This is a genomic window from Stenotrophomonas maltophilia R551-3 (genome assembly GCF_000020665.1).
Classification (GTDB): domain Bacteria; phylum Pseudomonadota; class Gammaproteobacteria; order Xanthomonadales; family Xanthomonadaceae; genus Stenotrophomonas; species Stenotrophomonas maltophilia_L.
Genome location: NC_011071.1, coordinates 1,151,529 through 1,265,239 on the forward strand (window position 1 = coordinate 1,151,529; position 113,711 = coordinate 1,265,239).

Genomic DNA, 113,711 nt, shown 5'->3' on the forward strand with positions numbered 1-113,711 from the left:
CGGCGATCATGGTGCTGGCCGCGCTGCTGCAGGGCGTGGACCAGGTGGTGTTCTCCAACGAACGTTCGGCCAGCTACGGCAGCCAGATTCCGGGCACCGGCGAAGTGAACCACCAGTGGTCCAAAGGCTGGGCGTTCGAGCAGGCGTTCGGCAGCCATGTGCAGAGGCAGGTGGCCGCCGATCTGCAGTACTACTCGCTGCTGCGGCCGATGTCCGAGCTGGCGGTTGCGCGCCAGTTCGCCAAGACCGATTTCTACGACGCGCACTTCTCCAGCTGCAATCGCAACTTCCACATCCTCGGCGAGCGCCCGGTGAACCGCTGGTGCGGCGTCTGCCCGAAGTGCCATTTCGTGTTCCTGGCGCTGGCCCCGTTCATGCCCAAGACGCGCCTGGTGCGCATCTTCGGCCGCAACCTGCTGGATGACATCGAGCAGGCCGGCGGCTTCGATGCGCTGCTGGAGTTCCAGGACCACAAGCCGTTCGAGTGCGTGGGCGAAGGCCGCGAATCGCGTGCAGCGATGGCAACCCTGGCACAGCGCGCCGAGTGGAAGGAAGACGTGCTGGTGAAGCGCTTCTGCAATGAGATCCAGCCGCAGCTGGATGCCACCGAACTGGAACTGGCACCGCTGCTGCAGCTGCAGGGCGAGCACCGTATTCCGGCTGCGCTGTGGGAACGGGTACGTGAAGATTTCGAAGTTTGAAGGAAAGCGTGTTGCGCTGTGGGGCTGGGGCCGTGAGGGCCGTGCCGCGTTTGCGGTGCTGCATTCGCGCCTGCCCACGCTTGGCCTGAGCCTGTTCTGTCCAGCTGCCGAAGTCGAGGCAGCGCGTGCGGAAACACACGGTGCGCTGGACGTCCGTGGTGAGCCGTCGGCCGAGACGCTGGCTGCCTTCGATGTGGTGATCAAGTCGCCGGGCATCAGCCCTTACCAGCCAATCGCGCTGGCCGCCGCCGCGCAGGGCACCACCTTCATCGGTGGCACTGCGCTGTGGTTTGCCGAACATGCGAGTGCCGATGGCATCGTGCACGACACCGTGTGCGTGACCGGCACCAAGGGCAAGAGCACCACCACCGCGCTGGTCGCACACCTGCTGCGTGCGGCCGGCCACCGTACGGGCCTGGTCGGCAACATCGGCCTGCCGCTGCTGGAAGTGCTGGACCCGCAGCCCGCGCCCGAGTACTGGGCGGTGGAACTGTCCAGCTACCAGACCGGCGAAGTGGCGCGCAGTGGCGCCCGCCCGCAGGTGGCGGTGGTGCTGAACCTGTTCCCGGAACACCTGGACTGGCATGGCAGCGAACAGCGTTACATCGAGGACAAGCTGCAGCTGGTGACTGAAGCCGCACCGCGCATCGCCGTGCTCAACGCCGCCGATCCGCATCTGGCCGCGCTGTCGCTGCCTGATAGCAAGGTGATCTGGTTCAACCAGCCGCAGGGCTGGCATATGCGCGGTGACATCGTGCATCGCGGTGAGCAGGCCGTGTTCGACACCCGCAACACACCGCTGCCGGGCCGCCACAACCGCGGCAACCTGTGCGCGGTACTGGCCGCGCTGGAAGCACTGGGCCTGGATGCGGTGGCGCTGGCACCGGCGGTGCAGGATTTCCGCCCGCTGCCGAACCGCCTGCAGCGCATCGGCGCGGCCGAAGGCCTGACCTACGTCAACGATTCGATCAGCACCACGCCGCATGCCAGCCTGGCCGCGCTGGAGTGTTTCGCCGGGCAGCGCATCGCGCTGCTGGTGGGCGGGCACGACCGTGGCTTGGACTGGACCGATTTCATGCAGCACATGGCGCACGACGTGCCGCCGGTGGAGATCGTGACCATGGGCAGCAATGGCCCGCGCATCCACGCGATGCTGCAGCCGCTGGCCGATGCCGGTCGCTTCGGCCTGCACGCTGCGGGCGATCTGCCGGAGGCGATGGCCTTGGCGCGTGCGGCGCTGGGTTCTGAGGGCGGGGTGATATTGCTGTCGCCTGGCGCACCGAGTTTCGGTGCGTACCGTGACTACGTGGCGCGTGGCCGCCACTTCGCCGAGCTGGCCGGCTTCGATCCGGACAGCATCAGCGCGATTCCGGGTCTGGGCATCGCCTGATCTGCCGGATCGGGGTCGGATTCCTTTCCGCAGGAAAGGGCTCTGACCCCAGTGGGATCCTGTGCATCCCATCCACGCATGGCGTGAATCTACTGTCGAGCCGAGCCCACGCTCGGCTGGGTTTCAATCCTCGTCCTGGTCGATGAACGCGTAATCGCGATCGATCAGCTGCTGCAGATACGCATCGAAGCTGGGTGCGATCACTGCATAGCTGTCCGGATCGTGCAGGTAGCGCACCACCTGGCCGACTGTGCCGCCCGGCGCCGGATCGAAATCCAGGTACAGCATCGAGGTGCCGCCGTTGTTCATGCAGTGCGAGAAGCACAGGCGGCGGTTCATCGGAAGATCGGCGTCGATGCCTTCACCCAGAATCTCCGGCTCGTCATCCAGCCACTCTTCGTAGATGGAACGGATGCTGTCGTCCCACTGCCGCTGGTCCTCGAAGACCTGCGCCACCGAACGCAGGTAGTACGGATAGCCACCGCCCTCCACGTCCGAGCCGAGCATCAGCACGCAGACCTCCCCACCGGGGTACTCGCGGAAGTGCGTGCCATTCACGCGCGACAGCAACGCGACCAGACTGTCCGGCACCTGCGGCCACTGCGCACGCAGGCGCTGCAGGTCTTCGGCGCTGGCGCCCTGCACGTGGGCCCACTGCGGGGCATCGTCGGCAGGCAGGCGTGGAATCAGGCCAGACAGAAAGCGATCAACCAGGTTCATGCGAAAAAAGGGGACGGAGGGGATTAAGTCGTATCCAACCACACCTGCGTCACGTCGCCAATGCAGAATGCGACGCGGGAGGGGCGAATACGGCTTAATCCCCTCCGTCCCTTTTTTTCGGAGCAGGCGCATGAATCGTTGGCGATGCGGCGTGGCGATGGTACTGGGGCTGGCAGCGATGCCGGCGTGGGCGGCGATGAAGACGCAGCCGGTGGAGTGGAAGCACCAGGGCACGACCTTTAGCGGCGTGCTGGTCTATGACGATGGCGAGCACGACAAGCGCCCGGGTCTGGTGATGGTGCCGAACTGGAAGGGCGTGAATGAATCGGCCATCGAGAAGGCCAAGCAGCTGGCTGGCGATGACTACGTGGTGCTGGTGGCCGATGTGTACGGCAAGGGCGTGCGGCCCAAGACCGATGCCGAGGCTGGCCCGGTGGCGACCAAGCTGCGCAACGACCGGCCGCTGCTGCGTGCGCGTGCGCTGGAGGCGGTGAACGTGCTCAAGGCGCAGGCCGGCAAGGCGCCGGTTGATGCCAGCCGGATCGGTGCGGTCGGCTTCTGCTTCGGGGGGACCACGGTGCTGGAGCTGGCCCGTGCCGGTGCGCCACTGGCAGGCGTGGTCAGCCTGCATGGCGGGCTGGGTTCGCCGCTGCCGGCCCAGGCCGGTGGCACGCACCCGTCGGTGCTGGTGCTCAATGGCGCCGATGACAAGAGCGTGAGCGCCGAGGACATCGCCGGTTTCCAGAAGGAAATGAACGCGGCCAAGGTCGATTGGGAATTCACCAACTACAGCGGGGCAGTGCACTGCTTCGCCGAGCGTGATGCCAACAGTCCGCCGGGCTGCCAGTACAACGAACGGGCGGCCAAGCGCGCGTGGAAGGCGCTGGATGAGTTCTTCGAGGAGCGCTTCATGTAGAGCCGAGCCATGCTCGGCTGTGAAAGGTGTGCCGACCAACGGTCGGCACCTACCGATGTTTCAGTGCCGACCAACTGTCGGCACCTACCGGTCATTGTGGGTGCCGACCGTTGGTCGGCACGCCTTCACCCGTCAATGCGAACGCTGCACCGCGTAGCGGGCCAGGCCGCGCAGGGCGGCCACGGCATCATTGTCGCCCAGGCCGTCCAGCGCGCGCTCGGCGGCTTCGGCATATTCCTCGGCACGCGCACGGCTGTACTCCAGGCCGCCGGTGGCGCGGATTGCGGCCAGCACTTCCGGCATCGCCGAGGCATCACCGTCCTGCACGATGGTGCGCAGGCGCTCGCGGGTGGCGTCGTTGGAGTGGGCCATCGCGTGGATCAGCGGCAGCGTCGCCTTGCCCTCGGCGAGGTCGTCGCCCAGGTTCTTGCCCAGTTCCTCGGCGTTGGCCGAATAGTCCAGCACGTCGTCGGCGATCTGGAACGCGTAGCCCAGGTGCATGCCGTAGTCGAACAGGGCCTGCTGGGTGGCTTCGTCCACGCCGCTGGCCAGTGCGCCCAGGCGGGTGCCGGCAGCGAACAGCACCGCGGTCTTGCGCTCGATCACGCGCAGGTAGGCGGCTTCGTCGGTATCCGGGTTGTGCACGTGCAGCAGCTGCAGCACTTCACCCTCGGCGATGCGGTTGGTGGCATCGGCCAGGATCTGCATCACCGACATGCGCTCCAGCTCGACCATCAACTGGAAGCTGCGCGAGTACAGGAAGTCGCCGACCAGCACGCTGGGCGCGTTGCCCCACAGTGCGTTGGCGGTGCTGCGGCCACGGCGCAGGCTGGATTCGTCCACCACATCGTCGTGCAGCAGGGTGGAGGTGTGGATGAACTCGATGATCGCTGCCAGCTGGTGGTGCTCGGGGCCGACGTTGCCGACCGCGCGGCCGGCCAGCATCACCAGCATCGGGCGCAGGCGCTTGCCGCCGGCGGAGATGATGTGGTCGGCGATCTGGTTGATCAGCACGACGTCCGAGGACAGCCGGCGCCGGATCAGGGCGTCGACGGCGGCCATGTCGGCCGCGGCAAGCGACTGGATCTGGGGCAGGCCCAGGGCGGGACGGGTGTCTTCGGTGATGGTCATGCGATCAGGCTTTCAGGCTCACCACTGATTATAGGCGCTGCCCGTGAATTCGGGCGCAAACCGGGCGGGCCGACGTCCTCGGCCCGGCCACGGCTGCCGCCCGCGTGAATACGTATGCAGGTTGCGCCAAGCCCGGGGACCCACCGCTAAGCTTGCGGCATCAGGATTTCGGCCCGCTCCCGGCGGGTCCCGCACGCCCGGAGGGGGGCTGTCGATGTCGCACTATCCATGGTGGCGCGGAGCCGTCATCTACCAGATCTACCCGCGCAGTTTCCTCGACGCCAACGGCGACGGGGTAGGCGACCTGCCCGGCATCATCCAGCGCCTGGATCACATCGCCGCGCTGGGCGTGGACGCGATCTGGATCTCGCCGTTCTTCAAATCGCCGATGGCCGACTTCGGCTATGACATCGCCGATTACCGCGACGTCGACCCGCTGTTCGGCAGCCTGGACGACTTCGACCGCCTGCTGGCCAAGGCCCACGGGCTGGGCCTGAAGGTGATGATCGACCAGGTGCTGAGCCACACCTCGATCGAGCACGCCTGGTTCCGCGAGAGCCGCCAGGACCGCAGCAACCCGAAGGCGGACTGGTACGTCTGGGCCGACCCGCGCGAGGACGGCACCCCGCCCAACAACTGGCTGTCGCTGTTCGGCGGCGGCGCCTGGCAGTGGGAGCCGCGCCGCGAGCAGTACTACCTGCACAACTTCCTGGTGGACCAGCCGGACCTGAACTTCCATCACCCGGACGTGCAGCGGGCGACCCTGGACAACGTGCGCTTCTGGCTGGACCGCGGCGTGGACGGCTTCCGCCTGGATGCGATCAACTTCTGCTTCCACGACGCGCAGCTGCGCGACAACCCGGCCAAACCGGCCGACAAGCGGGTAGGGCGCGGCTTCAGCGCGGACAACCCGTACGCCTACCAGTACCACTACTACAACAACACCCAGCCGGAGAACCTGCCGTTGCTGGAGCGCCTGCGCGCGCTGCTGGATGAGTACCCGGGCGCGGTCAGCCTGGGCGAAATCTCCTCGGAGGACTCGCTGGCCACCACCGCCGAGTACACCCGGGATGGCCGCCTGCACATGGGCTACAGCTTCGAGCTGCTGGTGGACGATTACAGCGCGGCCTACATCCGCGACACGGTCTCGCGGCTGGAAGCGGCAATGACCGAAGGCTGGCCGTGCTGGGCGGTTTCGAATCACGATGTGGAGCGGGCGGTCAGCCGCTGGGGCGGCCACCCGACTGATCCCCGCCTGGCGCGGATGCTGGTGGCGATGCTGTGCTCGCTGCGCGGTTCGGTCTGCCTGTACCAGGGCGAGGAACTGGGCCTGGCTGAGGCCGAGGTACCGTTCGAGGCCCTGCAGGATCCCTATGGCATCACCTTCTGGCCCAACTTCAAGGGCCGCGACGGCTGCCGTACTCCGCTGCCGTGGACCGATGCGCCGCTGGCCGGGTTCACCTCGGGCCAGCCGTGGTTGCCGATCCCGGCCGAGCACCGGGCGGCGGCAGTGGCCGTGCAGGAGCGGGATCCGCACTCGGTGCTGGCCGCGTTCCGGGCGTTCCTGGGCTGGCGGCATACCCAGCCGGCGCTCCTGCATGGCAGCATCCGATTCATCGAAAGCGCCGAGCCAGTGCTGCTGTTCGAGCGTATGCTTGCAGATGAAACCCTCCTGCTGGCCTTCAACCTGTCGGCCGAGGCGGTGAGTCATCCGCTGCCGCCGGGCAACTGGCAGCAGGTGGCGGTGCCGGGCCCGGATGCGGGCACGGTGCAGGGCAATGAACTCCAGCTGCCGCCGCGTGCGGTGTATTGCGCACGTCGCAGCTGACCGTTTTCTCCGGTGGCGGTACTTGCGGGGACGGGGCCGAAGCGCCCCGTCCCTTTTTTGTGGGTGAGCTTCCGGCGAAAGGCATCTACGCACGGCGCGGATCTATTGTCGGCATGCGCGCAAAAGAAAACCCGCTGCCTGCGCAACGGGTTTCCGGTCCTGCTCCCTTTGTGTTGCCGGCCAGCGGCCGGCACTACCGGGTCCGGGTCGCCGGGCATGGCCCGGCGCTTCCTCAGAACTTGTAGTTCACGCCCAGCATGTAGGTGCGGCCCCACTCGATGTACTCCAGCGGGCGGTCCTTGCTGCCGGCGTAGGTACGGTACGGCTCGTTGGTCAGGTTGCTTCCCTGCAGCAGCAGGGTCAGGCCGCGCAGGGTGCTGCTGTCGCTGAAGGTGTAGCTGAGCTGTGCATCGGTCACGTTCTCGCCGACCACGTAGCGCAGGCTGCGGTTGCCGTTGAAGTTGCCGATCTCGCCGATGAAGTCCGAACGGCGGCGCTGGCTCACGCGTGCTTCAAAGCCACTGCGCTCGTAGTAGGCGGTGAAATTGTAGACGCGCTTGGACAGGCCCGGCAGGCTGATCGGATCGTTGCCCACGCTGGAAGCGCTTTCCGGGTCCAGGATGGTGATGTCGCTCTTGTTGAAGGTCGCGCTGGCCTGCACGCCGAAGCCACGCAGGCTGTCGGTCAGCATCTCCAGCGGGAACGATGCGGTCAGTTCCAGGCCCTTCAGCGTGCCACCCTTGCCGTTCTGTGGGGCGGAGAAGGTGCCGGTGGTCAGCACCGGCGTGGTCATGCCAGGCGGCGGTACATAGCTGCCCAGCAGTGCGGTGAAGTCGTAGTTGTCCACCGACTGCGTGTAGACGTAGCTCTTCAGGTCCTTGTAGAAGATCGCTGCGGCCACGTAGGCCTTCTCGCCGAAGTACTTCTCGTAGGACAGGTCCAGCGCGGTGGCACGCCACGGATCCAGCAACGGATTGCCGCCGCTGCCACCGGGGCGGCCGGTGCCGGTATCCACGCCGAATTCGAGGCCGGCGCGCATCTGGTCCACACGCGGGCGTGCGACCTGCTTGGCGGCAGCGAAGCGCAGCGTCTGCTGGTGCGGGAACATGAAGGCCAGGTTCAAGCTCGGCAGCCAATCGTTGTAGGTGCGGCCGTTCGAATACGGCTGCACGTTGTTGCCGGCTGCCTGCGAGCTGTCCCAGTAGCGCGAGTCCGAGCTCTGGTCGGTGTGCTGCATCTGCACGCCGATGTTGCCGCGCACGCCGACCACGCCGATGTCGGTGTTGATGTTCAGGCGCGCCCAGGCGGTGGTGATCTTCTCCTGCACCGTCCACGACTTGGGAATCAGGTAGTCCAGGTTGTCGACCGGGTTGAAGGTCATGTAACGGCCCACCGCGGCCGGCACGTTCCAGGCCGGGATGTAGCCGATGCCGGCGAAGCCGAGGTTCACCGGACGGTACTGCAGGTCCGAGGCGATGTTGGCATCGCCCTGCGCGCCGAGCAGGATGTTGCCTTCGGACTGGGTCTTCACCTTGCGGCGGTCGGCGTAGTTGACGCCGATGTCGAGGTCCGGTGCCCACGAGGCGATGGCGTCGGGCAGGGCGATGGTCGCGGCCAGCTTGCCACCCTTCAGGCGGTCTTCGACCTTCGGTACCTTGCCGTAGCCGGAGCCGTAGATGGTGTTGGTCAGGAACAGCGCATCCGGGTTGGAGTAGTTCAGGCCTGGGCTGATGTGCGAGAAACCATTCTGGCGGAACTGCACGCCGACCGTATCCAGCTGCGGCATCGGGGTCAGCTGCAGGTTGTTTTCCAGGTTCAGCTCGTCGCGGGTGGCCTTGGAGTAGTTCAGGTCGGCGACCAGCTTCACGCCGCTGAAGTTGAACTCATTGTTCCAGCCGAACGCGTCGATCTTGTCCTTGCGCTTGTTGTACATGCCGCGCACCAGCGGATACACGCCGCTGGCGGTGCCGCCGGTAAACGAGCCGTTGCCATTGACCTGCGGGTTGCTGACCAGCAGGCCCGGGGTGTAGTTGCCGTTGTAGTTGCTGAGATTCAGCTCGAACTGATTGGCGGTATCGATCTGCTCGGCTTCGGTGTGGAACGCATCGAAGGTGCTGGTCCAGCTGTTGTTCGGCCGGAACTGGATGGTGGCCATCACGCCGTCGCGCTTGTTGTTGCCGGTGCGGCGCAGTGCCTTGATGCCATCGGAGAAGTAGGTGCCCGCAGCGACGCCCGGGCGGTTGCCCTTGTCGGTGTGCTCGGTGGTCCACGGCTCATACAGGCCAACCTGGTTTTCCTGGATCGGCATGTCGCTGTGTGCGTAGCCGATGGCGATGCCCAGGGTCTTGTCCAGGAACTGATCGATGTAGCTGGCGCTGAAGCGGTTGCCGTACGGATCGACGTTGGCGGCGCGGCCCAATGAACTCTTCTGGTAGCGGCCGCTGACTGCGATCACGCGCTCGCCGAAGCTGAGCGGGCGTGCGGTCTGCATGTCGATGGTGCCCGACAGGCCCTGGCCGACCAGCGCCGCGTCCGGGGTCTTGTACACGGTCACGCCGTTGACCAGCTCGGACGGGTACTGGTCGAATTCGACGCCGCGGTTGTCGCCGGTGCTGACCACTTCACGGCCATTGAGCAGGGTGGTGGCGAAGTCGGGCGACAGGCCACGCACACTGATCACCTGCGCACGGCCGGCCACGCGCTGGGCAGCCAGGCCGGGCAGGCGCGAGATGGATTCGGCGATGCTGACGTCGGGCAGTTTGCCGATGTCTTCGGCGGAGATCGCTTCGACCACCGAGGTGGCGTCCTGCTTGATCGCGATTGCGTTCTCGATGCCGCGGCGGATGCCGGTGACCTGCACCGTATCCAGGTTGGTGGCGGCGGTGGCGGCCGGCGTGGTGGTGCTCTGCGTGGACTGTGCCGACGCCAGCGTCGGCGCCAGGACAACGGCCAGCGCGATGCTCAGCGCGCTGCGCTTGTGGTTCAACATTTTCCCCTCCCAGGCAATGTTGCAGATCGATTCGTGAACGTCCCGGAGTGACCGTGGACGTGCGACGCGGTGGCCGCTGTCGTCGCCGCTATGGTAGGCAGCGCGTTCTTCGCGGGAATCACCCTGCATACGTATTCAATGGCGTTTGCAGGGATGTAATCGCTTTCAGGTTCTGTTTGCGGTAGTGCCGGCCGCTGGCCGGCAATCGCGTTCACCGGGTTGCCGTCCAGCGGCCGGCACTACCGCGGCATTCAAAGCGGCGTGAAACGAATGGCCTGCCCACCCCCCGGTGCCAGCACCAGCGTCAGCACGTCGGCGCTGGTCACCTCTCGGGTTTCGCGCGCGAATGCGAAGGGATTGCTGCGGAAATCCGCGCCCTCGCCATCGCGGTAGATCTCGGCGCGGTAGCGCACGCCCGGTTCCAGGAAGCCCAGCGACACCGGCAGCACACGGCCGTGCTCGTCGGTGATGCTGCCGAGGAACCAGTCGCGGCTGTTGCGGTCGCGGCGCACGATCGTCACGTAGTCGCCCACTTCGCCATCGAGCACGCGGCTCTGCTCCCAGTCCACCGCGACGTCTTCGATGAAACGGAATGCCTCGCGATGCTGCAGGTAGTGCTCGGGCAGGTCGGCGGCCATCTGGATCGGGCTGTACAGCACCACGTACAGCGCCAGCTGGCGTGCCAGCGTGCTGGGAATGGCCTGGCCGTGGCGGCCCTTCAAGCTGAGGATGCCGGGGGTGTAATCCATCGGCCCGGCCAGCATGCGGGTGAACACCAGATTGACCTCATGTTCCGGCGGGTTCGGCGGCTGGCCCCAGGCGTTGTACTCCATGCCGCGTGCGCCTTCGCGCGAGATCCAGTTGGGATAGGTGCGGCGTAGGCCGGTGTCCTTGATCGGCTCATGCGGGTTGACTGACAGGTGCCGGCGCGCGGCTTCCTGCACTACCTTCAGATGGTGGTGGGCCATGAACTGCCCGTCATGCCACTCGCGCCACAGGGGGCCACCGGCGGGATCGCGGCGGTCGACCTGGCCGTCATCGCAGACGTAGCCGGTCTTGAACTGGTCCACGCCCAGCCGTGCGTACAGGTCCAGCGCAGCCCCCAGCTGCTCCTCGTAGTGCTCGATGGCGCAGCCGGTTTCGTGGTGGCCGATCAGGTGCACGCCCTTCTTCAGGCCGTAGGCGGACAGCGCCTCGATATCGAAATCGGGCGTGGCGCGGGTGAAGTCGAAGTCGTAGCCGTTGCCGACCCAGTTGCCGTCCCAGCCCGGGTTCCAGCCTTCCACAAGCACGCCACGGAAGCCGTGCGCGGCGGCGAAGTCGATCACCTTCTTCGTCTTCGCGGTGGTCGCCGCATGCGTCGGCCCGGTCGCCCAGCTCTCGTTGTCCAGGTGCATCGACCACCACACGCCCAGGTACTTGGCCGGCTTCACCCAGCTCACATCGCCCAGCGCGTTGGGTTCGTTGAGGTTGAGGATCAGGTCCGATTCGACCAGGCCCCCGGCACGGTCGGCGATCTGCAGCGTGCGCCACGGCGTGGCGAAGGGCAGGGTGCGGCGCACCTTCCAGCCTTCGGCCGAAGGCGACAGCTGCGCACGCAGGCGTTGGCCTTCGGTGCGGCGCAGCCACATGCCGGCGTAGTCCACCAGTGCGGCCTCATGGATCGCCACGTGCAGGCCGTCGCGGCTGCGCAGGGTCATCGGTGTATGCACCAGCGGCACCTCGTTCAGCAGCGTGCGCTGGTACAGGTACTCGTAGTGGATCGGTTCCCCGGCAGGGATCCACCACGCGGTGGAATCCTGTGCGATGGCGAACTCGGTCAGCTCGTCATCGATGATGGCTTCGCGCAGGTTCGGCTGCCCGGGGAATACGTAGCGGAAGCCGAGGCCATCGTCGTACACGCGGAACACCACGTCCAGCCGACGCTTGCTGCCGGTGGTCTCGGCCAGCTGCACGGTCAGCTCGTTGAAGTGGTTGCGGGTGACCCGGCGTTCGCCCCAGGGCTGCTCCCAGCTGTCATCGCTGCTGCGCCGTTGCTGGCCGAGCAGGGCGAAATCACGGTCCAGGCGGCCGTCGCGCAGGGCGAAGCCAAGCTTCGAATCCTCCACCACGACCTCGCCGAAGCGCTCGACGCGATAGCGCGCGGTGCCACCGTCCAGCACCAGACTGACCTTGAGCACCTTTCCCGGTGATTCGACACTGGCCACCTGCGGCGCGGCCTGCGCCAGCGTGGCCAGGCCCAGCAGGGCCAGGCCGAGCATCTGCGCGAACAGCGCGCGTACAACCGTGTGCGACATCGGCATTTCCCCTCCCAAGGCGCCGTTGGCAGACCCGGACCATAAGCCAGCGCGGCAGGCGCGCTACCGCGTGGCGCCATGAATACGTATGCAGCTGGACGCAGCCGACAGCCCCGCGTCTACCATGGGGCCAAGGCACCTTGAGGGAGGGGCCGCGCCCGCCCGCCGGCAACGACGGTGCGGACCTACAACGCGTGCAGAGAGGGAGGGAGGCCGACGGGCGCAAGCCGGTCCGCCGCTTCGATGCTGAAGATCATTTGCCTGACCGCTGCCCTGGGGGCAGCGCTGGGATCGACCGCGCAGGCGGCCGACCTGCAATTCGACGGCCGCCATGCGCGCGCCGAAGCCGCTGCCAACGGCAGCTTCGTGCTGCATGCGCCGAAGGGCGCAGTGCAGATCGCAGCCGCACCGATGCGCAGCCAGACCGGAAGCGTGATGTTCGATGCACTGTTCGCGCTGGCCCAGCAGGAGATGGACCAGGATCGCGTGGATGCGATCCGCGATCCTGCATTCGATGAGGGCCGGCCGGTGCCGTGCGAGTGCTTCCAGACCGGTGCGCGCTGGCCCTACGTGTGGACCCGCGATGTCAGCTTCGCCGCCGATCTGGCGCTGGCGCGGATGGACCCGCAGCGCACGCGGCAGTCGCTGCAGTTCAAGCTGTCCGCAGCGCGCGACGGGCATACGCCCGGCCTGTTCGTGGCGCAGGACACCGGTTCCGGTGGCAGTTGGCCGATCAGCAGCGATCGCGTGGTGTGGTTCCTGGCGGCACGTCACCTGCTGGAGGATCGCGCGTTTGCCGACCAGGTCTGGCAGGCGCTGCAGGGTACGCTGGCGCAGGACCGCGCGATGGTGTTCGACGCGCGAATGGGCCTTTATCGTGGCGAGACCTCCTTCCTGGATTGGCGTGAGCAGACCTATCCGGACTGGACCCGCGAGGACGTGCGCTTCATCGGCGATTCCTATGCGCTGTCCACCAACGTGCTGCACTACCAGGCGCTGCGCCTGGCCGAACGCCTGGCTGGCCAACATGGTGATGCCCGCGCGGCTGACTACAAGGCGTGGGCCGATGCGTTGGCGCAGCAGATCGATGCGCGCTTCTGGCGCGAGGACATGGGCCAGTACATGAGCTACATCGGCGAAGCCGCGCACCCGGTGCCCTACGCCAAGGTCGATCTGCTCGGCCTGTCGCTGGGCATCCTCGCCGAGGTGTTGCCGGCCGAGCGTGCGCGCCGTGCGCTGGCCGCCTACCCGATGGGGCCGGCCGGCAGTCCGGTGGTGTGGCCGCAGGAGTCGCAGCAGCCGATCTACCACAACCGCGCGATCTGGCCGTTCGTCAGCGCCTACTCGCTGCGTGCGGCGCGGCAGCTGGACGATGCGCCGCGCATCGCTGCCGAAATCCGCTCGCTGATGCAGGGCGCGGCGCTGGCCGCTTCCAACATGGAGAACTACGAGCTGGTCAGCCAGGCCGTGCATGTCGACGAAGGCGCACTCAGCGGCCCGGTGGTCAACTCCGAACGCCAGTTGTGGTCGGTGGCCGGCTATCTGTCGATGGTGCTCGAAGGTGTGTTCGGTGTGCAGGACGATGGCCGCGTGCAGCCCAAGCTGCCGGTCACACTGGTGCCGGAGCTGTTCGGTACGCAGCGTCGCATCAGCCTGGAGGCCGGTGGCAAGCGCTACGTGCTGGAGCGCCCGCAGCAGCTGGGTGATGGCCTGCTGGTGGCGGGCAGGACGCTGATCCAGGGCAACACGACCACGGTGCAGCTGATGGCTGCACAGTCCGCGACCGGCTTCGGTGGCACAACCGCCGACGCCAATGCGCGTGCGCCGGCCACGCCGACCGCACCGCAGGCCACACGCAATGGCGCTGGCTGGAGCGTGCCGGTCACGACTGGGCAGGTTCTGTGGAAGGACGGCAGGGCCGTCGCCGCCAGCAATGGCCAGGCGCACATCAGCGACGATGGCCTGCAGCACTGCTTCAGTCTGACCCGGCGCGAGGGTGCATTGGAATCGCTGCACAGCCCGATGCTCTGCGTCGGTCCGCAGCAGGTGCTGAAGGGCGAGGAACGCTGGCAGTTCACCGCGGCCCAGGCCGGGCAGGTGGGCCTGCGCCTGCAGTACAGCAATGCGAACGGGCCGATCAACACCGGCGTCACGGCTGCGGTCAAGCAGCTGGTTCTGCAGTGCCCGGGCCAGCCATTGCAGCGGCATACGGTCACCCTGCCGCACAGCGTGGCGGTGCAGGATTCGACCTCGGCAACATTCGCGGTGCCCAAGGGGCGGTGCACGGTCACGCTTGAAGAGGGCTTCAACATGAGCGCGCTGCAGCACTTCGCGCACTACACCGGCGGCAAGGGCGGGCGTGATGGTGTGCTCAACCAGGCCCAGGTGCAGGCACTGACGGTGGCGCCGGTGGCGATGGAAGAGGGCGCACGATGAGTCGTCCCGCCAAACCGCAGCTGTCGTTCTGGCAGATCTGGAACATGTGTTTCGGTTTCCTCGGCATCCAGTTCGGCTTCGCCCTGCAGAACGCCAATGCCAGCCGCATCTTCGAGACCCTGGGCGCGGACATGGACGCGGTGCCGGGGCTGTGGATCGCTGCGCCGTTGACCGGCCTGCTGGTGCAGCCGGTGATCGGCTACCTGTCCGACCGCACCTGGACGCGCTGGGGCCGCCGCCGTCCATTCTTCATGATCGGCGCGGTGCTGACCACACTGGCCCTGCTGGTGATGCCGAACTCGCCAACGCTGTGGATTGCCGCTGGCACGCTGTGGGTGCTGGACGCCTCGATCAATGTGTCGATGGAACCGTTCCGCGCCTTCGTCGGTGACCAGCTGGCACCGCGCCAGCGTCCGGTCGGCTACGCGATGCAGAGCTTCTTCATCGGTATCGGCGCCATCGTCGCCAGCTTCCTGCCGTTCATCCTCGCCCATTTTGGTGTGGCCAATACCGCAGCTGCCGGCGAAGTGCCCGATACCGTGCGCTATGCGTTCTACTTCGGTGCGGTGGTGCTGCTGGCGGCGATCACCTGGACGGTGGTCAGCACCCGCGAGTACTCACCGACGGAGCTGGCTGGCTTTGATGATGCCGAGCCGCCGGCGCACCACGCAGGGACTGCCATCAGTGGCCCGGCGCCGTGGACGCAGGTGGCGCTGTGGCTGGGGCTCGGCGTGGTGCTGGCGCTGCTGATCGCCTGGCGGCAGGGCGACAAGATGCTGTACGTGCTGGCGGGCTTGTGTGCGGGTTACGGCGTGCTGCTTGCGCTCGCCCGTGCGCTGCCGGGCACCCACATGCTGGCCGCCATTGTCGGCGATCTGCGCGCGATGCCGGTCACCATGCGTCGCCTGGCGTGGGTGCAGTTCTTCTCGTGGTTCGCGTTGTTCGCGATGTGGATCTACACCACCGCCGCGGTGGCCGGTATCCACTTCGGCTCGACCGATCCGCAGTCGGCGGCCTACAACGAGGGAGCCAACTGGGTGGGGGTGCTGTTCGGCGCCTACAACGGCTTCGCTGCGCTGGCCGCGGTACTGATCCCGCCGATGGTGCGTGCGATCGGCCTGCGTTGGAGCCACCTGGTCAACCTGTGGCTGGGCGGTGCCGGCCTGGTGTCGCTGATGTTCATCCGCGACCCACACTGGCTGCTGCTGTCGATGGTCGGCGTCGGCTTCGCCTGGGCATCCATTCTTTCGCTGCCATACGCACTGCTGTCCGACAGTGTGCCGGCATCGAAGATGGGCGTGTACATGGGCATCTTCAATTTCTTCATCGTGATCCCGCAGCTGGTCGCGGCCAGTGCGCTCGGCTTTGCCCTGCGCGCCTGGCTGGGCGGTCAGCCGATGCATGTGCTGGTGCTGGGCGGCTGCAGCCTGTTCGTCGCCGGCCTGTGCGTGCTGCGGGTTCCGTCCCGTCCGGAGGTGGTGTGATGCGTGGTGCGCTGTCTGTTGCTGTTTCCCTGGTACTGCTGGCCGGCCATGCGACGGCCGCGCCACGCCCGGACTACGTCGGCACCACTGAGCCGTTCGCCAGCGATGCGGTGTACTTCGTGGTCACCGACCGCTTCGTCAATGGCGACCCGTCCAACGACCACCGCGACCAGGGCGGCAAGCACCGCACCTTCGATATCCCGGTGCCGTGCCCGGACAAGGTGGACGGCAATATCGGCTACCTCGGTGGCGACTTCCGCGGCGTGCTCGACAATGCGCAGTACATCCGCAACCTCGGCTTCGGCGCGGTATGGATCACGCCGATCATCGACAACCCGGACGAGGCGTTCACCGGCAGCAAGGCGATCAGCTGTACCAGCACGCTGACCGATCGTGGCAAGACCGGTTATCACGGCTACTGGGGCGTCAATTTCTACAAACTCGATGAGCACCTGCCCAGCAGGGATCTGGACTTCGCCGGGCTGACCAAGGGCCTGCATGGCGCAGGCCTGAAAGTGGTGCTGGACATTGTCGGCAACCACGGCTCGCCGGCCTGGACCATGCCGACGCGGCAGCCGCAGTTCGGCCAGATCTTCGACAAGGACGGCACACTGATCGCCGATCACCAGAACCTGCCACCGCAGAAACTGGACCCGAAGCACAACCCGCTGCACGCGTTCTACAACAACATCGGTCCGGTCGACAGCAAGGACGGCTCGATCTTCGATGGCAACCTGGCTGAACTGTCCGACTTCAATCAGGACAATCCGGCGGTGATGGATTATCTGGTGGGTGCTTACCTGCAGTGGACTTCACAAGGGGTAGATGCGCTGCGCATCGATACCATCGGCTGGCTGCCGCATCCGTGGTGGCATGCCTTCGTCAAACGCATCCGCGCTGAACATCCGGGCATGTTCATGTTCGGCGAAGCGTTCGACTACAACGCGGCGAGCATCGCCGAACACACCTGGCCGTCCAATGCCAACGTGAGCGTGCTGGATTTCCCGTTGCGCGGCGCGTTGGAACAGACCTTCGGCATCGCCGGCAAGGGCTTTGAAACCCTGGCCGAGCCACTGCACCTGACCGGCGGCCCGTACGCCAATCCGTACGAGCTGATGAGCTTCTACGACAACCACGACATGCCGCGCCTGCAGGCCAGCGACAACGGCTTCATCGATGCGCACAACTGGTTGTTCACCGCACGCGGCATTCCGGTGGTCTACTACGGCTCGGAAACCGGCTTCATGCGTGGTCGAGCCGAGCACGCAGGAAACCGTGCCTACTTCGGCCAGCCGCGCGTGGATGCTGCCCCGCAGAGCCCGATCTTCACGCCGCTGCAGCGCATCGCCAGGCTGCGCGCAGCCACCCCGGCCCTGCAGCGCGGCCTGCAGGTGAACGAACGCCTGCAGGGCGACGAGGCGGTGTTCTTCCGCGTGCTGCAGCAGGGCGACGTGGCGCAGACCGCGCTGGTGCTGCTGAACAAGGGCGACCGGGCCAGAACCTTCACCGTAGCGCGTTACGTGCAGGCAGGCCGCTGGCGCGATGCACTGGACGGCGGTTCGTTGCAGGTGGATGCCTCCCTGAAGGCCGACGTGCCCGCGCACGGCGTGAAGGTGTACGTGCTGGACGCCGCCGTGCAGGAGCCGGCCCTGCAGGCTGAGCTGGACAAGGCGATGGCCGACCAGCGGGCGCGGGACCAGCGGCTGGGGCGGTAGTGCCGGCCGCTGGCCGGCAACCCATGAATCCATGGCACCTTCAGGTGCCGGCCAGCGGCCGGCACTACCTGGTTTGGCTGCATCCGGCACAATAGGCACCCCTCACGCCCCGCCGTACCGCCATGACCGACCTCGCCCCGCAGACCCCGATCGAAACCCTGCTGAAGGCGGCGATGGATGGGGCGGTGCCGATCCGCGCCTTCATGGAAGCCTTCGTCGCCTCCGAGGTGGTGCTCCTGACCGGCAGCCTGGTCACCCCCGACGGCAGCGGCTTCGACCCGCTGCTGTTCGACAAGCAGGGCACCCTGCATGTGGCCGTGTTCACCGACCCGTCGCGGGTGGGCACCTACAGCCAGCAGGCCGAACACCAGATCCGCTGGCTGATGCTGGACGTGCTGCGCCGCGTGCCGGGTGGCTATGGCGTGGTGATCAATCCGGGCACCCCGCTGGGCTTCGAGATCTCACCGAGCGGCGTGGGCGAGATCCTGAAGGACTTTGCGCAGGGCTGAACCGCCGCCGTGTAATTTGTAGAGTCGAGCCATGCTCGACTGCCGTTCGCACAATGCCAGATCAGTCGAGCATGGCTCGACTCTACAGAACGCTTCCCCATTGAGGCACCGCCATGGAGTTCAGGGAATTACCCGCCGACGCACCGGAACGGCAGCAACTGGCGCAGTGGTATTACGCGGAATGGGGCCGGGACGCTGGCCTGTCGCTTGAACAGGAACTGCAACGGCTCAACCGGCCGCAGGATGCCGAGGGTCTCCCGCATCTGATTGCCGCCTTCGATGGCGACCAGGTGGTCGGCGCGGTGCAGTTGAAGCGCAGGGAGATGCCGGCATTCCCGCAGTACGAGCATTGGCTGGGCAGCGTGTTCGTGGCCGATAGTCATCGCGGGCGTGGGCTGGCTGGCGCGCTGGTCGAACAGGCCGCGGCGCAGGCGGTGCGGATGGGCGTTTCCGAACTGCACCTGCAGACCGAATCCCTGGATGGCGGTCTGTATACGCGGCTGGGCTGGAAGCCGCTGCAGGAAGCCGACAACCATGGTTGTCGCGTGCTGGTGATGGTGCGTTCCCTATAAGAAAAGTGTCATGGCGTGCCCGAGTTTTGGAGACTCCGGGCAACGGATGCTCAATCGCCCGCCAGGCCACCGGCCGTGAGGGCAGCATTGCGTCGTACTTCGTCACGCTCGATGTATCTCAGGAGATCCTGTTGGAGAATGCGCCTGCTGATTTCTGCAAGACGGTTATTCTCTGCATCTGACTTCCCGGGTGAGCTGGCTGAAAGCAGGAGCATGTTGGCGATGTGGGACGAGATTCTGGACTGAAGTTCAGCCTGCGACCTTGCCTCGCCATCCTCGTCGAACAACAGATGGATGGACATGGCGAGGTCGTCGCTGTACTGGTGTCTGAGGCTGGGCAGTCCGTGGGTGATGTGCCATGCCCCCAGAAGCGAGAACACAATGGCGACCAGGGAATGCGTTCCCAGCTGCAACCATATCTTCATGACTAATCTCCTAGCGCGGGCGGATCCATTCGCAGCGGTCCAGCTTTCCATTTACCGACCCGCATCGGAAGTAGCCGCCACTGAAGTTGTAGCGCACCTCGCGAGGCCAATCGCCCCTATCGACATCAATATCAATCTTTCCCCCGTTCTTGATGGTGTCTGATTCAGGCAAGGCTTGGCCAAGAACATCCTTTGCCGTGCCTTTGATCAGTCGCGCCGCCCCTCTGGCCATTGGATTGATCTGCCAGCAGGCGGTGTCGCCGTTGTCCATCAGCAGGCAGCCGCCAACACCTCTGCCGAAGAAATGCTCAAGCGACCTGAAAAGGGAGCCAACGAGGTTTCCATTTATCTGTCCATGCTGCCAGGCTGGATTGTTCGTCGTATGCGCGATTCGGATCGCATCGTCGACTGCCGGAATGAACTGGTTTGCGACATACACACTTGAAAAGTATCCACTGTCGTTCCTGGGTTTGATGAACACCCATTCCTTCGACATTCGGACAATTGCTTCGAGCTGAAGCCGTTCGCTGTCCGCCAAGCCCTGTGAGCTGCTGTCGAAGTCACCTTGTCCATGCCGTGACAGCACCGGCTGGCTCGGTAGGCGCCAGCCTGGAACGTTGATGTCAGCCGCGACTCCCGGATCACCTTGGGGAGCGGCCTGGTGGAAGCGTCTGGGAACCTCGCCAGGAGGAATGTAGTTGACGGTGACGTAGAGTGCTTGGGCGGTGTTGGGGTTGACCACGAGATAGACCTCCCAGCCACGTCGGAACCCATGAGCCATCTCGCCAGCGGATTCGTATTGCCAGGATTGAGTGCAATTGCCACAGGTGACTACCTGGACCGCGTGCGCCTCGAACGGGGAAAGCGCGGTGCCTGCCAGAATCAAGGTGGCTGCAGAGACCATTTTCACAAAGTGACTCCTTGGACGAGTGGGTGTACCCGTGGGCACACCTTCCTGATCCACGGTGTTCCCACTCATTCACCTTGCGCTTCGTGGCGACCGCCGCGTATCGGTATCCGCCGTGCGGTGCGTCAGAGATCCGAGGATCCTGGTGTAAGGCATCCAATCTGGCGGCGATGGGGCCATCTGCTGCACCCAAGGTCAGTGAGCGTTATTCTGGAAGCGGACTCCATCTTCTGGTGGCTGATAACGTGACCATGGCTGCACCCCATCATTCCCGCGCCGCGCTGATCTTCCTGATCGCGGCCATCGCCGCCGCGCTGGTGTCCATGCCCTTGCTGCGCGCGGTGGGCATTGTGCAGTGGCCGGTGTTTGTCATCGCCTGGCTGATCAACCTGGGCGCGGCCTGGCATCTGGCGCAGTGGGCGCGCCAGCAGGGCCGGTCGGCCTGGGCCTTCGGGTTGTCGGCGGCACTCGGCACCGTCGCCTCGATCGTGGTCTATGTACTGCTGGCGTTGCTGGGGCCGAAGGCGGCGGCGCGCTGAAGGCGCTGTGCCGAGCATGGCTCGGCACTACATGCGGCATGCGGAGCGCCGACGCAACCGCCGGCGCTCCATCACTTCACATCGTCACCTTGCGCCGGTTGTCATCGCTCACCCGGTCGATCAGCTTGTTGTACGGGTCGAAGCCTGCTTCGTCCGGCTTTTCGTCCACCGTCACCGTGATCTTCGGCGCGGCGCTGGTGATGTGGTGGCGCTGCAGGTACAGCACCTTCTGGTCGCGTTCCTTACCCGAAGGCCCATTGGCGAACACGCCGATCTCAACCCAGTCATCCATCGTGCCGTCGCTCTCCTTGCCCTTGCCATCGGCGTACTGCTTGGCCGCGTGCAGGTCCAGGGTTACGTCGTAGCGACCGTCATCGCGCTTGCGGGCGCTGGCGGTCATCACGCGGTTGTCGTAGAAACTGATCTTCTCGAACAGGTCGGTGACCAGCTGCTGGCGATCAGCTGGCGTTTCGGCACGGATATAGTCCAGCAGTTCGCGTGAGGTGGTATACGGCGGCTGCTGGTAGCCCTTGTCCTGCAGGAAGCGCTTCAGGGCGCGGTTCAGGGCTTGCTCGCCGATCTCCTCGCGCAGCCGGTAGAACACCAGCGAACCCTTCTGGTAGTGGATGTACTGCTGGTTTTCCACGCGCTCCAGCGGCTGCTCCTCGATGGCCTCGCCACCGCGTCCGGACAGGTAGCCGTCCAGCTCGCGCTTGAGGAACTGGCGCATGTGCTGGCGGCCGTACTCCTGCTCCATCACCATCAGCGCAGAGTACTGCGACAGCGACTCGGACAGGACCGTGGCGCCCTGCACATTGGCACCGATCACCTGGTGCGCCCACCACTGGTGTGCGATCTCGTGCGCGGTCACGTAGAACACGTAGTCCACCTTGTCCGGATCACGCAGGTCGGCGATGAAACCGATGGCCTCGGAGTAGGGGATGGTATTGGCGAACGACTGTGCGAAGCGCGCATAGCCCGGGAACTCGATGATGCGCACCTGGCGATGCTGGTACGGCGTGAAGTTCGCTTCGTAGTAGGCCAGCGACTTCTGCACCGCTTCGATCATCCGGTCCACGTTGTAGCCGTGCGCCGGATCGAAGTAGACCTCGATCGGGAGGTCCTTGTACTTCGCCCTGCGCACCTCCCAGCGTGCCGACAGGTAGGCGTAGAAGTTCAGCATCGGGCGGTCCATCGCGTAGCTGAAGCAACGCCGGCCGTTCACCGTGGTCTCGTGCTGCAGGTAGCCCGGGGCCAGCGCCACCTGGTCCGGCGCGGTGCAGACCGTGGTGCGGAAGTCGAGCCAATCGGCATCGTTGGAGATGTAGGTGTTGGCACGCGCGGCTTCGTCTTCCAGCTTGGGCATGCGCCGCGGTTCGCCGAGGTCACGCTTGCGACGCTCGTTGCGGTCGCTGATCTCCGCACCTTCGTTGTAGCCGAAGGACGGCAGCACGCGGCTGTTGAAGAAGGTGCCGTTGTCGACGATGTTGCTTGGTGCCTGGCCGGCGGTGATGCCGTTGGGCCTCTGCACCACCCGGAAGTGGACGCTGCGGCTTTCACCCGGCTGCAGTGGCGTAGCCAGGCGGTAGATGCGGTAGCCAAGGTCGGCGTCGTGCATCGACAGGGTCTGTCCGCCCAGATCGGCGGCGACCAGCTGCTTGTCATCGCCCATCGACACATGCACCTCCTGGATCGGCACGGCATGCGTGTTGCGTACCGTCCAGTTCGCGTCGATCACCATCGACTGTGTTTCCGGGAACACGTCCACGCGGTTGTCCACCGCTACGATGCGTGGTTGCGGCAGGTTGCGGTACTTCGACAGTTCACGCTCGTAGCGGGCCTGCAGGTCCAGCTGCTGGTCGGGCGAGAGGAACTCGTTGCGGATGTTGGTGCTCCAGTACAGCCAGCCGCCCACACCGATGAAGGCCAGTGCCGCCAGCGCTGCAAAGGCGCCGGTCGGACCGCGCAGGCGACGACCGGCCAGGGCCAGGCGCTGGCGCAAGCCCTGGCTGACACCGCGTACCCAGAACGCCGAGGCCAGGCACATCAGGGTCAGCAGGAACAGCGCCCAGTAACCCTGGAAGGCCAGTTGCCCCGGCAGGAAGTGACCGTAGCCGTTCATGTCCGAATAGGGCGCGATGGGCCAGCTGCCGAAGTTGTACAGGTTCTGCGTGTAGTCCAGCAGGCCCAGAACACCCTGGCCGATCATCACCACGATCAGCAGCGCGTAGCCGACGAACTTGTTGTTGGTCAGCACCTGCAGCACCAGCGCCAGGCCGCCCATCAGGATGTAGACCACCGAATCCAGCGCCAGGCTGCGCAGGTACAGCAGCGGCTCCAGGTGGGTGTAGCCCTTGGTCAGCTGCACGCCCATCGCCGCCAGCGCGCCGGCCGCCTGGAAGCAGACGATCACCGCCAGCAGCGCGGTGAACTTGGCCAGCAGCGGCACCCAGTTCGGCACCGGCATGGCATCGGTCACCTCGTTGATGCGCGCGCTGCGTTCCTTCCAGACCAGTTCACCGGCGAAGAACAGCACGATGATCACCAGCAGCCAGCTGAAGGCACCCTGCAGGCCCATGATCATCTGCGAAGTGACCGGCCAGATCGAGGTGCCATACAGCGTCTGCCGGAACAGCGCGCTGGGCAGGAAGTTGGCCAGGCCCAGCACCAGCAGCACGATGAACGGCACGCTGCGCAGAACGCCGCGTGTATCGAAGCGGACCTGGCGCAGGAACTGCTGCCACGCCGTGGTGGTAGTGAACGCCGGCACCACGCGCGGCAGCGTTGCGCGGGTGGGGCGGACGGCGCCGGCATCGGCAACCGGTTGCGCCTGCCTGCGGCCCCAGCGCCGACGGCCACTGCCGCTGCGTTCGGTGCGGAACAACGCGAAGGTGGCGGCGAACAGCGCGGCGGCCACGCCCAGCCACAGGGTGCGGTTGGCCAGCAGGTAGCCGGCCAGCTCGGGAATTCCGCTGTTGCGCTCGGCGGTGGACCAGTAGCGGATGGTGCGGCCCAGTGCGCGCATGCCCAGCGGTTCGCTCAGCACCGCGATCCAGGTGTTGTCGATGTCGCGCAGCAGGGCCGCGCTGGCGCCGTACAGCACCAGGTAGGCCACCAGGCCGATGTAGACCCACAGGATCGAACGGGTCAGGGCTGCCAGCAGCGACAGCAGTGCGGTGGTGAACAACAGGTTCGGGATGACGATGACTGCGAACGTCCACGCATAGCCCTGCCAGCTGATCGGGCCCATGCGTTCGGGATCGACCCACGGCATGAACGGCGCCAGCCACAGGCCAAATGCAATCACGATGTAGACCAGCAAGCCGGCGGCCAGGGCGGCAGCGATGCGCCCTGCCAGGTAGTCGCGGCGCTTCACCGGGCTGGCGAAGATCAGCTCGGCGGTGCCCAGTTCGAAGTCACGCAGCAGCGCGTTGCTGACGAAAAGGGCGCTGACCAGCATGCCGAGCAGGGTGAAGATGCCCAGCATCTGCGCGATCACGGTGGGCGCGTTGCTGTGCACGTTGCCGCTGCCACCACCGATCTGTACCGCATCGCTGGAGGCGGCCGCGAAGGCAAGCAGGGCGAACAGCGCGGCCAGCAGCCACAGCAGTGGAGAACGCAGCTGCTCGCGCAGCTCGAAGCGGAAGAAGTTGAGAATCATGGCGTGCTCCGCTCAGGCTGCCGCGCGGGCACGGGCCTGCAGGCGCAGGCGCTGGAAGTAGACGTCCTCGAGGTCGGGAGCCACCGCCGCGAAGCCGTCGCCGGGATCGTTGGCACTGTGCACGTGGATCACCGGGCGGCCTCCGACCAGACGGGTCGACAGCACCACGTAGCGCGCCTCGTGGTCGGCCAGTTCCGAAGGGTCGACCTGCTTGCGCCAGACCTGCTGCTGCAGGGCATCGATGGCTTCGGCGGGGCGGCCGGTCAGCAGTACCTGGCCCTTGTTCATGATCGCCATGGTGGGGCACAGGTCGGTCACGTCTTCGACGATGTGGGTGGACAGGATCACCGCCACGTTCTCGCCGATGGCCGCCAGCAGGTTGAGGAAGCGGTTGCGTTCCTCGGGGTCGAGGCCGGCGGTGGGCTCGTCGACGATCACCAGCCGCGGGTCACCGAGCAGTGCCTGGGCAATGCCGAAGCGCTGGCGCATGCCGCCCGAGTACGTGCCGAGCTTGCGCTTGCGTGCGTCCCACAGGTTCACCTGCTGCAGCAGGCCATCGACCACCTCGCGGCGCTGCGCGCGCTGGGTCAGGCCCTTGAGCACCGCGAAATGCTCCAGCAGGTCCAGTGCGCTGACCTTCGGGTACACGCCGAAATCCTGCGGCAGGTAGCCCAGCCGGCGGCGCACCGCGTCCTTGTCGCGCAGCACGTCGATCGGTGCTTCGCCGGGAATGGTGAGGATCGCCGAACCGCTGTCGGCCTCCTGCAGGGTGGACAGCGTGCGCATCAGCGACGACTTGCCAGCGCCGTTCGGGCCGAGCAGGCCGAACATGCCGCGCGGGATGTCCAGGCTGACATTGTTGAGCGCGTGCACGCCGTTGGCGTACGTCTTGGACAGTGAATCGATCTTCAGCATGCGACGTACACCTTTCCGTGTGTGATCGCGCTGTTTATCACCCGCAACTGGGCTGGCGTCATGCGCCGTTGGTCATGGTGCCGTGCGGGTAGCAGGTGAGGGCGCCCCACCGTTGAAGGCGCGACAGGGGCGGCTTCCAGTGCGTGGGGCTTCGCCAAGGCGGCAGGGGGCCAGCTTGTGAAGTCTTCCTGAATGCGTTGGGAAAGGTCGGCCGGATCACACAGGACGTCGACAGGGGCACCGATAGTCTTTGCGCCTCTCAGGGCCATTGCCATGCAGGCGTACATGCGGACTGTTACCGGAGTAGAGGGACTGGACAGCATTCTTGGTGGCGGACTTCCGCAGGCGCGGCTGTATCTGCTGGAAGGACCACCGGGTTCCGGCAAGACCACGTTGTCGCTTCAGTTCCTGCTGGAAGGCCTGCGGCGGGGCGAACGCTGCCTGTACATCACCTTGTCCGAGACCGCCGAGGAACTGCGCGAAGTCGCCGCTGCCCATGGCTGGTCGCTGGATGGCCTACACCTGTTCGAACTGGGATCGGCTGAAGGCGCAATGGGCAACGGTCGCCTGCAGTCGGTGCTGCATTCGTGGGAAATGGAGCTGGACGAGACGGTCAATCTGATCATGTCCAAGGTGGACAGCATTGGGCCCACCCGCGTGGTGTTCGATTCGTTGTCCGAACTGCGCCTGCTGGCCCAGGACTCTCTGCGCTACCGGCGCCAGATCCTTGCGTTGAAGCAGTTCTTCGCACCCAAGAGCGCTACGGTGATCCTGGTCGATGACCTGACCTCTACCGGCGAAGAGCGCGATGGGCAGTTGCACAGCCTGTGCCACGGCGTGCTGTCGCTGGAACGCCTGACCCTGGATTTTGGTCCGGCCCGGCGCCGCATGCAGGTGCAGAAGCTGCGCGGTGTGGATTTCATTGCGGGCTACCACGATATGGTGATCCGTCGTGGTGGGCTCGAGATTTTTCCCCGCTTGATCGCCTCCGAGCACCACGACCGGTTCGTGGGTTCGCCGGTGAGCAGTGGCGTCGACGAGATCGATCGCCTGCTGGGCGGGGGTCCCCTGCGCGGGACCTCGACCCTGTTGACCGGTCCCGCTGGCAGCGGCAAGACCAACGTCGCCCTGCAATACGTGTGGGCGGCCTGCGAACGTGGCGAACGCTGCTGCATCTTCGAGTTCGACGAGCGCATCGGCACCTTGCTGGCGCGTGCATCTGCGCTGGACATCGACCTTGACAAGCATCTGCACTCGGGCCTGCTGGAGATCCTGCAGATGGATCCGGCCGAGGTGTCGCCGGGTGAGTTCTCCTGGAACCTGCGCAAGGTGGTAGAGCAGCGCAACTGCAGTGTGCTGGTGATCGACAGCCTGAACGGCTATGTCACGGCAATGCCACAGGAAAAGCAGCTGATGCTGCAGCTGCACGAGATGTTGTCCTACCTCAACCAGAAGGGTGTAGCGACGTTCCTGATCAATCCGCAGCATGGCCTGGTGGGCACCATGTCCACTGGCAGTCTCAATGTGTCCTATATCGCCGATGCGGTGGTGCTGTTCCGGTTCTTCGAGGCCAAGGGGCGCATCCGCAAAGCCATTTCGGTGATCAAGAACCGCGGCGGTGCGCACGAGGACACCATCCGTGAGTTGAAGATCGACGGGCGTGGCATCACCGTCAGTGCGCCGTTGGCAGACTTCCAGGGCATCCTGACCGGAACACCCGAATTCGTGGGTGACAGCGCGGCGCTGCTGGGCCAGTCCGATGTCCGATAGCGGTGAGAGCCGCAAGGTTGTCCGCATCGTGGCGCCGTTTGGACGCGATGCCGACAGCATTGCGGCGGTACTGGAGGGGGCAGGGCTGGCAACGCGCATCGCGGGGAACCTGGAGGAACTGGCCGAGCATCTGGATGATCGCACCGGCCTGGTGGTGGTGACCCAGGAAGCGTTGGTGCGCGGCACCGATGGCATGCTGCCTGCCTTGCAGCAGCAACCGGCCTGGTCGGATATCCCGTTCATCCTGCTGCGCTCGGCGCGGTCGTACCGCCGTTCCACCCGTGAGGAACTGTTGCCAGTTGCGATCAACGTGGTGGAGATGGACCGGCCGCTTGGCAGCATGTCCCTGATCAGTGCTGTCCAGGGCGCACTGCGGGCCCGTGACAAGCAGTTCCTCGTGCGCGATCAGATGGCGGCATTGGCGGACGGGCGGGCCGCACTGGCCCGCAGTGAAACCGAGTTGCGCCTGATCGCCGATGCGATGCCGGTGCTGATCGCCTTCGTTGATCGTTCGATGTGCTTCCGTTTCGCCAACCGGGCCTATGAGTCCTGGTTCGATCTCGCCACCGGTGAGGTGATCGGCAGGCACGTTCGCGAAGTGATCGGCGAATCCGTATGGCAGCAGCGCAGGGCGGCGATGGAGCGCGCGCTGGACGGCCAAGCGGCGCTCTTCGAGATCACCTGGCCGCATCCACTACGCGGCCGGCGCGACTGCGAAGTGCGTTACTCGCCGCGCACCGACACCGACGGCCGGGTCGACGGATTCCACGTCTTCGTTACCGATATCACCGCCGCCAAGCTGGCCCTGAGCAACAGCCAGCAGCACGCACATGCACTGGAGGCCATGGTGGCCGAGCGCACGCGTGAGCTGGAAGCGCAGATGGCTGCACGCGAGGCCAGCGAGGCCGCCCTGCGGCAGTCGCAGAAGATGGAAGCGATCGGCCAGTTGACCGGTGGCATCGCGCACGATTTCAACAACATGCTGACTGGCATCCTGTCCGCGCTGGACATCGTGCGCCTGCGCCTGGAGATGGGCCGGGTGGATGATCTGGAGCGTTTCCTGGATACGGCCACCACCTCGGCGCAGCGTGCCGCCGCATTGACCCAGCGCCTGCTCGCGTTCTCGCGCAGGCAGTCGCTGGACGCGCGGCCGGTGGAGATCAACACGTTGCTGGTATCGGTGCAGCACCTGTTGCACAGCACGATCGGGGAGACGGTGCGGCTGCGTACCGAGACCTGTCCGGTGCCGCTGCACGCCACGCTGGATGCCAACCAGTTCGAAAGTGCGGTGCTGAACCTGGCCATCAATGCTCGCGACGCGATGCCTGATGGCGGCGAGCTGATCCTGCGCACTGCGGAAGCAGATGTGCATGCAGGCCAGTATCCGGCAGTGCCGGCAGGGCACTATGCGGTGGTGGCAGTCGCCGACACGGGCGCCGGCATGGCGCCGGAAGTCGTCGAGCGCGCATTCGAGCCTTTCTTCACCACCAAGCCCATCGGCAAGGGAACCGGGCTGGGCATGTCGATGGTGTATGGCTTCATGCAGCAGTCCGGTGGTCACATCGCGATCGAATCGCGCCTGGGTGAGGGCACCACCATTTCCCTGTTCATTCCACTGGTGGAGGCCGCGGCCAGCGAAACGGCGGCCGCTCCGGCCAAAGCCATCCGGCTCGGCGCTGGCCAGTCGATCCTGGTGGTCGAGGATGATGAGCAGGTACGCATGCTGGTCACGGTGGTGCTCGAGGACCTGGGGTACCAGGCCCAGGTGGTGGGCGATGCGGACGCCGCGCTTCCGATCCTGACTTCGGACCAGTGCATCGATCTGTTGATTACCGACGTCGGCCTGCCTGGGCTCAATGGCCGCCAGCTCGCCGAGATAGCCCGTCACTCGCGGCCGACTTTGCCAGTACTGTTCATGACCGGCTACGCGGAGAAGGCGCAGGAGCGCTCGTCCTTCCTCGATGCGGGCATGGCGATGATCGCCAAGCCGTTCCTGCTTGACGAGTTCAGTGCAGCGGTTCGCACCGCGATGCCTGAAACGGCAGGTGGCAATCCGTAGAGTCGGGCCTGCTCGACTGTTTTTGTGCAGAGCCGATCCATACTCGGCTGATCTTTCCCGATTGGAGTTGCATCCGCTGGTCGAGCAAGCTCGACACTACCCGCGCTGCGACGATTCCCGCACCACCAGCTTTACCGGGATGCTCTGGCTGTCCACAGCCTGCCGGCCGATCAGTGCCAGCAGGCGCTCCACCAGCAGCTGCCCGGCCTGCTTGGTGTCCTGCTGTACGGTGGTCAGCGCCGGGGATACCGATGCTGCCAAGGGGATGTCATCGAAGCCGGTCACCGCCACGTCCTGCGGCACCCGCAGGCCGGCTTCGCGCAGGGCCCGCATCGCGCCGATGGCGATCAGGTCGCTGGCCGCGCAGATCGCATCGACCGGCGCGTTGCGAGCCAGCAGCGCCTGGCAGGCTTCCTGGCCGGAGGCTTCGGTGGTGATCGCATCGTGCTGCAGCGCCGCCTCGGCAGCCAGGCCGTGTTCCTGCAGAGCCGCGACATGGCCGCGGTAGCGTTCCTGGAATTCCGGGTAATGGCTGGAGGCATGGCCAAGGAAGGCGATGCGGCGGCAGCCCTGCTGCAGCAGGTGGGTGGTGATGTCGTGCCCGCCCTGGAAATTGTCGCTGCCGATCGATACACCGGGCTGGCCGGGCAGGGCGGCGCCCCAGCGCACGAAGTGCGTGCCCTGTTCGACCAGCCGCTGCAGGCGGTCGCGCGATTCGTGGTAGTCGCCGTAGCCGAGCAGGATGATGCCGTCGGCCTTGTTGCTGTCCTCGTAATCGGCCTGCCAGTCGGTGGACAGCTGCTGGAACGAGACCAGCAGGTCCTGCCCATGCAGGGCGCAGGCGCGGGTGATCGAGCCCAGCATCGAATGGAAGAACGGGTTGATCAGCGAGTCGTCGTTGGTCGGGTCTTCGAAGAACAGCAGGGCCAGGGTTCCGGCGTTGCGCAGGCGCAGGCTGGAGGCGTTCTTGTCGACCTTGTAGTTCAGCTCGCGGGCGATGCGCAGGATGCGCTCGCGGGTCTCGGCGTTGACCATCGGGCTGCCACGGAGCGCCCGCGACACGGTCGGCTGGGAGACCCCGGCCAGGTGGGCGATGTCCAGGGAGGTGGCTTTGCCTTTGATCGTCATGGGAACGCAGAAGGGGGCTGGGGGGAAGGTGCCCGGGAATGATGCCATGGGCAGACGCGAATGCCCCTCCGGGCGACCGTCGGGGCTAAGGTAAGTCATTGCCGGACAAGGAAATCAGCTCAATCCTCCAGCGCGGCCGGGGTCTTCTGACCGGGCGGATGGCGGCGGCAATGCTAAGATGCACCGTTCTCGCATTCCCCCAAATTTCAACAGGGGCGGCCCAGCCTACTGCACCCCGCCCGGGGCTGTGCTATCACTGGCGGTCTGCCCTTGGACAACGAACGAAGGTACCTATGGCGCGCGGCATCAACAAAGTCATCCTGGTCGGCAATCTCGGCAACGACCCGGACGTGAAGTACACCCAGGGTGGCATGGCGATCACCCGCATCAGCCTGGCCACCACCAGCGTCCGCAAGGACAAGGATGGCAACCAGCAGGAACGTACCGAATGGCACCGCGTGGTGTTCTTCGGCAAGCTCGGCGAAATCGCCGGCGAGTACCTGCGCAAGGGCAGCTCGGTGTATGTCGAAGGCAGCCTGCGCTACGACAAGTACACCGGCCAGGATGGCGTGGAGAAGTACTCCACCGACATCATCGCCGACGAGATGCAGATGCTGGGCGGCCGCGGTGAAGGCGGCGGTGGTGGTGGTGGTGGCAACTACGGCGGCGGCGAGCGCCCGCAGCGCCAGCAGGCGCCGCGCCAGGAGTACGGCGGTGGCGGTGGCCAGCGCGGCGGCCAGGGTGGTGGCTATGGCAACCAGGGCGGCAACCAGGGCGGTGGCTACGGCAACCAGGGTGGCAACCAGCGCCCGCAGCCGCAGCAGGCGCCGCCGATGGACGACTTCGCTGATGACGATATTCCGTTCTAAGAAACACTTGGTTGAGAGTGTTGATTAAAAAAGTATTACAAAGCCCCGCTTTTGCGGGGCTTTCTTGTCTACAACCCGATCGTATGTGGTTGAAAAGATATTGCTATACGAAGATGGCGAATACGAAGCGGGTCTAGGATCTGGAAGCGGAGGAAGCCCCGCTGAAAAATTGCTGGCTGAGCATTTTAAGGCTGATGCCCTTGGGCACTGTAATAGCAGGGGTGACCAGCGATACAGACTGGTTCTGGCCTGGCACCCTTCAGTGATTTCCGCTACAAAGGAAGCCCTCCCCATTCATCGAACTCGGCATGCCGGCTGCGGTTGAACTGATGAGTGGGCTGCAGTTCGCCACATGGAACGCCGCACGGCCTTGATTTCAAGGTCGCCAAGGACAGAGTCGCCTGAATGAAATCCGTCAATTTTGAATTTCTTCGCCCTGTAAACGAACTGCTGGCCAATCTGGCCGGTCTTGCAGAGGGGGTTCTGCATGTCGATCCCGGCAGCGCACTTACACGGTTGCGCAGTTTCGCTGAGGAGTTGACCAAGACCATCTACAGCGAGGAGCGTCTGCCACGCTTGCCGCAGTCCACTTTCTATGACTTGGTGAAGAGTCCGGTATTCACCGCGTGCACAAGCAGCTCGCTGGTCCATCAGATCAATTTCCTGCGTATCCAGGGCAATGAAACAGCCCATGGCGGCGAAGGAGATGTCCGCACGGCCAGATCGGCATTGAAGACGGCTCACGAGCTGGCCAAGTACATGGCCGTGAAGTACTACAGGCTGGCCCATTCGGACTTGCCGGCTTTTGTCGAGGTCAAGGATCCCACCACTGCGCTCAACGCGTTGCAGAAGTCAGTTGTCAGCTATGAGAAGGAGCTGGCCAAACAGCAGGAAGAGCTGCAGCGTGTTTTGGAACAGTTGGAGCAGAAGCGGGTACGTGATCTTGGAAAAGTCGAAACGCCTGCTCCAGCAGATCAGAGGCAGCGCCAGGAAAGGAGCGAGCAGGTTGCCGGCAGCCTGCAATGGAGTGAGGCTAAGACCCGCAAGCTCCTGATCGACGCCATGCTGCTTCAGGCCGGCTGGGATGTGGGCAGCCCCGCACAGGTCGGGTTGGAGGTGGAAGTCGATTTTCCAGGCAACGCCAGCGGCAAGGGCTATGCAGACTATGTGCTGTGGGGAGACAACGGCCAGCCTCTGGCGGTGGTCGAAGCCAAGAAATCAGGCAACGTCAGCCTTCAGGCGGGGCGCGAACAGGCCCGCATGTATGCCGATGGCTTTGAACTCATGGGCATGCAACGCCCGGTGATCTTCTACAGCAACGGCTATGAGACCTTCATCTGGGATGATAAGCAGTACAACGGCTATCGGCAGGTCTATGGCTTCTATGGCAAGGACAGCTTGGAATATCTGATCTACCAGCGTCAGTACCGCGTTGCCGAGCTGGAGAAACACAACCCCGAGTTGAGCATTGCCGACAGGCCGTATCAGATCGAGGCGATCAAGACCGTTGCCGCGCACTTCCAGAAGCAGCGGCGCAAGGCGCTGATCATTCAGGCCACTGGCACCGGCAAGACCCGCGTTGCAATTGCTTTGGCCGAACTTCTGCTGCGCACCGGCTGGGCCAAGCGAGTGCTGTTCCTCTGCGACCGCAAGGAGCTGCGCGTCCAGGCCGATGATGCCTTCAAGCAGAACCTGCCCAGCGAACCGCGCTGCGTAATCGGCGAAGCCAATAAGGTTGACCAGACCGCGCGCATCTACATCGCTACTTACCCGGGGATGATGAACCGTTTCGCGCAGTTGGATGTCGGCTTCTTCGACCTGATCATTGCTGACGAAAGCCATCGCAGCATCTATAACAAGTACCGCGACCTGTTCGATTACTTCGACGCTCTGCAGGTCGGGCTGACCGCCACGCCGGTAAGGTTCATCAGCCGCAATACCTTCGACATGTTCGACTGCGAAACCACCGACCCGACCTTCGAGTTCGGCCTGGATGCAGCCATCAACAACGATCCGCCGTATCTGGTGCCGTTCCGCGTACGCGACCTGACAACTGACTTCCTGCGCGATGGCATCCACTACAACGACCTGAATGACGAGCAGAAGCGTCAGCTGGAAGAGGATCTGGGTGAGGAAGAGGCCAAGCGCACGACCATCGCCGGCAAAGACATCGGTCGCAGGATCTTCAGCGAATCCACCGACCGCATCATCCTTGAAAACCTGATCGACAACGGCATCAAGGATGACACCGGCTCCCTGGTGGGCAAGACGATTATCTTTGCCCAGCGTCAGGATCACGCCGAGCATCTGGAGAAAATCTTCACCAAGCTTTACCCGCAGTACGGCACGCGTGTGTGCAAGGTCATCCACAACGACATTCCGCATGTGGAAACCCTGATCAAGGAGTTCAAGAAGCCGGACAACGAATTCCGCATCGCCATTTCGGTAGACATGCTCGATACAGGCATTGACGTGCCGGAGGTAGTGAACCTGGTCTTTGCCAAGCCGGTGAAATCCTGGGTAAAGTTCTGGCAGATGATTGGCCGTGGCACGCGTCTTCGCCCGCATCTGTTCGGTCCGGGCAAGCATAAGGCCGAATTTCTGATCTTTGATCACTACGGCAATTTCGAATTCTTCGAGCAGGAATACCAGGAGCCGGAAGACACCGGCGGGAACTCGCTGCTGCAGACTACGTTTGCAGCACGTGTCGAACTTGCCCAAGTGGCGCTGAAGAAGAGCCATGCCGAGGCCTTTGACCTGGCCGTGCGCCTGATGCGCGAAGACATCAATGACCTGCCGGACAGCAGTGTGGCCGTGCGGCGGCAGCTGCGGTTGGTGCACCAGTTGCAGCAGACCGACCAGCTACGGAATTTCGATAGCCGCACCCAGCACCTGGTCAGTGAGGCCATATCGCCACTGATGTCTGCCCGAGTGCTGCGCGACAAGCATGCCACCGCGCTGGACAAACTCATGGCAAACATCCAGCGTTGTCTGGTGGAGCAGGCTAGCTGTTTTGAAGATGGCAAGACCGAACTATTGGTTGCCTTGGACAAGCTGGCAGTGAACATTCAGGCGGTCCGGCAGAAGGATGCAGTGATTGCCGAGGTACGCAGTGCCGCATTCTGGCAGCAGGCCAGCATTGCGAGCCTAGAACATGTCCGCAAGGAATTGCGCGGCATCATGAAGTACCGGCGCGTGGATGTTGGGCCGGGCTATGACATGCCCACGACCCGCACCGGCGATGGCGGGGTGATCGAAGAGGAGCGCACGACATACATGGTAGGAGCCAGCGAGGCGCTGATCTACCGGCGTCGGCTCAAGCGCATTCTCGATGACATGCTGGCCGCGAATCCTACCCTGCAGAAGATCCACCAAGGCCAGTCCATTGCCGAGCATGAGCTAAAAACACTCACTTCTACCATCCTCACCAGCCATCCGGGCGTCAGCTTGGAGGTGCTCAACGAGTTCTACGGCCGTACCGCCAATGAATTGCACCTCACCGTGCGTGAGATAATCGGCCTGGATGCACACGGCATCGAAGAGCACTTCAAGGGCTTTCTGCACGCACATCCTGGGCTTACCGCACAACAGGTGCGCTTCATGAACCTGTTGAAGAACTACATTGCCACCCACGGCAGCATCGTCATTGAGACGCTCTACGAGCCGCCGTTTGACAGCATTTCCCACGAAGGCATCGATGGTGTCTTTACGGCAGCGGATGTGGATGCGCTCGTGGCTGTACTCAAACCCTTCATGCGCGGAGAAGCCGTGTCAGCCAGCCGCTAGGAGAGCACATGGAAGCCACTCAATGGACTACTGACGTCATCGTCATCACTGCCGTGCTTGCATTGATTTGTGCGTTGCTGGGCTATTTGGTGGCGACATTGCGTCAGGGCCGGCAGCTCGGTCTGCTGCAAGCCCAGCTCGAGCAGGCTCAGCAGGCGCTAGCAACGGCAGTGGCCAGCAGTGCCGCGCTGGGTGAGCAGCTCAAAGCCGCAGACGCTCGAGTCAATGAGTTGCAGGTTGCAGATTCCGCGTTGAAGGCGCAGATGCAGGCAGCCATCGACAATGTGAGTCGGTTGACGCAAGAGCAGCTGGACGGCAAAGACGTGCAGGCTGAATTGCGTCAGGATCTGGAGGATGCCCACGGGAAGTATCTTGAAGCAGTCAAAGGCTTAGAGACCGCCCAAGCCGAAGGTCGAGCGGCGCAGGAAAAAGTCAACGACTTGTTTGATCGTCTCGCTACCGCCCAAGCATCCAATAACTCCTTGCAACGTGAGCGCGACACGCTCAAGGACCAGCTCGCAAATCAGGATGCCCTTGCCAAGGTGGCAGCAATAGGCGAACGGGAAGCCCGCGAGCAACTTCAGGGCCTCAAGGCGCAGCAAGTGGTTGCTGCCGAGCGCTATGAAACGCTCCAGGCTCGCTTTGCTGCGCAGAGCAGCGAATACACCAAACTCAAGACGGAGCTGGACGAGCGTGAGGCCAGTCATGCACGCGAGTTGGCCAATTTCGAACAACAGAAAGCCAGCTTGAGCGAACAGTTCAAATTGCTCTCCAACGAAATACTGGAAGCTAAGGCCCAAGCCTTGCAGGAAAGTAGCAAGCTCAGTCTGAGTGCCGTGATGACGCCGTTCCAGCAGTCCATCGAAACCTTCAAGCTAGAGGTCCGGCAGATCCATCACCGGGAAACCACCCAGCAGGGTGAGCTGCGCAAAGAGCTGGAGCAGCTGAAGGCGCTTAACCAACAGATCACTGCCGAGGCCCATGAGCTATCCACTGCGCTGCGCGGTCAAAAGAAGCTGCAGGGCAACTGGGGCGAGCTGGTGCTTGAAAACGTACTCGACCGCTCTGGCCTGCAGCTGGACAAGGACTACCAGCGCGAGGTCAGCATTACTACCGAGGAGGGGCGCCGGCGCCCGGATGCCGTGGTTTACTTGCCCCAAGGCAGGCACCTGATCATCGACGCCAAGGTCTCGCTCAACGCCTATGCCCGCTACGTGAACGCGGAAGACGATCTGGAGCGCAAGCAGGCCCTGAAAGAGCATGTCCAGGCCGTCGCCAGCCGCATCAAGGAGCTGGCTGACCGTGACTATTACAAGCTGCCGGGGCTCAACTCGCCGGACATGGTGTTCATGTTCATCCCCATTGAGTCTGCGTTCGTTGAAGCGCTCAAGGCGGATGAAACCCTGTTTCAGCAGGCCATTGAGAACAATGTGTTGGTGGCTACGCCGACTACCCTGCTGACCAGCCTCAACATCGTTCGCCAGCTCTGGCGCTATGAGGATCAGAACAAGCACACCGCCGCGCTGGCCAACCGAGCAGAGGGCGTTTTCAGAAAGCTCAACTCCTTCCTGGCCAGTTTCGAGAGAATCAAGAAGGGGCTGGAAAGCGCCACCGAAGCCTATACCAAGGCGGAAGGCCAACTGGTCAGCGGCAAAGGCAACCTCGTCAAGCAGGTGGGCGAATTCAAGAACCTTGCACCCGCCATCAAGGCGCAGCTGCCTGCCTATTTCGCCGACAAAGCCGCGCTGGAAATCGATTTTATCCCATCTGAGCAAAGCATCGAAGCGCTTAACCGCGCCGCTGACGATGAAGGCTTGCTCGACGAAAATGACACTGAAACTGAGTAAGAGACCAACTGATGTTGACCGGCAAGATCCGCAACGATATCGATAAGCTCTGGGAGAAATTCTGGACCGGGGGTATCACCAACCCGCTGACTGTGATCGAGCAGATCAGCTACCTGATGTTTGCCCGCATGCTGGACATGCAGGAAGACGTGGTCGAACGCAAGGCCAAGCGCACCGGCAAGCCGGTCGAGCGCCTGTTCCCCGCCTCCCGCGAAGGCCAGTTGCTGCGCTGGAAGAACTTCCGCAACCTCAGTGGCAAAGAGCTGCACAAGCACCTGAAGAAGAACGTCTACCCGTTCTTTACCTCGCTGAGCACCGCCGGGGACAAGGGCGGGTCCGGGGCGGCGCTGGGGCATATTGGCGAGTACATGCAGGATGCCGACCTGGAGATCAAGAACGAGTCGGTGCTGGTGGCTGCCGTGGAAATGGTCAACGAACTGCCGCTGACACAGACCGACGTCAAGGGCGATATCTACGAATACCTGCTCAGCAAGCTGACGACGGCCGGCATCAATGGGCAGTTCCGTACCCCGCGCCACATCATCGATGCGATGGTGGAAGTGGTGGCGCCGCAGCCTTACGAGGTGGTCTGCGATCCGTCCTGCGGCACGGCCGGCTTCCTGGCCCGCACCATGGAATACCTCAACCGCACCCATTCCAGCGAAGCGGGCACCCTCACCGACGAGGACGGCAACAGCAGCTACACCGGTGACTTGCTGGACGCCTACCGCAAGCACATCAACAGCCAGATGTTCTGGGGTTTCGATTTCGATACCACCATGCTGCGCGTGTCCAGCATGAACATGCTGCTGCACGGGGTGAGCGGGGCGAACATCAACTATCAGGACACGTTGAACAAATCCATCAAGGAACACTTCCCTCGTCAGGAAGAGAACTTCTTTGACGTGGTTTTAGCCAACCCGCCGTTCAAGGGCAGCCTGGATGAGGCCAACGTCAACCCGGACGTACTGGCCTTGGTCGCGACCAAGAAGACCGAGCTGCTGTTTGTGGCCCACATCCTGCGCTCGCTCAAGCTGGGCGGCCGTGCGGCGGTGATCGTGCCCGATGGCGTGCTGTTCGGCTCCAGCAAGGCCCACCAGCAGCTGCGCCGGGAACTGTTGGAAAACAACCAGCTGGAAGGCGTTATCAGCCTGCCCAGCGGCGTGTTCAGGCCCTATGCCGGCGTGAGCACGGCCATCCTGTTGTTCACCAAGGGCGGTCAAACCGAGCGTGTGTGGTTCTACGACCTGCGGGCCGATGGCTATTCGCTGGATGACAAGCGCACGCCGCTGAAGGGCGAGGGCAGCAATGACCTACCCGATGCGATTGCCCAGTGGGCGGCCTACCGCAAGCTGGTCGAGCGCAATGCCCGTAAGCAGACCATCAACAAGCAGTTCGGTGACCGCAAGCAGAAGGCCTTTGTAGTGCCGGCCGAAGCCATCGCCGCCAACAAGTACGACCTGTCCATCAACCGCTACAAAGAAGTGGAGCACCAGCAGGTGCAGTACGAAGACCCGAGGCAGATCCTGCAGCGGCTGCGTGCGCTGGAGCAGGAGATCCTGGCGGATCTGGATGCGCTGGAGGGGATGCTGTGAGCTTTTTTCAAAACCACTCAGGGTGGCCTTTGGTCCCGCTCAAGAATATTGCGACTCTTAAGCGCGGATACGATCTGCCAGTTGGGATGAGAAATAAAGGTGAAGTTCCCATTTATGCGGCTAATGGACAGAATGGCTCTCACGATGAAGTGAAAATCAATGGCCCTGGCGTAATAACGGGAAGGTCAGGAACGATAGGGAGAGTTCACTATTGTGAAGGTGGCTTTTGGCCGCTGAATACCGCGTTGTATGTGATGGATTTTCATGGCAACCATCCGCGATGGGTCTATTACATGCTTTCTGCTTTCAAGCTGGAGCGGTTTTCTGAGGGTGCCGGCGTGCCAACTCTCAATAGAAACTTAGTCCATGATGAGCTGATCCCGCTGCCGCCCCTGCCCGAACAGAAACGCATTGCCGCCATCCTCGACAAGGCCGACGCCATTCGCCGCAAGCGCCAGCAAGCAATCCAGCTTGCTGATGACCTCCTGCGCGCGGTCTTTCTGGACATGTTCGGTGACCCGGTGACCAATCCGAAAGGTTGGCCCAGGAAAGCTCTCAGAACGCTCGGTAGTTCAATCACGGGGAAAACGCCGCCGAGCGAAAAGGCTGGCATGTGGGGCAAAGGAACTCCTTTTGTAACGCCAGGTGATTTAAATGGGTGCATCAGGTCATCGGCCCGAGAGGTGACTGAAGAGGGATTGGCGAATTCTAGGTTGTGTCGCGCAGGTGGTCTGTTGGTTTGCTGTATTGGTGCGACAATCGGAAAAGTTGGAATTTCTGAATCTCCTGTGACTTTCAATCAGCAGATAAACGCACAAGAGTGGAATTGTGAGGTCCATGATATTTATGGGTACTTTGTTTTTAAGATTTGCCCACAGTTGGTTAGAGATGGGGCGATTCAAACCACTCTTCCTATTCTGAAGAAATCACTTTTTGATGGGATCGAAATTCCTGTTCCTCCTCGGGCCATGCAGGCTAAATTTGCTGGTATTGTGGAGAGCACTTTAGCCTTGAATGAGAGGAATGAAGTTGCTCTTGAAATGCCTGTCTTCGAGTCGCTATCTCAGTTGGTGTTCGCGGGGGGGCTTTAAGTTGATTTCCAGGAAAGTCCCATGGTTGCTGTTAGGCGGATATTTTTAGATCGATTTTCGCGACAGTCAGCGCTTTCTCACGCCTTTGTGCTGCAATCTCCTCCGTGTCATTTTTCTGTCCCCCCGCCCGATTAGTTAGTTGTGCTTCCAGTCAACGGGGCGCGGACATGCCGGGTTACTTCAGTGTGCCGATGGGCGCGGCTAAGGCGGCGGCCCATCCAGTGGCGGACCGGACCTGCTGGCGCCGGCATGTTGCTGGCACGCCTTGCCTATTCACAAGCTTGATTTGGTAGCCCGCCAGCATCCTCCGCTGCTCAGTCCTCTACTCCAGACAATTTTGTATCCCTCTTCCCACCTCGGATCCCTTGATCGGCTCGCGAGGTTGTTGAGAAAAGGCCAGAGTTTCGCGTAGTTCTTTGCTAAATTAATAATTTAAAATTAGTTAATTGTAGAAGTAAAGTTAGTGGGCTTGGCTGATTTTTATTGTAAATAAATTCCTGATGCTGGTTCTTCGGTCATTAAGGGCGAAGAATGTGGGTGCAACCATTCTGATGCACGCCTGGCAACAGATGCAGCTGCAAACCAAAAAGGAGCACCTTGCGTGGGGCTCCCTTTTTACCTTCCTGCCGCGTTGCCCGGCGTCCACAGTGACATGGGATTGCATCGCCACCCTGGCTGATCCAAGCTGGCAATCCACCGGTGCCGGCCTCTGTGCTGGCCTGCGCGCGCATGGATGGGAAGACTCGATGATGAAGAATGATCTCTGGCTGCTGGTCGCAGCGCTGCTCTGCATCGCAGGGGCCGTGGCGGGTTCCAGTGGCCCCAGTGCTGCGGTGGGCTTCTGTTTCCTGGTCATTTTCTTCGTCAGGCGGCGTGCCCCCACCGGCCGTCCGCCAGGTGCCGGTAGCTGATCGGCAGCGCATCGGCGCCGCTCGACCAGGCTCGGCAGGACGTCAACCCGCGGCGTTCATCCACTACACCGCGTCATCGCCCCCGGGATTGCGCATCGGCGGGTTCTCGTCGGTCACCGCGCGCCATACGGCTTCGGCCACGGCCTGCGGCGTGGTCACCGGGCCGCTGCTGTCGCGAAAGCTGGCCAGCACGCCCTGCACCAGCGGCGCATAGGCAGGGTGCTCCATGCCGCCCAGATGCGGGAACGCGTTTTCGCCGAAGCGCGTGGTCGGCGCGCGGCCGGGCAGCACCAGGCGCACGCGCACGCCCAGCGGCGCGACTTCGATGGCCAATGATTCGGTGAAGGCGTTCACCGCCGCCTTGCTGGCGCTGTACACGCCCACCAGCGGCAGCGCCTTCACCGTCACCGTGGTGGTCATGTTGACGATCACGCCGTCGCCGCGCTCGCGCATCTGCGGCAGCACGGCTTGGGTCATGGCCAGCGTGCCCAGGGTGTTGGTGTCGAACAGGGCACGCGCTGTTTCCAGTGGCGTAAGTTCCACCGGCACCGGTGCGCCGAAACCGGCGTTGTTGACCAGCATGTCGATCGGGCCGGCCTCGGCGATGGCGTGCGCGATGCTGGCCGGATCGGTGATGTCCAGGGCGAGCACGCGCAGATGCGCGGACGCCGGCAGCAGGTCGGTGCGCGGGGTGCGCATGGTGGCGATGACCTTCCAGCCACGGTCGAGGAACAGGCGGGCGGTCTCCAGCCCGAAGCCGGAGGAACAGCCGGTGATCAGTACGGTTTGCATCGGGTCTACGTCAGCGGGAATGAGAGACCATGGTCAGCTTGGCTTGGTGGACGCGCTACAGTGAAACGTCTGTATTTTCTTGCTGAGCGTCCAATGTCGTCCGATCCGCTGTCCGAGGTCGTTTCCTTGCTGCAGCCCACGGCACGCCACTCCAAGCGGGTCGAGGCGGCGGGCGAGTGGTGCGTGCGCCGCGAAGGAGAGGGCGAGCCGTTCTATATGGCGGTGCTGCACGGCCAATGCCGCCTGTCGGTGGACGGTGGTGCGCCGCTCACCCTGCAGGCCGGCGATTTCGTGCTTGTGCCGGCCCTGCGCGAGCTGGTCAACACCAGCATGCAGGCGCCGCCGGACATCACCCCCAGCCTGCCGGTACGCCTCGCGGAGGGCCACTTCCGGGTCGGGCGCGCGGACGGACCGGCAGCGTTGTGCGCGCAGATCGGCCACTGCGGATTCGCCTCGCCCGATGCCGCCCTGCTGGTGTCGTTGCTGCCGCGGCTGTTGCACATACGCGGTGAGCCGCGCCTGGCCACGCTGGTCCAGATGGTGGGCGAGGAGGCGCGCGCGCAGCGGCCGGCCCGCGATGTGGTGCTGGAGCGCTTGCTGGAAGTACTGCTGATCGAGGCGCTGCGCAGCGGTATGGACAGCGTCGGCGGCAGCGGCCTGGTACGCGGGCTCGGCGATGAGCGGCTGGCCGCGGCACTGCGCGCGCTGCATGCGCGGCCCCAACATGCATGGACGGTAGAGGAACTGGCCGGGAAGGCGACGATGTCACGCTCGGGCTTCGCCGCGCGTTTCATGCAGGTGGTGGGTGTGGCACCCATGGAATGCCTGCTGCAGTGGCGCATGGCGCTGGCCAAGCGCCTGCTGAAGGATCGTGCACTGAGCCTGGAACAGGTGGCCGAACGGGTGGGCTATGCCAGCGCGGTCACCTTCGGCGTGGCATTCGCGCGGTTGGTGGGCATGCCGCCGGCAAGGTTCGCGCGCATGCGCGATTGATCACCTGCAGTCTCACTGTCGTTGTGCCGCGCAGCATCGATTTTCGTGCACCGCGACTTGCAAACAGACAATTTCCTCCCCTATGGTGCAATCGATTGCATTGCTGTGAATTGTTGCGTTTGATACCGGTTGGGAGGCCGGCAGGTGGATGTCCATCCATTCGATCAGACCGGCCCCGGCGAGGGGGCTCACGCGGCGTGATGCGTTGCGCATGGCGGTTGCTGGAGGCGTAGCCCTGGGTACTGCGGGAGCATTGCCCGCATTCGCCGGCACTGCACCGCTGAAGGGCCACCTGAAGCACGCCGTGGCCCGCTGGACCTTCCCGCAGCTGTCGGTCGCCCAGCTTTGCAGCACAGTGAAGGACATTGGCTTTGCCGCGATCGACCTGGTCGGTCCGGAAGACTGGCCCACGTTGAAAGCCAATGGCGTATACAGCTCGATGTGCAACGGCGCGGAGCTCGGCCTCACCAAGGGCTTTGCCGGCCGCCAGTTCCATGACCAGCTGGTGGAACGCTACACGCGGCACATTGATCTGGTCGCCGAGGCCGGTTATCGCAACCTGATCTGCTTCTCGGGCAACCGCAACGGGATGGACCCGAAGGAAGGCCTGGCCAATGCCGAGGCCGGCCTCAAGCGCATCCTCGGGCACGCCGAGAAGCGCGGTGTGGTGCTGGTGATGGAGCTGTTGAACTCCAAGGTCGATCATCGTGACTACCTGTGCGACCACTCCGCATGGGGCGTGGAGCTGTGCCAGCGGCTCGGCTCGGACAACTTCGGCCTGCTCTACGACATCTACCACATGCAGATCATGGAGGGCGACATCATCGCCACCATCGGCAAGCATCACGCCTGCTTCAAGCATTACCACACCGCAGGCGTGCCCGGCCGGAACGAGATCGGAGACCAGCAGGAGCTCCACTATCCGGCCATCTGCCGTGCGATCCGCGACACCGGTTTCAAGGGGTATCTGGCGCAGGAATTCATGCCTGCAGCGCCCGATCCCGTTGGCTCATTGCGCGAGGCAATCCGCCTCTGCGACGTCTGAATCGATATCCACCCAGGTGAGAAACCCATGGCAGATAATCACTACGACGCCATTGTTGTTGGCTCGGGAATCAGTGGCGGTTGGGCAGCGAAGGAGCTGACCGAAAAGGGCCTGAAGGTCCTGATGCTGGAACGCGGACGCAACATCGAGCACGTCAAGGACTACGTCAACGCGATGAAGGAGGCGTGGGACTTCCCGCACCGAAACCGGCCAACGCAGGCGATGAAGGCCGACTTCCCGGTGCTGATGCGCGACTATGGCCTGGCCGAGAACCTGGAAGGGATGTGGGCCAACGAACAGGACTCGCCCTACGTCGAGACCAAGCGCTTCGATTGGTTCCGCGGCTATCACGTCGGCGGCCGCTCATTGTTGTGGGGCCGGCAGAGCTATCGCTTCTCCGACCTGGACTTCGAGGCGAATCTCAAGGACGGCATCGCAGCCGATTGGCCCATCCGCTACGCTGATATCGCGCCGTGGTACGACCATGTGGAGAAATTCGCAGGTATCGCTGGTACGCGCGAAGGGCTGGACGTGTTGCCGGATGGTGAGTTCCTGCCGCCTATCCCATTGAACATCGTCGAGAAGGACGTGGCCGCACGGATCAAAAAGGCGTTCGGCGGCACCCGGCACATGATCCACTCGCGCACCGCCAACATCACAAAGCCCATGCCCGAACAGGGCCGCGTCAACTGCCAGTACCGCAACAAGTGCATCCTGGGTTGCCCCTTCGGCGCTTATTTTTCCACCCAGGCAGCGACACTGCCGGCGGCGATGAAGACAGGCAACCTGACCTTGCGGCCGTTCTCGATCGTCAAGGAAGTGCTCTACGACAAGGACCGCAAGCGTGCCCGCGGCGTGGAGGTGATCGACGCCGAGACCGGGCAGACCTACCAGTACACGGCCAAGGTCATCTTCCTCAACGCATCGTCGTTCAACTCGACGTGGCTGTTGATGAACTCGGCCACCGATGTCTGGGACGGCGGGCTGGGCTCCTCGTCGGGCGAGTTGGGGCACAACGTGATGGACCATCATTTCGGTGCGGGTGCCTCCGGCCGCGTCGAGGGCTACGAAGACAAGTATTACTTCGGGCGTCGCCCCTGCGGCTTCTACATTCCGCGGTTCCGCAACGTCGCGGCTGACAAACGCGGTTACCTGCGCGGGTTCGGCTACCAGGGCGGCGCAAGCCGCACCGGCTGGTCGCGCGAGATCGCCGAGCTCAACATCGGTGCCGACCTGAAGGAGGCGCTGACCGTGCCGGGCGACTGGCGTATCGGCATGACCGGCTTCGGTGAAATGCTGCCGCACCACGACAATGCGATCCGCCTGGACCACGACCGCAAGGACAAGTGGGGGTTGCCGGTGCTGGCGATGGACGTTGCCATGCGCGCCAACGAACTGGCGATGCGCAAGGACATGGCCGCCGATGCCGCAGAGATGCTGGAGGCGGCCGGCGTCAAGGACGTGAAGATGCACGACAACGACTATGCCCCGGGCAAGGGCATCCACGAGATGGGGACCGCGCGCATGGGACGTGATCGGAAAAGTTCGGTGCTGAACCAGCACAACCAGGTATGGGATGCGCCCAACGTGTATGTCACCGACGGTGCCTGCATGACCTCCAGCGCCTGCGTGAATCCTTCGCTGACCTACATGGCGCTGACGGCCCGGGCCGCCGACCATGCGGTGCGCGAACTGAAAGCGGGGAACCTCTGATGGATCGCCGCGAACTGCTGAAAATGATCGTCGCCGCCACGGGGGCGGCCATGGTCGGCCTGCCTGCGCTCGTGCAAGGGCAGGCGCCGGCGCTGGCCGCCGCTGCGAAGCTCCATTTCTCCGACGCCGATGTCGGCACGCTGGACGAGATCGCCGAGACCATCCTGCCGCGGACCCGGACACCAGGCGCAAAGGATGCCGGCGCCGGCCTGTTCATGGCGACGTTCGTCAGCGACTGCTACAGCGCCCGGCAGCAGGCGACGTTCCGCGCCGGGCTGACGGATATCGACAAACGCGCTGGTGGCCGGTTCGTATCGCTCACACCGGAAGCCCGCACCGAATTGCTGCGCACGCTTGATGCAGAAGCCAAGGCGCGTCATGCCGATGTGACCGAAACCGGGACGCCTGAAGAGGGCGAGGCAATGCCACACTACTTCACGATGCTCAAGCAGCTGGCCATCTTCGGCTTCTTCACCTCCAAGGTCGGCGCGACCGGGGTGCTGCAGTACGTTGCCGTGCCGGGGCGCTACGACGGCGACCTCGCCTATGTTCCCGGTACACCCGCCTGGGGGACCAGTTGATGGAGCGCAACAGGATGATCAAGCCTTTGTTGATCGCGGCCACGGTGCTGGCCGCCGCACCTGCGTTCGCGCAGGCCGCTGCCGACCCTGCACGCGATCCGAAGAAGACCGAGGTGTGGACGCCGGTGCCCGCGACCGTGGCCACGCCGCCAGGCAAGGCACCGTCCGATGCAATCGTGCTGTTCGATGGCAAGGATGTCTCCGCGTGGGAGTCGGAGCAGGGCGGACGCGTGCCCTGGAAGATTGCCGATGGCGCCATGACCGTCGTGCCGGGCAGCAAAGGCATCCGCACCAGGCAACGCTTCTGCGACGTCCAGCTGCATGTCGAGTGGCGCACACCCACCGACACCAAGGGCTTCGAGGGCCAGAACCGGGGCAACAGCGGCATCTTCCTGCAGGAACTGTATGAGCTGCAGGTGCTCGACAGTTACAACAACCCGACCTATGCCAATGGCCAGGCGGGTTCCATCTACAAACAGGCGATGCCGTTGGTGAACGCCGCGCGCGCACCGGGCGAGTGGCAGGCCTACGACATCCTCTGGAAGGCACCGCGCTTCTCGCAGGGCGGTGGGCTTGTGTCGCCCGCGCGCATCACGGTGCTGCACAACGGCGTGCTGGTGCAGGACGACACTGTGCTGGCCGGCAAGACCGAATACATCGGTGCGCCTTCCTACGCGCCCCATGGGTGTGCGCCGCTCTACCTGCAGGAGCACGACTCCAAGGTCAGCTACCGCAACATCTGGGTGCGCGAGCTGTAGTGGCACACGGCCGGCGTGGTCGCCGGCCGCTTACTTCGCCAGATAACTGGCGATGTCATCGATTTCCTGCTGCGACAGCTGGGAGAAGGGTGGCATCAAGCCTCCGCCCTTCCTGATCTTGTCCTTGATCTGCGCAGGTTGCAGTCGCTTGCTGAGATCGGTGAGCGCCGGAAACGCGCCCGGCATGCCCGCACGATCCGCACCATGGCAGGCCACGCAGTTCGCGGTGTAGAGCTTTGCACCGGCGGCCGGGTCGTCCTTGCACCATGCTGCTGTCGCAACGCTCATGCCGCCCAGGGCCACGGCCATTGCCAGGATCATTTTCATGTGGGGCTCCTTGATGCGTCAGCGCTGCGCACGGGCGGGCACGTTGGCGGGCAGGTGTTCACGCAGGTAATCCGCGCCGGTCTGGATGATCTTGGCCGGATCGCGTGGCTGGTCGTGCTCGATGATGTACCAGTGCACGCCGGCGGCTGCCGCAGCAGGCAGGATCGCGTTCCAGTCCAGCACGCCCTGGCCCACCGCAGCGAATCCACCTTCGTCTTCGGCCTGGCCCTTTGGCGCATTGTCCTTGGCATGCACGGCGAACATGTGGCCGCGGAATTTTTCCAGCATCAGCGCCGGATCCAGGCCCGCACGCGCGACCCAGGCCAGGTCCAGCTCGGTCTGCAGGTCGGGGCCGGCCGCGGCGAACAGCAGTTCCAGGCCCGTCCTGCCGTTGAAGTCGACCAGCTCGAAGTCGTGGTTGTGGTAGGCCAGGCGCATGCCCTTGGCCTGCACCTGCCTGGCGATGCTGCCCAGTTCCTGGCCCAGCGCGGTCCAGCCTGCGGCGTCGGTCGGGCGATCCTTCTTGTCCAGGTACGGCACCACCAGCGTCGTGTTGCCGATTGATCGGTTGAAGGCGACCACACCGTCCAGGTTGCTGCGCAACTCGGCCAATGGCACGTGCGATGAGATCGCCTTGATCGAATACCGGTCCAGCAGCTGCTTGAGTTCGGCCGCGCTGGTGTTCTGGGTGCCGACCGTTTCCACCGCGTGCACGCCCGCGTCGTGGACGATCTTCAACTGCTGGTCGAGTGAGCCGGCGTTGCGCAGGGTGTACATCTGCACCGCGATCGGTTTCTGCGTGCTGGCGGCTTCGCCTGCGAAGGCGGGCAGGGCAGTGAGCAGCAGGACGAGACTTGCAGTTCTACGGACAAGGGTTTTCATCTACAGATCCTCCCGGGTTTTCAACCGATGGCAGTCCAGGCGCGCGACCTGGCCGATGCAATGACACGATCGACGATCTGCGCCGAGCGCAGCCCATCTTCGAAGGTCGGCAGTCCCTGCGGGCGCTCGCCGTTGATGGCGCGATAGGTGTCGGCAACAAATGCTTCGAAACACTGCGCGTAGCCCTGCGCGTGACCGGCGGGCAACACCGACAGCCGGCGTTGCTCGGCACTGCCGGCCCCGGGGCCACGCACGAAGATTTCCTCGCGCTGGTCGGGCAGGCCGATCCACAGCCGCTCGGCGTCTTCCTGGTTGAAGGCAACGCTGGTGTTGGCGCCATCGATCTCGAACCAGAGGCGATTGCGGCGTCCCGCCGAGACCTGGCTGACCGTCAGCGACGCCAGGGTACCGGCGCCGGTTCTGAACATTGCCAGCGCCACGTCCTCGCTCGTCACCGCCTGCATCGCGCTGCCTGCCGTCGGCGTGCTGAAGCTTTGACCGGTGTCGGTGCCGCGTTCGGCGATCACGGTATCGAACGCCGCGCTGACTTCGGTGAAGCGCTCGCCGCTGACCCATTCCACCAGGTCGCACCAGTGCGAGCCGATGTCGGCGAACACGCGCGAAGCGCCTCCCAGCGCGGGGTCCACGCGCCAGTTGTTGCTGGCCGGATCCAGCAGCCAGTCCTGCAGATAGCTGCCGTGAATCAGGTGCAGCGGTCCCAGTTCGCCCTGCGCGATGCGTGCGCGCGCCTCGCGCACCACCGGGTGGTAGCGGTAGACGAAGGGCACCGTAGCAACCAGTCCGGTCGACGCGGCCAAACCTGCCAGCGCCTGCGCATCTTCCAACGTGGTGGCCAGCGGCTTCTCGCAGATCACGTGCTTGCCGGCATCCAGCGCAGCCTGCGCCATCGAGCGGTGCAGATGGTTGGGTGTGCAGACATGCACGACCTGTACCTGCGGATCGGCGATGAGCTCCTCGATGTCCCGGTAGGCGCGCGGGACATTCCACGACTGCGCTGCCTCACGCGCGCGCTGCGGTGACGAGGCCGCCACGCCGCGTACCTCGGCACCCGCCAGCAATGCCGCACGGCGATGCACGGTACCGATCATGCCGGCGCCGATGATGGCGATTCCAAGCTTTGGCATCGGCTGTGGTCCTCAGAGCGCGGAAGGCGCGGCCGCGGCCACCGGCCGCTCGCGGAACAGCAACAGGAAGGCGATCAGCACGAGCAGTGCGACGCCGGCCGGGAACAACCAGATCTTCTGCCAGTCCGGGCCCGCTGCCGTGGTGTAGTGCTCCACCACCGCGCCGGACAGGAAGGTGCCGATCAGCATGCCCACGCCGTAGGTGGCCAGGGTGATGAACCCCTGCGCGCTGCTGCGCGCGGCGGGGCCGGCATGCGCATCGGTGTAGATCTGCCCGGTGACGAAGAAGAAGTCGTAGCAGATGCCGTGCAGCACGATACCGATCACCAGCAGCGAGAAGCCGCCGCCCGCATCGCCGAAGGCGAACATGGCATAGCGCACCACCCAGGCCGCCATGCCCACCGCCAGCATCGTCTTGACGCCAAGGCGCACGAACAGGAACGGCATGGCCAGCATCAGCAGGACTTCGGAAACCTGGCCCAGCGATTGCAGGCCGGCCGCGCCGCGCACGCCGAGATCGTTGAGATATGGGTTGGTGAAGTTGTAGTAGAACGACAGCGGGATGCAGATGGCGATGGAGGCCAGGAAGAACACCAGGTAGGAGCGCGACTTCAGCAGCCGCAGCGAGTCCAGCCCCAGGATCTGCCCCAGCCCAGCGTCGCGCTGCTGTGCCAGTGGCGGCGTGTGCGGCAGGGTGAAGGCATACAGGCCCAGCGCCAGCGAGGCCACCGCCGCCATCTGGAAGGTCAGCTCCAGACGATGCGCCTGTTCCCAGCCCAGCCAGCCGATCAGCACGCCCGCTACGATCCAGCCGATGCTGCCCGCCACGCGCACCAGCGGGAACTGCTTCTCGGGCGATTGCATGTGCCGCATCGCCACACTGTTGGCCAACGCCAGCGTGGGCATGAACAGCAGCATGTAGCCCATCACGTAGGCCGAGAACATGCTGAAGCTGGTCGCCGTGGACGCCAGCCACATCAGCACCGCGCCGGCCAGGTGCAGCACCGCGAGGATGCGCTGCGCGGCGAAGTAGCGATCGGCGATCAGGCCGACCAGGAAGGGCGCGACGATGGCGCCGATGGACTGGCTGAGGAAGGCCGTTGCCACCTGGCTGGCGCTGGCCTGCAGCGGGCCCTGCACCAGGTAGGTTCCGAGGGTGACGAACCATGCCCCCCAGATGAAGAACTGCAGAAACATCATCGCGCCCAAGCGCGACATGGCGTGCGTCATGGCTTGCCCTCCCGGGGCGGTAATGGCTCAGATTCCCAGCATGCGGCGCAGTGATTGCGGGTCCGTGCCGCTGTCGGCGAAATCATCGAAGGCACGCTCGGTCACCCGGATGATGTGGTCGCGGATGAACGCGGCACCTTCGCGTGCGCCGTCCTCGGGGTGCTTCAGGCAGCACTCCCACTCCAGTACGGCCCAGCCCGGGAAGTCGTACTGCGCGAATTTCGAGAAGATCGCCTTGAAGTCGACCTGGCCGTCGCCGAGCGAACGGAACCGCCCCGGACGATCGATCCAGTCCTGGTAGCCGCCATAGACACCACTGCGCGCGCTTGCGTGATACTCCGCGTCCTTGACGTGGAAGATGCCGATGCGATCGTGATAGCGGTCAATGAAACCCAGGTAGTCCATCTGCTGCAGCAGCAGGTGGCTGGGGTCGTACAGGATCTTCGCGCGGGGGTGGTGATCCACCACATCGAGGAAGCGTTCGAAGGTCGCGCCGTCATGCAGGTCTTCGCCCGGATGGATCTCGAAGCACAGGTCCACGCCGCAGGCGTCGAAGGCGTCCAGGATCGGTCGCCAGCGGCGGCCGAGCTCGGCGAAGGCTTCTTCCACCAGCCCCGGTGGACGCTGCGGCCAGGGATAGAAGTAGGGCCAGGCCAGTGCGCCGGAAAACGTGGCGTGCGCGGTCAACCCCAGGCGCTGGCTGGCCTTGGCGGCCAGCAGCAGCTGCTGCACTGCCCAGGCCTGGCGGGCGGCCGGGTCGCCGCGCTTGTCTGCCGGCGCGAAACCGTCGAACAGGCTGTCGTAGGCGGGGTGGACAGCAACCAGCTGTCCTTGCAGGTGGGTGGACAGTTCGGTGATCTGCAGGCCATGTCCGCCCAGCATGCCGGCGAGGTCGTCGCAGTACGCCTGGCTGCGCGCGGCCTCGGCCAGATCGAACAGGTGGGGCGCGCTGGTCGGTACTTGTAGGCCAGAATAGCCCAGCGCCGAGGCCCATCCGGCCAGCGTGTCCAGTCGATCAAAGGGAGGTGTGTCGCCAATGAACTGCGCCAGGAACAGCGCTGGACCCTTGAGCGTCTTCAAGATGATTCGCCCTGATGCAATCGATTGCATTACCCTAGCATGGGCCTCCTGCAGACCCGTTGTGCACTGCACAGCGATTGGAACAACGTAACGCCATGGCAACCATCTACGACATCGCAAGGCACGTTGGCGTTTCCGCCGGTACCGTGTCGCGTGCGCTTTCGCGGCCGGACAAGGTGCTGCCGGCCACCCGCACGCGCATCGAACAGGCGGCCGCTGCCCTGGGCTATGTGCCCAACACGGTCGCCCGGACGCTGAAGACCCAGCGCAGCGGCAAGATCCTGGTCACCGTCCCGGACATCGCCAATCCATTCTTCGCGCAGATCCTGCAGGGCGCGGAGGACGCGGCGCAGGCGGTCGGCTACGCCGTGCTGCTGGGCGATACCCAGAATCTGCCCGAGCGCGAGGAGCGCTACGCGCAGATGCTCCGGCGCAACGAGGCCGACGGGCTGATCGTGCTGGGGCACCGCCTGCCGCCGACGGCGCGCGAGATCGTCCAGCAGCGGGGCACCGCTGCACCGGTGGTCAATGGCTGCGAATTCGATCCCGCGCTGGGCATCCCCAGCGTCCACATCGACAACGCGGCCGCCGCGCGCGCGGTGATGGACCATCTGTATGGGCTGGGACACGAGCGCATCGCCGTGGTCGGCGGGCCGCCCGACAATCCGCTGCACCAGCAACGGATGGAAGGGGTCCGGGCCGCCGCCAAGGCGCGCGGCCGCCTGCGCCAGCTGGGCATCGTGCCGGGCGACTTTTCCCTGCAGTCCGGCCATGCGGCCGCGCAGGCGCTGCTGGCCTCGGCCGCCGCGCCGACGGCGATCTTCTGCTTCAGCGACCAGATGGCGCTGGGTGCCCTGGCGACCTGCCGGGATCTGGGCATCCGCGTGCCGGAGGACCTGTCCATCGTCGGCTTTGACGATCTGGCATCGTCGCGTTACCTGACGCCGCCGTTGACCACCATCCGGCAGCCCATGCGCGAGATCGGTGAGCGCGCGGTCAACCTGCTGCTCGCCATCATCGAGCAGGTCGATGTGCCGCTGCAGCAGACGCTGGATTTCAGCCTGATGCTGCGCGGCTCGACGGCTGCGCCCAGCAGCGGCTGAGGGCCGTGCGGAGCAGTTGGCCTGCAGCCGCCGGCCGGCACGGTTGCAGCCAGCAACCCTTGATCCGGAATTGACGCGAAGCTGTCAGACTCGGCACAGGCAGCCCGCCAGGCTGCCAGGGGGGGAACGTGCGATCGCTCAAGGGGGTCGGCCATGCCGTTCTTGATTGACGCGACGGAAGTCGCAGTCGAGGGCATCGGCGCGGCGCGGCGCATCGGCTGGATGCGCTTCGTCGGCAATGGGCTGGGGGCGATCCCGATCGCTTCGATCATTCTCGAACGCCAGGATGGCGCCTGGGCGTGGGTACTGTTGCTGCTCAACGCGTTGGCGTGGCCGGCGCTTGCACTGCTGCTGACCCACCGATCCCGCCAGCCCGCGGTGGTGCAGTTCCGCTGCATGGTGGCCGACTCCTTCTTCGGCGGTGGCTGGATCGCCTTCATGGCGCTGAGCGCGGTCCCCAGTGCGTTGTTCGCCGCGCTGCTGGTCGCCGACAAGATCGCTGCCGGTGGCGTGCGGTTGGCGATGCGGGCGACGCTGGCACTGGTGCTGGGCTTTCTGCTCAGCTGGTGGGCGCTTGGATTTCCCTACCAGCCCATCTCCTCGCAGCGCACGATCGTGCTGAGCGTGCCGTTCCTGTTCGTGTATGGCATCGGGCTGAGCATCCTGAGCTGGCAACTGGCACGCCGGGTCAAATCACAGAACCGCCAGCTGCAGCGGCTGAGCCGGATGGATCCATTGGTGGAGCTGGCCAATCGTGGCTTCCTGATCCTCCGCGCGCAGCAGGTGCTGGACAAGGCGCAGGGACAGGGGGGCTTCGCCTGCCTGCTGATGCTCGACGTCGACGACTTCAAGCGCATCAACGATTCACATGGGCATCGGGCCGGGGACGAGGTGTTGCGGCAGATCGCCGCCACCTTGCGCGAGTTCGCACGCCCGGGCGACATACCGGCACGGTTGGGTGGCGACGAATTCGTGGTGCTGCTGCGTGACTGCACGACGCGTGATGCGATGCATGTGGCCGAGCGGATCCGGCTGCATCTGCTCGAAGCGGCAAGGCAGGTGGCACCGGGCGTGGAGTTCAGTGTCAGCATCGGTATCGCGGCGACGCCGGGCCAGGGCACCGTGGAAGACTGGCTGGCCACGGCCGACAAGGCCCTCTATCACGCCAAGCGCCAGGGCAAGAATACGGCCAGCTGGGCGGACTGATTTACGGCACCGCACGCCGTGCGCATGCGGTGGGTATCAGAGCGTCCGTTCCCAGACCTGGCCGAGCAGATCGTGGCCAAAGCTGTGGTGGGGCTCTTCCTGTACCAGCTGGAAGCCCGCGCGTTCGTACAGGCGCCGGGCATCGGCCAGTACGCTGTTGGTCCAGAGCGTCATCCGCGTATAGCCGGCGGACGCCGCAAACGCGATGCACTCTTCCACCAGCCGGGCGCCGATGCCCATGCCGCGCGCGGTGGCATCCACATAGAGCAGGCGCAGCTTGGCTGTGCTGTCGTTCTGCCTGACCACGAACACCGAGCCCACCATGTCGCCGTCCTTCTCGGCGATCCAGCAGCGTTCACGCGCCGGGTCCAGCTCGCGCAGGTACTTGGCAACGATCTCCGACACCAGCGCTTCGTACTCCGCATTCCAGCCGAATTCGCGGGCATACAGCGCGGACTGCCGCGAGACCACCAGCCCCATGTCGCCCGGCCGCGGATCCCGCAGCAGGTACGAGGGAGACCTGTCGCCCAGCACGCTTTCGATCTGGCCCATGGCCGAAAGCAGCGTCAGCTGTGCCGTCTCGGGCAGCGTCGCCAGCAGCTCGGTCATTTCCCGCCGCGAGGTTTCTTCCAGTGGCGCGAACACGCTGTGCCCAAGTGCCGTCAGGGTCAGAACGACCACGCGCGCATCCTCGGCCGAGCGGTCCTTGATGAGATAGCCCTGCCGTTCGAACCTGGCGGTGACCCGGCTCACATAGCCGGCATCCAGGCCCAGCTCACGGCACAGGTCCGAGGGCGACAACGGTGCGTGGTGGGCCAGTTCGTACAGGATGCGGACTTCGGTGAGCGACAGGCCACTGCGCAGCAGCGATTCCTGTAGTACCCCGATCTGCCGGGTATAGAAGCGGTTGAAGCGCCGCACTGCATCGGCGCGTTCGGAAAGCGTGCCCATTGCCTTGGCCGATCCATGTATTTGACTTGGTCAAATAATTACTTGCCTAAGTCAAATAATCAAGGGGTACGCAGCTCTGTACTGCGGGCATCGTCCGGCGCCGTCGGCGGGTGTGCGCTGCTGCATGCACAGCGCAGCAGCGCGGCGGCCAGTGCAGGATGCTGGCCGCGCATGGCCAGCTGCAGGGCGGTGATCGGCATGCCCAGTTCCAGCGCGACGAAGGCCAGGCCCGGCCGATGCAGGGTCTGCATCGAGGCCGGCACGATAGCGATGCCCAGGCCCGCTGCAGCCAGGTTGATGGCCGAGGCCACCTGTGGCGCTTCCTGCTGGATGGTGGGGGTGAAGCCCTGGCTGCGGCAGGCAGCGACGACATCGGCGCTCAGGCCATAGCCGGATTTCCGCGAGAACAGGATGAAGCGCTCATCGCGCAGCTCGGTCAGTGCGATGCCCGCCCGGCCGGCCAGCGGGTGTTCGGCCGGCAGTACCGCCACCAGTGGTTCGGCGCTGAGCTGCTGGATCACCAGCTCGCCAGGATGCGAATACGGTGGGCGCACGATCACCGCGTCCAGTTCGCCGTCGTCCAGGCGCCGGATCAGGGATTCACTGCCGTCTTCGACCAGTTGCAGCTGCACCGCCGGATGCGCCTGCCGGAACCTGCGCAGCAGTGCGGTCACCGCGTCGTTGTATGAGGCCGATTCGGTCAGCCCCAGCGTGAGCGTGCCGACCTCGCCGCGTGCAGCGCTCAGCGCCTGCTCCTTGGCGTGGTCGACGCGCGCGAGGATGTCCACGGCTGCTGCCCAGAACACGCGGCCCGCGTCACTGAGCACGATGCCGCGTCCCTGGCGATGGAACAGCGGCGTGCCGATCTCTTCCTCCAGCGCGCGGATCTGCTGCCCGAGCGGTGGCTGGGCGATATGCAGGGCCTCGGCGGCCTTGGTGAAGCTCTGCAGTTGGGCGGTCATGACGAAGTAGCGCAGGTGGCGCAGTTCCATTGGAACCTCAGGCGTTCTGGTGCTGTACGAACACGGTATTGGACGGTCGCCGGTGGCGGCAACATCATCGGTATCCCACGGCAGATGTCCAACTACAAGGGAGACCACATGAAGAAGACACGTCGGCTGCGCGATCTGCTTCGGCAGGGCAGCGTGATAGCACCGGGCGTATTCGATGGCTTGTCGGCACGCCTGGTGGAGCTGGCCGGCTTCGATGCGGTATATGCCAGCGGCGGGGCCATCGCACGTTCGGCCGGCGTACCGGACATCGGCCTGCTCGGTCTCAGCGAAGTGCTTGTGCAGGTTGAACGGATCGTCGATGCCTGCGATCTGCCGGTGATCGCCGACGCTGACACCGGCTTCGGCGGCACCGCGAATGTTGAACGCACGGTGCGCGCGTTGGAAAGGGCAGGGGTTGCCGCCCTGCATATCGAGGACCAGGCCTTCCCCAAGCGCTGTGGTCACCTGGATGACAAGACGCTGGTTGACGCGGGCGAGATGTGCACGAAGATCCGCGTCGCCTGCCAGTCGCGGATCGATCCGGAGCTGATGATCATCGCGCGTACCGACGCCATCGCCTGCGAGGGCCTGGATGCGGCGATCGAACGCGCGCGTGCGTATGTGGAGGCGGGCGCGGACATGATCTTCGTCGAGGCCCCGGAAACGCTGGAGCAGATCGAGGTGATTTCGCAGCGTGTTCCCGGGCCGAAGCTGATCAACATGTTCCACAGCGGCAAGACGCCGCTGGTGCCGGTGCAGCGGCTTGCCGAACTCGATTACCGGCTGGTGATCATTCCCTCGGACCTGCAACGGGCTGCGATCCGGGCCATGCAGCGCACCCTGCAGGAGATTGCAGCGACCGGTGACAGCGGGCGTGTCGCCAATGCGCTGGCCAGCTTCAGCGAGCGCGAGGAGATCGTGCGTACCGGTCGTTATCTGGCGCTGGATCGCGCCTGAGTCGAGGAAGCCTGCCGGGAGCGGGGCGGCGGCCTGTGCAATCGTGGCGTAACGGCCATTCATCCTGCACGCGGCATCGCCACGGCAATCCTCTACCATGGGCCACCCCGCCCGGACCTGCCCTGATGCAAGACGCCCTTGTTGCCCAGCCCAAGCCCCCCGTCCCGAGGATCGCGGCCTGGCTGATGATGCTGCTGGGCATGTGGCTGGCGTTGAAGCTGGGCCTGGTGGTGACCCTGCTGTCGGGTCTGCTGGTGTTCCAGCTGACCCACCTGCTGGCCTCCACCGTGGAGGGCAAGCTGCCGCCAGGTCGGGCGCGGGCCATCGCGGTGATCGTGCTGTCAGCGGTGATCATCAGCGCGCTGGTGCTGGCCGGAATCGGCGTGGCGTCATTTTTCCGCAACGAGACCGGTGGGCCGGACGCGCTGCTGGCACGGCTGATGGAGATCCTCAATTCGTCGCGGCACCAGGTGCCGGCGCTGCTGCAGCCGTACATCCCCGAGGACATGCCGGCACTGCGCACGGCGCTGAACGACTGGGCCGCCGAACATCAGCGCCAGCTGGGCGTGGCCGGTACCTCGGTGGTGCAGGTGGGTGTACGCGTACTGATCGGTATGGTGCTGGGCGCGATGATTGCGTTGTACGACGAACTGCCGCTGCCGAAGATGGGCCCGCTGGCGCAGGAGCTGATCGGCCGCACCAGCCGCCTGGCCACCGCGTTCCGCCAGGTGGTGTTCGCGCAGGTGAAGATCTCGCTGCTCAATACCGTGTTCACCGCCATCTTCCTGCTGGGCGTACTGCCGTTGTTCGGCGTGCACCTGCCACTGTCCAAGACCCTGGTGCTGATCACCTTCATCGCCGGCCTGCTGCCGGTGGTGGGCAACATCATCTCCAACACCATCATCACCATCGTCGCGCTGTCGGTTTCGTTCTACGTGGCCGTGGCCGCGCTGCTGTACCTGATCGTGATCCACAAGCTGGAGTACTTCCTCAATGCGCGCATCGTTGGCGGCGAAATCCAGGCCCGTGCCTGGGAGCTGCTGCTGGCGATGCTGGTGATGGAAGCGGCGTTCGGCCTGCCGGGCCTGGTCGCCGCGCCGGTGTTCTACGCCTATGTGAAGCGCGAACTGGTCGACCAGCGCTGGATCTAGTACGGCAGGGTGTGACGCATTCGGCCCGCCCAGGCGCTTGGTAAGACCTTGCCGGCGCGTTCGCGGTAGCTGCGGTATACCCGTGGTCACGGTTCGCGCGGCACTGGCTTGGCGCTGCCGGGACCGGCGGCTACAGTGATCCGCACTTCAGGGGAAATTTGCATGGCCGGCAAGGCATCGCCCATCGGGTTGCGGACCTGGGTCTGGATCCTGGCGGGGTTGTTCGTGGTCTGTACGCTGCCGTTGATGGCCATCGCGCTGGTCCAGGGCACGCTGCGCTACAGCGCCGCCGAAGACAACCTGGTCAGCCTGCGCCAGCTGCGGCAGACCTTCGACCTGGCCAACCTGGTCTCCGCCGAACGCGGCCCGGCCAACAGCCTGCTCGGCGCCGACCCGGCCGATGCCGCCGAACACGCGCGGCTGGCTGCGCAGCTGGCGATGGCGCGCAGGCGGGTGGATATCTCGATGCAGCAGCTGGACAGCGTGTTCAGGGCCGCTCCCGGTGTGGTGGACGAGCAGGGCCTGCTGGCCGATGCGCAGCGTCGGCTGAAATCGGCGCGTGCGGCGGTCGACCGCGTCACCGCGCAGCCGCAGGAGGCGCGCCGGGTGGAGGAAGTGGAGCGGGCGATCAACAGCATGTTCGCAGTCGTCGACCGGCTGCATCTGCTGACCTCGGCGCAGATCAATCTGCTGGTCAGCGTCGACCGTGAGGCAGCCATTCCGGCGATGCAGGGCCAGGTGCTGATCGATCTGCGCGAGCATGGCGGCCGCCTGGCGTCCAACGTGATGGCGCCGGTCGCGGTGCCGGGCGCCTGGCGCGACGAGCAGGTACGCGCTGCACTGCAGACCGAGGGCCGCCTGCTGGAACTGTGGCGGCTGGCCGGCAGCCACCAGTCGGTGTTCCGCAGTGACCCGGAGCTGTCCTGGCACTGGGACATGGCCCGTCGGCAGTTCTTTGGCGAGTCGCTGCCGATGATCGAGCAGCTGATCGAGGACGGTCGCCGCGGCGTGCCGCCACCATGGACCGCGGCCGAGTTCACCGCGCGCTACGTGCCGACGCTGCAGTCACTGGAAGCGCTGCGTGATGGCTACCTGAGCGTGTCCATCGCCCGTTTCGAGCGCACCCGCAACCGTGAGGCGACACGGCTGGCAGTGTTGGTGGCGACTGCGCTGGGCACGCTGGTGGTGCTTGGCGTGGCCCTGCGCATTGCCCATCTGCAGATCCTGCGGCCGTTGCTGCTGGCGCAGCGGCAGGTGATCCAGATCGCCTCCGATGCACCCGGCCCGGAGCAGCACGTCACCCATCCGCTGGCGGAAATGCAGCGCCTGTTCGATGCCATCGAAGTGCTGCGCGAGAAGTCGCGGGAACGCTTGGCGTTGACCAGCGAGCTGCGCCAGCTGGCCGGTACCGACGAACTGACCGGCCTGCTGAACCGACGCGCGCTGGAGGAAGTGGTGCAGCAGCGGCATGCCGAGGGCGAGGCCAGTGCGGTGGTGATCCTGCTGGACGTCGACCGCTTCAAGGCGATCAACGATGGCCATGGCCACGATGCCGGTGACCAGGTGCTGGAGCAGGTGGCACAGCTGCTGCAGCGCCACCTGCGCCGCAGTGACAGCATTGCCCGCTACGGTGGCGAGGAATTCCTGGTGCTGTTGGCCGACGGTGATCTCGCGGGTGGCCGCCGCCTGGCGGAGTCGCTGCGCCTGGCGCTGCAGCAGTTGGACATCGTAATCGCGGGTGGCATCGAACTGCGGGTGACCGCCAGTTTCGGCGTGGCCCAGGGAGGTACCGATGCACTGGGCTGGCGCACGCTGCTGCGTGCCGCCGATGCCGCCATGTACCAGGCCAAGGCGCAGGGCCGTGATCGCGTGCGGGTGGCCGGTGGCGGGCGCGTTCCGCGCTGAAACGCCACGTTCATCGCTGGCGCACGCAGTGCCGCCTAGACTGGCCCTCCGATCGCTTGGAAGGAGCCATCATGACCGCTCGCCCCGTTGTCGCCGCAGTGCTGCTGGCCGGGTTGTTGGCCGGCTGTACCTCCACCGCTTCGCAGACCGCTGCGGATGCGCCGCGCCATCCCTCCATCGCCGCCGACCTGAGCCCGGTGCCGGCCTTCACCGGCGGCGGCGCGGGTTGGAGCATCGAGATCGCCTCCACCGGCAAGGGCAACCACGATGCCAGCCTCAGCGTTGACGGCCGCATCCACAAGGGCACGCTGCGCTATCTGGGGCAGCCGGCGGATGCGCCCAGCTCGCTGATCGTGCTCAACGGTGAACTTGGCAGGCAGCCGGCTGTCGTCGAGATCAAGCGCGAGTCGTGCCGCACTGCCGAAGGCGTCGACACCCTGGCCAGCGTACAGGTGACGATGGAAGGGCAGCCACAGCGCCGCGGTTGTGGCCATCTGGCGGTGTATTGAGGTCGCGCGACGGCATGCTCGAGATTCCCACGCTTTACACCGAACGCTTGCGGCTGCGCCCGCAACGGCTCGATGACTTCGAGGTCTACGCCGCATTCCTGGCGTCGCCGCGTGCGTGCGGCATGGGCGGTCCGTTTGGTGAGGTCGCCGCGTGGGGGCAGTTCTGCCACGACCTGGCCAGCTGGCAGCTGTTCGGCCACGGTGCGCTGATGATCGAGCGCGGCGACAGTGGTGCCTGCATCGGCCAGGTCGGTATCAACCACGGTCCGTTGTTCCCGGAAAAGGAACTGGGCTGGCTGCTGTACGACGGCCATGAGGGGCAGGGGTTCGCCACCGAGGCGGCCGGCGCGCTGCGCGACTGGGCCTTCGTGGTGGCGCAGCTGCCGACCCTGGTCAGCTACATGGCGCCGGACAATATGGCATCACAGGCCGTTGCGCAGCGGCTGGGCGGCGTGCTCGATGCGCAGGCCGTGCGCAGCGATGCGGATGATCTGGTGTACCGCTACCCGCGTTGAGGCCTAGCCGCGGGTGGCGGGGGCCTGCACCGTGCGGCCGAGCGCCTTGGCGACGCCTTCGCGCTTCTCGATCAGGAACTCCATCAGTGCACGCACGCGAGGTGGCATCTGCTCGCGCGAAGGCACATACAGGTAGAAGCCGGGGAACGGCGTGGACCACTCCGGCATCAAGCGGACCAGGCGTCCATCGGCCAGCATCGGCTGCAAGGAGAGGTCGATGTGCTGCATCACGCCCAGTCCCTGCAGCGCCGCCCGGATCATCCCTTCGTCGTCGTTGCTGACATAGCGACCGCGTGGTTCCACCTCAAAGTCATGGCCGGGTTGGCCGGGCGTGCTGAACTCCCAGGCATAGATGTTGCCGCTGCCGGTCTGTCGGTAGCCCAGGCATTCGTGCGAGGCCAGTTCGGCCGGCGTTGTTGGCGTGCCATGCCGGGCCAGGTAGTGGGGCGAGGCGGCGACCACCATTTCCAGCATCGGCGTGACCGGAACCGCGATCATGCCCTCGGCCAGGCGTTCACCGAGGCGGATGCCGGCGTCGCAGCCGTCGGCGACGATGCTGGACAGGCCATCATCCATCACCAGTTCGATGCGCAGCTCGGGAAAGCGCGCGAAGAATTCCGGCAGGTGCGGTTCGATCAGGGTCTTGGCGGTCAGGCGCGCGGTGTTGATGCGCAGCAGGCCCGACGGTGCATCGTGGTTGGCGCGCAGGCCGCGTACCGCGGCTTCGATGGTGCCCAGCGACGGCCGTAGTGCGTCGAACAGGCGCTGCCCTTCCTCGGTCAGCGACATCTCACGGGTGGTCCGGTGCAGCAGACGCACGCCCAGCTGCTTCTCCAGCGTCTTCAGGTTCTGCGACAGCGCCGGACGCGAGATGCCCATCTCGTCGGCCGCCTTGGTGAAGCTGCGGTGGTGGGCAATGTGGGCGAAGCCGGCCAGATGCGGCAGCAGGGCGGGGCTGAACGGGGTAGATGGATTCATCGGCGGGCCGTCGCGGACTGGTAACTCCAGCTTACTACTGTGGTCAGCATTGTCGGCTTTTTCGAGTCCAATACCAGGCCTATCGTGTTGGCAACGGCGATACCCCGGTCGCCCCTTCGCCCCACAGAGGAAACGCCCATGGAAACCGTCAGCATCCAGAATCCGGACATGGCCTGGCAGATTGCCGCCGACCTGTATTTCCCGCCGGGTTTTGACCGCCAGCGCAGTTACCCGGCCATCATCAGCATGCACCCGATCGGCAGCTGCAAGGAGCAGACCTCGGGCAATGTCTATGGCGAGGCCCTGGCCCGCGAGGGCTTCGTGGTCATTGCCTTCGACGCCAGCTTCCAGGGCGCCAGTGGTGGCGAACCGCGCTGGATCGAAGACCCGACACAGCGGGTGGAGGATGTTCGCCACGTGGTCGACTACCTGGTCACCTTGCCGTATGTGGATGCCGGACGCATCGGCGTGCTTGGCATCTGTGGCGGAGGCGGTTACGCGATCAACGCCAGCATGACCGAACGCCGCATCAAGGCCATCACCAGCATCACCGGGGTCAACTTCGGCCGCCTCAGCCGTGAAGCCTTCGGTGGCTTCGATCCCATTGGCACGCTGGAGGCGATTGCCACCCAGCGCACTGCGGAAATGCGTGGCGGCGAGGCACGCGTGGACATGTTCCTGCCGATGTCGGTGGAGGAGGGGCGTGCGGCCGGCATCACCGATATCGATGTGCTGGAAGCCACCGAGTACTACCGCACTGCGCGTGGCCAGAAGCCCAACGGTGCCTCGCGTGCGCTGTTCTCGCACCGCGCTGCGGCGATCGGTTGGGATGCGTTCCACCTGGCCGAGGTACTGCTGACCCAGCCGCTGCTGGTGGTGATCGGCGACAAGCCGGGCGGCTTCGGTGCCTACCGTGATGGCCTGGAGATCCATGGCCGCGCAGCGTCCAGGCACAAGCAGGTTGCGATGATCGAAGGCTGGTCGCACTACGATCTGTACGACAAGCCGGAGCCGGTGGCGCAGGCGCTGGCGGCGGTGATCCCGTTCTTCAGGCAGCATCTGTGAGGTGATGCTGCCAAGAGGGTACCGGCTGCTGGTTGTCTGGCATTACCTGGGCGCGGGGTGTCCCGCCCAGTCACCGATGCCGTCCAGTTCCGGTGCAAGTGCGTGTTCGGCCGCACGCCGCAGCAGTGCCGGTGCGACGTAGTGGCGATGCGTGCTGTCTATCAGCGCCATGTAGATGCGACCGAACGCATTGCGGGTCTGCACGCGCGAACCGAGACTGATCTCGACGCCACCATCCGCACGCAGCTGCACCCGCACGCTGCTGCGGAAACGCAGATGGCGGTCGTCGGCACCGAGCAGGACTTCCGCGCAGTGGTCATCTGCATCGACCCGCGAATCCAGCACTGGATAATGGCCAGCAAACAACCGGCTGCGGTCATTGGACAGCAGCGACGATACCGGGCAGCCCAGCGGTGAGGTGCGCAGCCTCAGCGGCGCAACCAGGCGGTTGCGCAGCGCCATCAACCGGTCCACGCCGCTTGGGGGATTGCGCAGGAAGCCTTCCAGTACCTCGGCCAGCAGTGCCGACGCGGAACGCTGCCGCACCTGCGTCCTGTCCAGCAGCAGCGTAGTCAGGTCCTGGTAGTGGCTGAGCGGTAGCGCAGTGGCGAGCAGGCCGTCGCTGTGTGGTGCCTGTGACTGGATGGGGTAGGCCGGCGTAGCGCGTTCGACGAACCCACGCAGCGGTTGCAATGTGATCCGCCGCAGCGGGCCGAACCATGCGCGGGTGCGCGCGCATAGCTGGGCACGCAGGCTGGGGGGCGCAGCCTGCAGTGACAGCTGCATCAGCGGCGTGGCCGCCAGAGCGGCTGCCGTCGGCCAGCAGGCTTCCGGCAGTACGTCAGTGAGGCTGGGAATGTCGGCGGCATTGCGCTGTACCTGCGCACGGGTGTGCTCGCTCATCGCACCGGCCAGTTCATTGCTGTGGCACGACAGCGCGAACAGCGCCGGATGGTTGCGGTGGTTCGATGCGAACTGGTGCCAGGTGCCGCCACCGAAGCGCACGGTGAACAGGCAGTCCGGCGGGATGCGGACGCGCCGCAGCGTGCGCGCGAAGACGCCGGGATCGCTCGCCAGCTCCGCGTCGGAAACGCTGGCGAAGCGCAGCTCGGCGCCGGCGCTGCCGGCGACGGCCGTGAACATGCGTGGACCGGCATGGCGATGGAACGGATGGCCACCGGCACCAACAGAGAAACTGTACAGCGAGGACGGATCACCCTGCTGCAGATGCATGCCGCCCAGCCGTGCCGAGGGCTCATCCAGCGCATCGATGAAGGCCGGATGGTGGCGCTGGCGCTGGTTGGCGTCGATGATCAGTGCATCACCGGCACCGATGCCCAATTGCGCGATCAGCGTGACTTCGGTCGGGCTGGCTCCTTCCCGGGCGGGAAGCTGGACGGCTGGAAACGAACGGCGGTCGCGGGTCGGTCCAGGCATGGTCGCGCTCCTTGGCAGGGATGCTCAGCGGGCAGGGGACTTGCGGCGGGCGCGGGCTTCGCGCTTGAGCGGGCCACCGACCGGACAGACTTCAGCGGCCCAGGAGAACAGCGTATTGGCCAGGCGGTCCGGCACCTGCCGGAAGTACACGAACTGGCCACGCTTCTCGCGTTCGATCAGCCCGGCTTCCTCAAGGATGCGCAGATGGCTGGACAGCGCGGGCTTGCTGAAATCGAAGCGCTCGGCCAGTTCACCCGCGCTGAGCTCACCGGCGCTGAGGTAGGCCAGGATCTGCCGGCGCGCGGTGGAGGCAAGGGCTTCGAAGATGCGGTCCATGGCGAGCTAATTAACTAATTCGTTAATTGATAGTCCTCCCGCTGCAGCCGGCTGTCAAGCGTCGGCCAGTTGCACGGCCCGCATGCCCTTTGCCATCCTCCCCGCTGCTTTCCGTCTTTGGAGTTTCGATGCGCGCTGCGTTCTGGCTGGTCCTGGCCCTGCTGCCCACCCTGGCTGTGGCACAGCCCGCGCGAGCGGCCAAGGACAATGCCTCCGCGCAGGACCCCTTCAGCGAACTGTTCGATACCGCCTGCATGCAGCACATCGGTGCCCCGGCGCGGCTGCAGTCGTTGATGGAATCCAATGGACTGTCGCCGTTGCAGCCTGCCGAAGCGGCCACGCTGCTGCAGGGCCAGCCAGGCGTGGCCTGGATGGTGCCGCTGGCCAGTGGCCGCTATGCGGTGAGCTGGGCCGACGATGGCACCTGCACGGTGTATGCGGAGAAGGCCGATGTGGCGGTGGTGCAGAAGGGCTTCGCACGGTTGATGCTGGCCGCACCGAAGCCGTTGCAGGCACGTTCGCTGCCGGGGCGCGGGCCGCTTTCGGCCGATCAGGTCGCCATCCAGTACGGCTGGGCCGCGCCCGGCCAGAGCAGGCTGCAGGTCCGTTTCCGCCTGGTCACGCGGCAGGCACCGGAGGCCGGCGTGCAGGCGATGGCGTCGGCGACCCCGGGCGAGGCGATGCTGGAACAGGCTGCGCCCGGACGCTAGCGCCGGGCCTGGCGCGGCGGCCGATGCAGGGGCCACGCTCGCGATTCAGTTTTTCATCGGGGATGTGGTATATCGTTTATCGATAAATCCACCCCGGGGCGGCGAAGCCACCCCAACACCGGAGGCCGCTTGACCGCTCGTCCCGCCCGCGCCAGACCCGCGCGAGGCTTGTTCACCCTGGCCCAGGCCGCCGTACAGGCCGTCCGGGCGATGTGCTGGCTGGGCATCCTGGCCGCACTGCTGGCCGTGCCGCTGGTCGCCCACGACCGTCGCTGGCTGCTCGACAGCGTCCACGACGCCAATGCCGCCGCCGCGCATGGCAACGACCTGTTCCTGCATTTCTGCCTGGGCCTGGGCGCGATCGTCGCGCTGCTGGTGCTGTGCCTGGTGTTCCTGCGCCACCTGCTGCGGCTGCTGGCATCGGCGGCACGCGAGCGGCCGTTCACCCATGCCAATGCGCAGCGCCTGCAGCGCATGGCGTGGTTGATGCTGGCGATGGAACTGCTGTCGATCCTGATCGGCGCCTACGCCGCATGGATGGGCCCGGACTTCACCTGGATGGAAGTCGGTGGCGGCATGTCGATCACCGGCCTGGTCGCGGTGCTGATGCTGTTCGTGCTGGCACGCGTGTTTGCCGTGGGTGCGGCGATGCGCGATGACCTCGACGGTGTCATCTGATGGCGATTGTCATCACCCTGGACCGCATGCTGCAGCAGCGGGGAATGACCCTGTCCGAGCTGGCCGGGCGCATCGACATCACCCTGGCCAACCTGTCGATCCTGAAGACCGGCAAGGCGCGCGCCATCCGCTTTTCCACGCTGGATGCGATCTGCCGCGAGCTGCAGTGCACGCCTGGCGATCTGCTCGGGCATGACCCGGCGCAGGCGCAGGAGGCTGACTGAGTGTTTCCCCTTTTCCCTTACCTACTGACGAAACGGACCTGAAATGGAATGGTTGGCTGACCCCTCGATATGGATGGGCCTTGCAACCCTGGTCGTGCTGGAGATCGTTCTCGGCATCGACAACCTGGTGTTCATCGCGATCCTTGCCGACAAACTACCGCCGCACCAGCGTGACCGCGCGCGGGTGATCGGCCTGGCGCTGGCGCTGCTGATGCGGCTGGTGCTGCTGGCCGCGCTGGCATGGATCATGAAGTTGACCGAGCCGCTGCTCACGCTGTTCGACCACAGCTTCTCCGGGCGTGACCTGATCCTGCTGGGCGGTGGCTTGTTCCTGTTGTTCAAGGGCACGATGGAACTGCACGAGCGCCTGGAGGGCCGCGAACACCACGAAGATGGCAAGAAGGTCTACGCCAGCTTCGCGATGGTGGTGGCTCAGATTGTGGTGCTCGACGCGGTGTTCTCGCTGGACTCGGTGATCACCGCAGTGGGCATGGTCGACAACCTGGGCGTGATGTATGCCGCGGTGACCATCGCGATGGTGCTGATGCTGGTGGCCAGCAAGCCGCTGACCCGCTTCGTCAACAAGCATCCCACGGTGGTGGTGCTGTGCCTGGGCTTCCTGCTGATGATCGGTTTCAGCCTGGTGGCCGAAGGCCTGGGCTACAAGATTCCGAAGGGCTATCTGTACGCGGCCATCGCCTTCTCGATCCTGGTCGAAGCCTTCAACCAGTGGGTGCGTTTCAACCGTGAGCGCAACGAGCGCCGCCAGCCGTTCCGTCAGCGCACCGCCGACGCCGTGCTGCGCATGCTCGGCGCGCGCCCGGCCAATGGTCATCACGACGAAGAAGCCAGCGAGCAGGTGGACGCCGAAGAGCGCCTGCAGCCGGCCGAGCACGAGATGATCCGCAGCGTGCTGGGCCTGGCCGATCGCCCGGTGTCGAGCGTGATGACCGTGCGTGCCGACGTGCAGTGGATCGACATGGCGCGTGGGCCGGAGGATGTGGTGGCACGCCTGGTGGCGTCGCCGCACACTCGCTTGCTGGTGGGCGATGGCGATCTGGACAGCCTGCGCGGCGTGGTACAGAGCCGCGACCTGCTGGCCGACCTGCTGCAGGGCAGGCCGCTGCAGCTGGAAGCCAACCTGCGCGAGCCGCAGTACGTGCTGTCGAGTGCCAGCGCATTGCAGGCGCTGGAACTGATCCGCCAGCACCCGGTACCGCTGGCGGTGGCGGTGGACGAGTACGGCAGCGTGGAAGGCCTGGTGACCGCCAACGACCTGCTGGCGGCCATTGCCGGTGACCTGGTCGACACCCAGGACGAGCGCTATGGCGTGGTCGCGCAGGGCGAAGATTGCTGGGAGGCCGATGGTGCGCTGACCCTGGACGATCTGCAGCGCCTGGCCGGTGTGTCGCTGCCGCGCAGTGCCGACTACATGACCATCTCCGGGCTGGTGCTGGAACAGCTGGGCCGCCTGCCGGACGTCGGCGATGCGGTGGAGGTGACCAGTGTACGTGTCACCGTGCTGGCGATGGAGAAGCGCCGCATCACGCGCCTGCGGGTGGAACGCATCGACGGACTGGCTTGACCAACGCCTTGTTGTAGAGCCGAGCCAATGCTCGGCTGCATTTTGAGAAGCCGAGGGCAGGCTCGGCTCTACACAACACTGCCCGCAACCTTCACCATGGCGGGCCCGCATTCTTTCCCGGATGGTTGCAGTGCTGAGTACGATCGGTTTGTTGATGGGCCTGTACGTGGCCTGGCGCCTGTTCTAGCCACTGCGCATGCCCATCTGGATGAAGGTCGTGCTGTCGCTGCTGCTGGTGGGCGTGGCCGTGCAGCTGCGCATCGTCGCTACCTTCTGGGGCACGATGGCCTCGCCGGAAATTCCGAAGCTGGCCATCGCCACGTTGGCCACGGGTTCGACTGCCGTACTGCTGCTGGCGCTGGTCCTGCTGGTGCTGGACGCTGGCCTGCTGTTGTCGCGGATCCTGCGCAGGCCACGTGCTGTATCGGCCCTGCGCGCGCCGAAGCTGCGGCCGGTGGCGGGTGTGCTGGCGCTGCTGGTCAGTGGCTATGGCGTCAGCCAGGGCATGGCCGTCCCCAAGCCCCGGCAGATCGAGGTGAGCATCGCCGGACTGCCGGCTTCGTTCGACGGCTATCGCGTGCTGCAGCTGACCGACATCCATGCCAGCCGCCTGTTGACCGGTGACTGGGTACGCAAGGTCGTGGACCAGAGCAACGCACTGACGCCGGACCTGACCGTGATCACCGGCGACCTGATCGACGGCAGCGTCGAGGCCCGCCGCGATGACGCGCGGCCGTTGGCCGACCTGCATGCACCGGATGGCGTCATCGCCATCACCGGCAATCACGAGTACTACGCGCAATACCAGGAGTGGATGCAGGCGTTCCGCGCGCTGCACATGCAGGTGCTGGAGAACAGCCACCTGCAGGTACGACGCGGTGATGCAGCGCTGACCATCGCCGGCGTCACCGACCCGGTGGCGGCCCGCTATGGCCTGCCTCTGCCGGATCTGGAGGCCGCGCTTGCCGGTGCTGATCCGGGCGCGCCGGTGATCCTGCTCGACCATCGCCCGCGCAATGCGCGCGAGGCTGCCGCACGCGGGGTGAAGCTGCAGCTGTCCGGGCATACACATGGCGGCCAGATCATCGGCATGGACCAGCTTGTGAAGCGTGCCAATGGCGGTTATGTGTCCGGGCGTTACGAGGTGGACGGCATGACCCTGTACGTGAGCAACGGTGCCGGCCTCTGGGCCGGATTTCCGGCACGCATCGGTGTGCCGTCTGAGATCACCTTGATCACCCTGCGCCGCGCCCCGTGACCTGAAGTGGGGTCAGATTCCTTTCCCTGCGGGAAAGGGATCTGACCCCTGACAGACCACATGGAAGGAACCATGTCCCATCGCCGCGCACCCATGGAACGCCTGATCCGGGCCAATGCGGACGAGATCAATCGGCTGCGCCAAGCCATCCGCGAGGCCGCTGGCACGCGCTGGCGTGGCCCGGAAGAAATGCAGCGGCATGCGGCAGCCTGCGCGGAATACAACCAGCGCTATGAACAGCTTGCTTTCCCGGGTGGCTACGCCAACGCGCTGAAGCAACTTGCCGAACGCGATCCAGATACGGTGGATGTCGTGCTGACCTTCCTTGAGGTGCGCCCGTACTTCTTCCGTTCCGGATATATGTGGAAGACGCTGCTGAAGCGTGTGCCACGGGCACCGATGGGTGTGAAGCAGCAGGCCCGGATGCAGAAGATCCTCGATGCCTACGCTGCTTACCGGGCGGGAAGCAGGCACTCCCAGTAGCTCCACGCCATGCGTGGAGGTCGCGCCGCACCCAGCGTCCCAGTCGGCCGCGGATCGGCGATCATGTGCACTGGGTCCTGAAACCAGGAAAGACGCAATGCAGGGAACGCATCCTTCAACCGGGCGCCGACGACACGCTGTGCTGCTGATCGCCGCATTGCTGCCGGTGGCCTGCCAGCGCACGCCTGACGCATCGGATGAGGCGCCGAGTGCAGACACGCCGGTTGTCGCGCCAGCGGCCGCCACTGATCTCTCCCCGCTGCTGGATGCCCTGCCGACCTGTGCGCTGGACGGCTGGTACATCGATCAGCAAACCGACCGCCCGGCCCACCCCTGGCTGGCCGCGAATGCGCCACGACCCTGCAAGAAGGACGAGGAGAACGAGATCGCCACGTTCTGCGTGCAGGGGCAGTGGAAGGGACTGCCGGTGGAGGAGGTGATCCTGCCGACGATGACCTTCGTTTCGTTCCGTGGTGCGAAGATCGGCCTGCCGTTGGAGAAGGCGCGTCCGATCGTCCGCGAACGCTTCGGACAGGCTTTCCCGGGTGGTGCGCCTTACGAAGCGGGTCGCGAGCCGAAGCTGATGGCCGATCCCGAGGATGCGCAGCGTTCGTGGCTGCTGTGCAGCACGCCCGAGCCGGGGGGCGATGTGGGCAGCCAGGCAGGCGTCAGCTACTCGGGCATGAACCTGCCCTACGACCACGACGGCTGCAGCTACCGCTACAGCCCGGTCGACTTCTGCGATGCGCGGCACCGCGCAGCCATCGAAGATGCGCTCCAGCACCAGAAACCCAATTTCAACCAGCACTATCTGCTGGTGCAGGTCGATGATCGTCCCGAGTACTTCCAGCGCACGCTGGTGCTGGTCGATACCCGCACGGGCAGGGTGACGCCACTGCCGTTCGATGCCTTCACCGGACCAGCAGGGAGAGGCGGAGATGCCACCGGCTACGGGACACTGGAAACGGGCGTGGACCAGCCGCAGTTCTGCCTCGACGGCGCGTTGCTGGTCTACCGTGTGTTCGAGGAAGGTCGCTTCTGCTTCGGCTTTGACGGTGAGCGATTCACCGGCCATGAAACCCAGTACATGCAGGCGACGGACAGCCGATGACCGGTATTTCACCCCGGCCATGACATCCTCCTCGAACCTGCACAATCGGGATCGAGGCTGTTGAAGGCGAACACGCAATGACTGCCGCGCGGCAGCGCTCGATGTGGGTGGCCGGCCTGTCCACGGTGGTGGAGTGGTACGACTTCACCTTGTATCTGTACTTCGCCACGGTGCTGTCGCGGGTGTTCTTCGGCGGCGGCAAGGAGGCGATGCTGGTGACCCTGGCCGGGTTCGCGGTGTCCTATCTGATGCGTCCACTGGGTGCGCTGTGCTTCGGCCACCTGGGTGACCGGCTGGGCCGGCGCTGGATGCTGCTGGCGTCGATGGCCTTGATGGCAGCGGCGATGCTGGCCACCGCACTGTTGCCGACCGCTGCCACGGCAGGTACCACGGCGGGCGTGCTGCTGCTGGTGCTGCGCTGCGTGATGGCGTTCTCGGTAGGCGGCGAATACACCGGCGTGGTGGCGTACCTGCTGGAAAGTGCGCCGGTGCGGCGACGCGGGCTGGTGACCTCGCTCGCTTCGGCGGCCAGTGAAGTGGGGGCGCTGCTGGCAGTGGCGATCTCCGCGCTTACGGTTGCGCTGCTGCCCACCGCGCAGCTGGACAGCTGGGGCTGGCGCATTCCCTTCTTCGTCGGCGCGGCGTTGGCGGTTGTGATCCTGGTCGCGCGCTCGGGCATGCACGAATCGCCGGAGTTCGAGCGCCAGCGTCGCGAGGGCAGTATTCCGGCTACGCCGCTTCGCCACGTATTGCGTAACCACCCACTGGCGGTGGCACGCACCTTTGCGATCTCGGCGCTGGGCTCGATCACCTACTACGTGGGCATCACCTATGTGCCGGCGTTCCTGCATGCACAGGGTCACGACGAGGGCGATGCATTATGGCTGTCGACGATTGCGGCAGTCGCGGTCATCGCGATCACGCCGTTGTGTGGCGCATTGTCCGACCGCGTCGGGCGACGCCCGATGCTGCTGGGTCTGACCCTGCTGGCGGCGCTGCTGCCACTGTCCCTGTTCGCGTGGATGGCACAGGCGACGGCGCTGGGCATCGCGCTGGCGGCGGTGCTGCTGGCCTGTGTAGCCGGTGGTGTGAGCGCGGTGGCGGCCCCGGCTACGGCCGAGCAGTTCCCGGGCGAGGGCCGGGTCAGCGGGCTGGCACTGGGGGTGACCATGGCCACCGCATTCTTCGGCGGAGCAACACCCTGGCTGGCGCAATGGTGGGTGGAGCGCAGCGGCTGGGCGGCCGCGCCGGGCGCGATGATCGCGCTGGTGGCGGTGCTGGTGTTGCCAGTGCTGTGGACCCTGCCCGAGACGGTCCCGGGCAGGGCCAAGCGCTAGCCGATCAGACCTTCAGGGTCTGCTCGATGTCGGCCAGTACGGCGGCCGCATCCACGCCGATGGCAATCGACTGCAGTACATGGCCGTCCCACACGCTGGGACCAAAGCCCATGCCTTCCGGCTTGGGAATGGTCATGCCGCGGGCAACGCCATCGGTGGCCACGCGCACGCTGGCACGTTCGAACTGGAACAGCTCCGGGCGGGTCAGCGCGATGCAGGCGCAGCAGTCATGCACGACCATGCCCTTGTGGCCGGCCTGCAGGTAGAAGTCGACGTAGTCCTGCGACAGCGCACGGACCAGCTCGGCGTCGGCACCGCCGATGGCGGCCAGCTTGTCCAGGCCGTCGCGGTTCATTTCCACGCGGGTGGTGACATCCAGCCCGATCGCCGTGACCGGCCACTGCGCGGTGAACACAATGTCGGCTGCTTCGGCGTCGCCCCAGATGTTGGCCTCGGCGGCCGGGGTGATGTTGCCGTTGACGTGGAAGGCGCCGCCCATCAGCACCACGCCGCGCACCAGGCCGGCGATGTCCGGAGCCTGCTGCAGGGCAAGGGCCAGGTTGGTCATGCGGCCGACCGCGACCAGGGTCACTTCGCCCGGATGGGCGCGGACCAGATCGATGATCAGCTGGGCCGCCGGGCGCGCATCGACGGCCACGTCCAGGCTGGCCGGCACCGGGTGGTTGCCCAGGCCGTTGTGGCCGTGGATGTGCACCGGCCAGGCTTCCGGGGTAGCTTCGGGCTGCAGCGGGCCACCGGCACCGCGCGCGACCGGGGCGGCAAAGCCCCAGGCCTGCTTCAGGTACAGCGCATTGTGCGTGGTCGACTCCACCGAGGCGTTGCCGAAGGTGGTGGTGACGCCGATCAGGTCGATCTGCGGGTGCTTGTGCAGGTACAGCAGGGCCAGGGCGTCGTCGACGCCCGGGTCGGTATCGAAAATGACTTTCAGCATGTTGTTGTTCTTCTTCTTCCGTGTGGTGCAGGGGGGCCGGCGGCCTTGCGGGCAGGCCGGCGCGCCCTACATTGTCCCATCTTCATGACAGGCAGGGCCATTGCCGGGGTGGCAGGCCATAATGCCCCCAGTCCAGGCACGGAGCCGCCGAATGCTGATCGTTGCCCTTCTGCTGGTCCTGCTGGTGCTGGGCCTGAACGTGGTGGCCACCGTGGTGATCGCGCAGCGTGACGGCCTGACGGCGGGCGGCCGGACGGTGCAGTTGCTGCTGGTCTGGCTGCTGCCGCTGGTCGGCGCGATCCTGTGCATGGCAGTAGCCACGGCCGATGGCTCGGGCAGCCGGGCGGATGGCGGCGCAAGCTACGACAGCTCAGGTGGCTATTCCGGTGACAACCACAGCCATCACAGCCACAGCAGTTCCGACTGCAGCAGTGATGGTGGTGGGGGTGACGGCGGCAGCTGCGGTGGCGGCGATTGATGAGACGTCCCAGGGTGCCCGCCAAGGTCACGTCCTGGTAGTGCCGGCCGCTGGCCGGCAACCCTGTGCGCTCAGCCGCCGCCTTCGGTCGGCAACGGCGCCGGCACGTTCAACAGCCCGCCCGCCGCCACATAGGCAGCCAACGCCTGGCCCTGGCTCAGCAGATGGCGCTCCATGGTGCGTTCGGCGGCCTGCGCATCGCGGCGGCGGAAGCATTCCATCAACTCGCGGTGTTCGGCCAGCGACTGCGCGGTGCGCCCGGGGGTCAGCAGCTGGCGGCCGCGATGCATCTTCAGGATGCGGTGCAGATCGTGGGTGATGCGGATCAGCCAGGGGTTGCCCGCGTAGTGCTGCACGGTTTCGTGGATCAGGTAGTTGTTGCGGTAGTACTCGGCGATGTTGCCTTCGGCCGCCGCCGCTTCCATTGCCGCATGCAGGTCTTCGAGCTGCTGCACGCCGGCGTCGTCGATGTGCTTCACCGCCTCATGCGCGCAGCGGCCTTCCAGCATCGCCATCACCGGGAACAGCTGGTTGAGGTCTTCCAGCGTCAAACGGGTGACCCGGCTGCCACGACCGGCATCGATCTGCACCAGGCCTTCGGCGGCCAGCAGCTTCAGCGCCTCGCGCAGGGGTGTGCGGCTGATGCCCAGTTCTTCGCACAGCGCGGGCTCGTCGATCCACTCGCCCGGCGGCAGCCGGTAATCGTAGATGCGCTCGCGCACGTGTTCGGCCACCTCTTCATACAGAGGCGCGCGCTTCTTCGGTGAACGTGGGGCAGGGGCAATAGCCATGGAGGAAGTGTACCGCCAGGTAGTGCCGGCCGCTGGCCGGCAACCCATGATCGCTGGATGGCTTCATGAGATTGCCGGCCAGCGGCTGGCACCACCGTTGGGATGATTACATCCAGCCCGGCACCACGAATACCAGCCAGGCCAGCAGCGGCCCCAGCGCCACCACCAGTCCGCTGTAGACCAGGAAGCGGCGGAACAGCGTCTCGCGCTCTTCCTTGGCGGCCGAGGCCACCACCAATGCGCCATTGGTCGAGAACGGGCTGACATCGACGATGGTGGATGACACCGCCAGCGCACAGATCACGCCGGCCGCGCTGAGGTGGCCCTGCATCAGGAACGGCACCGCCAATGGAATCGTCGCGCCGAGTACCGCCGCCGATGAGGCGAATGCGGAGACGATGCCGCCGACGTAGCAGACCAGCAGCGCACCGAGCAGCGGGATGCCGATGTCGGAGACACCGTTGCCGATGAAGTCCACCGCACCGGCATGTTCCAGCACACCGATGTAGGTCACCACGCCGCAGATCAGCAGCACGGTGGACCAGCTGATGCCATCGACCGCGCCTTTCTGGCTCTGCGGCGAAAGCAGTGCCAGCACCACCGCCACAGTGATCGACACCAGACCTACGTTGAGGTTGTAGATCAGCGCGGCCACGCCCAGGCCAAGCAGGCCGACCAGGGTGAACAACCGCTCGCGGGTCAGGCTCACCGCATCCAGTGCCACCGGATCATTGGACAGGGTGCCACCACCGGCGGCCACCAGCGCGCCGTGGCCTTCGATCGCGAACTGGCGCGACGATGCCTGCGGGCCACCGGCCATCGCCAGTTCCGCGTTGCCGACCATTCCCGCCGCGGTGATCGAGCCACGACGCAGCAGGGCGATGCCACCGAAGGCGAAGAAGCAGATCGTCGCCATCATGAAGTTGAAGCCCAGGCTGGTCAGGAACACCGCCATCTCGGTCACTTCCAGCCCGGCCTTCTGCACCACGCCGTTGGTGATGCTGCCGTACACGCTGATCGGCGAGAAGCCGCCCGCCTGTGCGCCATGGATGACCAGCAGGCCCATCATCAACGGGTTGATGTTGTACTGCTTGGCAAAGCGCAGCGCGACCGGACCGATGATGGCCACCGCTGCCGGGCCCAGCGCACCGAAGGCGGTCAGCACTGCGGTGATCACGAACATCACCCACGGAATGGCCACGATATGGCCGCGCACCGCTTTCACTGCCCAGTGCACCAGCAGGTCGATGGTGCCGTTCTTCTGCGCGATGGCGAACAGATAGGTGATGCCGACCAGGGTCAGGAACAGATCGCCGGGGAAGCCGGCCAGCACCTCTTTGCCCCCCATGTCGACCCACAGCCCGCCGATGATGAAGGCCAGCGCGAAGGCGACGGCGCCCATGTTGATCGGCATCGCGGTGGCAACGATGAACATGATCACCAGACCGATGATCGTTGCGATTTGTGGACTCATGCGCCCTCCCAGACACGTGACTCACGTACAGCGCGGATGGAGACCCGCCATCCCGGGGTAAGGCGACGTACTGCGTGTTGCGTGATACGTACTGCTCGAACCCGTTACTGCAGCCGCTCCAGCGCACTGCGAACCCATGCCGCCGCGCCTTCAAGGCTTTGGAACTCTTCCACCGCGCGTACCTCGCAGCACGGATAGGCCGGCGCGACCATGCGCGCCAATGCGTTGCCCGGGCCCAGCTGCAGGAACACCCGCGCGCCACGCTCGAAGGCCTGGCGCATCACCTGCGCCCATTCGATGGTCTGCGCGAGCTGCGCCGACAGCGTGTGGACCGCCGTTGCGCGATCCCGCACCGGTCGCGCATCGATGCCGGCCAGAAGGGGCAGGCGTGGCGCCTGCAGTGACACTGCTTCCAGTGCGGCGGCAAACGGTGCCACTGCGCCGGCCAGCAGCGGCGTGTGCGCGGGCACATGGACCGGCAGCGGGCGGATCTCCGCACCGCGCAACTGCGCGTCCATCGCCAATGCGTGCAGCGACCGCCATGCGCCGCCCACGATGAAGTGGTCGTGGCCATTGGCGATCGCGATGAAGGCGCCATGCACATCGCACAACTGCTGCGTGGCAACGCGGTCCAGTCCCAGTACTGCCTGGAGCCCGGCGTCATCGGGGCTGGCGGCATCCATCAGGCGCGCGCGCTGCGCGGACAGTGCCAGGCAGGTGGTGATGTCGAAGCTGCCGGCGATGGCATGTGCGGCGAGCTCGCCGATGCTGTAGCCCGCGATCACCGTCGGCGTTGGCAACACCTCGCGCAGGCCCTGCCAGTGCGCCAGGCTTGCCGCGCACAGCAGGGGCTGGGCCTGCACATTGTCGAAGCGGTCGTCGGCCGCCGCGGCGGCGAATACATCGCGGCCCAGCAGTTCGCTCGTGGCATCGAGTACCGGCCGTGCGGCAGCAAGGTCGCGCACGCGATCGAACATCGCCGGATGCTGTGCACCTTGTCCGGGGCAGAGCAGGGTAAGGCTCATGCGCGCTCCTGGCGCAGCAGGAACACGCTGCATGCCAACAGATCGGCGCTGCCGCCAGGGCTCAGCCGACGGGCGACGAAGGCGTCAGCGACGAGCTTCAGGCGTGCGCGCCAGGCCGGTGCAAAGGCACCGCCGGTAGCAAGGAAATCCTGCGCCTGCTGCCGCGCCCAGCGCAGGCCATCGGCCCCGCCACGATGCAGCAGGTTGAGGTCGTCGGTGTGGGCGACCAGCTGCATCAACGTGTGGCACATCGCGGCCTCGCGCGTCAGCCCATTGGCCAGCGCATCGCGCAGGCTGGGCAGCGCCACCGCGCGCAGCAGCGGGTAACCGGCGGCGGCCTGTTCGCGCACGCCCGGCACCTTGTGCAGGGCGCGCGCACGCTGGCCCGGGCTGGCTGCATCCAGCGGGGCGTTTGCGAAATCCGCAGCCCAACGGCGTACCTCCAGGCAGACCTGTTCGCCGGTGGCGGCATGGCCCAGGCGGGAGCGGCAGGCAGCGGCGGCCGCCACCAGCAGGCCGAGGCTGAAGATCGCGCCGCGATGGGTGTTGATGCCCGAGGTGGCACGCAGCATCGCCGCTTCGGCCGCGATGCCACGCTGGCGCAGCGCATCGAACGGCGCTGCCGTAGCGCCGGCGCGGGCCACGGCGGTGAAATAGTGGCGCAGCGCAAACAGGCTGCGCAGGAACGTGCCGGCATCCATGTCGTGGTGGCTGCCGCGGTCAAACGGTGTGACCAGCCCCGGTTTGGGGGCCAGGGCCAGCTCGGCATGCAGGCTGGCGACGGCCACGCGGCCCAGGCGTGCGCAGTCCACCGCCGAACCGGGTTGGGCAGCGCTGTGCGCGACAGCGTTCATGCGGCTATCCCGGCGGAACTGAACAACGCCTCGCGCAGTTCCAGTGCAGCGCCGTCGGCGCGCTTGACCAGCACCTCGCGACTGCGTCCGGCATACTCGCGCCAGTTCACGGCACCGCCGTCAGCCAGGCACAGTTCGCCATCGACGCGACGGTCGTACTCGGTTTCCCATGCCTGCAGGCTCGCGATCAACCTGTCGGCCTGCGCTGCGCTGTCAGCCTGCCACAGCAGGTCGATGTCCGAGCGCGCATGCACGTAAGGCAGATGGCTGAGCAGCTGCCAGGCAAACGCACCGAATACACGTGCCGGGGCGATGGCCTGCAGTGCCTGCAGTGGGTGTTGCCATACCACTGGCAGGTTGCCTTCAAGCACCGCCTGCAGCGTTGGCGGCGCCTCGGTCCGCAGTACGTCCTGCAGCGGTACGCGCAGGGCGAGGCGCAGCTTGCCCTCCATCGGAGGCAGCGGCACGCCGAGACGCAGGCGTGGATCGGCATCGTCCGCGGCACGACGCGCAACGATGGCCGGCAGACCCTGCGCAAACCAGTCGGCCAAGCGCGGCTCGTGCGCGGCGATGTCCGCCTGCCAGCCGGCGTGCACCGACAACCAGACCAGCGTATGGCGGGGCAGCCGCTCAGGCATCGCCCTGGCTCACGGCTGCAGCCACGCTTGCGGATAGTGTGCGCCCACCACGTTCGGCACCCCGCGTGGCGCGGCAGTCGCCTTCGGCGGGCGTGCGCAGGGCCTGCAGCAGGTGCGTGGCCAGATCGCCATCCCATAGCGATTCCACCGCACCCATTGCCACGTAGTTCTCCACGCCCGGCGCGAACACTGGCGAGGTCTGGCTGAGTGCCTGCAGTTTCTCCAGCGGCTGCTTGGTCACCCTTGCCATCGCGCGCAGGTCCATTACCCGCACCTGCGCATCGGGCAGGGCGTGGATGTGGTCGGCCATCAGACCGAATGAGAGGAAGCCGCCGCTGACCGACTCGCCATAGACCAGGGCCACCAGCCGCGCACCGCGTCGGCGTGCCAGATCCAGCGTCTGCGCCAAGTGAGCGAAGTAGCCGTTGATGCCAAGCAGTTCGTCACGGCGTGCCAGGCGTTGGCCGGCGGTGTCGACCAGCATCACGATCGGTCGTTGCGGATGCGCGGCGGTGCTGGCCAGCACGGTTTCGGCCAGTGCCAATGCGTGGTCCACGCCCACTTCAAGCTTGTCGGCGGTACCGATCACGGTCACCTCGCCATCCTCGGTGGTGGCGCTGCCGGTCAGCACCGAATCGTTCACCGCAATGGCGTGGCCACGCGGAAACAGGGCATCAAGCAGCGCGTGCAGCGGCAGGCTCATGGCAGGCTCCGGTCGGCGGTGGCGACGAGGAAGTCGTTGGTGTCCAGCAGCGGCAGCCGCTCGGGTTCGGCGATGCCCTGGAGGGACCAGATCTCAAGACCATCGCGGCATCCGCCCCAGGCCTGCACGCGTGCCTTCAACGCGGCATGGTGGGCCTGCAGCGCACTCAATGCCGCATCGGCATCGGTGCTGGCCGTGTGCGGCTGCAGTGCATCGAACGCTGCCTGCGCGAACGCCTCGATGGCATCGGGCACCAGTACCTGCGCCTGGTCGATCAGGTAGCGGTGCTTGCCACCGGTCACCCGCCAGACCAGCGCGCGGTCGCGGGAATCGAATTCCTCCACGCCGCGAACGGTTTCAATCACTTCCGGCCCGGACAGTGACAGCCGGCCTTCCTCGGACATGATCACGGTGCTGCAGCAGCGGGCGACGATGCCCATGCCACCGAACGCGCCATTGCCGCTGCCGATCAGTGCCACCACCGGCACGCCTGCAGCGCGCGCATCCAGCGTGGCGCGCATGATCTCGGAAATGGCAATCAATCCCGCGTTGGCCTCGTGCAGGCGTACGCCGCCGGTATCGAGCAGCAGCAACACGCCGTCGGGCCGGGTCGCCGCCGCACGGCGCAGCAGGCCGGTCAGCTTTGCACCGTGCACTTCGCCGACGCCGCCGCCCATGAATTCACCCTGCTGCGCGGCCAGCAGCACGCGCTTGCCGCGCAGCGTGGCTTCACCGACGACGATGCCGTCGTCGAACGCCGCCGGCTGGTCCAGCTGCGCCAGATGCGGGCTCATCATCCGTCGCGCAGGGCCCAGGAATTCCTGGAACGAACCGGCATCGACCAGGCCGGCGATACGCTCGCGTGCGTCGGCTTCGTAGTAGCTGTGACGCTGTACGCGGTTCATGGCGTGCCTCCGCCCAGCAGCGTTTCCACTGCCTGGTCAAGGCGCAGGCTGACCACCGCCGGGGTTGCGCCGGCATCGTTGATCGAGATGCGCACATCGCGCAGCGGATGGCGTCGTGCGAAGTCGGTGATCACCGCTTGCCACACGCTGCCGAAGCCCTGCGCGGCGGTGATGATGCGCACCGTCATCGCGCCGTCCAGCGCGGCCGGCTCCAGCAGGATTTCCAGGTTGCCCGATGCGAGCACGCCTACCAGCACCGCATTGGTGGGGAAGTGTGCATGCGTCGTGCCGTCGAATCGATAATCAAGGGTTTCCATGCTCTGTCCCTTACCAGTTGCGGAAGCGCTTGGGCGGGTCGTACAGTCCGCCGGACCAGCGCACTAGGTCCTTCACCGAGCGCGCGGCCAGCAGATCGCGGCTGGCATCGCGCACGGAGATGCCGAGGTCATCGGGACGGCGGATGACGCCACGGTCGCGAAGGTTTTCCACCATCGCGCGGTCGCGGCCCATGCCCACCGCGGTATAGCCGGCCACGCCACGGACCGCCTGTTCGCGCTCCTCAGGGGTGCGGCACAGCAGCAGGTTGGCGATGCCTTCTTCGGTCAGTACATGGCTGACATCGTCGCCATAGATCATCACCGGTGGCAGCGGCATGTCCGCGCGCTCGGCCAGCTCCCATGCATCCAGCCGATCGACGAAGGCCGGCGCCATGTGCTCGCGGAAGGTTTCCACCATCTGCACCACCAGCTTGCGCCCGCGCGGTATTTCACCGGGGCGCGCCGCCTGCTGGCCGGCCTTGATCCAGGCATCGCTGGCATGGCGGCGGCCGCGTGCATCCGAGCCCATGTTCGGTGCGCCGCCGAAGCCGGCGATGCGGTCGCGGGTGGCGGTGGAGCTGTTGCCCTGCAGGTCGATCTGCAGGGTGGAGCCGATGAACATGTCACATGCATACAGGCCGGCGGTCTGCGAGAACGCGCGGTTGGAGCGCATCGAGCCATCGGCACCGGTGAAGAACACATCGCTGCGTGCGGCGATGTACTTCTCCATGCCCAGTTCGGAACCGAATGAATGCACCGACTTGACGAAGCCCGATTCGATCGCCGGAATCAGTGCCGGATGTGGATTAAGTGCCCAGTGCTGGCAGATCTTTCCCTTCAGCCCGAGCGATTCGGCGTAGGTCGGCAGCAGCAGCTCGATGGCCGCCGTGTCGAAGCCGATGCCATGGTTGAGGCGGTTGACGCCGTACTCGGCGTAGATACCCTTGATCGCCATCATCGCCATCAGCACCTGGATCTCGGAGATCTGCGCCGGGTCGCGGGTGAACAGCGGCTCGATGTGGTTCGGCTTCGGCGCCTGCACCACGAAGTTGACCCAGTCAGCGGGAATGTCGACGCGGGGGAGAGTGTCGACGATCTCGTTGACCTGGGCGATGACGATGCCGCCGCCGAACGCGGTGGCCTCGACGATGACCGGGGTGTCTTCGGTGTTCGGGCCGGTGTAGAGATTGCCGTGGCGATCGGCGGCCTGCGCGGCGACCAGCGCCACGCGTGGGGTCAGGTCGATGAAGTAGCGGCCGAACAGTTCCAGGTAGGTGTGGATGGCACCGATCTGGATGCGGCCTTCGGCCACCAGGTTGGCCAGCCGCACCGATTGCGGGCCGGAGAACGAGAAGTCCAGCTTCGAGGCGATGCCGCGTTCGAACACATCCAGGTGCGAGGGCAGCGACAGCACCGACTGCACCATGTGCAGGTCATGCACCCGCGCGGGATCGAGGTCAGCCAGGCACTGGGCGAGGAAGTCGGCCTGCTTCTGGTTGTTGCCTTCCAGGCAGACCTTGTCGCCCGGCTCCAGCAGCGCGTGCAGCAGCTCGGCCACATCAGCGGCGGCGACCTCATGGCCGCGTGCCCAGGGCGAAGCACGCTCCAGACGCGCCCGGCGGCTGCGTTCCAACGTATCCCAGCTCGGGTTCATCGACCGGCTTCCGATTGGCGTTGAGATAATTACGCCATAATTACGAAGAGGCGTGCAACCCGCAATGCAGCAAAAAGAAGGGCCCGCTCGGAGGCGGGCCCATTCAGGTAGGCCACGGCCGTGGGTCGTGGCGGAGGGCGTGCCGACCAACGGTCGGCACCCACCAGGCACCCACCGGTTCGCGGGCCCCTCAGAACTTCCAGCGCAGGCTGGCCGCCACGAAGCGCGGTTCGCCGAAGTTGTTGTAGTCCAGGTTCGCCCAGTAGGTCTTGTCCAGCGCGTTGCGCACGCTCAGCGTTGCGGTCCAGCTGTCGCTGATGCGGTAGTTGGCGTTGAACTGCACCAGCATGTAGGCCGGTTGGTTCACGGTGACCGTGCCACCCAACGGGTAGGTGATGTTGTAGCCCTGCACCTTGCTCTGCCACTGCAGGCCACCGCCGATGCTCAGGCGCTCCAGCGCGCCGCGCAGCTGCAGCTGCGTGTTGAGCTGCAGCAGGTCCTTGGGCGGGTTGGCGTACAGCAGATCGGTGGCGGCGCGGGTGACCTTGACGTGGGTATAGCCGGCGTTGACCGTCCAGCCCGGCAGGATCTCGCCGTTGACGTCCATTTCCCAGCCGCGCGCCTTGGTGCCGTTGACGCCGACGTAGGCGGAGGTGCCATCGCTGAGCGAACCCTCCGGCACGCCCATGTCACGCACCGCGTAGTTGTCCTGCTTGGCTTCGAACACGGCGGCATTGGCGGTCAGGCGGCCATCGAACCACTGCGTCTTGATGCCCGCTTCCAGGTTCGAGCCCTGTACCGGCGCCAGCAGGTTCTCGTTGCGGTCCTTGAAGTTCTGCGGGTTGAAGATCTCGGTGTAGCTGGCATACGCCGAGACGTTCGGCGTGATGTCGTAGACCAGGCCGACGTAAGGGGTGACTTCGTCGCTGACCTTGTACGCACCGCTGGTGCCGGTGTAGGCGCCAGCGGCGTTGTACGAGCGGCTGAGAGTTTCCCAGCGGCTCAGACGTGCACCGGCAATCAGCGACAGCGGATCGGCCAGGCGCAGGCGGGTGGCCAGATAGACGCCACTCTGCGTGGTCTTGGCCACGCGGCGCGCGCCGGTGCGGCGGTAGGTCACCTCGGAGATATCGCCGTTCCAGCTGTACACGTTGGGGATGTAGTAGCAGCGGTCGCTGCCGCAGCGCGCCCAGTCGGTCGGGAAGTTCAGTGCAAGCGTGTTGGTGGTGCCTTCAAGATCCGACCACTGCGCACCGAGGGTCACGTCGTGGTCGCGGCCGAACAGCGGGAAACTGCCGGTCAGGTAGGCATCGACATTGCGGCGGGTGTCCTTGGAATCACCGGCGGCCGCACGCAGGTAGATGCCCGAGCCGGTCACCGGGTCCGGGCTGCCGGTGCCGTACAGGCGTACGTTCTGCACGTTGCCGCGGGTGTAGGCGGTGTTGATCTTCAACAGCCAGTTGTCGCCGAAGCGCTGTTCCAGATTGGCGAAGGCGGTGTTGCTCTCGCGCTTCCAGTAGCTCCACTTCGGCGACAGGTTGGTCGAGCGCGGCAGGTGCGCGAAATTGCCCTGGTTGTCGAAGAACGGCACGGTGCCCCAGGTCGAGCCGGTGGGGTTGTTGTCCTGGCTCTGGTAACCGAGGGTGATCGTGGTGCTGTCGGTGACGTCGCCTTCGAGCACCGCCATGCCGGCCATCTTGTTCTCATCGTAGCGGTCGTAGTACAGGCCACGATCGGTATAGGCGGCGACCACGCGGCTGCGGAAGCGGCCGTCGGCGGTCAACGGTGCGGTCACGTCGGCTTCCATGCGGCGGTAGTCCCAGCTGCCGGCGCTGACCGAGAACGAGGCGTCGAACTCCTTGCCTGGGCGCTTGCGCAGCAGGTTGACCGTGGCCGACGGCACGCCGGCACCGCTGAGCAGGCCGTTGGCGCCGCGGATCACTTCGATGCGGTCGTAGAAGGCGGTGTCGTATTCCTGGTTGGTCGAACCGCTGTAGGTGGGAATGCCATCGACCTGGAAATCGGTGATGGCGAAGCCACGCGCGTAGTACAGCGGGCGCTGGGTGTCATAGAAGGACACGCTGACGCCGGTGACGTTGCGCATCACGTCGTTGATGCTGAACAGCGATTCGTCCTGCAGGCGCTTCAGGCTGATCGCGGTGGCCGACTGCGGGGTTTCCTGCAGGGTGATCGGCAGGCGGGTGGTGCTGGCCGGTGGCGCGGATTTTTCGGCGCGCACGCTGACCCGGTCCAGGGTCTTGGCATCGGATGCATCGACGGCGGCCTCGGCGAACGCCGGAGACGCGACCAGCGCGAGCGAAGAGAGCAGGGCAGCCGGCAGCAGCGCACGGCGGGGCAGGCGGTTACGGAACGTCAGGGACATGGCGGGTTCGAAGCTCGGAGACGGGAAGGGGGCGGCAACAGTCGTCCAGCACCCGGGCGGCGGCTTCGGGCACATCAGGTCCATCTGGGAGAGGCGCGGTCACTGCGCAGGATGCAAATGTAAATAATTCTTAACAACATTACAATTCTCGTCATTGCGCAGAGGCTTCTCGGCATGCAGCAGCGCCCATGGCGGGGTCGGATCCCTCCCGTGCGGGAGGGATCCGACCCGCAGTCCCTCAAACGCGAACGGCCACCCGAAGGTGGCCGTCCGTGTCTGCGCAGGGAGTCTGCCAGGCTTACAGCGCCTGCAGCTCCTCGTTGGCGTTGCGCTTTTCCTTGGCCGGTGCCGGAGCCGCTGCAGGAACCGCTGCCGGCACCGGCGCCGCCGCGTTCGCGTCCACCGGCACCTCCAGGTACGGCAGGTGCAGGCTCTGGCTGGTCAGCGTGCGGATCTCATTGACCAGTGCCGCGCTGTCGTTGAGCTTGCGCCCGTACGACGGCACGATCTCGCGCAGGCGGCTTTCCCAGCCGGCCTTCATCTGGTCCGGGAAGGCCTTGGCCATCAGGTCCAGCATGATCGGCGGCGAGGTCGACGCACCCGGCGAAGCGCCGAGCAGGGCGGCGATGGTGTGGTCCTTGTCGGTCACGATCTCGGTACCGAACTGCAGCACCGGGCCCTTCAACGGATCGCGCTTGATGATCTGCACGCGCTGGCCGGCGGTCACCAGCTTCCAGTCGCCCGGCTTGGCATTTGGGAAGTACTTGACCAGTTCGGCCTGGCGATCAGCATCGTTCAAGCGTGCCTGGGCCATCAGGTACTGCACCAGGTCCAGGTTGTCCTTGCCCACTTCCAGCATCGGGCCGACGTTGTTGTGGTTGACCGACGAGTACAGGTCCCACCACGAGCCGTGCTTGAGGAACTTGGTGCTGTACAGCGCGAACGGCCCGAACAGGACCACCGGCTTGCCGTCCAGCTTGCGCGCATCCAGGTGCGGCACCGACATCGGCGGCGAACCGGTTTCGGCCATTCCGTAGGCCTTCACGCCGTGGCGCGAGGTCACGTCCTGGCCCTGGAAGGCGAGGAACTGGCCACCGACCGGGAAGCCGGCGTAGTCCTTCGATTCCGGAATGCCGGACATCTGCAGCAGCTTCAGCGCGGCGCCACCGGCACCGATGAACACGAAGCGCGCGTGGGTGGTGGACTCGGTGCCGGCCTTGAGGTCCTTCACCGTCACGTTCCAGCTCTTGTCCGTGTTCTGCCGCAGCGCGCTCACTTCGTGGTTGAGGTGCAGGCTGAAGTTCGGGCTGCGCTGCAGGCCGGTGGTCAGCTGGCGGGTGATCACACCGAAGTTGACGTCGGTGCCCAGCGGCATCCAGGTCGCGGCAACCTTCTGCTTCGGGTCACGGCCTTCCATCAGAAGCGGTGCCCACTGCTTGATCTGTGCCGGATCCTCGGAGTACTGCATGCCGTAGAACAGCGGATTCTTCACCAGGGCCTGCTGGCGCTTGTGCAGGTAGGCGATGTTGTCATCGCCCCAGACGAAGCTCATGTGCGGGGTCGGGTTGATGAAGTCGCTGGGCTGGCTCAACCGGCCTTCCTTCACCTGGTGCGACCAGAACTGGCGCGAGACCTCGAACGATTCGGCAATGCCGACCGCACGCTTGGTCTCGATGCTGCCGTCGGGCAGTTCCGGGGTGTAGTTCAGTTCGGCGAAGGCCGAGTGGCCGGTACCGGCGTTGTTCCAGCCATCGGAGCTTTCACCGGCGACGCCGTCGAGGCGTTCGTAGACCTGGATGTTCCAGTCCGGCTGCAGTTCCTGCAGGTAGGTGGCCAGGGTGATGCTCATGATGCCGGCGCCGACCAGTACAACGTCGACGGGCTTGTCGTTGCTGGCGGCGGGCACCGAGCGCTTGGTCAGCGGCCAGTACAGGAACAGCGCGGCGGCCAGCAACAGCAGCACGAGCAGGGCGAGCAGAACCTTGCCAAATTTCTTCATGGGGGCGGGATCGTTGGCGGAGGGGAGGGGGTCAGGATGCGCGTGGGAACGCGAAAGGGCGTGAAGAAACAAGGCGTTGCGCCATCCATTCGCGGATTTTAACCGCTTCTGGTCCCTTTTTGATGCAACGCAGCATCCGGCGTTTCGCGTCACCCTCACCCGGTAGCGCCAGGCCATGCCTGGCGACGCCTTCAATCAAACCAGCTCCAGAATCTCGTCACCGGCCTCATCAATCTCACCGGTCGGGCGCCAGCCCAGGCGCCGGTAGAAGCCATGCGAGCGCGAGCGCGGGTCTGCCGAACAGGCCAGGAACAGTCGCTGGTGGCCGGCGTCGCGGGTCAGGCTGACCACCTCCTGCAGCAGCTGCCGGCCGATGCCACGGCCTTCGTAGTCCGGCAGCAGGGCCAGCACCAGCACCTCGCCGCTGTCGCGGTCGGCGAAGCAGTAACCGGCCATGCGCTCCCCTTCCCAGGCCACGCGGCCGATCGAATCGCCCTGGGCGATGCCGGCCGCCCAACTCTCCGGCGTGATGCCCAGCTCCGCCAACTGCGCGGCACTGAAGGCGTTCTCGCGGGTGCGCCCGCGCAGGTCGATGCAGGCGGCGGCATCGTCGGGGTGGGCATCGCGCACGGAGACGAGCATGCAGGACATCCTTGTAGTGATTGGCCGATCAGTATCCGCATCGCGCATGGACCGGGTGTGGAGGTTTCGTGGAGATCCGATGGAGCAAAAAAGGGGACGGAGGGGATTAAGTCGTCTTTGCCCCGGATGTCGTTTGGGTCTTAAACGACTTAATCCCCTCCGTCCCCTTTTTGCGGCGCTCCGTCAACGCTTGCGTCGCACCAGCGCCGACGACGCCTCCAGCACGGCGCGGGTCAGCAGGGCCATGGTCTGCACGTCACCCTTCCAGTGCTGCCAGTACAGCGGCACGTCTTCCCACGCGCGCTGGCGTACGTAGACCAGGCGGCCGGCGTCCAGATGCCGCTTGACCAAGGGCAGGGGATTCATGGTCCAGCCCATGCCGCCCAGGTTGGCCTGCACGAACGCGCGGGTGGAGGGAATCCACCAGGTTGGCGCGGTGCTGGGCAGGTCGTCGCCGGCCATGCGCCGGGCGAAGCGCGATTGCATTTCGTCCTTGCGGTTGAACACCAGCACCGGTGCCGTGGCCAGGGCCTGGGCGGTCACGCCCTTGGCAAAATGGCGCTCGCGGAACTCCGGGGTGCAGGTCGCCGCGTAGCGGATGCTGCCCAGCGCATGGATCTGGCAGCCCTGCACCGGCTCGTCCAGAGTGGTCACCGCGCCCAGCACGGTGCCCTGGCGCAGCAGTTCGACGGTGTGATCCTGGTCTTCCACGCGCAGGTCCAGGGTGGTGCCGGTGCTCTGCGCGAACTGGAAGGCAGCCTGCGGGAACCAGGTTTCCAGGCTGTCGTGGTTCACCGCCACCGGAATGCTTGCCTGCGGCAGGTCTTCGTCGGCCAGGCCCATCCGGTGCAGGGCATCGTGTTCGAGCAGGGCGGTCTGCTCGGCCAGCTGCACCAGCACCTGGCCCTCGGCGGTGGCGGTGGCCGGGGTGCCGCGCTTGACCAGCAGGCGGCCAACCCGATCCTCCAGTGCCTTGACCCGCTGCGAGATGGCCGACGGCGTGACATTCAGCGACTGTGCCGCGCGGTCGAAGCTGCCTTCGCGGATCACTGCAGCCAAGGCGCGCAGCTGGGCATGGTCGATACGCATCGAATTAAGCTCCGCTAATGTTGGATTAGTAAGTTTAGCTCGTCTTTTTAATGTTGCGGCGCGACAATGGCGCCAGTTCCGGTGCTGTCCGCCTTCGCGAGGCACCGTCCCCCAAGCAAGTAAAGGCAGTGAATCCCATGTTCTCGGTCATCTCCGCCAGCACCGGCCTCGGTGCCTGGTTCTCTGGTGCAGCCACCGGCATCGGCCTGTTCGCCGTGGTCGGGGCCCAGAGCGCCTTCATCCTGCGCCAGGGCATCCTGCGCAAGCACATCGTGCCGGTGGTCGCCACCTGCGCGGCCATCGATGCGATCTTCATCTTCGCCAGCGTGGCCGGCCTGCGCACGCTGACCTCGGCGCTGCCGTGGCTGACCACGGCCGTGTTGTGGACCGGCGTGGCCTTCCTGGCCTGGTACGCGATGAAGTCGGCACGCCGCGCGATCGCCGGTGGCGGCGGCATGGGCGAGGCTGACAGCGACGACGGCAGCCGCCGCGCGGTGCTGATGGCCGCAGTCGGTTTCTCGTTGATCAATCCGCACTTCTGGCTGGACATGATGGTGATCGGCTCGATCGCCGAGAACTTCGGCAATGCCCGCATGGCCTTCGCGGCCGGTGTGGTTACTGCCAGCTGCCTGTGGCTGACCGCGCAGGGTCTCGGCGCACGCCTGCTCGCACCGCTGTTCACCAAGCCCAGCACCTGGCGCGTGCTGGACGGCACCATCGCCGTGATCCTCAGCATCCTGGCCCTCACATTGGCGGTGCGCGGGGTCCATTGACCCGGCGCACGCCCCCCGAACCCACGTCCTGACTCTCTCTCTCCAAGGTAGTGGTAACGACGGCACCGGCAACGGTGCCGTCGTTTTTTGTGGGCCACTGGTGATTCGGGCGCCGGCCTGCCTAGAATCGGCCAGCCGGGACAAGGGGGCCAGGCAGGGGGAAAAGGATGCACAAGCGCTGGCTGGCCGCCATCATCGTGGCGGGACTGTGGTGCGGAACCGCTGCTGCGATCGATCTGGGCGCCTACGTGCGCGCGGACAAGTTCGGCGATGTCATGCTGTCCCCCGGGGGAGACTACCTGGCCGCGACCGTGCCTGCGGACGGCTTTACCGCTGTGATCATCCTGCGCACAGGAGACAACACACCGGTGGGCAACCTGCGGCCACCACTTAATTCGCATGTCATCGATATGCACTGGGTCAACAACGATCAGGTGATGTTCGGTCTGGCGCAGAAGTTCGGCAGCCGCGATGCGCCGTGGGCCACCGGCGAGCTGCTGACATTGGACGCGCGCACGGGCCGCCCGGAATTGCTGGTGGGCTACCGCGATCTTGGCCTGCGCGTGCGGCCCAAGTACCGGACGTCCGCTGCGGCGTTCCTCAGCGACACCTTGCCGGGTGACGATGCCCATGTGGTCATCGCCGTTGGTGGATCACGGCTGGATGCCAATGGCTATGCAGCCCAGCTCGAACTGGCAAGTGGCAAGCAGCGGCTGCTGGCCCGCGCGCCGATGCCGGATGCGTCCTATGTGGTGGATGCACAGGGCGACGTGCGTTTCGTCCAGGGCGCCGGTACCGTCTACTACCGCAACGGTGGCGATTGGGTGCTGGTCAACGATGAGAAACGCAGTGGTCGCGGCGAAGCGGCGCTGGGCTTTTCCGCCGATGGCCAGCTGGCCTACCTGCTCAGCGATCAGCCCAGCGGCCCCGATGCCATCGTCAGCGTGAACGTGGCCACGCAGGAGCGCAAGGTCGTGCTGCGCGACGAGGTGGTCGATCCCACGCGGCTGATCCATCGCCCAGGCAGCACCGTGCCGGTCGGCGCGCTGTTCCTGGGAACTACGCCGCATACCCGGTTCTTCGACGAAAGTTCGGACGAGGCGCGGTTGTACCGGAGCCTGGAAGCGGCTTTTCCAGGGCGTGCAGTGTTCATCACTTCCAGTACCCGCGACGGCCGCCGCCTGCTGGTGGAGACCTGGTCCGGTTCCAATCCTGGCGAGTTCTACCTCTACGACCGCGACCGCAACCTGGCGCGCTTCCTGATGGCGCGCAGCGAATGGTTTGACCCGGACACCACCGCTTCGGTGCGACCGATTGTGCTGAAGGCGCGCGACGGGTTGGACCTTCATGGATTCCTGACATTGCCGCATGGAAGTGCCGGCCGTGGCCTACCGATGGTGGTGGTGCCGCACGGCGGGCCGATCGGGGTGTTCGACGACGGCAGTTTCGATCGCGAGAATCAGTTGCTGGCCGCTGCTGGCTATGCCGTGCTTCAGATCAACTTCCGCGGCTCGGGCAACTACGGACGGGCCCACAGCCGGGCAGCATTGAAGCAATGGGGTGGCACGATGCAGGATGACGTCACCGACGCCACCCGCTGGGTCATCAGCGAAGGCATCGCCGATGGCCGTCGCATCTGCATCTACGGCGCCAGCTACGGCGCTTACTCGGCGATGATGGGTGCCGCCCGCGAGCCAGGCTTGTACCAGTGCGCGGCGGGCTATGTCGGCGTCTACGACCTGCCGTTGATGTACACCCATGGCGACATCCAGGATCGCGGCTCGGGCGTGACCTACCTGCGCGAATGGCTGGGGGATCCGGCACAGCTCGGTACCGTCTCGCCAGTCAATCTTGCGGAACGGATCAAGGTACCGGTGTTCCTCGCAGCGGGTGGCGAAGACAAGCGCGCGCCGATCCAGCACACCGAGCGCATGGAAGCAGCGCTCAAGCGCGCTGGTACCCCGGTGGAAAGCCTGTACTACAAGACCGAGGGCCACGGTTTCTACACCGAGGCCCACCGCAGCGAGTACTACGGCAAGCTGCTGGCCTTCCTGTCGCGCAGCCCCGGTGGCAAGACCGCGACCACCGCAACCGCGGCCGGCAAGGACAAGGCGCCCTGACGCAAAGGGCGGCGGATGTTCGATCCGCCGCCCTGGTTTTCCGCAGGCGCGGGAATTACTTCACCCCGTGCATCATCCGCTTCAGCAGTGGCGCAGCAATGAAGGCCAGCACCGCGCAGCCCAGGCCGATCCACATCAGCAGCCAGAACAGGTGCGCATAGGCGCCGGCGGCAGCCACCATGTCCAGCGTTTCGCCTTCCGGCACTTCGATCGCGGCCAGCTTGCCGAACAGCGCGGCCAGCGTTTCCGAGAACGCGGTTGCCAGGAACCAGGTGCCCATCATCAGGCTCATCACCCGCGGCACGGCCAGCTGGGTTACCGCCGACAGGCCGACCGGCGACAGGCACATCTCACCGCTGGCCAGCAGGAAGTAGGCCAGCACCAGCCACCACACGCTGGCCATCTCGCCGGTGGCGCCGACCTGCTGTGCGGCCAGCGCCAGTGGCACGAACGACAGCGCGCCGATCACCAGGCCCCACGCTGATTTCACCGGCTTGCCCGGTTCCCAGCCGCGGCGGTCCATCCAGGTCCACAACGCGGCGAAGGCCGGTGCCAGCAGCACCAGGAACAGGCCGCCCAGGTAGGTCAGCGAACCGGCGGTCTGCGGAATCACCAGGCAGTCGCGCACCAGCAGCACCAGCATCAGCGCAACGATGCCGATGAAGAACGCACGCGGTGCGGTCGAGCCGGGGCGCCGTTCGGACAGGCGCGCGCTGACCACGAAGCCCAGCGGTGCCAGCAGCAGCGAGATGATCGACCACGGCAGCGGCGTACCGCCGGTGATCACCAGCGAGGGCACGATGTCCTTTGTCAGCAGGCGGTCGGTGAAGGTCACCCACGAGCCGTAGGACTGCTCGTACATGGTGAAGAACACCAGCGCCATGAAGATCAGCACCATCAGCGCGATCATCTGCTGGCGCTCTACCGGCGTGCACTTGCTGCCGGTGAACCAGGCGAACCAGACCAGCACGCCACCCAGCACCACCAGCATCAGCATCAGCGCCAGGCTGATTTCACCGCCCAGCGCGAACGCGCCGTTGCCGGCCGCCCACATCAGCCACGCGACCGGCAGCACACCGAGCACCGCGCACAGATAGATGAGCCATTCGCGCGGCAGGCCCAGCACCTTCTGCTTCAGCGCGGCCGGGCGCGGCGGTTCGGCATGGCCCTGCAGGTACTTCTGGCCCCACAGGAACATCGCCAGGCCGGCCAGCATGCCGATGCCGGCTGCACCGAAACCGTACTTCCAGCCGTAGGCCTCGCCGAGGAAGCCACACACCAGCGACGAGAACAGCGCGCCGAGGTTGATGCCGGCGTAGAACAGCGAGAAGCCCGAATCACGGCGCGGGTCGTCCTTGGCGTACAGCTTGCCGACGATGGTGGAGATGTTCGGCTTGAGGAAGCCGACGCCCATGATGATCAGCGCCAGCGACAGGTAGGTCACCGCCAGTGCCGAGGTGTCGCGCACCACTTCGCCGTTGACCCGGTAGGCGGCGTGGCCCTCGAAGGCCATGCCCAGATGGCCGAGCACCAGCAGGATGCCGCCGAACAGCACTGCCCGGCGCATGCCCAGCCAGCGGTCGGCCAGCATGCCGCCGAACACCGGGATGCAGTACACCAGGCCGCCATAGGCACCGAGCAGGTCCAGGCCGGCCTTGTCGCCGAACAGGTGGTACTTGGTGAGATACAGCAGCAGCAGCGCCTTCATGCCATAGAAGGAGAAGCGCTCCCACATTTCGGTGAAGAAGCAGACGTAGACGCCCTTGGGATGGCCCAGGAAGTCGTCGGAAGCAGTAGCGGCAACGGTCATCGACGGCGGGGACAGCAGGAAAGGGCGCGATTATAGGCCCGTAACCGGCGCCGCACCCGGTAGCGCCGGGCCATGCCCGGCGAACGGGGTCACAGGTACCGCAACCACGCCAGATCGCGCCTTCGCGCCTTGAACCGCGCGAATGCCCGCGTCGGTGGATACATCACCACCGCCAATGCACAGGCCACCAGCAGCAGGCCGCTGACCGAATCCAGCGCATACAGCTCGCCGTGGGTCGGGCCCCAGGCGGCCAGCGCCGCCAGGTACAGCCCCTTCAGCACATACAGGTGCAGCAGGTAGAAGAACATCGGTGCTGCACCAATATCGGCCAATGGCCGCAGCGCACGTGCCAACGGCGGCCATTCGTACAGTCGCAACAGCAACAGGCCCACGCCCAGCGTCAACAGCAGGAACTGCAGCGACGGCGGGTACTTGGTGACGTTGAAGATGCTCAGCCAGGTGCGCAGCACGGTGGTCTGGTACTGCCAGGGGGAATCGCCGTATTCGTTGGCAAAGCGCAGCAATGCGAACAGGGCCAGCGCCCCCGCACCGGCCCAGAACAGCCAGCGCTGCCGCTGCTCCGGCGCGCGCTCGCGGGCGAACCACGGTCCCATCAGGTAACCCAGCGCGATCACCCCGATCCACGGCAGCACCGGGTAGGAGGTGCGCAATCGCAGTGCCCCGGCCTCGATCCAGTCGCGCTGGTGCAGCACCTTCCACAGGACTGCCAGCGCGCCATTGCCTTCCATGCGCACGCCGTCGAGCAGGTTATGGCCGGCCACCAGCGCAACTGCCAGCACCAGCAAGGCGGGGCGCGGCAGCCAGATCAGGCCGGCCAGCGCGATCATGCTGAGGCCGATGGCCCAGATCACCTGCAGGTACAACGTGTCCGGCGGCAGCTGGAAGGTCCAGGCGAAGTTCACCAGGGTCAGTTCCAGTACCACCAGGAACAGGCCGCGCTTGAGCAGGAAGGTGGCGGTGGCGCGGCGTGGATCCGGCTGGCGCTGGCCGTACAGCCAGGCCGACAGACCAGTGAGCAGCACGAATACCGGCGCGCACAGATGCGCCAGCAGACGGCAGGCGAACAGGGCGGGAGAGACCGTGGACGCATCCATCGGGTCGCTGACCTGGTATTGCAGGAAGAAGGTCTCGCGGACGTGGTCGAGCAGCATCAGCAGCATCACGGTGCCGCGCAGCTGGTCGATGGAGGCCAGGCGCGGGGTGGGGGAAGAGGGCATGTGATGCAGGACGTGACGGGGCAAAAGAAAGATATAACATATCAATTGTGTCCCTGCCCACTCCGACTTTGCTGTATCGGCCGGTTGCCCGTGCATGTGCGGGTCCATCGCACCGCAGCATCGGGCCACATCCTTTGGCACGCTGGACTTGCCGGAGCCTGAACGCTAGCGTGGCAGGGATTTTTTGCCAGCAGGGGCTTTCATGAACCATGACGCTGCGCCCAAGCAGCTCACTTTCCGCGCGGTGGTCCTTGCCATCGTGCTGGCAGTGGTGCTGTCGGCCGCAAACGCCTACCTCGGTCTGTTCGCAGGCCTGACCATCGCCACCGCGATTCCCGCCGCGGTCATTTCCATGGGCGTGCTGCGCCTGCTGGGTGGCGGTTCCATCCTTGAAAACAACATCGTGCAGACCGGCGCCTCGGCCGGCTCGTCGATCGCCGCCGGTGTCATCTTCACCATCCCGGCGCTGGTGATCATGGGCTACTGGCCCGACTTCAAGTACTGGTGGGTGCTGGGCATCGCTGGTCTCGGCGGCCTGCTGGGCGTGCTGTTCTCGGTGCCGCTGCGGCGTTCGATGATCGTTGAAGACCCGCTTCCGTTCCCGGAAGGCAAGGCCGCGGCCGAAGTGCTCAAGGCCGGTGAGAACCCGGGCCCGGGCCTGAAGATCCTCGGCCTGTCGGCGGTGATCGGTGCGTTCGTGAAGCTGGCCGCGGAAAGCGGCATGCGCCTGATTCCCGATGCCTGGGCTACCTCGGCCTACGTCGGCAGCTCCAAGGTCACCGCCTTCATCGGCACCAACCTGTCCCCGGCGCTGCTGGGCGTGGGCTACATCGTCGGCCTCAACGTCGGCATCGTGGTGGTGTCCGGCTCGATCCTGACCTGGCACATCGCCATTCCGATCTACCAGGCGTTCTTCATGAACACCGATCCGGGCCTGGCCGCCTCGGTCGCTACCGCATCCTCCACCGAGGCGGCGTTCGCCATCTGGGGCGCGAAGATGCGCTACCTGGGTGTGGGCGCGATGCTGATCGGCGGCATCTGGACCCTGATCTCGCTGCGCAAGTCGCTGCTCAACGGCGTCAAGAGCGGCTTTGCCGCTGCCCGCAAGAGCGGTGGCCCGGTACTGGCGCACACCGAACGCGACCTGCCGATGAAGTGGATGCTGGTGGCCCTGGTGGTGTTCACCCTGCCGCTTCTGGCGCTGTACCAGGCCATCGTCGGCCAGTGGCACGTGTCGATCCCGATGACCTTGATCATGATCGTCGCCGGCTTCCTGTTCGTGTCGGTGTCGGCCTACCTGGCCGGCCTGATCGGTTCGTCCAACAACCCGGTCTCGGGCATCACCATCTCCACCATCCTGTTCGCTTCTGCGGTGCTGGTGCTGCTGCTGGGCAAGGACGGCCTGCAGCCGGTCGGTGCCTTCGGCGCGCCGCTGGGTGCGGTGGCGGCAATCATGATCGGCGCGGTGGTGTGCTGCGCCGCCGCGGTCGGTGGTGACAACCTGCAGGATCTGAAGGCCGGCTACATTGTTGGCGCGACACCGTGGAAGCAGCAGTTGATGCTGGGCATCGGCGCATTCTCGTGCGCGCTGATCATGGCCCCGGTGCTGAACCTGCTGGCCACCGCCTACGGCATCGGCGTCAAGTCCGAGCTGCACCCGAACGCGCTGGCTGCGCCGCAGGCCAACCTGATGGCCTCGGTCGCAAAGGGCCTGTTCGGTGGTGAACTGCCGTGGACCTTCATCGGCATCGGTGCCGTGGTCGGTGCGGCCATCATCGCCTTCGACAGCTGGCTCAAGTCGCGCAACGCGCGCTTCCGCGTGCCGGTGCTGGCCGCCGCGATCGGTATCTACCTGCCGCTGGAGCTGATGGTGCCGATCTTCCTCGGCGGCCTGATCTCCTACCTGGTCGAGCGCTTCCACAAGGTGCGCGCCGACGATGAAGAAGGCCGCGACCGCGTGCACAAGCCGGGCGTGCTGTTCGCCGCCGGCCTGATCACCGGCGAGGCGTTGATGGGTATCGCCATCGCCGTGCCGATCGTGGTCAGCAGCCGCGCCGATGTGCTGGCCGTACCGTTCCATCTGCCGGCCGCGCAGTGGATCGGCCTGGCTGTGTTGTTCCTGGTCGGCTGGCTGATCTACCGCACCGGCAAGCGCGCCGTAGCGTAAGGGCCATGGGGTCGGATCCCTTCCCGTAGGGAAGGGCTCTGACCCCGGGTTCGCCGCCGGCTGCACGGCAGGGGTCAGAGCCGATTCCGGTGGAATCGGATCCGACCCCGGCATTCCTCAACAAACCCCGCCTCGGCGGGGTTTGCTTTTTCTGGCGGCGCGGTCGGCCTGCACCGGCAGCCATGACCGATGGCCTTGGCAGCCCCGCCCGCGCAGGCCTACCATCGGTTTTTTGCCGTCCTGCGGAGACTCCGATGAAACTGCGTCATGCCCTGTTGCCACTGAGCCTGCTGGCTGCCCTGCCCAGCGTCGCCGCTGCCCGTGGCCTGGAAGTCCGCGACATGGTGGCCATGGACCGCGTCTCCGCGCCGGTACTGACTGCTGACGGTGGCACCGTGGTGTTCGCCAAGCGCAGCACCGATGCCGCGCTGAAGTCGAGCACGGCGCTGTTCGCGCGCAACCTGCGCACCCGCGATGCAGCGCCGCCGAAGCAGATCACCCCGGCCGGCTGGAACGTCAACTCCGCCTCCTTGTCGGCCGATGGCCAGACCGTGTACTTCCTCAGCGCCAGGAACGGCAGCCAGCAGCTGTACGCGCAGCCGATCAGTGGCGGCGCCCCGCGCCAGCTGACCGACTTCCCGGTGGACGTGGACAGCTACCACGTGTCGCCGCAGGACGACCGCGTGCTGTTCAGTGCCGGCGTGTTCCAGGCCTGCGCCTCGGACCTCGCCTGCACCGAGAAGAAGCTGAAGGAAAAGAAGGACGCCAAGGCCAGTGGCCAGGTCTTCGACTCGTTGTTCGTGCGCCATTGGGATACCTGGAACGATGGCCGCCGCAACACCCTGTTCGTGGCACCCCTGCCGGCAGGCAAGGCCGGTGCGGTGAAGGGTGCTTCGGCGCTGAGCGCGACCATCGATGGTGATGCGCCGTCCAAGCCGTTTGGTGGCAACGATGATTTCGCGTGGTCGCCGGATGGCGCCAGCGTGGTCGCCAGCATCCGCGTGGCCGGCAAGCAGGAGCCGTGGTCGACCAACTTCGACCTGTACCGCTTCGACGCTGCGGGCAAGCAGGCGCCGGTCAACCTGACCGCCTCCAACCCCGCCTGGGATGCCGGCCCGGTGTTCAGCGCCGACGGCAAGACGCTGTTCTACCGTGCGATGAAGCGCCCGGGCTTCGAGGCCGACCGTTTCGGCCTGATGGCGATGGACGTGTCCAGCGGCAAGACCCGCGAGATCGCGCCGCAGTGGGATCGTTCGGCGGGCGGCATCACCCTGTCCGCCGATGGCAGCAGCATCTACACCACCGCCGATGACCTCGGCGAACACCCGCTGTTCCAGATCGACGTGGCCAGCGGCAAGGCCACCAAGCTGATCGGCGACGGCAGCGTGACCTCGGTGGACGTGGCCGGCACCAGCGTGGCGATCACCCGCAACAGCCTGAAGAGCAACGACCAGGTGCTGGTCGGCCTGCTGCCGACCGCCGGCCAGCCGATCGGCGAACTGCGCGCGCTGACCCCGGCCGCCGGCGAGGTGCTGAAGGACGTGTCCTTCGGTGACTACGAGCAGTTCGAGTTCAAGGGCTGGAACAACGACACCGTCCACGGCTACGTGGTCAAGCCGCACAACTACCAGGAAGGCAAGTCCTACCCGGTTGCGTTCCTGATCCACGGCGGCCCGCAGGGCAGCTTCGGCAACGGCTGGAGCTACCGCTGGAACCCCCAGACCTACGCCGGCCAGGGCTACGCCGTGGTGATGATCGACTTCCATGGCTCCACCGGCTACGGCCAGGCCTTCACCGATGCGATCAGCCAGCACTGGGGCGACCGCCCGCTGGAAGATCTGCAGAAGGGCTGGGATGCGGCGCTGAAGAAGTATTCCTTCCTCAACGGTGACAAGGCCTGTGCGCTGGGTGCCAGCTACGGCGGCTTCATGGTCAACTGGATTGCCGGTAACTGGAACAGCCCGTTCAAGTGCCTGGTCAACCATGACGGCGTGTTCGACCAGCGCATGATGGGCTACGCCACCGAAGAACTGTGGTTCACCGAGTGGGAGCAGGGCGGCACGCCGTACCAGAAGGCGGCGAACTACGAGAAGTTCAACCCGGTCAACCACGTGGCGGACTGGAAGAAGCCGATCCTGGTCATCCACGGCCAGCAGGACTTCCGTATTCCGGTCGAGCAGGGCCTGGCCGCGTTTACTGCTGCCCAGCGCCAGGGCATCGAATCGAAGTTCCTGTACTTCCCGGATGAAAACCACTGGGTGCTGAAGCCGAACAACAGCATCCTGTGGCATGACACCGTCAATGCCTGGCTGAAGCAGCACATCGGCAACTGATGACTGCAGCGCCGCCCTTCGGGGCGGCGCTTTTGTTTCACCATCTGCTGTACCGGTGGGTGCCGACCGTTGGTCGGCACACCATCCTGATCTGCCGCCAACAGCAGCCGGCCAGCGGCCGGCTCTACCCAGAGCGCCTGCATGCCTTCGACCGCCCTGATCCAGAACGACATCGTCGTCTTCGGTTTGATCGCCGCCACCCTCGGCGCCGTGTTCTGGACCGCCTCGCGCGAGCAGGGGCTGTGGAAGCGCTTCTACACCTTCGTGCCGGCACTGCTGCTGTGCTACCTCATCCCCGGCATCTACAACACCGTTGGCCTGATCGACGGCCAGAACACCAAGCTCTACAACCCGATCGCGCGTGACATCCTGTTGCCGGCGGCGCTGATCCTGCTGACCCTGGCGGTGGATATCAAGGGCATCCTGCGGCTGGGTCCGAAGCTGGTGTTGATGTACCTGGGCGCCTCGGCCAGCATCATGCTGGGCGCGGTGGTGGCCTTCCTGCTGATGCGCGCCGTGCATCCGGAAACCGTGGCCGGCGATACCTGGGCCGGCATGGCCGCGCTGGCCGGCAGCTGGATCGGCGGCGGTGCCAACATGCTGGCGATGCGCGAAGTGTTCGACGTCAACGCCACCACCTTCGGCCAGTTCGCGGTGGTCGATGTTGGCGTGGGCTATGTGTGGATGGCCGCGCTTATCTTCCTGGCCGGGCGCGCGGCGAAGATCGACGCGCGCAGTGGTGCCGATACCTCGGCGATCGATGAGCTGAAGGAGCGCATCGCGCGCTTCCAGGCCGAACACGAGCGCATTCCCAGCCTGACCGACCTGATGCTGATCGTGGCGGTGGCCTTCGGCGGCGTCGGCCTCTCGCATGCGATCGGCGCGCCGTTGGCGGCATGGTTCAAGCTCAACGTCAGCTGGGCCTCGCAGTTCAGCCTGGACGCACCGTTTGTCTGGGTGGTGGTGCTGTCGACCACGCTGGGCCTGAGCCTGAGCTTCACCCGCGCACGCACGCTGGAAGGCGCGGGTGCCTCGCGGCTGGGCTCGCTGCTGCTGTACTTCCTGATCGCCTGCATCGGCATGCAGATGGATCTGCTGGCGCTGCTGGACCGCCCGTGGCTGTTCCTGCTTGGCATCATCTGGATCAGCGTGCATATCGCGCTGCTGTGGTGCCTGGGCAAGCTGTTGAAAGTGCCGTTCTTCTATTTCGCGATCGGTTCGCAGTCGAACATCGGCGGACCCGCGTCGGCACCGGTGGTGGCGGCCGCGTTCCATCCGGCGCTGGCACCGGTGGGTGTGCTGCTGGGCACGATGGGCTACGCCACCGGCACCTACCTGGCCTACATCGTCGGCATCACCCTGCGCGCGCTGGCGGGGCAGGGCTGATGGGGTAGTGCCGGCCGCTGGCCGGCAATCAGGTAATGCTTCACGGGTTCATGAGGTTGCCGGCCAGCGGCCGGCACTACCGATGCGTTACGCGACCGGCAATCCGCGTTCGATCAACCACGCTTTCGCGTCTTCGGCGTCCTGCTCGAACCACGCCTTCGTAGACCCCAGTCGATACGTATACCCCCACGCATCCATGTCAGCCATCAGCTGTTCGCTGCCGACACCGGGCAGGTGGCCGGCCAGCACGATCTGCAGGTAGCAGGTGGCGTCCTCTTCGGGCACCGAGTCGGTGGCATCGGTATGCACCTGCGCGCGGCGCTCGGGCGGCAGCACGATCAGGTGGCAGGCCTCGTGCAGCATCGAGTGCACGGGGGTGTCATCGCGCACGTACACGTCGCTGGCGATGATGCCGGCTTCGGGCTCGCCCCAGTAGCTGCCGGGAATCGGCGCGCCGGCGGCGACGTGGTGCAGCCGCAGATCGTGTGCGGCGAGCAGGCGCTGCGCATCGGCGAAGGCGATATCGCCGACGCGGGTGACGTTCGGTTCGGGCGTGGTGTCGGTCATGCGGGTCATGCAGCCCCGCCCATGCAGGCACGGGCGGGGCAGGGGGTCAGGGTTTGTCCGGGCCTTCCGGCAGCGCCACGGAGATGTCCAGCACGTCGTGCTGCCCATCCTTGACCAGGTCGACCTTCACCGCATCGACGTCGATGTTGACGTACTTCTTGATCACTTCCAGCAGCTCGCGCTGCAGCAGCGGCAGGTAATCGGGACCGCCGCGGTTGCTGCGTTCCTGCGCGATGATGATCTGCAGGCGGTTCTTGGCGGTTTCGGCGGTGGTCTTCTTCGCTTTGAGGAAATCAAACAGGCCCATGCTTACCCTCCGAACAGCTTGCTGAAGAAGCCCTTCTTCTCGACGTTGGTGAAGCGCATCGGGCGTTCTTCGCCGAGGATGCGCGCGACGGCGTCGTCGTAGGCCTGGCCGGCAGCGGACTCGACATCCAGGATGACCGGCTCGCCCTTGTTGGAGGCGTTGAGCACGTCACCCGACTCGGGGATCACGCCGATCGCCTTCAGTCCAAGCACTTCCTCGACGTCGGCGATGCTGAGCATCTCGCCGCTTTCCACGCGCACCGGGGTGTAGCGGGTCAGCAGCAGGAAGGCCGGCACGTCCTGGCCGGACTCGGCCTTGTGGGTCTTCGAATCGAGCAGGCCGATGATGCGGTCCGAGTCGCGTACCGAGGACACTTCCGGGTTCACCACGACCACGGCGCGGTCGGCGAAGTACATCGCCAGGAAGGCGCCCTTCTCGATGCCGGCCGGGGAGTCGCAGATGATGTAATCGAAGCCGTCAGCGGCCAGGTCCTTCAGGACCTTGCCCACGCCTTCCTGGGTCAGCGCATCCTTGTCGCGGGTCTGCGAGGCAGCCAGCACGTACAGATTGTCGAAGCGCTTGTCCTTGATCAGGGCCTGCTTGAGGGTCGCTTCGCCGTGCACGACGTTGACGAAGTCGTACACCACGCGGCGTTCGCAGCCCATGATCAGATCGAGGTTGCGCAGGCCGACGTCGAAGTCGATCACCGCCACCTTCTTGCCGCGCCGTGCCAGGCCGCAGGCCAGGCTTGCGCTGGAAGTGGTCTTGCCGACGCCGCCCTTGCCGGAGGTGACTACGATGATTTCAGCCAAAGGACTTCTCCTGATGATTCTGTTTGGGTGCTGCGTCAGTCCAGCGCAGCGATCTTGATCTGGTCCTGTTCCAGCCACACCTGCACGGCCTTGCCGCGCAGGGTGTCCGGGACATCGTCCAGTACCTTGTAGTGGCCTGCAATGGCGACCAGTTCCGCATGGAAATCACGGCAGAAGATGCGTGCCGCGGTGTTGCCCTGGGCCCCTGCCAGCGCGCGGCCGCGCAGGGTCCCGTAGATATGGATGCTGCCGTCGGCGATGACTTCGGCGCCAGCGCCGACGGTAGCCATCACGGTCAGGTCGCAGTTTTCCGCGTACAGCTGCTGGCCCGAGCGCACGTTGCCCAGCTGCATGCGGCCCGGTTGCGGTGCAGCCGCATCGGCGACCTTGGCCACCGGCGTGGCCGGGGCCGGCTTCGGTTCGGCGCGCGCGGCCCGGCGCGGTTCCGGTGCGGGCGGTGGCGGAGCCGGTTCGGCCTCGGCACGCTCGTACTGGGCGCGGAACTTGGCCAGCAGCGGCAACCCGAGCTGCTGCGAGAGCAGGTCGACCGCGCTGGTGCCATAGGCCAGTGCCACCGGCAGCACGCCGGCACTGCGCAGGCCATCGACCAGCGCCTGTGCGGTGGCCACGTCCGGCACCTGGCTGAGGCCACCGAAATCGAGGATCACCGCCGCACGGCCGAACAGCTTCGGCGCGCGGGTCACGCGCTCGTGCATTTCCTGCACGAGGCGCTCGACATCAAGGGTACGGATGCGCAGGTTGGCGATGCCCACCTGGCCGATCTTCAGTTCACCGGCCTGTTCGTAATCGAAATTCACCGCCACGCTCAGGTCCCCGTCGGCCGCTGTGCCTGCGCCGGCAGCTGCCGGGCACGTGTCCACGCCACATCCGGCAGCTTGTCACCGTAGGTCTCCTGGACCCACGGGTAGCTGCACAGTTCCTTGGCCAGCATGCTGGCGCGCACATCGACGTGCGGCATGGTGTTCTGGCCCAGCTCGCGGAAGCCGAAGCTGCCGTGGAAGAGCAGGGCGGCATCGGCGCCGTGGTCGAGGAAGACCTCGCAGGTCATCTGCGGATAGCGCAGCTCGGCGAAGCTCTGCGCGTCGGCATAGAACGCGCGGCCGACGCCACCGCCGCGACGGCGGCTGGCGACCACGATGCGGTCGATATAGAAGAACGGGGTGTCCAGTTGCTGCTTGAACCAGGCGAAGTTGCTGCTGTCGTGCTGGCTGTCGCTGCCGAAGCCGATCAGGAAGCCGGCCAGGTTGCCGTCGCGCTCGGCGACGCGGAAATATTCAGCGGTTTCATAGAACAGGCGCAGGCGTGCCGCATCCAGGGGAAGGATGGCCAGGCCAGCGTTGTTGTTCAAAGCCAGGACGGAATCGAGCTCGTGCTCGCGCACGTCGCGGATGACAATCGACATTGTGACTCCGTGGGGTAACGCGGTTGGTCCATCAAAGGACCCTGCGCACGATTATTGCATGCCCGGGGTGGGCTGCGGCATGAACAGGCGACCGGGCGGGCATGACTTCCGTGGGGTGCGGGACGCAGGCTGGGCCCGTAGAGTGCTGGCATGTTGGGAGTCCTCAGCCATACACGCGTCCTCCGCCTGGCCGGCCTGTTCACCTGGGTCATGGTCGGACTGCCGCTGGCGTATTCGCAGTTCGAGAACCTGCACAGCCGCAACGACATGGGCGGTTGGGCGATCCTGCTGTTCGTCGCCTACCTGTCCTTCGGCACCGCCTACTACTGGCTGACCCGCATCCTGCGCAGCGACAGCCATACCAGCTGGCTGGACCGCGGGCTGCTCCTGCTGCTGACCGTCTCGGCGCTGGGGGTGAGCTTCCTCAGTGGCTCGGGCCTGGGCAGCATCCTGATGATGGTCGCCGCCGGGGTCATTCCCTGGATGCTGTCGGTGCGGCTGGGCGTGCTGTGGCTGCTGGTCAGCCAGCTGGCGGTGGCCCCGGTCTACTACATGCTGCTGCGCTTCCCGCTGTTCGAGGCAGTGATGCAGTCGCTGCTGTACGGCGGCTTCTCCATGTTCATCTTCGTGACCAGCCTGGTCGCCCGCCAGCAGACCGAGGCCCGAGACGAGCAGCGCCGGCTCAACGCGGAGCTGCGCGCGACCCGCGCCCTGCTGGCCGAAAGTGCCCGGGTCAACGAGCGAACCCGCATTTCGCGCGAGCTGCACGATCTTCTGGGGCATCAGCTGACCGCACTGACCCTGAACCTGGAAGTGGCCAGCCATCTGGCCGAGGGCCAGGCCCTGGAGCATGTAAAGCGTTCGCATGGCCTGGCCAAGCTGCTGCTGGGCAACGTTCGTGAGGTGGTCAGCCAGCTGCGCGAGACCGGTGCCATCGACCTGGCTGCCGCGCTGCGGCCGCTGACCGAGAACGTGCCCTCGCTGGACATCCAGCTGGAGATCGAGGACTCGCTGAACGTGGAGGATCCGCAGCGGGCCCACGTCCTGCTGCGCTGCACCCAGGAGATCATCACCAACGCCGTGCGCCATGCCGGTGCGCGCCAGCTGTGGATCAAGGTGTACCGTGAAGCCCCCGACCGGGTGGTGATCGAGGCCCGCGACGACGGTGTCGGCGCGGAAATGGTCAATGTCGGCAATGGCTTGCGCGGCATGCGCGAGCGCCTGCAACAATGTGGTGGCCAGCTGCAGGTCGAGACCCGTCCCGGCGAAGGCTTCCGCCTGCGGGCGACGGTGCCGGCAACGGTGCTGGTGGCCGCCCTTACCAAGGTTCCTGAAGGAGTGCGTTGATGATTCGCGTCTGCCTGGTCGACGACCAAACCCTGGTGCGGCAGGGAATCCGCTCCCTGCTGGCGCTCGACGACGGTATCGAAGTGGTGGCCGAAGCCGGCGATGGCCGGCAGGCGGTGGAGCTGATCCCGCAGGTGCGCCCGGACGTGGTGCTGATGGACATGCGCATGCCGGTGATGTCCGGGCTGGAGGCGTTGCAGATGCTGTCCCGTCAGGAACAACTGCCGCCGACCATCATCCTCACCACCTTCGACGACGATCAGCTGGTGCTGGCCGGACTCAAGGCCGGCGCCAAGGGCTACCTGCTCAAGGACGTGACCCTGGCGCAGCTGGTCGGCGCCATCCGCACGGTGGCCGACGGAGGCTCGCTGGTGCAGCCGGCGGTGACCCAGCGCCTGTTGTCCGGCCTGGAGCACATGCGCAACGACTTCGTCAGCCTGGATCGCCCGGATCCGTTGACCGACCGCGAGACCGAGATCCTGCGGCTGATGGCCAGTGGTTTCTCCAACAAGGAGATCGCCAATTCGCTGGGCGTGGCCGAAGGTACGATCAAGAACCACGTGTCCAACATCCTCTCCAAGCTGGGCGTCCGCGACCGTACGCGTGCCGTACTGAAGGCGTTCGAACTGCAGCTGGTCTGAGGAAAATCGTTCCCGGACAACGACTTGGATCGCAGCCCCGGACCCTGGCCGGGGTTGACCCCTACATGCCGGGCACCGGTATGCGTTACCCTTCGAATTCTTTGTCCATACAAATACGCAGCCGGCAGGGAAACCGGTGCGCCAATCCCGATAAACAATGCCCGCGAAGCCTGCTAGGATTGGCGCTTCGCTTCAATCAACCCGGCCGTGGGATCGGCCCCGGAGACTCTCTGAATGACCCGTATTATCGAGTTCCTGATCGCCTTGGGGATCGTGGCTGGCCTGTTCGTCATCATTGGCGTATGTCTGCCGGGCGAGCGTCACATCACCGAAAGCATCGAGACCAACCGCAAGATGACGATCGTGTACGACACGGTCAGCAGTCTGCGCCGCTTCAAGGACTGGAACCCGCTGGTACTGCGCGATCCCGCCGTTGAACTGAAGCTGTCCGGTCCGGCCTCCGGTACCGGTGCCACCCTCGACTTCACCTCCAAGGACCTGGGCACCGGTTCCTGGAAGATCACCGAAGCCGAGGAAAACAAGCGTGTTGTGATCGCCATCGACGACGCCACCAAGGGTCACGACAAGGTCACCACCTTCACCCTGGAGCCGACCGGCAAGGGCGGTCGCAACGTCAAGATCACCCAGGACTACTCGGTGAAGTACGGCTTCGACCTGTTCGGCCGTTACGCCGGTCTTTATGTCAGCCGCCAGATCGGCGACGACATCAAGATGGGCCTGTCGCGCATGGCCAACATGCTGGCCAGCGTTCCGAACGTGGACTACCGCACCCCGGAAGCCCCGCTGACCGATCTGGCCATCGTCGATGTGCCGGCTGAGGACCTGCTGGTCGTCAATGCCGGCAACGTGGACCGCGGCCAGGACAGCATCACCAAGTCCATCAAGGACAACCAGGAGTGGATCAAGCGCGTGATCGAGGCCAATGGCCTTGAAGCCGCCGGCCCGTTCCGCATCATCACCACCGACTTCGGTGCTGAGAAGTACGCCTTCGACATCGCCCAGCCGGTGAAGAAGAAGGGTGCTGAAGGTGCCACTGCTGAAGCCCTGACCGTCAAGATCGACGGCGGTGCTCCGGTCAAGTACGTGCACGTTGCTCCGCACCGTTCGGCACATGCGGCCTACACCGGCCACATGGCGGGTCTGGACGTGGCCCGCAGCGGCCTGCGTGCCTGGGCCGTGACCTCGGGCAACGAAGTTATCGACCGTCCGTACGAGACCTGGAAGGACGGCATCGACAAGTCGTTCACTCCGGAAGCCACGTACGACATCTACTGGGCCGTCAAGTAAGCCTCGGCTGACCCATGTAGTGCTGGACACGAAAACGCGCCGCTTCCTGCGGCGCGTTTTTTTTTCATCCCGCGCCCGGCATCGGGCGCTGCGCAAGGAGCAGTCATGTTCAATCTTGAACGACGCGCACGTAAGCCCTCGCTGCTGGCCTGCCTGGGGGCGTTGCTGGCGGCGGCTTCGATCGGCCTGTCCGCCTATGCTTCGCACGGTGTTGCCGATCCGCTGGCGCAGCAGCATCTGAACATGGCGGCGTTGTATGCGTTCGCGCATGGCGCGGTGCTGGTGGCGCTGGGTCCACGTGCGCAGGGCGCGATCGCGCACCTGGCGTTGTACGTGCTGCTGCTGGGCGTGCTGCTGTTTTCCGGCAGCCTGGTGGGCGGTGCGTTGTGGCAGTGGCCGACGCGGCTGGCACCGATCGGTGGCACCAGCATGATGGCTGGCTGGGTGTTGCTGGCAATCAATGCATTGAGGCGGTGAGGGTCGCGGGGCTGTCGCTCCGATCCATGCCGATGCGATCGTGATGGTTCATGGGCGTTACTTTTCTTTTCGCGCGAAAAGAAAAGTAACCAAAAGAAACGCGCCGCCGGCCGCGAGCCGGTGCTGCGCACCGGTCCCCTGCGCTCCTCGGCCCGTCGAGGGACGGTACGGGAACTCGCTGCGCTCAGACACCCGCACCTCTTCGCCCTCGCCGGACCTGCGGTGCTCGGCTCGCTTGAAGGCGGACCCAACAGTCGCGCGCTGATCCGTTATAGAGGCTTCGAGCGAAGCGACCGGCTTCTGTCTTTGCCTTCTTGTTCCATCTCGTGGCGGGCGCGCGCGGAATCCGCCCGGACAGCTCCATGAAGTTCGCCTTGCGGCTGCCACGAGGGGCTCAGCCGTTGGCCGGTCTCCAGCACCAGTGCCACGGTTCGTAAACGATCCCGTGCGGGTTGTCGCGGGGGTAGCTCAGATGGAAGCCATGCCCGCCGGCATGCGCCTGCAGCCATGCGAATGCGTCGGTGGCTTCGAAGGTCTCTTCGGCGGGGGCATCGCCGGGGGCGCCGATGTCCAGCGCGTGGCCGCTGTGGTGTTCGCTGAAACCCGGCGCGGCGTTGACCTTCAGGATCTCCGCCACGCTCAAACCGCGCGCCAGCTTCCGTTCGAAGATGCCCAGCTGGTAAGCGTGGCTGCGGAAGCCGGAGATCGCGTCCAGCGCAATGCCGTCCCGCGCGGCGTGCAGTTGCATCCGCCGCCACCCCTGCGCGGCACCGCGGCGCAGCCACAGCGGGCGGGCGAAGCGATCACGGCCGGCGAAATGCAACAGGCAGGGCTCAGGTTCCAGTGGCAGGCCGCTGTCGTCTGCATAGCGCTGTGCATCCAGACCCAGCTGCTGCAGGCGATGCTGCAGCCCGGCCAATGGCAGCCACTGATCTTCCAGCGTGACCGCGAAAGGGCGGGAGCGGGTTGCATCCAGCAGCGCCAGTGCATCCTCGACCCCGGGCTCGCGCGGCAGGCGCGGCACCATCGAATGCACGCCGTGCGGCAGTGCCGCCGCCAGATAGCGGCCATCACGCTTGCGCCGCAGCACCCATCGCGCCTGTGACAGCAGGCGCGCGTCCAGGTTGCTGCGCGCACGCAGCAGGTCCGCAGGCCACAGTTCGATGGCCTCGGTATTGATCAGCAGGGGCGGGCGTCGTTGCATCGGCTCAGCTTACTGCCGCAGCGCAGGCGCGGCCACCTTGCGCAGTGCGTCCAGCAGCACCTGCGGCCGGTCCAGGCTGAGCAGCAGCGTGCTGCCATCGCTGACCGGCAGGGCCAGTACGCGTGCGCGGTCGGTAACCAGCGCAAAACCCTTGCCACCGCCCTGCAGGCGGAAATGGCCGGAATGGAAGCCGGGCATCGAATAGCCGTTGGTCTTGAAGCGGATGCCATAGCGACGATCGCGGCTGAGATCGACCACCTCGGCCTGGTCCAGCCGCAGCTGTGCCACCGGCACACGCCGGCGGTACATCGTCGAGCGCACATCCAGTACGTCGCCGGCCAGTTCCACCCGGCGCCGGAAGAAGGCCGTGCCCAGCCCGATGCCCATCAGCGCGATCACCAGCAGGCTCCACGCTGCGCTGCCACCCATCCGGAACCAGGGCGGGGAGAACGTCACTTCGATCCAGGGCGCAGTGGCCGGTGCCTTGTACAACTGCGCATACACGCAGGCCACGAACGCCACCAGCAATGGAAGGACCACCCAGAGCACGCGCAGCGGCGAGCTCTCGGCCACTTCAAACGGTTTCGGATCGCTGCCGCTCATGGCTCAGGATTCCTTCTTGAACACCAGCATGGCCGGGCGCATCGGCGCGGGGATGATGATGTTGACCAGTTCCCAGCCCAGCTGGCCCTGCCGGCCCAGCTCGGCCTGGACATCCTCGGCCTTGAGTACGCCCATCATGGAGGTCTTGACCTCGATCGTCTGGTAGCTCCAGCGCTTGCTCATTCCTTGTCCTCCGGCGATGCCTTGGGTTTGGGCAGGCGTCCTGCCTTGCGCAGCGCGTCGCGCAGCACGTATTCGATCTGAGCGTTGAGGCTGCGCAGTTCGTCATCAGCCCAGCGCTGCGCCGCGGCCAGGACCTCGGCATTGATGCGCAGCGGATAGGCTTTCTTCTCACTCATGGGGGCTCCTGGCGGGGCGGTGGGGCGCCCCGTTGCGAGGGTGGCTCAGTACAGCGAGCCGGCGTTGACGATCGGCTGGGTGCCGCGGTCCGAGCACAGCACGGTCAACAGGTTGCTGACCATGTGCGCCTTGCGCTCCTCATCCAGCTGTACCACGCCATTCTTCTGCAGTTCGGCCAGTGCCATCTCGACCATGCCGACCGCACCGGCAACGATGCGCGTACGTGCGGCGATCACCGCATTGGCCTGCTGGCGCTGCAGCATCGCCTGGGCGATTTCGGCGGCGTAGGCGAGGTGGCTGATGCGCGCGTCGATCACCTGCACGCCGGCATCGGCCAGGCGCTCGGCCAGTTCGTTCTTCAGGTGCTGGGAGATTTCGCTGGCGTGGCTGCGCAGCGCGAGCTGGCCTTCTTCGTGCTGGTCGTAGGGGTAGCTGGTGGCCATCGCACGCAGCGCCGATTCGGACTGGATGTGCACGAAGCTCTCGTAGTCGTCCACGTTGTAGACCGCTTCAGACGCATCGACCACCTGCCACACGATCACCGCGGCGATCTCGATCGGGCTGCCATCGAGCTCGTTGACCTTGAGCTTGCCGCTCTCGAAATTGCGCACGCGCTGGCTGACCCGGCGCTTGCTGTAGAAGGGGTTGTTCCAGCGCAGGCCGTTGTCCTTCACGGTGCCCACGTATTTGCCGAACAGGCTCAGCACCGCCGCCTGGTTGGGCTGGACCGTGTACAGGCCGGCCAGGGCGAAGATCGCCAGCGCCGCTACCAGGATGCCGGCCAGCATCAGCAGCAGGTTCGGGGAGCCGGTGCTGGCCTTGGCTGCCACCCCCAGTACGAACAGGGCGCCGCCGGCGAGGGCGACAAGCAGGGCGCCGGCCAGCGTGCCGAGGCCGTTGAGCGAAGACAGCGACTTCTCTTTCATGGCGGTACGTCCTTGATGGTTCGAAATGAAGATATCAAAGTGATATCACATCCGGACGACCGTTCGTCGGATGCCATGGCCTGGGTGCCCGGCCAGCTAGAATGCCCACCCGCCTTCACATTGCTGCTGGAACCGCCATGGCCAAGCTTGGAACTCCGTTGTCCCCCTCTGCCACCCGCGTGCTGCTGCTGGGCTCGGGCGAACTTGGCAAGGAGGTGGCCATCGAGCTGCAGCGGCTGGGCGTGGAAGTGATCGCCGCCGACCGCTACGCCGATGCCCCGGCCATGCAGGTGGCGCACCGCTCGCATGTGATCGACATGCTCGATGCGATGGCCCTGCGCGCGCTGATCGCGCAGGAGCAGCCTCACTTGGTGGTACCGGAGATCGAGGCCATCCACACCGAGACCCTGGTGCAGCTGGAACAGGAGCAGGGCCTGCGGGTGATCCCGACCGCGCGCGCCGCCCGCCTGACCATGGACCGCGAGGGCATCCGCCGCCTGGCCGCCGAGACCCTGGGCCTGCCGACCTCGCCGTACCGCTTCGTCGATACCGAGGCCGAGTACCGCGCCGCCGTGGCCGCCATCGGCCTGCCGTGTGTGGTCAAGCCGGTGATGTCGTCCTCGGGCAAGGGCCAGAGCACCCTGCGCAGCGAGGCGGACATCGCCCCGGCGTGGGAGTACGCGCAGACCGGTGGCCGCGCCGGTGCCGGTCGCTGCATCGTCGAAGGCTTCATCGACTTCGATTACGAGATCACCCTGCTGACCGTGCGCCATGCCGGCGGCACCTCGTTCTGCGCGCCGATCGGCCATCTGCAGAAGGACGGCGATTACCGCGAAAGCTGGCAGCCGCAGCCGATGTCGAGCGCGGCACTGGCGCGTGCCGAGGAGATCTCGCGTGCGATCACCGACGACCTCGGTGGCTGGGGCCTGTTCGGTGTCGAGCTGTTCGTGAAGGGCGACGAGGTGTGGTTCAGCGAAGTGTCGCCGCGCCCGCACGACACCGGCCTGGTGACGCTGGTATCGCAGGAACTGAGCGAGTTCGCGCTGCACGCGCGCGCCATCCTTGGCCTGCCGATCCCGGTGATCCGCCAGAGCGGACCGTCGGCGTCGTGCGCGCTGCTGGCACACGGCGAGGGCGTGCCGTACTTCAACAACGTCGCCGCCGCACTGCGGGTGCCGGATACCGCCGTGCGCCTGTTCGGCAAGCCGAGCGTGCATGGTCACCGCCGCGTGGGCGTGACCCTGGCGCGCGCGGAAACCATCGACGAAGCGCGCGCCATCGCGCGTGATGCTGCCGACGCCATCGGCGTCGAACTGCGCCCGTAAACCGGTAGCGCCGGGCCATGCCCGGCGACCGCATTTCGGTGGGTACCGACCGTTGGTCGGTACTCTCTTCACGCTTGAAAAACCGCCGGGCATGGCCCGGCGCTACCGGGTTATTTGACGTCCACCCACACCAGATGGTGGTCGCTGCCGTCGGCGATCTTCGCTTCAGGGCTTTCATTGGCCGGCCAGAACACGCCGCTGCCGACGTACTCGAAACCGGTCGAGGGCAGCACGTAGTCCAGGCGCATGGTGCCGGACTTCGGGCCGAAATCGCCGGTGGCGTGGAACGGTGCGCCCTTGCGCTCGATGCCCTTGGCCGCATAGGCCAGGCTGGTCTGTTCGGCACCGACGCTGCGCGGGGTGGGGTAGCGCAGCACGCGGGCGTTCTCGATCAGTTCGACGATCGCCTCATGGCGGCCATCGCCGTCGACCGGGTCGTTGTTGAGGTCGCCGAGGATCACGAAGCGCGCATCCTGCGCCAGGCCGCCGCACTGGCCCTTGTCGTCGCACAGCCACGGCTTGTCACCCTTGGACAGGTATTCCTGCCACAGGCGCAGTTCGTCGTGGTTGCGCGCGGCGTTGCGCTTTTCCGGGCCATCGAACACTGGCGGCGTCGGGTGCGAGACCAGCGCGTGCACTACGCCGGCCGGGGTCTTCACCGGCACGTCCCAATGCGACTTCGATGACAGCCGCAGCTGCGACCACACGTGGTCGTTGTAGAAACTCTTGCCGGTGCGCGGATCGACCGGGCGGATCGCGCCTGGCATCGCGCTCCACTTCAGCAGCTGGAAGCTGCGCACCTTGGCTTCATCGATCGGGTAGCGCGACAGCACCAGCATGCCGTACTGGCCCGGGTGCAGGCCGTAGCCCCACGCATCGTTGCCGCGGCTGCGGCCTTCGCCACCGACCACGCCGTTGTTGTCCAGGTCCAGGCCGCTGGGTACGCCGGTGTTGACCGGGGCCAGGTAGCGGTAGGCGAAGTGCAGCGGCTTGCCGCCGCCGGGCTGGGCCACTTCCAGGTAGCGTTTCTGGAACAGGTCGGCGGCGCGGTGGGCGTCGTCGAAATCGAATTCGTTCAGCAGCACCAGGTCCGGGCGCGCCTGCTGCAGCACCGCGGCGATCTTGCGCGCGTGCTCGCTGTCGCCTTCCAGTTCCTTGATCAGGCCACCGGTCTCATCGGAGTACAGCGAGGTGTTGTAGGTGGCCAGGCGCAGCGCAGCGGACGGCTTTTCGGTCATCGCAGGGGAAGTGGCGAAGGCGGGGGCGGTGGCGCCGCAGAGCAGGGCCAGGGCGAGGATCTGGGGTCGGAGGTTCATGCGCCGTATTGTGCACCCGGCCCGGTGTCAGTGGTTTGTCAGCGTCCGTCCAGTTCGTCGTCGAAATCGTGCCAGCGGCGGCCGTCGTAGGCTTCCAGCGGTCGATAGCGCCGTTTGTAGTCCATCTTCTGATGCCCGCGGATCCAGTAGCCCAGGTATACGTGCGGGAGGCCCTCGCGGCGGGCCCATTCGATCTGCTGCAGGATCGCGAAGGTGCCCAGCCCACGCGCGGCATGGTCCGGGTCGAAGAAGGTGTAGACCGCCGACAGGCCATGCTCGGTGACATCGGTCACCGCCACCCCCAGCAGCTGGCTGGGCTGGCCATCGTGGCCGGGCAGGCGCATCTCCATGAAGCGGGTGTGTGACCAGCTGCCGATCAGGAACTGCTCGAACTCGTGCGGGCCGTGGTCATCCATGCCGCCATTGGCGTGGCGATGGGTGAGGTAGCGGTGATACAGCGCGAACAGGTCGTCGCGGGCGGTGGCGGCGGTGATGCGTACTTCCAGGTCTTCATTGCGGGCGGCACAGCGGCGCTGGCTGCGGTCGGGGGCGAAGCGGGCCACCGGAATACGCACCGCCACGCAGGCCTGGCAGTGTGCGCAGTGCGGGCGGTAGACCAGGTCGCCGCTGCGGCGGAAGCCCCAGCTCAATGCCAGCGGGTACAGGCCGCCGAGACGACGGTCGTGCGGATCCAGCACCAGGTCGCGTGCCACCCGGTCCGACCAGTACCCGCAGGGGTGCTCGCCGGTCTGGAAAAGTCGCAGTTCGTCGTCTCTGTCGCCGTGAATCGCCATGGGCACAGCATAGCCCCAGCCTGTCGCATTGGCGGCGACTGTCCGCCGGATGAATGGAACCGGCAGCGGCGTCAACCGATGTCGCACCCGGGCGTTGTTGTCTCCCGAGGGTGAAGTGATCACCCCGACGCAATCCCCATCCCCAGGAGTGACCCCATGATCCGTACCCCCCTGCTGCTGGCCCTGCTGCTCGGCACTTCCGCTACCGGTATCGCGCTGGCCGCCGATGCCCCGACCGCGCCGGCGCAGCGCCCGGCCAAGCTGGACACCAACGGCGACGGCGTCATCGACCGCAGCGAGGCCGCTGCCAACCCGCGCCTGGCCGCGAAGTTCGACGAGCTGGACAAGAACAAGGACGGCAAGCTCTCGCGCGATGAGCTGCCGCGCTGGCAGCATGGTCGCCGTGGTGGTCACGGCGGTGAGCGCTGGGCCAAGCTGGACGTCAACAAGGACGGCCGCATCAGCCGCGAGGAAGCCAAGGCCGATCCGCGCCTGGCCGCGCGCTTCGACCAGCTCGACCTCAACAAGGACGGTTACCTGGACAAGGCCGACCGCGAGCTGCGCATGAAGCAGCGTCGTGATGCCTGGTTCGCCGCCGCCGACACCAACAAGGATGGCCAGCTGAGCAAGGCCGAGTTCGACGCGGCCAAGGGGCCGATGCACGGTGGCCCGCGCCACGGCGGTCCGCGCGATGGCGCGGCGCCGAAGCCGCAGCGCTGAGGTTCAACGCAGTGAATGACGACAACGCCGGCGCACTGCCGGCGTTGTCCGTTACAGGCGGCCGCTGCGCATCAGTGAGTACACCACCAGCGCGATGACCATCAGGTTCATGGCGATGATGCCGGTGCGGCCGTACATCGATTCGAACTTCCAGTTGATGCCGGTTCGTCCGCGCCGCGCCGAATCGCGCGCGATCATCGGTGCCATCACCCGCTGCAGCGGCACCAGACACTGGTAGTTGACCACGCCCAGGCCTATCGCCAGCACCGTCAGCTGCGTCCAGACCGGCGCCTGCAGCATCACAGCCAGCAGGATCGCCAGGCACCAGAACATGCCGGTGATGATGTTGAGGTACAGGAAGCGGCGCACGTCGCGGCGCTCGGACGCCGTTTCGGTGTACGACATCAGGAAACGTCCGCCCAGATAGCTGCCGATCGCTCCACCGACCACGCCGCCGATCACCGCCCCCCAACTTTCGGCCGGCAGCACGTGCAGTTGGCCCAGCGTGGCAGTCAGCGAGCCCATCGCGGTGCCGCCCGCAGCGCTGGCGCCGCCAAGGCCAAGTTTGCTGCCGCCGATGCCGACGCCTGTGCCGAGCAGGATCGCGGCGCTGGCCGTGCCG

General features: G+C 65.6%; 100 protein-coding genes (2 of these 100 cut by a window edge). 51 read left to right on the plus strand and 49 right to left on the minus strand.

From position 1 onward, the window contains the following. Positions 1 to 701: the 3' portion of a UDP-N-acetyl-alpha-D-muramoyl-L-alanyl-L-glutamate epimerase gene (gene murL / locus SMAL_RS05225; protein WP_012510332.1), read on the plus strand. The gene continues 652 nt to the left of window position 1, outside the view; 701 of the gene's 1,353 nt are visible here — the last part of the coding sequence; its start codon lies off the left edge, out of view; the stop codon is at positions 699 to 701. Then, on the plus strand, positions 682 to 2,091 hold the full coding sequence (gene murD, locus SMAL_RS05230; RefSeq protein ID WP_012510333.1) for a UDP-N-acetylmuramoyl-L-alanine--D-glutamate ligase: 1,410 nt from the start codon (positions 682 to 684) through the stop codon (positions 2,089 to 2,091). Before murL ends, murD begins: the two co-directional genes overlap by 20 nt. A gap of 123 nt (positions 2,092 to 2,214) precedes the next feature. Here the strand turns inward: murD and SMAL_RS05235 are convergent, their stop codons facing one another. Then, complete coding sequence (locus SMAL_RS05235; RefSeq protein WP_012510334.1) at positions 2,215 to 2,811, minus strand: SMI1/KNR4 family protein; 597 nt, start codon at positions 2,809 to 2,811, stop codon at positions 2,215 to 2,217. A gap of 130 nt (positions 2,812 to 2,941) precedes the next feature. Between SMAL_RS05235 and SMAL_RS05240 the strand changes: the two genes are divergently transcribed. Then, on the plus strand, positions 2,942 to 3,727 hold the full coding sequence (locus SMAL_RS05240) for a dienelactone hydrolase family protein (protein WP_012510335.1): 786 nt from the start codon (positions 2,942 to 2,944) through the stop codon (positions 3,725 to 3,727). A 132-nt stretch (positions 3,728 to 3,859) separates the two neighbouring features. On the opposite strand, the gene SMAL_RS05245 is transcribed toward SMAL_RS05240, so the two are convergent. Then, a complete protein-coding gene (locus SMAL_RS05245) occupies positions 3,860 to 4,858 on the minus strand; it encodes a polyprenyl synthetase family protein (RefSeq protein ID WP_012510336.1) in 999 nt (332 codons plus the stop codon). 214 nt (positions 4,859 to 5,072) lie between these two features. Here SMAL_RS05245 and SMAL_RS05250 point away from each other — a divergent pair, with 214 nt between their 5' ends. After that, positions 5,073 to 6,686 (plus strand): alpha-glucosidase family protein, encoded by a 1,614-nt coding sequence (locus tag SMAL_RS05250; RefSeq protein ID WP_012510337.1) that lies wholly within the window; start codon positions 5,073 to 5,075, stop codon positions 6,684 to 6,686. 232 nt (positions 6,687 to 6,918) lie between these two features. Here SMAL_RS05250 and SMAL_RS05255 read toward each other — a convergent pair whose 3' ends face one another. After that, the gene (locus SMAL_RS05255) at positions 6,919 to 9,675 is read right to left on the minus strand and encodes a TonB-dependent receptor (protein WP_012510338.1); all 2,757 of its coding nucleotides are present in this window, start codon (positions 9,673 to 9,675) and stop codon (positions 6,919 to 6,921) included. Between the two features lie 251 nt (positions 9,676 to 9,926). Then, positions 9,927 to 11,978, minus strand: a complete 2,052-nt coding sequence (locus SMAL_RS05260; protein WP_012510339.1) for a glycoside hydrolase family 97 protein — start codon at positions 11,976 to 11,978, stop codon at positions 9,927 to 9,929. 237 nt (positions 11,979 to 12,215) lie between these two features. On the opposite strand from SMAL_RS05260, the gene SMAL_RS05265 reads away from it, so the two are divergent. From SMAL_RS05265 to SMAL_RS05285, 5 genes are all read left to right on the plus strand, one after another. After that, on the plus strand, positions 12,216 to 14,408 hold the full coding sequence (locus SMAL_RS05265) for a glucosidase family protein (protein ID WP_012510340.1): 2,193 nt from the start codon (positions 12,216 to 12,218) through the stop codon (positions 14,406 to 14,408). Next, positions 14,405 to 15,892, plus strand: coding sequence for an MFS transporter (locus SMAL_RS05270; protein ID WP_012510341.1), 1,488 nt, complete (start codon positions 14,405 to 14,407; stop codon positions 15,890 to 15,892). Before SMAL_RS05265 ends, SMAL_RS05270 begins: the two co-directional genes overlap by 4 nt. Further along, complete coding sequence (locus SMAL_RS05275) at positions 15,892 to 17,607, plus strand: alpha-amylase family glycosyl hydrolase (RefSeq protein ID WP_012510342.1); 1,716 nt, start codon at positions 15,892 to 15,894, stop codon at positions 17,605 to 17,607. Before SMAL_RS05270 ends, SMAL_RS05275 begins: the two co-directional genes overlap by 1 nt. Positions 17,608 to 17,729: 122 nt before the next feature. Further along, on the plus strand, positions 17,730 to 18,116 hold the full coding sequence (locus tag SMAL_RS05280) for an SseB family protein (protein ID WP_012510343.1): 387 nt from the start codon (positions 17,730 to 17,732) through the stop codon (positions 18,114 to 18,116). Between the two features lie 113 nt (positions 18,117 to 18,229). Further along, positions 18,230 to 18,688: a GNAT family N-acetyltransferase gene (locus tag SMAL_RS05285; protein ID WP_004147717.1), complete on the plus strand. Its 459-nt coding sequence runs from the start codon at positions 18,230 to 18,232 to the stop codon at positions 18,686 to 18,688. Positions 18,689 to 18,738: 50 nt separating this feature from the next. Here SMAL_RS05285 and SMAL_RS05290 read toward each other — a convergent pair whose 3' ends face one another. Then, positions 18,739 to 19,113 carry a hypothetical protein gene (locus tag SMAL_RS05290; RefSeq protein WP_012510344.1) on the minus strand — a complete coding sequence of 125 codons (375 nt, stop codon included), beginning with the start codon at positions 19,111 to 19,113 and terminating at the stop codon, positions 18,739 to 18,741. Positions 19,114 to 19,123: 10 nt separating this feature from the next. Then, positions 19,124 to 20,023, minus strand: coding sequence for a hypothetical protein (locus SMAL_RS05295; protein WP_012510345.1), 900 nt, complete (start codon positions 20,021 to 20,023; stop codon positions 19,124 to 19,126). 248 nt (positions 20,024 to 20,271) lie between these two features. Here SMAL_RS05295 and SMAL_RS05300 point away from each other — a divergent pair, with 248 nt between their 5' ends. Continuing rightward, complete coding sequence (locus tag SMAL_RS05300) at positions 20,272 to 20,559, plus strand: hypothetical protein (RefSeq protein WP_012510346.1); 288 nt, start codon at positions 20,272 to 20,274, stop codon at positions 20,557 to 20,559. A 76-nt stretch (positions 20,560 to 20,635) separates the two neighbouring features. Here the strand turns inward: SMAL_RS05300 and SMAL_RS05305 are convergent, their stop codons facing one another. Together SMAL_RS05305 and SMAL_RS05310 are read right to left on the minus strand one after the other, a co-directional pair. After that, the gene (locus tag SMAL_RS05305) at positions 20,636 to 24,220 is read right to left on the minus strand and encodes an ABC transporter permease/M1 family aminopeptidase (protein ID WP_012510347.1); all 3,585 of its coding nucleotides are present in this window, start codon (positions 24,218 to 24,220) and stop codon (positions 20,636 to 20,638) included. Between the two features lie 12 nt (positions 24,221 to 24,232). Further along, positions 24,233 to 25,135: an ABC transporter ATP-binding protein gene (locus SMAL_RS05310; RefSeq protein ID WP_004147722.1), complete on the minus strand. Its 903-nt coding sequence runs from the start codon at positions 25,133 to 25,135 to the stop codon at positions 24,233 to 24,235. A gap of 273 nt (positions 25,136 to 25,408) precedes the next feature. On the opposite strand from SMAL_RS05310, the gene SMAL_RS05315 reads away from it, so the two are divergent. Both SMAL_RS05315 and SMAL_RS05320 read left to right on the plus strand, forming a co-directional pair. Beyond that, entirely contained in the window at positions 25,409 to 26,905 is a 1,497-nt protein-coding gene (locus tag SMAL_RS05315; RefSeq protein WP_012510348.1) for an ATPase domain-containing protein, read from the plus strand. Further along, positions 26,895 to 28,964: a PAS domain-containing sensor histidine kinase gene (locus SMAL_RS05320; protein ID WP_012510349.1), complete on the plus strand. Its 2,070-nt coding sequence runs from the start codon at positions 26,895 to 26,897 to the stop codon at positions 28,962 to 28,964. Before SMAL_RS05315 ends, SMAL_RS05320 begins: the two co-directional genes overlap by 11 nt. A 96-nt stretch (positions 28,965 to 29,060) precedes the next feature. On the opposite strand, the gene SMAL_RS05325 is transcribed toward SMAL_RS05320, so the two are convergent. Further along, entirely contained in the window at positions 29,061 to 30,092 is a 1,032-nt protein-coding gene (locus SMAL_RS05325; RefSeq protein ID WP_041864485.1) for a LacI family DNA-binding transcriptional regulator, read from the minus strand. Between the two features lie 293 nt (positions 30,093 to 30,385). Between SMAL_RS05325 and SMAL_RS05330 the strand changes: the two genes are divergently transcribed. The 6 genes from SMAL_RS05330 to SMAL_RS21015 all read left to right on the plus strand — a co-directional run bounded on the left by SMAL_RS05330 (position 30,386) and on the right by SMAL_RS21015 (position 40,191). Then, positions 30,386 to 30,961, plus strand: coding sequence for a single-stranded DNA-binding protein (locus SMAL_RS05330; protein ID WP_012510351.1), 576 nt, complete (start codon positions 30,386 to 30,388; stop codon positions 30,959 to 30,961). A 405-nt stretch (positions 30,962 to 31,366) separates the two neighbouring features. Then, entirely contained in the window at positions 31,367 to 34,747 is a 3,381-nt protein-coding gene (locus tag SMAL_RS05335; protein ID WP_012510352.1) for a type I restriction endonuclease subunit R, read from the plus strand. Positions 34,748 to 34,755: 8 nt separating this feature from the next. Further along, positions 34,756 to 36,594, plus strand: a complete 1,839-nt coding sequence (locus SMAL_RS05340) for a DNA recombination protein RmuC (protein WP_012510353.1) — start codon at positions 34,756 to 34,758, stop codon at positions 36,592 to 36,594. An 11-nt stretch (positions 36,595 to 36,605) separates the two neighbouring features. Continuing rightward, positions 36,606 to 38,189, plus strand: a complete 1,584-nt coding sequence (locus SMAL_RS05345; RefSeq protein ID WP_012510354.1) for a type I restriction-modification system subunit M — start codon at positions 36,606 to 36,608, stop codon at positions 38,187 to 38,189. Beyond that, complete coding sequence (locus SMAL_RS20715) at positions 38,186 to 39,280, plus strand: restriction endonuclease subunit S (RefSeq protein ID WP_012510355.1); 1,095 nt, start codon at positions 38,186 to 38,188, stop codon at positions 39,278 to 39,280. Before SMAL_RS05345 ends, SMAL_RS20715 begins: the two co-directional genes overlap by 4 nt. A gap of 500 nt (positions 39,281 to 39,780) precedes the next feature. Then, complete coding sequence (locus SMAL_RS21015; protein WP_012510356.1) at positions 39,781 to 40,191, plus strand: hypothetical protein; 411 nt, start codon at positions 39,781 to 39,783, stop codon at positions 40,189 to 40,191. A gap of 63 nt (positions 40,192 to 40,254) precedes the next feature. Here SMAL_RS21015 and SMAL_RS05350 read toward each other — a convergent pair whose 3' ends face one another. Beyond that, positions 40,255 to 40,983 carry an SDR family oxidoreductase gene (locus tag SMAL_RS05350; protein ID WP_012510357.1) on the minus strand — a complete coding sequence of 243 codons (729 nt, stop codon included), beginning with the start codon at positions 40,981 to 40,983 and terminating at the stop codon, positions 40,255 to 40,257. Between the two features lie 93 nt (positions 40,984 to 41,076). Here SMAL_RS05350 and SMAL_RS05355 point away from each other — a divergent pair, with 93 nt between their 5' ends. From SMAL_RS05355 to SMAL_RS05375, 5 genes are all read left to right on the plus strand, one after another. Further along, the gene (locus SMAL_RS05355; RefSeq protein ID WP_012510358.1) at positions 41,077 to 41,976 is read left to right on the plus strand and encodes an AraC family transcriptional regulator; all 900 of its coding nucleotides are present in this window, start codon (positions 41,077 to 41,079) and stop codon (positions 41,974 to 41,976) included. A gap of 148 nt (positions 41,977 to 42,124) precedes the next feature. Continuing rightward, positions 42,125 to 43,021 (plus strand): hydroxypyruvate isomerase family protein, encoded by an 897-nt coding sequence (locus SMAL_RS05360; RefSeq protein ID WP_012510359.1) that lies wholly within the window; start codon positions 42,125 to 42,127, stop codon positions 43,019 to 43,021. 27 nt (positions 43,022 to 43,048) lie between these two features. After that, the gene (locus tag SMAL_RS05365) at positions 43,049 to 44,734 is read left to right on the plus strand and encodes a GMC oxidoreductase (RefSeq protein ID WP_012510360.1); all 1,686 of its coding nucleotides are present in this window, start codon (positions 43,049 to 43,051) and stop codon (positions 44,732 to 44,734) included. Continuing rightward, positions 44,734 to 45,315 carry a gluconate 2-dehydrogenase subunit 3 family protein gene (locus SMAL_RS05370; protein WP_004147752.1) on the plus strand — a complete coding sequence of 194 codons (582 nt, stop codon included), beginning with the start codon at positions 44,734 to 44,736 and terminating at the stop codon, positions 45,313 to 45,315. Before SMAL_RS05365 ends, SMAL_RS05370 begins: the two co-directional genes overlap by 1 nt. Before the next feature lie 14 nt (positions 45,316 to 45,329). After that, positions 45,330 to 46,073 (plus strand): 3-keto-disaccharide hydrolase, encoded by a 744-nt coding sequence (locus tag SMAL_RS05375; protein ID WP_012510361.1) that lies wholly within the window; start codon positions 45,330 to 45,332, stop codon positions 46,071 to 46,073. Between the two features lie 30 nt (positions 46,074 to 46,103). Here the strand turns inward: SMAL_RS05375 and SMAL_RS05380 are convergent, their stop codons facing one another. From SMAL_RS05380 to SMAL_RS05400, 5 genes are read right to left on the minus strand one after another with little or no spacing between them, the layout of a single operon-like run. Continuing rightward, positions 46,104 to 46,400: a c-type cytochrome gene (locus SMAL_RS05380; protein ID WP_012510362.1), complete on the minus strand. Its 297-nt coding sequence runs from the start codon at positions 46,398 to 46,400 to the stop codon at positions 46,104 to 46,106. A gap of 18 nt (positions 46,401 to 46,418) precedes the next feature. Then, positions 46,419 to 47,282, minus strand: a complete 864-nt coding sequence (locus tag SMAL_RS05385; RefSeq protein WP_012510363.1) for a sugar phosphate isomerase/epimerase family protein — start codon at positions 47,280 to 47,282, stop codon at positions 46,419 to 46,421. Between the two features lie 20 nt (positions 47,283 to 47,302). Continuing rightward, positions 47,303 to 48,427 carry a Gfo/Idh/MocA family protein gene (locus SMAL_RS05390; protein ID WP_012510364.1) on the minus strand — a complete coding sequence of 375 codons (1,125 nt, stop codon included), beginning with the start codon at positions 48,425 to 48,427 and terminating at the stop codon, positions 47,303 to 47,305. A 12-nt stretch (positions 48,428 to 48,439) separates the two neighbouring features. Continuing rightward, a complete protein-coding gene (locus SMAL_RS05395; protein ID WP_012510365.1) occupies positions 48,440 to 49,657 on the minus strand; it encodes a nucleoside permease in 1,218 nt (405 codons plus the stop codon). A gap of 27 nt (positions 49,658 to 49,684) precedes the next feature. Continuing rightward, positions 49,685 to 50,737, minus strand: a complete 1,053-nt coding sequence (locus SMAL_RS05400) for a sugar phosphate isomerase/epimerase family protein (protein WP_012510366.1) — start codon at positions 50,735 to 50,737, stop codon at positions 49,685 to 49,687. Positions 50,738 to 50,832: 95 nt separating this feature from the next. On the opposite strand from SMAL_RS05400, the gene SMAL_RS05405 reads away from it, so the two are divergent. Next, entirely contained in the window at positions 50,833 to 51,840 is a 1,008-nt protein-coding gene (locus SMAL_RS05405; protein ID WP_012510367.1) for a LacI family DNA-binding transcriptional regulator, read from the plus strand. Between the two features lie 153 nt (positions 51,841 to 51,993). Further along, positions 51,994 to 53,046 carry a sensor domain-containing diguanylate cyclase gene (locus SMAL_RS05410; RefSeq protein WP_004147793.1) on the plus strand — a complete coding sequence of 351 codons (1,053 nt, stop codon included), beginning with the start codon at positions 51,994 to 51,996 and terminating at the stop codon, positions 53,044 to 53,046. Positions 53,047 to 53,082: 36 nt separating this feature from the next. On the opposite strand, the gene SMAL_RS05415 is transcribed toward SMAL_RS05410, so the two are convergent. Together SMAL_RS05415 and SMAL_RS05420 are read right to left on the minus strand one after the other, a co-directional pair. Further along, entirely contained in the window at positions 53,083 to 53,997 is a 915-nt protein-coding gene (locus tag SMAL_RS05415) for a bifunctional helix-turn-helix transcriptional regulator/GNAT family N-acetyltransferase (protein WP_012510368.1), read from the minus strand. A 59-nt stretch (positions 53,998 to 54,056) separates the two neighbouring features. Further along, on the minus strand, positions 54,057 to 54,989 hold the full coding sequence (locus tag SMAL_RS05420) for a LysR family transcriptional regulator (RefSeq protein ID WP_012510369.1): 933 nt from the start codon (positions 54,987 to 54,989) through the stop codon (positions 54,057 to 54,059). A 108-nt stretch (positions 54,990 to 55,097) separates the two neighbouring features. Here SMAL_RS05420 and SMAL_RS05425 point away from each other — a divergent pair, with 108 nt between their 5' ends. The 5 genes from SMAL_RS05425 (at position 55,098) to SMAL_RS05445 (ending at position 60,026) form a co-directional block, all read left to right on the plus strand. Further along, positions 55,098 to 55,946 carry an isocitrate lyase/PEP mutase family protein gene (locus tag SMAL_RS05425; protein ID WP_012510370.1) on the plus strand — a complete coding sequence of 283 codons (849 nt, stop codon included), beginning with the start codon at positions 55,098 to 55,100 and terminating at the stop codon, positions 55,944 to 55,946. Between the two features lie 125 nt (positions 55,947 to 56,071). Beyond that, positions 56,072 to 57,097: an AI-2E family transporter gene (locus SMAL_RS05430; RefSeq protein ID WP_012510371.1), complete on the plus strand. Its 1,026-nt coding sequence runs from the start codon at positions 56,072 to 56,074 to the stop codon at positions 57,095 to 57,097. Between the two features lie 162 nt (positions 57,098 to 57,259). Continuing rightward, positions 57,260 to 59,002 carry a GGDEF domain-containing protein gene (locus SMAL_RS05435; protein ID WP_012510372.1) on the plus strand — a complete coding sequence of 581 codons (1,743 nt, stop codon included), beginning with the start codon at positions 57,260 to 57,262 and terminating at the stop codon, positions 59,000 to 59,002. Positions 59,003 to 59,073: 71 nt separating this feature from the next. Continuing rightward, positions 59,074 to 59,511 (plus strand): hypothetical protein, encoded by a 438-nt coding sequence (locus SMAL_RS05440; RefSeq protein ID WP_012510373.1) that lies wholly within the window; start codon positions 59,074 to 59,076, stop codon positions 59,509 to 59,511. A 14-nt stretch (positions 59,512 to 59,525) separates the two neighbouring features. Further along, the gene (locus SMAL_RS05445; RefSeq protein ID WP_012510374.1) at positions 59,526 to 60,026 is read left to right on the plus strand and encodes a GNAT family N-acetyltransferase; all 501 of its coding nucleotides are present in this window, start codon (positions 59,526 to 59,528) and stop codon (positions 60,024 to 60,026) included. Between the two features lie 3 nt (positions 60,027 to 60,029). Here SMAL_RS05445 and SMAL_RS05450 read toward each other — a convergent pair whose 3' ends face one another. Next, positions 60,030 to 61,004 carry a LysR family transcriptional regulator gene (locus SMAL_RS05450; RefSeq protein ID WP_012510375.1) on the minus strand — a complete coding sequence of 325 codons (975 nt, stop codon included), beginning with the start codon at positions 61,002 to 61,004 and terminating at the stop codon, positions 60,030 to 60,032. A gap of 138 nt (positions 61,005 to 61,142) precedes the next feature. Between SMAL_RS05450 and SMAL_RS05455 the strand changes: the two genes are divergently transcribed. Then, the gene (locus SMAL_RS05455; protein ID WP_012510376.1) at positions 61,143 to 62,069 is read left to right on the plus strand and encodes an alpha/beta hydrolase; all 927 of its coding nucleotides are present in this window, start codon (positions 61,143 to 61,145) and stop codon (positions 62,067 to 62,069) included. Positions 62,070 to 62,111: 42 nt separating this feature from the next. Here SMAL_RS05455 and SMAL_RS05460 read toward each other — a convergent pair whose 3' ends face one another. Together SMAL_RS05460 and SMAL_RS05465 are read right to left on the minus strand one after the other, a co-directional pair. After that, positions 62,112 to 63,506, minus strand: coding sequence for a DUF2867 domain-containing protein (locus SMAL_RS05460; protein WP_012510377.1), 1,395 nt, complete (start codon positions 63,504 to 63,506; stop codon positions 62,112 to 62,114). Positions 63,507 to 63,530: 24 nt separating this feature from the next. After that, entirely contained in the window at positions 63,531 to 63,842 is a 312-nt protein-coding gene (locus SMAL_RS05465; RefSeq protein WP_004147836.1) for a metalloregulator ArsR/SmtB family transcription factor, read from the minus strand. A 128-nt stretch (positions 63,843 to 63,970) separates the two neighbouring features. Here SMAL_RS05465 and SMAL_RS05470 point away from each other — a divergent pair, with 128 nt between their 5' ends. From SMAL_RS05470 to SMAL_RS05505, 8 genes are all read left to right on the plus strand, one after another. Then, positions 63,971 to 64,552, plus strand: a complete 582-nt coding sequence (locus tag SMAL_RS05470; RefSeq protein WP_012510378.1) for an NMCC_0638 family (lipo)protein — start codon at positions 63,971 to 63,973, stop codon at positions 64,550 to 64,552. Between the two features lie 210 nt (positions 64,553 to 64,762). Continuing rightward, positions 64,763 to 65,230, plus strand: a complete 468-nt coding sequence (locus SMAL_RS05475; RefSeq protein ID WP_012510379.1) for a DUF2975 domain-containing protein — start codon at positions 64,763 to 64,765, stop codon at positions 65,228 to 65,230. Further along, positions 65,230 to 65,454 carry a helix-turn-helix domain-containing protein gene (locus SMAL_RS05480; RefSeq protein WP_012510380.1) on the plus strand — a complete coding sequence of 75 codons (225 nt, stop codon included), beginning with the start codon at positions 65,230 to 65,232 and terminating at the stop codon, positions 65,452 to 65,454. The genes SMAL_RS05475 and SMAL_RS05480 overlap by 1 nt, the downstream gene beginning before the upstream one ends. A 43-nt stretch (positions 65,455 to 65,497) precedes the next feature. Further along, positions 65,498 to 67,039: a TerC family protein gene (locus SMAL_RS05485; protein ID WP_012510381.1), complete on the plus strand. Its 1,542-nt coding sequence runs from the start codon at positions 65,498 to 65,500 to the stop codon at positions 67,037 to 67,039. Positions 67,040 to 67,229: 190 nt separating this feature from the next. After that, a complete protein-coding gene (locus SMAL_RS05490) occupies positions 67,230 to 68,297 on the plus strand; it encodes a metallophosphoesterase (protein WP_332250440.1) in 1,068 nt (355 codons plus the stop codon). A gap of 72 nt (positions 68,298 to 68,369) precedes the next feature. Then, positions 68,370 to 68,780 (plus strand): hypothetical protein, encoded by a 411-nt coding sequence (locus SMAL_RS05495; RefSeq protein ID WP_012510383.1) that lies wholly within the window; start codon positions 68,370 to 68,372, stop codon positions 68,778 to 68,780. A 97-nt stretch (positions 68,781 to 68,877) separates the two neighbouring features. After that, positions 68,878 to 69,891, plus strand: coding sequence for a hypothetical protein (locus SMAL_RS05500; protein ID WP_012510384.1), 1,014 nt, complete (start codon positions 68,878 to 68,880; stop codon positions 69,889 to 69,891). A 77-nt stretch (positions 69,892 to 69,968) separates the two neighbouring features. Then, complete coding sequence (locus SMAL_RS05505) at positions 69,969 to 71,228, plus strand: MFS transporter (RefSeq protein ID WP_012510385.1); 1,260 nt, start codon at positions 69,969 to 69,971, stop codon at positions 71,226 to 71,228. 4 nt (positions 71,229 to 71,232) lie between these two features. On the opposite strand, the gene SMAL_RS05510 is transcribed toward SMAL_RS05505, so the two are convergent. Next, positions 71,233 to 72,180, minus strand: coding sequence for a nucleoside hydrolase (locus SMAL_RS05510; RefSeq protein WP_012510386.1), 948 nt, complete (start codon positions 72,178 to 72,180; stop codon positions 71,233 to 71,235). Positions 72,181 to 72,331: 151 nt separating this feature from the next. Here SMAL_RS05510 and SMAL_RS05515 point away from each other — a divergent pair, with 151 nt between their 5' ends. Then, a complete protein-coding gene (locus tag SMAL_RS05515; RefSeq protein WP_041864487.1) occupies positions 72,332 to 72,658 on the plus strand; it encodes a hypothetical protein in 327 nt (108 codons plus the stop codon). A gap of 71 nt (positions 72,659 to 72,729) precedes the next feature. Here SMAL_RS05515 and SMAL_RS05520 read toward each other — a convergent pair whose 3' ends face one another. From SMAL_RS05520 to SMAL_RS05580, 13 genes are all read right to left on the minus strand, one after another. Beyond that, entirely contained in the window at positions 72,730 to 73,449 is a 720-nt protein-coding gene (locus tag SMAL_RS05520) for a GntR family transcriptional regulator (RefSeq protein ID WP_012510388.1), read from the minus strand. 106 nt (positions 73,450 to 73,555) lie between these two features. Then, the gene (locus tag SMAL_RS05525; RefSeq protein ID WP_004147906.1) at positions 73,556 to 74,923 is read right to left on the minus strand and encodes an SLC13 family permease; all 1,368 of its coding nucleotides are present in this window, start codon (positions 74,921 to 74,923) and stop codon (positions 73,556 to 73,558) included. A 104-nt stretch (positions 74,924 to 75,027) separates the two neighbouring features. Then, positions 75,028 to 75,948: a malonate decarboxylase subunit epsilon gene (gene mdcH / locus SMAL_RS05530; protein WP_012510389.1), complete on the minus strand. Its 921-nt coding sequence runs from the start codon at positions 75,946 to 75,948 to the stop codon at positions 75,028 to 75,030. After that, positions 75,945 to 76,802 carry a triphosphoribosyl-dephospho-CoA synthase MdcB gene (gene mdcB / locus SMAL_RS05535; protein ID WP_004147910.1) on the minus strand — a complete coding sequence of 286 codons (858 nt, stop codon included), beginning with the start codon at positions 76,800 to 76,802 and terminating at the stop codon, positions 75,945 to 75,947. The genes mdcH and mdcB overlap by 4 nt, the downstream gene beginning before the upstream one ends. Beyond that, positions 76,799 to 77,440, minus strand: coding sequence for a malonate decarboxylase holo-[acyl-carrier-protein] synthase (gene mdcG / locus SMAL_RS05540; protein ID WP_004147911.1), 642 nt, complete (start codon positions 77,438 to 77,440; stop codon positions 76,799 to 76,801). Before mdcG ends, mdcB begins: the two co-directional genes overlap by 4 nt. Then, entirely contained in the window at positions 77,433 to 78,137 is a 705-nt protein-coding gene (gene mdcE / locus SMAL_RS05545) for a biotin-independent malonate decarboxylase subunit gamma (RefSeq protein WP_041864633.1), read from the minus strand. Before mdcE ends, mdcG begins: the two co-directional genes overlap by 8 nt. Before the next feature lie 2 nt (positions 78,138 to 78,139). Beyond that, positions 78,140 to 79,048: a biotin-independent malonate decarboxylase subunit beta gene (locus tag SMAL_RS05550; protein ID WP_012510391.1), complete on the minus strand. Its 909-nt coding sequence runs from the start codon at positions 79,046 to 79,048 to the stop codon at positions 78,140 to 78,142. Continuing rightward, positions 79,045 to 79,365, minus strand: a complete 321-nt coding sequence (mdcC, locus tag SMAL_RS05555) for a malonate decarboxylase acyl carrier protein (protein ID WP_004147942.1) — start codon at positions 79,363 to 79,365, stop codon at positions 79,045 to 79,047. Before mdcC ends, SMAL_RS05550 begins: the two co-directional genes overlap by 4 nt. 10 nt (positions 79,366 to 79,375) lie before the next feature. Beyond that, the gene (gene mdcA / locus SMAL_RS05560; protein ID WP_004147943.1) at positions 79,376 to 81,019 is read right to left on the minus strand and encodes a malonate decarboxylase subunit alpha; all 1,644 of its coding nucleotides are present in this window, start codon (positions 81,017 to 81,019) and stop codon (positions 79,376 to 79,378) included. A 190-nt stretch (positions 81,020 to 81,209) separates the two neighbouring features. After that, complete coding sequence (locus SMAL_RS05565; RefSeq protein ID WP_012510392.1) at positions 81,210 to 83,402, minus strand: TonB-dependent siderophore receptor; 2,193 nt, start codon at positions 83,400 to 83,402, stop codon at positions 81,210 to 81,212. A gap of 298 nt (positions 83,403 to 83,700) precedes the next feature. After that, entirely contained in the window at positions 83,701 to 85,401 is a 1,701-nt protein-coding gene (gene mqo / locus SMAL_RS05570; protein WP_012510393.1) for a malate dehydrogenase (quinone), read from the minus strand. Between the two features lie 195 nt (positions 85,402 to 85,596). Then, a complete protein-coding gene (locus tag SMAL_RS05575) occupies positions 85,597 to 86,043 on the minus strand; it encodes a GNAT family N-acetyltransferase (RefSeq protein WP_004147956.1) in 447 nt (148 codons plus the stop codon). Between the two features lie 183 nt (positions 86,044 to 86,226). After that, positions 86,227 to 87,132, minus strand: coding sequence for a LysR family transcriptional regulator ArgP (locus SMAL_RS05580; RefSeq protein ID WP_012510394.1), 906 nt, complete (start codon positions 87,130 to 87,132; stop codon positions 86,227 to 86,229). 137 nt (positions 87,133 to 87,269) lie between these two features. Here SMAL_RS05580 and SMAL_RS05585 point away from each other — a divergent pair, with 137 nt between their 5' ends. Both SMAL_RS05585 and SMAL_RS05590 read left to right on the plus strand, forming a co-directional pair. Next, entirely contained in the window at positions 87,270 to 87,905 is a 636-nt protein-coding gene (locus tag SMAL_RS05585) for a LysE/ArgO family amino acid transporter (RefSeq protein ID WP_005408523.1), read from the plus strand. 167 nt (positions 87,906 to 88,072) lie between these two features. Beyond that, positions 88,073 to 90,025, plus strand: a complete 1,953-nt coding sequence (locus SMAL_RS05590; protein ID WP_012510395.1) for an alpha/beta hydrolase family protein — start codon at positions 88,073 to 88,075, stop codon at positions 90,023 to 90,025. A gap of 55 nt (positions 90,026 to 90,080) precedes the next feature. Here the strand turns inward: SMAL_RS05590 and SMAL_RS05595 are convergent, their stop codons facing one another. Beyond that, the gene (locus SMAL_RS05595; protein ID WP_012510396.1) at positions 90,081 to 91,835 is read right to left on the minus strand and encodes a peptide MFS transporter; all 1,755 of its coding nucleotides are present in this window, start codon (positions 91,833 to 91,835) and stop codon (positions 90,081 to 90,083) included. 89 nt (positions 91,836 to 91,924) lie between these two features. Further along, positions 91,925 to 93,073: an acetyltransferase domain-containing protein gene (locus SMAL_RS05600; protein WP_012510397.1), complete on the minus strand. Its 1,149-nt coding sequence runs from the start codon at positions 93,071 to 93,073 to the stop codon at positions 91,925 to 91,927. Positions 93,074 to 93,275: 202 nt separating this feature from the next. Between SMAL_RS05600 and SMAL_RS05605 the strand changes: the two genes are divergently transcribed. The 3 genes from SMAL_RS05605 to SMAL_RS05615 all read left to right on the plus strand — a co-directional run bounded on the left by SMAL_RS05605 (position 93,276) and on the right by SMAL_RS05615 (position 98,959). Further along, entirely contained in the window at positions 93,276 to 95,240 is a 1,965-nt protein-coding gene (locus SMAL_RS05605) for an OPT family oligopeptide transporter (protein WP_004148011.1), read from the plus strand. 254 nt (positions 95,241 to 95,494) lie between these two features. Next, complete coding sequence (locus SMAL_RS05610) at positions 95,495 to 97,573, plus strand: alpha/beta hydrolase family protein (RefSeq protein ID WP_012510398.1); 2,079 nt, start codon at positions 95,495 to 95,497, stop codon at positions 97,571 to 97,573. A gap of 141 nt (positions 97,574 to 97,714) precedes the next feature. Next, positions 97,715 to 98,959 carry a DUF819 family protein gene (locus SMAL_RS05615; protein ID WP_012510399.1) on the plus strand — a complete coding sequence of 415 codons (1,245 nt, stop codon included), beginning with the start codon at positions 97,715 to 97,717 and terminating at the stop codon, positions 98,957 to 98,959. 87 nt (positions 98,960 to 99,046) lie between these two features. Here the strand turns inward: SMAL_RS05615 and SMAL_RS05620 are convergent, their stop codons facing one another. From SMAL_RS05620 to SMAL_RS05640, 5 genes are read right to left on the minus strand one after another with little or no spacing between them, the layout of a single operon-like run. Continuing rightward, positions 99,047 to 99,526 (minus strand): hypothetical protein, encoded by a 480-nt coding sequence (locus SMAL_RS05620; protein WP_032969226.1) that lies wholly within the window; start codon positions 99,524 to 99,526, stop codon positions 99,047 to 99,049. Between the two features lie 46 nt (positions 99,527 to 99,572). Beyond that, positions 99,573 to 99,833 (minus strand): cell division topological specificity factor MinE, encoded by a 261-nt coding sequence (gene minE, locus SMAL_RS05625; RefSeq protein ID WP_004148073.1) that lies wholly within the window; start codon positions 99,831 to 99,833, stop codon positions 99,573 to 99,575. 2 nt (positions 99,834 to 99,835) lie between these two features. Beyond that, positions 99,836 to 100,645, minus strand: a complete 810-nt coding sequence (gene minD / locus SMAL_RS05630; RefSeq protein WP_004148075.1) for a septum site-determining protein MinD — start codon at positions 100,643 to 100,645, stop codon at positions 99,836 to 99,838. Between the two features lie 35 nt (positions 100,646 to 100,680). Next, positions 100,681 to 101,469, minus strand: a complete 789-nt coding sequence (minC, locus tag SMAL_RS05635; protein WP_012510400.1) for a septum site-determining protein MinC — start codon at positions 101,467 to 101,469, stop codon at positions 100,681 to 100,683. Positions 101,470 to 101,471: 2 nt separating this feature from the next. Next, positions 101,472 to 102,068, minus strand: a complete 597-nt coding sequence (locus tag SMAL_RS05640) for a GNAT family N-acetyltransferase (RefSeq protein ID WP_004148078.1) — start codon at positions 102,066 to 102,068, stop codon at positions 101,472 to 101,474. Positions 102,069 to 102,218: 150 nt separating this feature from the next. Here SMAL_RS05640 and SMAL_RS05645 point away from each other — a divergent pair, with 150 nt between their 5' ends. The 4 genes from SMAL_RS05645 to SMAL_RS05660 all read left to right on the plus strand — a co-directional run bounded on the left by SMAL_RS05645 (position 102,219) and on the right by SMAL_RS05660 (position 105,841). Continuing rightward, complete coding sequence (locus SMAL_RS05645; protein WP_004148080.1) at positions 102,219 to 103,415, plus strand: sensor histidine kinase; 1,197 nt, start codon at positions 102,219 to 102,221, stop codon at positions 103,413 to 103,415. Further along, positions 103,415 to 104,056, plus strand: coding sequence for a response regulator (locus SMAL_RS05650; RefSeq protein ID WP_004148082.1), 642 nt, complete (start codon positions 103,415 to 103,417; stop codon positions 104,054 to 104,056). The genes SMAL_RS05645 and SMAL_RS05650 overlap by 1 nt, the downstream gene beginning before the upstream one ends. 234 nt (positions 104,057 to 104,290) lie before the next feature. Next, positions 104,291 to 105,364, plus strand: coding sequence for a polyketide cyclase (locus SMAL_RS05655; protein ID WP_004148084.1), 1,074 nt, complete (start codon positions 104,291 to 104,293; stop codon positions 105,362 to 105,364). A 105-nt stretch (positions 105,365 to 105,469) separates the two neighbouring features. After that, complete coding sequence (locus tag SMAL_RS05660; RefSeq protein ID WP_012510401.1) at positions 105,470 to 105,841, plus strand: DUF423 domain-containing protein; 372 nt, start codon at positions 105,470 to 105,472, stop codon at positions 105,839 to 105,841. 394 nt (positions 105,842 to 106,235) lie between these two features. On the opposite strand, the gene SMAL_RS05665 is transcribed toward SMAL_RS05660, so the two are convergent. From SMAL_RS05665 to SMAL_RS05685, 5 genes are read right to left on the minus strand one after another with little or no spacing between them, the layout of a single operon-like run. Beyond that, positions 106,236 to 107,045: a M15 family metallopeptidase gene (locus SMAL_RS05665; protein ID WP_012510402.1), complete on the minus strand. Its 810-nt coding sequence runs from the start codon at positions 107,043 to 107,045 to the stop codon at positions 106,236 to 106,238. Positions 107,046 to 107,054: 9 nt separating this feature from the next. Next, positions 107,055 to 107,648, minus strand: a complete 594-nt coding sequence (locus SMAL_RS05670) for a PH domain-containing protein (protein ID WP_004148132.1) — start codon at positions 107,646 to 107,648, stop codon at positions 107,055 to 107,057. Between the two features lie 3 nt (positions 107,649 to 107,651). Further along, positions 107,652 to 107,831, minus strand: a complete 180-nt coding sequence (locus SMAL_RS05675) for a DUF4177 domain-containing protein (protein WP_004148133.1) — start codon at positions 107,829 to 107,831, stop codon at positions 107,652 to 107,654. Next, a complete protein-coding gene (locus SMAL_RS05680) occupies positions 107,828 to 108,007 on the minus strand; it encodes a type II toxin-antitoxin system antitoxin (RefSeq protein ID WP_004148134.1) in 180 nt (59 codons plus the stop codon). The genes SMAL_RS05675 and SMAL_RS05680 overlap by 4 nt, the downstream gene beginning before the upstream one ends. A gap of 45 nt (positions 108,008 to 108,052) precedes the next feature. After that, positions 108,053 to 108,934 (minus strand): SPFH domain-containing protein, encoded by an 882-nt coding sequence (locus tag SMAL_RS05685; RefSeq protein WP_012510403.1) that lies wholly within the window; start codon positions 108,932 to 108,934, stop codon positions 108,053 to 108,055. Positions 108,935 to 109,071: 137 nt separating this feature from the next. Between SMAL_RS05685 and purT the strand changes: the two genes are divergently transcribed. After that, complete coding sequence (purT, locus tag SMAL_RS05690) at positions 109,072 to 110,259, plus strand: formate-dependent phosphoribosylglycinamide formyltransferase (RefSeq protein WP_012510404.1); 1,188 nt, start codon at positions 109,072 to 109,074, stop codon at positions 110,257 to 110,259. A 110-nt stretch (positions 110,260 to 110,369) separates the two neighbouring features. Here the strand turns inward: purT and SMAL_RS05695 are convergent, their stop codons facing one another. Then, on the minus strand, positions 110,370 to 111,575 hold the full coding sequence (locus tag SMAL_RS05695) for an endonuclease/exonuclease/phosphatase family protein (protein WP_004148171.1): 1,206 nt from the start codon (positions 111,573 to 111,575) through the stop codon (positions 110,370 to 110,372). A 38-nt stretch (positions 111,576 to 111,613) separates the two neighbouring features. Then, positions 111,614 to 112,369 carry an arginyltransferase gene (locus tag SMAL_RS05700; RefSeq protein ID WP_012510405.1) on the minus strand — a complete coding sequence of 252 codons (756 nt, stop codon included), beginning with the start codon at positions 112,367 to 112,369 and terminating at the stop codon, positions 111,614 to 111,616. Positions 112,370 to 112,525: 156 nt separating this feature from the next. Between SMAL_RS05700 and SMAL_RS05705 the strand changes: the two genes are divergently transcribed. Continuing rightward, positions 112,526 to 113,089: an EF-hand domain-containing protein gene (locus SMAL_RS05705; RefSeq protein ID WP_012510406.1), complete on the plus strand. Its 564-nt coding sequence runs from the start codon at positions 112,526 to 112,528 to the stop codon at positions 113,087 to 113,089. Between the two features lie 51 nt (positions 113,090 to 113,140). Here SMAL_RS05705 and SMAL_RS05710 read toward each other — a convergent pair whose 3' ends face one another. Then, positions 113,141 to 113,711, minus strand: partial view of an RNA polymerase sigma factor gene (locus SMAL_RS05710; RefSeq protein WP_012510407.1) — the 3' end only. Its footprint extends 647 nt past the window's final position; only the last 571 of its 1,218 coding nucleotides appear in the window; its start codon lies beyond the right edge, outside the window; it ends in the stop codon at positions 113,141 to 113,143.

Coding starts and splice junctions, on each gene's coding strand:
- SMAL_RS05250 (WP_012510337.1), top strand. CDS start 5,073: ATGTCGCACTATCCATGGTGGCGCGGAGCCGTCATCTACCAGATCTAC.
- SMAL_RS05640 (WP_004148078.1), bottom strand. CDS start 102,068: ATGTCGATTGTCATCCGCGACGTGCGCGAGCACGAGCTCGATTCCGTC.
- SMAL_RS05320 (WP_012510349.1), top strand. CDS start 26,895: ATGTCCGATAGCGGTGAGAGCCGCAAGGTTGTCCGCATCGTGGCGCCG.
- SMAL_RS05365 (WP_012510360.1), top strand. CDS start 43,049: ATGGCAGATAATCACTACGACGCCATTGTTGTTGGCTCGGGAATCAGT.
- SMAL_RS05410 (WP_004147793.1), top strand. CDS start 51,994: ATGCCGTTCTTGATTGACGCGACGGAAGTCGCAGTCGAGGGCATCGGC.
- SMAL_RS05300 (WP_012510346.1), top strand. CDS start 20,272: ATGGCTGCACCCCATCATTCCCGCGCCGCGCTGATCTTCCTGATCGCG.
- SMAL_RS05480 (WP_012510380.1), top strand. CDS start 65,230: ATGGCGATTGTCATCACCCTGGACCGCATGCTGCAGCAGCGGGGAATG.
- SMAL_RS05460 (WP_012510377.1), bottom strand. CDS start 63,506: ATGCCTGGACCGACCCGCGACCGCCGTTCGTTTCCAGCCGTCCAGCTT.
- SMAL_RS05435 (WP_012510372.1), top strand. CDS start 57,260: ATGGCCGGCAAGGCATCGCCCATCGGGTTGCGGACCTGGGTCTGGATC.
- SMAL_RS05605 (WP_004148011.1), top strand. CDS start 93,276: ATGAACCATGACGCTGCGCCCAAGCAGCTCACTTTCCGCGCGGTGGTC.
- SMAL_RS05650 (WP_004148082.1), top strand. CDS start 103,415: ATGATTCGCGTCTGCCTGGTCGACGACCAAACCCTGGTGCGGCAGGGA.
- SMAL_RS05370 (WP_004147752.1), top strand. CDS start 44,734: ATGGATCGCCGCGAACTGCTGAAAATGATCGTCGCCGCCACGGGGGCG.
- SMAL_RS05665 (WP_012510402.1), bottom strand. CDS start 107,045: ATGCAACGACGCCCGCCCCTGCTGATCAATACCGAGGCCATCGAACTG.
- SMAL_RS05590 (WP_012510395.1), top strand. CDS start 88,073: ATGCACAAGCGCTGGCTGGCCGCCATCATCGTGGCGGGACTGTGGTGC.
- SMAL_RS05465 (WP_004147836.1), bottom strand. CDS start 63,842: ATGGACCGCATCTTCGAAGCCCTTGCCTCCACCGCGCGCCGGCAGATC.
- SMAL_RS05315 (WP_012510348.1), top strand. CDS start 25,409: ATGCAGGCGTACATGCGGACTGTTACCGGAGTAGAGGGACTGGACAGC.
- SMAL_RS05335 (WP_012510352.1), top strand. CDS start 31,367: ATGAAATCCGTCAATTTTGAATTTCTTCGCCCTGTAAACGAACTGCTG.
- SMAL_RS05600 (WP_012510397.1), bottom strand. CDS start 93,073: ATGCCCTCTTCCCCCACCCCGCGCCTGGCCTCCATCGACCAGCTGCGC.
- SMAL_RS05505 (WP_012510385.1), top strand. CDS start 69,969: ATGACTGCCGCGCGGCAGCGCTCGATGTGGGTGGCCGGCCTGTCCACG.
- SMAL_RS05645 (WP_004148080.1), top strand. CDS start 102,219: ATGTTGGGAGTCCTCAGCCATACACGCGTCCTCCGCCTGGCCGGCCTG.
- SMAL_RS05425 (WP_012510370.1), top strand. CDS start 55,098: ATGAAGAAGACACGTCGGCTGCGCGATCTGCTTCGGCAGGGCAGCGTG.
- SMAL_RS05355 (WP_012510358.1), top strand. CDS start 41,077: ATGTCGTCCGATCCGCTGTCCGAGGTCGTTTCCTTGCTGCAGCCCACG.
- mdcC (WP_004147942.1), bottom strand. CDS start 79,365: ATGGAAACCCTTGATTATCGATTCGACGGCACGACGCATGCACACTTC.
- SMAL_RS05275 (WP_012510342.1), top strand. CDS start 15,892: ATGCGTGGTGCGCTGTCTGTTGCTGTTTCCCTGGTACTGCTGGCCGGC.
- SMAL_RS05445 (WP_012510374.1), top strand. CDS start 59,526: ATGCTCGAGATTCCCACGCTTTACACCGAACGCTTGCGGCTGCGCCCG.
- SMAL_RS05260 (WP_012510339.1), bottom strand. CDS start 11,978: ATGCCGATGTCGCACACGGTTGTACGCGCGCTGTTCGCGCAGATGCTC.
- SMAL_RS05485 (WP_012510381.1), top strand. CDS start 65,498: ATGGAATGGTTGGCTGACCCCTCGATATGGATGGGCCTTGCAACCCTG.
- SMAL_RS05350 (WP_012510357.1), bottom strand. CDS start 40,983: ATGCAAACCGTACTGATCACCGGCTGTTCCTCCGGCTTCGGGCTGGAG.
- mqo (WP_012510393.1), bottom strand. CDS start 85,401: ATGAAGAAATTTGGCAAGGTTCTGCTCGCCCTGCTCGTGCTGCTGTTG.
- SMAL_RS05395 (WP_012510365.1), bottom strand. CDS start 49,657: ATGACGCACGCCATGTCGCGCTTGGGCGCGATGATGTTTCTGCAGTTC.
- SMAL_RS05305 (WP_012510347.1), bottom strand. CDS start 24,220: ATGATTCTCAACTTCTTCCGCTTCGAGCTGCGCGAGCAGCTGCGTTCT.
- SMAL_RS05440 (WP_012510373.1), top strand. CDS start 59,074: ATGACCGCTCGCCCCGTTGTCGCCGCAGTGCTGCTGGCCGGGTTGTTG.
- SMAL_RS05325 (WP_041864485.1), bottom strand. CDS start 30,092: ATGACGATCAAAGGCAAAGCCACCTCCCTGGACATCGCCCACCTGGCC.
- SMAL_RS05345 (WP_012510354.1), top strand. CDS start 36,606: ATGTTGACCGGCAAGATCCGCAACGATATCGATAAGCTCTGGGAGAAA.
- SMAL_RS05340 (WP_012510353.1), top strand. CDS start 34,756: ATGGAAGCCACTCAATGGACTACTGACGTCATCGTCATCACTGCCGTG.
- SMAL_RS05620 (WP_032969226.1), bottom strand. CDS start 99,526: ATGACCGACACCACGCCCGAACCGAACGTCACCCGCGTCGGCGATATC.
- SMAL_RS05430 (WP_012510371.1), top strand. CDS start 56,072: ATGCAAGACGCCCTTGTTGCCCAGCCCAAGCCCCCCGTCCCGAGGATC.
- SMAL_RS05615 (WP_012510399.1), top strand. CDS start 97,715: ATGCCTTCGACCGCCCTGATCCAGAACGACATCGTCGTCTTCGGTTTG.
- SMAL_RS05515 (WP_041864487.1), top strand. CDS start 72,332: ATGCTGATCGTTGCCCTTCTGCTGGTCCTGCTGGTGCTGGGCCTGAAC.
- SMAL_RS05575 (WP_004147956.1), bottom strand. CDS start 86,043: ATGCTCGTCTCCGTGCGCGATGCCCACCCCGACGATGCCGCCGCCTGC.
- mdcG (WP_004147911.1), bottom strand. CDS start 77,440: ATGCCTGAGCGGCTGCCCCGCCATACGCTGGTCTGGTTGTCGGTGCAC.
- SMAL_RS05310 (WP_004147722.1), bottom strand. CDS start 25,135: ATGCTGAAGATCGATTCACTGTCCAAGACGTACGCCAACGGCGTGCAC.
- SMAL_RS05695 (WP_004148171.1), bottom strand. CDS start 111,575: ATGAACCTCCGACCCCAGATCCTCGCCCTGGCCCTGCTCTGCGGCGCC.
- SMAL_RS05240 (WP_012510335.1), top strand. CDS start 2,942: ATGAATCGTTGGCGATGCGGCGTGGCGATGGTACTGGGGCTGGCAGCG.
- SMAL_RS05670 (WP_004148132.1), bottom strand. CDS start 107,648: ATGAGCGGCAGCGATCCGAAACCGTTTGAAGTGGCCGAGAGCTCGCCG.
- SMAL_RS05470 (WP_012510378.1), top strand. CDS start 63,971: ATGCGCGCTGCGTTCTGGCTGGTCCTGGCCCTGCTGCCCACCCTGGCT.
- SMAL_RS05360 (WP_012510359.1), top strand. CDS start 42,125: ATGTCCATCCATTCGATCAGACCGGCCCCGGCGAGGGGGCTCACGCGG.
- SMAL_RS05675 (WP_004148133.1), bottom strand. CDS start 107,831: ATGAGCAAGCGCTGGAGCTACCAGACGATCGAGGTCAAGACCTCCATG.
- SMAL_RS05610 (WP_012510398.1), top strand. CDS start 95,495: ATGAAACTGCGTCATGCCCTGTTGCCACTGAGCCTGCTGGCTGCCCTG.
- SMAL_RS05495 (WP_012510383.1), top strand. CDS start 68,370: ATGTCCCATCGCCGCGCACCCATGGAACGCCTGATCCGGGCCAATGCG.
- SMAL_RS05700 (WP_012510405.1), bottom strand. CDS start 112,369: ATGGCGATTCACGGCGACAGAGACGACGAACTGCGACTTTTCCAGACC.
- SMAL_RS05705 (WP_012510406.1), top strand. CDS start 112,526: ATGATCCGTACCCCCCTGCTGCTGGCCCTGCTGCTCGGCACTTCCGCT.
- SMAL_RS05265 (WP_012510340.1), top strand. CDS start 12,216: ATGCTGAAGATCATTTGCCTGACCGCTGCCCTGGGGGCAGCGCTGGGA.
- SMAL_RS05415 (WP_012510368.1), bottom strand. CDS start 53,997: ATGGGCACGCTTTCCGAACGCGCCGATGCAGTGCGGCGCTTCAACCGC.
- SMAL_RS05580 (WP_012510394.1), bottom strand. CDS start 87,132: ATGCGTATCGACCATGCCCAGCTGCGCGCCTTGGCTGCAGTGATCCGC.
- SMAL_RS05550 (WP_012510391.1), bottom strand. CDS start 79,048: ATGAACCGCGTACAGCGTCACAGCTACTACGAAGCCGACGCACGCGAG.
- SMAL_RS05510 (WP_012510386.1), bottom strand. CDS start 72,180: ATGCTGAAAGTCATTTTCGATACCGACCCGGGCGTCGACGACGCCCTG.
- SMAL_RS05270 (WP_012510341.1), top strand. CDS start 14,405: ATGAGTCGTCCCGCCAAACCGCAGCTGTCGTTCTGGCAGATCTGGAAC.
- SMAL_RS05390 (WP_012510364.1), bottom strand. CDS start 48,427: ATGCCAAAGCTTGGAATCGCCATCATCGGCGCCGGCATGATCGGTACC.
- mdcH (WP_012510389.1), bottom strand. CDS start 75,948: ATGAGCCTTACCCTGCTCTGCCCCGGACAAGGTGCACAGCATCCGGCG.
- SMAL_RS05405 (WP_012510367.1), top strand. CDS start 50,833: ATGGCAACCATCTACGACATCGCAAGGCACGTTGGCGTTTCCGCCGGT.
- SMAL_RS05655 (WP_004148084.1), top strand. CDS start 104,291: ATGACCCGTATTATCGAGTTCCTGATCGCCTTGGGGATCGTGGCTGGC.
- SMAL_RS05235 (WP_012510334.1), bottom strand. CDS start 2,811: ATGAACCTGGTTGATCGCTTTCTGTCTGGCCTGATTCCACGCCTGCCT.
- SMAL_RS05525 (WP_004147906.1), bottom strand. CDS start 74,923: ATGAGTCCACAAATCGCAACGATCATCGGTCTGGTGATCATGTTCATC.
- SMAL_RS05500 (WP_012510384.1), top strand. CDS start 68,878: ATGCAGGGAACGCATCCTTCAACCGGGCGCCGACGACACGCTGTGCTG.
- SMAL_RS05290 (WP_012510344.1), bottom strand. CDS start 19,113: ATGAAGATATGGTTGCAGCTGGGAACGCATTCCCTGGTCGCCATTGTG.
- SMAL_RS05375 (WP_012510361.1), top strand. CDS start 45,330: ATGATCAAGCCTTTGTTGATCGCGGCCACGGTGCTGGCCGCCGCACCT.
- SMAL_RS05475 (WP_012510379.1), top strand. CDS start 64,763: ATGTGCTGGCTGGGCATCCTGGCCGCACTGCTGGCCGTGCCGCTGGTC.
- SMAL_RS05450 (WP_012510375.1), bottom strand. CDS start 61,004: ATGAATCCATCTACCCCGTTCAGCCCCGCCCTGCTGCCGCATCTGGCC.
- SMAL_RS05385 (WP_012510363.1), bottom strand. CDS start 47,282: ATGAAAACCCTTGTCCGTAGAACTGCAAGTCTCGTCCTGCTGCTCACT.
- SMAL_RS05245 (WP_012510336.1), bottom strand. CDS start 4,858: ATGACCATCACCGAAGACACCCGTCCCGCCCTGGGCCTGCCCCAGATC.
- SMAL_RS05255 (WP_012510338.1), bottom strand. CDS start 9,675: ATGTTGAACCACAAGCGCAGCGCGCTGAGCATCGCGCTGGCCGTTGTC.
- SMAL_RS05330 (WP_012510351.1), top strand. CDS start 30,386: ATGGCGCGCGGCATCAACAAAGTCATCCTGGTCGGCAATCTCGGCAAC.
- minE (WP_004148073.1), bottom strand. CDS start 99,833: ATGGGCCTGTTTGATTTCCTCAAAGCGAAGAAGACCACCGCCGAAACC.
- SMAL_RS05595 (WP_012510396.1), bottom strand. CDS start 91,835: ATGACCGTTGCCGCTACTGCTTCCGACGACTTCCTGGGCCATCCCAAG.
- SMAL_RS05420 (WP_012510369.1), bottom strand. CDS start 54,989: ATGGAACTGCGCCACCTGCGCTACTTCGTCATGACCGCCCAACTGCAG.
- SMAL_RS21015 (WP_012510356.1), top strand. CDS start 39,781: ATGCTGGTTCTTCGGTCATTAAGGGCGAAGAATGTGGGTGCAACCATT.
- SMAL_RS05585 (WP_005408523.1), top strand. CDS start 87,270: ATGTTCTCGGTCATCTCCGCCAGCACCGGCCTCGGTGCCTGGTTCTCT.
- SMAL_RS05685 (WP_012510403.1), bottom strand. CDS start 108,934: ATGAAAGAGAAGTCGCTGTCTTCGCTCAACGGCCTCGGCACGCTGGCC.
- mdcA (WP_004147943.1), bottom strand. CDS start 81,019: ATGAACCCGAGCTGGGATACGTTGGAACGCAGCCGCCGGGCGCGTCTG.
- SMAL_RS05380 (WP_012510362.1), bottom strand. CDS start 46,400: ATGAAAATGATCCTGGCAATGGCCGTGGCCCTGGGCGGCATGAGCGTT.
- SMAL_RS05285 (WP_004147717.1), top strand. CDS start 18,230: ATGGAGTTCAGGGAATTACCCGCCGACGCACCGGAACGGCAGCAACTG.
- mdcB (WP_004147910.1), bottom strand. CDS start 76,802: ATGAACGCTGTCGCGCACAGCGCTGCCCAACCCGGTTCGGCGGTGGAC.
- SMAL_RS05660 (WP_012510401.1), top strand. CDS start 105,470: ATGTTCAATCTTGAACGACGCGCACGTAAGCCCTCGCTGCTGGCCTGC.
- SMAL_RS05520 (WP_012510388.1), bottom strand. CDS start 73,449: ATGGCTATTGCCCCTGCCCCACGTTCACCGAAGAAGCGCGCGCCTCTG.
- SMAL_RS05565 (WP_012510392.1), bottom strand. CDS start 83,402: ATGTCCCTGACGTTCCGTAACCGCCTGCCCCGCCGTGCGCTGCTGCCG.
- SMAL_RS05680 (WP_004148134.1), bottom strand. CDS start 108,007: ATGAGTGAGAAGAAAGCCTATCCGCTGCGCATCAATGCCGAGGTCCTG.
- SMAL_RS05280 (WP_012510343.1), top strand. CDS start 17,730: ATGACCGACCTCGCCCCGCAGACCCCGATCGAAACCCTGCTGAAGGCG.
- purT (WP_012510404.1), top strand. CDS start 109,072: ATGGCCAAGCTTGGAACTCCGTTGTCCCCCTCTGCCACCCGCGTGCTG.
- SMAL_RS05455 (WP_012510376.1), top strand. CDS start 61,143: ATGGAAACCGTCAGCATCCAGAATCCGGACATGGCCTGGCAGATTGCC.